At 43.8% G+C, this 115,343-nt stretch carries 107 protein-coding genes, 1 pseudogene and 2 riboswitches (2 of these 110 cut by a window edge); of the genes and pseudogenes, 87 read left to right on the forward strand and 21 right to left on the reverse strand.

The window, feature by feature from the left end; genetic code table 11:
- From ARA78_RS00265 to ARA78_RS00425, 33 genes are all read left to right on the forward strand, one after another.
- Window positions 1–148: the final stretch of a TrmH family RNA methyltransferase gene (locus tag ARA78_RS00265; protein ID WP_055279812.1), read on the forward strand. The gene continues 659 nt to the left of window position 1, outside the view; the window shows 148 of its 807 coding nt (coding positions 660–807); its start codon lies off the left edge, out of view; the stop codon is at window positions 146–148.
- 82 nt (window positions 149–230) lie between these two features.
- A complete protein-coding gene (locus tag ARA78_RS00270; RefSeq protein ID WP_015533280.1) occupies window positions 231–863 on the forward strand; it encodes a single-stranded DNA-binding protein in 633 nt (210 codons plus the stop codon).
- A 301-nt stretch (window positions 864–1,164) separates the two neighbouring features.
- Window positions 1,165–1,337: riboswitch (Lysine riboswitch) on the forward strand.
- Window positions 1,338–1,424: 87 nt separating this feature from the next.
- Entirely contained in the window at window positions 1,425–2,309 is an 885-nt protein-coding gene (dapA, locus tag ARA78_RS00275) for a 4-hydroxy-tetrahydrodipicolinate synthase (RefSeq protein ID WP_022216598.1), read from the forward strand.
- A 212-nt stretch (window positions 2,310–2,521) separates the two neighbouring features.
- Window positions 2,522–3,277, forward strand: coding sequence for a 4-hydroxy-tetrahydrodipicolinate reductase (gene dapB / locus ARA78_RS00280; RefSeq protein ID WP_022216597.1), 756 nt, complete (start codon window positions 2,522–2,524; stop codon window positions 3,275–3,277).
- Window positions 3,278–3,285: 8 nt separating this feature from the next.
- The gene (locus ARA78_RS00285) at window positions 3,286–3,651 is read left to right on the forward strand and encodes a DUF6145 family protein (protein WP_015533275.1); all 366 of its coding nucleotides are present in this window, start codon (window positions 3,286–3,288) and stop codon (window positions 3,649–3,651) included.
- Window positions 3,652–3,688: 37 nt separating this feature from the next.
- Window positions 3,689–4,456, forward strand: a complete 768-nt coding sequence (locus ARA78_RS00290) for a type III pantothenate kinase (RefSeq protein WP_015533274.1) — start codon at window positions 3,689–3,691, stop codon at window positions 4,454–4,456.
- A 48-nt stretch (window positions 4,457–4,504) separates the two neighbouring features.
- The gene (gene dusB, locus ARA78_RS00295) at window positions 4,505–5,473 is read left to right on the forward strand and encodes a tRNA dihydrouridine synthase DusB (RefSeq protein WP_022216595.1); all 969 of its coding nucleotides are present in this window, start codon (window positions 4,505–4,507) and stop codon (window positions 5,471–5,473) included.
- Window positions 5,474–5,783: 310 nt separating this feature from the next.
- The gene (locus ARA78_RS00300) at window positions 5,784–6,641 is read left to right on the forward strand and encodes a 3D domain-containing protein (RefSeq protein WP_055273648.1); all 858 of its coding nucleotides are present in this window, start codon (window positions 5,784–5,786) and stop codon (window positions 6,639–6,641) included.
- Between the two features lie 236 nt (window positions 6,642–6,877).
- Window positions 6,878–8,365, forward strand: coding sequence for a threonine synthase (gene thrC, locus ARA78_RS00305; RefSeq protein WP_022216593.1), 1,488 nt, complete (start codon window positions 6,878–6,880; stop codon window positions 8,363–8,365).
- Between the two features lie 201 nt (window positions 8,366–8,566).
- The gene (queD, locus tag ARA78_RS00310; RefSeq protein ID WP_055279813.1) at window positions 8,567–8,986 is read left to right on the forward strand and encodes a 6-carboxytetrahydropterin synthase QueD; all 420 of its coding nucleotides are present in this window, start codon (window positions 8,567–8,569) and stop codon (window positions 8,984–8,986) included.
- 62 nt (window positions 8,987–9,048) lie between these two features.
- Window positions 9,049–9,753 (forward strand): putative 7-carboxy-7-deazaguanine synthase QueE, encoded by a 705-nt coding sequence (gene queE / locus ARA78_RS00315; RefSeq protein ID WP_022216591.1) that lies wholly within the window; start codon window positions 9,049–9,051, stop codon window positions 9,751–9,753.
- Between the two features lies 1 nt (window position 9,754).
- Window positions 9,755–10,348 carry a GTP cyclohydrolase I FolE gene (gene folE / locus ARA78_RS00320; protein WP_022216590.1) on the forward strand — a complete coding sequence of 198 codons (594 nt, stop codon included), beginning with the start codon at window positions 9,755–9,757 and terminating at the stop codon, window positions 10,346–10,348.
- A 99-nt stretch (window positions 10,349–10,447) separates the two neighbouring features.
- On the forward strand, window positions 10,448–11,125 hold the full coding sequence (queC, locus tag ARA78_RS00325; RefSeq protein ID WP_055143853.1) for a 7-cyano-7-deazaguanine synthase QueC: 678 nt from the start codon (window positions 10,448–10,450) through the stop codon (window positions 11,123–11,125).
- A gap of 39 nt (window positions 11,126–11,164) precedes the next feature.
- Window positions 11,165–12,079 (forward strand): diacylglycerol/lipid kinase family protein, encoded by a 915-nt coding sequence (locus ARA78_RS00330; RefSeq protein WP_022216588.1) that lies wholly within the window; start codon window positions 11,165–11,167, stop codon window positions 12,077–12,079.
- 19 nt (window positions 12,080–12,098) lie between these two features.
- On the forward strand, window positions 12,099–13,454 hold the full coding sequence (gene glmM, locus ARA78_RS00335) for a phosphoglucosamine mutase (RefSeq protein ID WP_055223692.1): 1,356 nt from the start codon (window positions 12,099–12,101) through the stop codon (window positions 13,452–13,454).
- A gap of 389 nt (window positions 13,455–13,843) precedes the next feature.
- A complete protein-coding gene (gene purF, locus ARA78_RS00340) occupies window positions 13,844–15,319 on the forward strand; it encodes an amidophosphoribosyltransferase (protein ID WP_015533265.1) in 1,476 nt (491 codons plus the stop codon).
- 324 nt (window positions 15,320–15,643) lie between these two features.
- Complete coding sequence (gene purB / locus ARA78_RS00345) at window positions 15,644–17,098, forward strand: adenylosuccinate lyase (RefSeq protein ID WP_055279814.1); 1,455 nt, start codon at window positions 15,644–15,646, stop codon at window positions 17,096–17,098.
- A gap of 270 nt (window positions 17,099–17,368) precedes the next feature.
- Complete coding sequence (locus ARA78_RS00350) at window positions 17,369–17,629, forward strand: DUF4160 domain-containing protein (protein ID WP_015533263.1); 261 nt, start codon at window positions 17,369–17,371, stop codon at window positions 17,627–17,629.
- 33 nt (window positions 17,630–17,662) lie between these two features.
- Window positions 17,663–17,938: a DUF2442 domain-containing protein gene (locus ARA78_RS00355; RefSeq protein WP_022059619.1), complete on the forward strand. Its 276-nt coding sequence runs from the start codon at window positions 17,663–17,665 to the stop codon at window positions 17,936–17,938.
- A gap of 202 nt (window positions 17,939–18,140) precedes the next feature.
- Entirely contained in the window at window positions 18,141–18,416 is a 276-nt protein-coding gene (locus tag ARA78_RS00360; protein ID WP_055279815.1) for a YhdT family protein, read from the forward strand.
- A complete protein-coding gene (gene panF, locus ARA78_RS00365; RefSeq protein WP_055279816.1) occupies window positions 18,406–19,893 on the forward strand; it encodes a sodium/pantothenate symporter in 1,488 nt (495 codons plus the stop codon). Before ARA78_RS00360 ends, panF begins: the two co-directional genes overlap by 11 nt.
- A 53-nt stretch (window positions 19,894–19,946) precedes the next feature.
- Complete coding sequence (locus ARA78_RS00370) at window positions 19,947–20,393, forward strand: PaaI family thioesterase (RefSeq protein ID WP_055273642.1); 447 nt, start codon at window positions 19,947–19,949, stop codon at window positions 20,391–20,393.
- A gap of 19 nt (window positions 20,394–20,412) precedes the next feature.
- Complete coding sequence (gene sfsA, locus ARA78_RS00375) at window positions 20,413–21,093, forward strand: DNA/RNA nuclease SfsA (RefSeq protein ID WP_055273639.1); 681 nt, start codon at window positions 20,413–20,415, stop codon at window positions 21,091–21,093.
- A 205-nt stretch (window positions 21,094–21,298) separates the two neighbouring features.
- Window positions 21,299–21,904 carry a helix-turn-helix domain-containing protein gene (locus ARA78_RS00380; RefSeq protein ID WP_055143865.1) on the forward strand — a complete coding sequence of 202 codons (606 nt, stop codon included), beginning with the start codon at window positions 21,299–21,301 and terminating at the stop codon, window positions 21,902–21,904.
- Window positions 21,905–21,919: 15 nt separating this feature from the next.
- Window positions 21,920–22,288: an ACT domain-containing protein gene (locus tag ARA78_RS00385; protein WP_015533253.1), complete on the forward strand. Its 369-nt coding sequence runs from the start codon at window positions 21,920–21,922 to the stop codon at window positions 22,286–22,288.
- A 52-nt stretch (window positions 22,289–22,340) separates the two neighbouring features.
- Window positions 22,341–23,009, forward strand: a complete 669-nt coding sequence (locus ARA78_RS00390) for a hypothetical protein (RefSeq protein WP_055273638.1) — start codon at window positions 22,341–22,343, stop codon at window positions 23,007–23,009.
- Window positions 23,010–23,044: 35 nt separating this feature from the next.
- A complete protein-coding gene (locus tag ARA78_RS00395) occupies window positions 23,045–23,980 on the forward strand; it encodes a DUF4268 domain-containing protein (RefSeq protein WP_055279817.1) in 936 nt (311 codons plus the stop codon).
- A 25-nt stretch (window positions 23,981–24,005) separates the two neighbouring features.
- Entirely contained in the window at window positions 24,006–25,085 is a 1,080-nt protein-coding gene (locus tag ARA78_RS00400) for a PDDEXK nuclease domain-containing protein (protein ID WP_055143871.1), read from the forward strand.
- Between the two features lie 25 nt (window positions 25,086–25,110).
- Window positions 25,111–25,947, forward strand: a complete 837-nt coding sequence (locus ARA78_RS00405) for a DUF3658 domain-containing protein (protein WP_070097440.1) — start codon at window positions 25,111–25,113, stop codon at window positions 25,945–25,947.
- Between the two features lie 104 nt (window positions 25,948–26,051).
- The gene (locus ARA78_RS00410) at window positions 26,052–26,324 is read left to right on the forward strand and encodes a hypothetical protein (protein ID WP_117875528.1); all 273 of its coding nucleotides are present in this window, start codon (window positions 26,052–26,054) and stop codon (window positions 26,322–26,324) included.
- A gap of 184 nt (window positions 26,325–26,508) precedes the next feature.
- The gene (locus tag ARA78_RS00415; protein ID WP_055273631.1) at window positions 26,509–27,885 is read left to right on the forward strand and encodes a sodium-dependent transporter; all 1,377 of its coding nucleotides are present in this window, start codon (window positions 26,509–26,511) and stop codon (window positions 27,883–27,885) included.
- 4 nt (window positions 27,886–27,889) lie between these two features.
- Window positions 27,890–27,974, forward strand: a riboswitch (Fluoride riboswitch).
- An 86-nt stretch (window positions 27,975–28,060) separates the two neighbouring features.
- Window positions 28,061–29,260 (forward strand): cation:proton antiporter, encoded by a 1,200-nt coding sequence (locus tag ARA78_RS00420; RefSeq protein WP_055273629.1) that lies wholly within the window; start codon window positions 28,061–28,063, stop codon window positions 29,258–29,260.
- Window positions 29,261–29,292: 32 nt separating this feature from the next.
- Window positions 29,293–29,967 (forward strand): HAD family hydrolase, encoded by a 675-nt coding sequence (locus ARA78_RS00425; protein ID WP_015533245.1) that lies wholly within the window; start codon window positions 29,293–29,295, stop codon window positions 29,965–29,967.
- 71 nt (window positions 29,968–30,038) lie between these two features.
- Here ARA78_RS00425 and ARA78_RS00430 read toward each other — a convergent pair whose 3' ends face one another.
- The gene (locus ARA78_RS00430; RefSeq protein ID WP_015533244.1) at window positions 30,039–30,917 is read right to left on the reverse strand and encodes a LysR family transcriptional regulator; all 879 of its coding nucleotides are present in this window, start codon (window positions 30,915–30,917) and stop codon (window positions 30,039–30,041) included.
- Window positions 30,918–31,325: 408 nt separating this feature from the next.
- Between ARA78_RS00430 and ARA78_RS00435 the strand changes: the two genes are divergently transcribed.
- The 3 genes from ARA78_RS00435 (at window position 31,326) to ARA78_RS00450 (ending at window position 36,575) form a co-directional block, all read left to right on the forward strand.
- Window positions 31,326–32,609, forward strand: a complete 1,284-nt coding sequence (locus ARA78_RS00435; RefSeq protein WP_004849677.1) for an adenylosuccinate synthase — start codon at window positions 31,326–31,328, stop codon at window positions 32,607–32,609.
- Window positions 32,610–32,849: 240 nt separating this feature from the next.
- Window positions 32,850–35,057, forward strand: coding sequence for a glycoside hydrolase family 36 protein (locus tag ARA78_RS00445; RefSeq protein ID WP_055143885.1), 2,208 nt, complete (start codon window positions 32,850–32,852; stop codon window positions 35,055–35,057).
- Between the two features lie 180 nt (window positions 35,058–35,237).
- Window positions 35,238–36,575: an MATE family efflux transporter gene (locus tag ARA78_RS00450; protein WP_055279819.1), complete on the forward strand. Its 1,338-nt coding sequence runs from the start codon at window positions 35,238–35,240 to the stop codon at window positions 36,573–36,575.
- Window positions 36,576–36,636: 61 nt separating this feature from the next.
- Here ARA78_RS00450 and ARA78_RS00455 read toward each other — a convergent pair whose 3' ends face one another.
- The 3 genes from ARA78_RS00455 to ARA78_RS00465 are packed head-to-tail and all read right to left on the reverse strand — an operon-like array spanning window position 36,637 to window position 38,639.
- Window positions 36,637–37,545, reverse strand: a complete 909-nt coding sequence (locus tag ARA78_RS00455) for a redoxin domain-containing protein (RefSeq protein ID WP_055273621.1) — start codon at window positions 37,543–37,545, stop codon at window positions 36,637–36,639.
- A gap of 52 nt (window positions 37,546–37,597) precedes the next feature.
- A complete protein-coding gene (locus ARA78_RS00460) occupies window positions 37,598–38,503 on the reverse strand; it encodes a 4Fe-4S binding protein (RefSeq protein ID WP_055273619.1) in 906 nt (301 codons plus the stop codon).
- Complete coding sequence (locus ARA78_RS00465) at window positions 38,496–38,639, reverse strand: CD1871A family CXXC motif-containing protein (RefSeq protein ID WP_055223724.1); 144 nt, start codon at window positions 38,637–38,639, stop codon at window positions 38,496–38,498. Before ARA78_RS00465 ends, ARA78_RS00460 begins: the two co-directional genes overlap by 8 nt.
- Before the next feature lie 154 nt (window positions 38,640–38,793).
- Here ARA78_RS00465 and ARA78_RS00470 point away from each other — a divergent pair, with 154 nt between their 5' ends.
- Together ARA78_RS00470 and ARA78_RS00475 are read left to right on the forward strand one after the other, a co-directional pair.
- Complete coding sequence (locus ARA78_RS00470) at window positions 38,794–39,432, forward strand: response regulator transcription factor (protein WP_238045940.1); 639 nt, start codon at window positions 38,794–38,796, stop codon at window positions 39,430–39,432.
- On the forward strand, window positions 39,429–40,571 hold the full coding sequence (locus ARA78_RS00475) for a HAMP domain-containing sensor histidine kinase (protein WP_055273617.1): 1,143 nt from the start codon (window positions 39,429–39,431) through the stop codon (window positions 40,569–40,571). The genes ARA78_RS00470 and ARA78_RS00475 overlap by 4 nt, the downstream gene beginning before the upstream one ends.
- A gap of 40 nt (window positions 40,572–40,611) precedes the next feature.
- On the opposite strand, the gene ARA78_RS00480 is transcribed toward ARA78_RS00475, so the two are convergent.
- On the reverse strand, window positions 40,612–41,553 hold the full coding sequence (locus tag ARA78_RS00480) for a glycosyl hydrolase (protein WP_015533237.1): 942 nt from the start codon (window positions 41,551–41,553) through the stop codon (window positions 40,612–40,614).
- 136 nt (window positions 41,554–41,689) lie between these two features.
- Between ARA78_RS00480 and ARA78_RS00485 the strand changes: the two genes are divergently transcribed.
- Window positions 41,690–42,541 carry an AraC family transcriptional regulator gene (locus tag ARA78_RS00485; RefSeq protein ID WP_022217166.1) on the forward strand — a complete coding sequence of 284 codons (852 nt, stop codon included), beginning with the start codon at window positions 41,690–41,692 and terminating at the stop codon, window positions 42,539–42,541.
- A gap of 71 nt (window positions 42,542–42,612) precedes the next feature.
- On the opposite strand, the gene ARA78_RS00490 is transcribed toward ARA78_RS00485, so the two are convergent.
- Window positions 42,613–44,013, reverse strand: coding sequence for an MATE family efflux transporter (locus tag ARA78_RS00490; RefSeq protein ID WP_055273615.1), 1,401 nt, complete (start codon window positions 44,011–44,013; stop codon window positions 42,613–42,615).
- Window positions 44,014–44,306: 293 nt separating this feature from the next.
- Between ARA78_RS00490 and ARA78_RS00495 the strand changes: the two genes are divergently transcribed.
- From ARA78_RS00495 to ARA78_RS00560, 14 genes are all read left to right on the forward strand, one after another.
- Window positions 44,307–44,978, forward strand: a complete 672-nt coding sequence (locus tag ARA78_RS00495) for a hypothetical protein (RefSeq protein ID WP_242849630.1) — start codon at window positions 44,307–44,309, stop codon at window positions 44,976–44,978.
- A complete protein-coding gene (locus tag ARA78_RS00500) occupies window positions 44,959–45,939 on the forward strand; it encodes a biotin--[acetyl-CoA-carboxylase] ligase (protein WP_055273613.1) in 981 nt (326 codons plus the stop codon). Before ARA78_RS00495 ends, ARA78_RS00500 begins: the two co-directional genes overlap by 20 nt.
- 218 nt (window positions 45,940–46,157) lie before the next feature.
- Window positions 46,158–47,366 (forward strand): NADP-dependent isocitrate dehydrogenase, encoded by a 1,209-nt coding sequence (locus tag ARA78_RS00505; RefSeq protein WP_015533231.1) that lies wholly within the window; start codon window positions 46,158–46,160, stop codon window positions 47,364–47,366.
- A gap of 210 nt (window positions 47,367–47,576) precedes the next feature.
- Window positions 47,577–47,960 (forward strand): VOC family protein, encoded by a 384-nt coding sequence (locus tag ARA78_RS00510; protein WP_055273611.1) that lies wholly within the window; start codon window positions 47,577–47,579, stop codon window positions 47,958–47,960.
- A 41-nt stretch (window positions 47,961–48,001) separates the two neighbouring features.
- Window positions 48,002–48,535 (forward strand): nitroreductase family protein, encoded by a 534-nt coding sequence (locus ARA78_RS00515; protein WP_055273609.1) that lies wholly within the window; start codon window positions 48,002–48,004, stop codon window positions 48,533–48,535.
- 23 nt (window positions 48,536–48,558) lie between these two features.
- Window positions 48,559–49,620: a zinc finger Ran-binding domain-containing protein gene (locus ARA78_RS00520; protein ID WP_055273607.1), complete on the forward strand. Its 1,062-nt coding sequence runs from the start codon at window positions 48,559–48,561 to the stop codon at window positions 49,618–49,620.
- Window positions 49,621–49,648: 28 nt separating this feature from the next.
- Window positions 49,649–49,855, forward strand: coding sequence for a GNAT family N-acetyltransferase (locus ARA78_RS00525; RefSeq protein WP_055273605.1), 207 nt, complete (start codon window positions 49,649–49,651; stop codon window positions 49,853–49,855).
- Between the two features lie 141 nt (window positions 49,856–49,996).
- Complete coding sequence (locus ARA78_RS00530; RefSeq protein ID WP_055273603.1) at window positions 49,997–51,511, forward strand: hypothetical protein; 1,515 nt, start codon at window positions 49,997–49,999, stop codon at window positions 51,509–51,511.
- A gap of 339 nt (window positions 51,512–51,850) precedes the next feature.
- Complete coding sequence (gatC, locus tag ARA78_RS00535; RefSeq protein WP_015533226.1) at window positions 51,851–52,138, forward strand: Asp-tRNA(Asn)/Glu-tRNA(Gln) amidotransferase subunit GatC; 288 nt, start codon at window positions 51,851–51,853, stop codon at window positions 52,136–52,138.
- A gap of 22 nt (window positions 52,139–52,160) precedes the next feature.
- Window positions 52,161–53,624, forward strand: coding sequence for an Asp-tRNA(Asn)/Glu-tRNA(Gln) amidotransferase subunit GatA (gene gatA / locus ARA78_RS00540; RefSeq protein WP_172674883.1), 1,464 nt, complete (start codon window positions 52,161–52,163; stop codon window positions 53,622–53,624).
- Between the two features lie 3 nt (window positions 53,625–53,627).
- On the forward strand, window positions 53,628–55,058 hold the full coding sequence (gene gatB / locus ARA78_RS00545) for an Asp-tRNA(Asn)/Glu-tRNA(Gln) amidotransferase subunit GatB (protein WP_022217158.1): 1,431 nt from the start codon (window positions 53,628–53,630) through the stop codon (window positions 55,056–55,058).
- 2 nt (window positions 55,059–55,060) lie between these two features.
- Window positions 55,061–56,542, forward strand: coding sequence for a sugar transferase (locus ARA78_RS00550; protein WP_055223734.1), 1,482 nt, complete (start codon window positions 55,061–55,063; stop codon window positions 56,540–56,542).
- A gap of 28 nt (window positions 56,543–56,570) precedes the next feature.
- Complete coding sequence (locus ARA78_RS00555) at window positions 56,571–57,320, forward strand: glycosyltransferase family 2 protein (RefSeq protein ID WP_330375963.1); 750 nt, start codon at window positions 56,571–56,573, stop codon at window positions 57,318–57,320.
- Between the two features lie 30 nt (window positions 57,321–57,350).
- Entirely contained in the window at window positions 57,351–57,563 is a 213-nt protein-coding gene (locus tag ARA78_RS00560; RefSeq protein ID WP_055273599.1) for a toxin-antitoxin system HicB family antitoxin, read from the forward strand.
- A gap of 57 nt (window positions 57,564–57,620) precedes the next feature.
- Here the strand turns inward: ARA78_RS00560 and ARA78_RS00565 are convergent, their stop codons facing one another.
- Both ARA78_RS00565 and ARA78_RS00570 read right to left on the reverse strand, forming a co-directional pair.
- The gene (locus ARA78_RS00565; protein WP_015533225.1) at window positions 57,621–58,844 is read right to left on the reverse strand and encodes a UDPGP type 1 family protein; all 1,224 of its coding nucleotides are present in this window, start codon (window positions 58,842–58,844) and stop codon (window positions 57,621–57,623) included.
- 63 nt (window positions 58,845–58,907) lie between these two features.
- Window positions 58,908–59,636 (reverse strand): glycosyltransferase, encoded by a 729-nt coding sequence (locus ARA78_RS00570; protein WP_055273597.1) that lies wholly within the window; start codon window positions 59,634–59,636, stop codon window positions 58,908–58,910.
- 204 nt (window positions 59,637–59,840) lie between these two features.
- Here ARA78_RS00570 and ARA78_RS00575 point away from each other — a divergent pair, with 204 nt between their 5' ends.
- From ARA78_RS00575 to ARA78_RS00585, 3 genes are all read left to right on the forward strand, one after another.
- Window positions 59,841–62,171: an LCP family protein gene (locus ARA78_RS00575; RefSeq protein ID WP_022217152.1), complete on the forward strand. Its 2,331-nt coding sequence runs from the start codon at window positions 59,841–59,843 to the stop codon at window positions 62,169–62,171.
- A gap of 334 nt (window positions 62,172–62,505) precedes the next feature.
- Window positions 62,506–67,053, forward strand: coding sequence for a glutamate synthase large subunit (gene gltB / locus ARA78_RS00580; RefSeq protein ID WP_055273595.1), 4,548 nt, complete (start codon window positions 62,506–62,508; stop codon window positions 67,051–67,053).
- Window positions 67,054–67,055: 2 nt separating this feature from the next.
- The gene (locus ARA78_RS00585; protein WP_015533221.1) at window positions 67,056–68,621 is read left to right on the forward strand and encodes a glutamate synthase subunit beta; all 1,566 of its coding nucleotides are present in this window, start codon (window positions 67,056–67,058) and stop codon (window positions 68,619–68,621) included.
- Window positions 68,622–68,711: 90 nt separating this feature from the next.
- On the opposite strand, the gene ARA78_RS00590 is transcribed toward ARA78_RS00585, so the two are convergent.
- Together ARA78_RS00590 and ARA78_RS00595 are read right to left on the reverse strand one after the other, a co-directional pair.
- Entirely contained in the window at window positions 68,712–69,941 is a 1,230-nt protein-coding gene (locus ARA78_RS00590; protein WP_055143915.1) for a 6-phosphofructokinase, read from the reverse strand.
- A gap of 29 nt (window positions 69,942–69,970) precedes the next feature.
- On the reverse strand, window positions 69,971–70,570 hold the full coding sequence (locus tag ARA78_RS00595) for a hypothetical protein (RefSeq protein WP_133300860.1): 600 nt from the start codon (window positions 70,568–70,570) through the stop codon (window positions 69,971–69,973).
- A gap of 398 nt (window positions 70,571–70,968) precedes the next feature.
- On the opposite strand from ARA78_RS00595, the gene ARA78_RS00600 reads away from it, so the two are divergent.
- From ARA78_RS00600 to ARA78_RS00625, 7 genes are all read left to right on the forward strand, one after another.
- A complete protein-coding gene (locus ARA78_RS00600; RefSeq protein WP_242849631.1) occupies window positions 70,969–72,618 on the forward strand; it encodes a SpoIID/LytB domain-containing protein in 1,650 nt (549 codons plus the stop codon).
- Window positions 72,619–72,636: 18 nt separating this feature from the next.
- Complete coding sequence (locus ARA78_RS00605) at window positions 72,637–73,629, forward strand: YihY/virulence factor BrkB family protein (protein ID WP_055143919.1); 993 nt, start codon at window positions 72,637–72,639, stop codon at window positions 73,627–73,629.
- Window positions 73,630–73,787: 158 nt separating this feature from the next.
- The gene (locus tag ARA78_RS13795) at window positions 73,788–74,060 is read left to right on the forward strand and encodes a hypothetical protein (RefSeq protein WP_055273587.1); all 273 of its coding nucleotides are present in this window, start codon (window positions 73,788–73,790) and stop codon (window positions 74,058–74,060) included.
- Window positions 74,061–74,074: 14 nt separating this feature from the next.
- A complete protein-coding gene (locus ARA78_RS00610; protein ID WP_055279820.1) occupies window positions 74,075–74,254 on the forward strand; it encodes a hypothetical protein in 180 nt (59 codons plus the stop codon).
- A 754-nt stretch (window positions 74,255–75,008) separates the two neighbouring features.
- Window positions 75,009–76,028 (forward strand): phenylalanine--tRNA ligase subunit alpha, encoded by a 1,020-nt coding sequence (gene pheS / locus ARA78_RS00615; protein WP_055279821.1) that lies wholly within the window; start codon window positions 75,009–75,011, stop codon window positions 76,026–76,028.
- 104 nt (window positions 76,029–76,132) lie between these two features.
- Window positions 76,133–78,562: a phenylalanine--tRNA ligase subunit beta gene (pheT, locus tag ARA78_RS00620; protein WP_055279822.1), complete on the forward strand. Its 2,430-nt coding sequence runs from the start codon at window positions 76,133–76,135 to the stop codon at window positions 78,560–78,562.
- 307 nt (window positions 78,563–78,869) lie between these two features.
- Window positions 78,870–78,998 (forward strand): helix-turn-helix transcriptional regulator, encoded by a 129-nt coding sequence (locus ARA78_RS00625; protein WP_004849786.1) that lies wholly within the window; start codon window positions 78,870–78,872, stop codon window positions 78,996–78,998.
- 134 nt (window positions 78,999–79,132) lie between these two features.
- On the opposite strand, the gene ARA78_RS00630 is transcribed toward ARA78_RS00625, so the two are convergent.
- From ARA78_RS00630 to ARA78_RS00650, 5 genes are all read right to left on the reverse strand, one after another.
- Window positions 79,133–81,766 carry an ABC transporter permease gene (locus tag ARA78_RS00630; RefSeq protein WP_055279823.1) on the reverse strand — a complete coding sequence of 878 codons (2,634 nt, stop codon included), beginning with the start codon at window positions 81,764–81,766 and terminating at the stop codon, window positions 79,133–79,135.
- Window positions 81,767–81,779: 13 nt separating this feature from the next.
- On the reverse strand, window positions 81,780–82,445 hold the full coding sequence (locus ARA78_RS00635) for an ABC transporter ATP-binding protein (RefSeq protein WP_028088038.1): 666 nt from the start codon (window positions 82,443–82,445) through the stop codon (window positions 81,780–81,782).
- 122 nt (window positions 82,446–82,567) lie between these two features.
- Entirely contained in the window at window positions 82,568–83,599 is a 1,032-nt protein-coding gene (locus ARA78_RS00640; protein WP_055279824.1) for a sensor histidine kinase, read from the reverse strand.
- Window positions 83,596–84,279, reverse strand: a complete 684-nt coding sequence (locus tag ARA78_RS00645; protein WP_055279825.1) for a response regulator transcription factor — start codon at window positions 84,277–84,279, stop codon at window positions 83,596–83,598. Before ARA78_RS00645 ends, ARA78_RS00640 begins: the two co-directional genes overlap by 4 nt.
- 68 nt (window positions 84,280–84,347) lie before the next feature.
- Entirely contained in the window at window positions 84,348–85,388 is a 1,041-nt protein-coding gene (locus ARA78_RS00650; RefSeq protein ID WP_055279826.1) for a DUF6076 domain-containing protein, read from the reverse strand.
- A 303-nt stretch (window positions 85,389–85,691) separates the two neighbouring features.
- Between ARA78_RS00650 and ARA78_RS00655 the strand changes: the two genes are divergently transcribed.
- The 13 genes and pseudogenes from ARA78_RS00655 (at window position 85,692) to ARA78_RS00710 (ending at window position 95,589) form a co-directional block, all read left to right on the forward strand.
- Window positions 85,692–85,916 (forward strand): helix-turn-helix domain-containing protein, encoded by a 225-nt coding sequence (locus ARA78_RS00655; protein ID WP_055273674.1) that lies wholly within the window; start codon window positions 85,692–85,694, stop codon window positions 85,914–85,916.
- A gap of 157 nt (window positions 85,917–86,073) precedes the next feature.
- A complete protein-coding gene (locus ARA78_RS13555) occupies window positions 86,074–86,277 on the forward strand; it encodes a hypothetical protein (RefSeq protein WP_082419760.1) in 204 nt (67 codons plus the stop codon).
- A 242-nt stretch (window positions 86,278–86,519) separates the two neighbouring features.
- Window positions 86,520–87,149 (forward strand): annotated as a pseudogene (locus ARA78_RS00660) (DUF4368 domain-containing protein); the annotation flags it as partial.
- Window positions 87,150–87,281: 132 nt separating this feature from the next.
- The gene (locus ARA78_RS00665) at window positions 87,282–87,674 is read left to right on the forward strand and encodes a hypothetical protein (RefSeq protein WP_022215821.1); all 393 of its coding nucleotides are present in this window, start codon (window positions 87,282–87,284) and stop codon (window positions 87,672–87,674) included.
- A 226-nt stretch (window positions 87,675–87,900) separates the two neighbouring features.
- Window positions 87,901–88,965: a tRNA preQ1(34) S-adenosylmethionine ribosyltransferase-isomerase QueA gene (gene queA, locus ARA78_RS00670; protein ID WP_055273038.1), complete on the forward strand. Its 1,065-nt coding sequence runs from the start codon at window positions 87,901–87,903 to the stop codon at window positions 88,963–88,965.
- Window positions 88,966–89,065: 100 nt separating this feature from the next.
- Entirely contained in the window at window positions 89,066–89,611 is a 546-nt protein-coding gene (locus ARA78_RS00675) for an alpha/beta hydrolase (RefSeq protein ID WP_055279827.1), read from the forward strand.
- On the forward strand, window positions 89,551–90,015 hold the full coding sequence (locus ARA78_RS00680; protein ID WP_022215824.1) for a DUF2752 domain-containing protein: 465 nt from the start codon (window positions 89,551–89,553) through the stop codon (window positions 90,013–90,015). The genes ARA78_RS00675 and ARA78_RS00680 overlap by 61 nt, the downstream gene beginning before the upstream one ends.
- Window positions 90,016–90,074: 59 nt before the next feature.
- Window positions 90,075–90,566, forward strand: coding sequence for an LURP-one-related/scramblase family protein (locus tag ARA78_RS00685; protein ID WP_278319452.1), 492 nt, complete (start codon window positions 90,075–90,077; stop codon window positions 90,564–90,566).
- A gap of 68 nt (window positions 90,567–90,634) precedes the next feature.
- A complete protein-coding gene (locus ARA78_RS00690; RefSeq protein ID WP_055279830.1) occupies window positions 90,635–90,832 on the forward strand; it encodes a hypothetical protein in 198 nt (65 codons plus the stop codon).
- Between the two features lie 375 nt (window positions 90,833–91,207).
- Window positions 91,208–91,933 carry a LytR/AlgR family response regulator transcription factor gene (locus ARA78_RS00695; protein ID WP_055279831.1) on the forward strand — a complete coding sequence of 242 codons (726 nt, stop codon included), beginning with the start codon at window positions 91,208–91,210 and terminating at the stop codon, window positions 91,931–91,933.
- Window positions 91,934–92,358: 425 nt separating this feature from the next.
- Entirely contained in the window at window positions 92,359–93,228 is an 870-nt protein-coding gene (locus tag ARA78_RS00700; protein ID WP_158564575.1) for a GHKL domain-containing protein, read from the forward strand.
- Between the two features lie 40 nt (window positions 93,229–93,268).
- Window positions 93,269–94,690, forward strand: coding sequence for a hypothetical protein (locus tag ARA78_RS00705; protein WP_055279833.1), 1,422 nt, complete (start codon window positions 93,269–93,271; stop codon window positions 94,688–94,690).
- A 2-nt stretch (window positions 94,691–94,692) separates the two neighbouring features.
- Window positions 94,693–95,589, forward strand: a complete 897-nt coding sequence (locus ARA78_RS00710) for a hypothetical protein (RefSeq protein WP_055279834.1) — start codon at window positions 94,693–94,695, stop codon at window positions 95,587–95,589.
- Between the two features lie 176 nt (window positions 95,590–95,765).
- Here the strand turns inward: ARA78_RS00710 and aroA are convergent, their stop codons facing one another.
- Complete coding sequence (aroA, locus tag ARA78_RS00715; RefSeq protein WP_055279835.1) at window positions 95,766–97,043, reverse strand: 3-phosphoshikimate 1-carboxyvinyltransferase; 1,278 nt, start codon at window positions 97,041–97,043, stop codon at window positions 95,766–95,768.
- Between the two features lie 64 nt (window positions 97,044–97,107).
- Window positions 97,108–98,202: a prephenate dehydrogenase gene (locus ARA78_RS00720; RefSeq protein WP_055279836.1), complete on the reverse strand. Its 1,095-nt coding sequence runs from the start codon at window positions 98,200–98,202 to the stop codon at window positions 97,108–97,110.
- Window positions 98,203–98,476: 274 nt separating this feature from the next.
- Here ARA78_RS00720 and ARA78_RS00725 point away from each other — a divergent pair, with 274 nt between their 5' ends.
- Both ARA78_RS00725 and ARA78_RS00730 read left to right on the forward strand, forming a co-directional pair.
- Window positions 98,477–99,748, forward strand: coding sequence for a M18 family aminopeptidase (locus tag ARA78_RS00725; RefSeq protein ID WP_055279837.1), 1,272 nt, complete (start codon window positions 98,477–98,479; stop codon window positions 99,746–99,748).
- Between the two features lie 106 nt (window positions 99,749–99,854).
- Window positions 99,855–100,967, forward strand: coding sequence for an N-acetylmuramoyl-L-alanine amidase family protein (locus ARA78_RS00730; protein WP_015533208.1), 1,113 nt, complete (start codon window positions 99,855–99,857; stop codon window positions 100,965–100,967).
- Between the two features lie 51 nt (window positions 100,968–101,018).
- Here ARA78_RS00730 and ARA78_RS00735 read toward each other — a convergent pair whose 3' ends face one another.
- Entirely contained in the window at window positions 101,019–101,744 is a 726-nt protein-coding gene (locus ARA78_RS00735) for a pseudouridine synthase (protein WP_055279838.1), read from the reverse strand.
- Window positions 101,745–102,024: 280 nt separating this feature from the next.
- On the opposite strand from ARA78_RS00735, the gene ARA78_RS00740 reads away from it, so the two are divergent.
- On the forward strand, window positions 102,025–102,639 hold the full coding sequence (locus tag ARA78_RS00740) for an SH3 domain-containing protein (RefSeq protein WP_015533206.1): 615 nt from the start codon (window positions 102,025–102,027) through the stop codon (window positions 102,637–102,639).
- A gap of 115 nt (window positions 102,640–102,754) precedes the next feature.
- Here the strand turns inward: ARA78_RS00740 and ARA78_RS00745 are convergent, their stop codons facing one another.
- A complete protein-coding gene (locus ARA78_RS00745) occupies window positions 102,755–103,408 on the reverse strand; it encodes a response regulator transcription factor (RefSeq protein ID WP_015533205.1) in 654 nt (217 codons plus the stop codon).
- Between the two features lie 53 nt (window positions 103,409–103,461).
- Window positions 103,462–104,619, reverse strand: a complete 1,158-nt coding sequence (locus tag ARA78_RS00750; RefSeq protein ID WP_055279839.1) for a sensor histidine kinase — start codon at window positions 104,617–104,619, stop codon at window positions 103,462–103,464.
- A gap of 302 nt (window positions 104,620–104,921) precedes the next feature.
- On the opposite strand from ARA78_RS00750, the gene ARA78_RS00755 reads away from it, so the two are divergent.
- The 6 genes from ARA78_RS00755 to ARA78_RS00780 all read left to right on the forward strand — a co-directional run bounded on the left by ARA78_RS00755 (window position 104,922) and on the right by ARA78_RS00780 (window position 111,964).
- Window positions 104,922–105,869 carry an ABC transporter ATP-binding protein gene (locus tag ARA78_RS00755; protein WP_015533202.1) on the forward strand — a complete coding sequence of 316 codons (948 nt, stop codon included), beginning with the start codon at window positions 104,922–104,924 and terminating at the stop codon, window positions 105,867–105,869.
- An 85-nt stretch (window positions 105,870–105,954) separates the two neighbouring features.
- Entirely contained in the window at window positions 105,955–107,118 is a 1,164-nt protein-coding gene (locus ARA78_RS00760; protein WP_055279840.1) for an ABC transporter permease, read from the forward strand.
- A complete protein-coding gene (locus ARA78_RS00765; RefSeq protein ID WP_055272561.1) occupies window positions 107,105–108,265 on the forward strand; it encodes an ABC transporter permease in 1,161 nt (386 codons plus the stop codon). Before ARA78_RS00760 ends, ARA78_RS00765 begins: the two co-directional genes overlap by 14 nt.
- A 72-nt stretch (window positions 108,266–108,337) precedes the next feature.
- On the forward strand, window positions 108,338–110,152 hold the full coding sequence (locus ARA78_RS00770; RefSeq protein ID WP_055279841.1) for an alpha-amylase family glycosyl hydrolase: 1,815 nt from the start codon (window positions 108,338–108,340) through the stop codon (window positions 110,150–110,152).
- Window positions 110,153–110,183: 31 nt separating this feature from the next.
- Entirely contained in the window at window positions 110,184–111,086 is a 903-nt protein-coding gene (locus tag ARA78_RS00775; protein ID WP_055279842.1) for an NAD-dependent epimerase/dehydratase family protein, read from the forward strand.
- A 344-nt stretch (window positions 111,087–111,430) separates the two neighbouring features.
- The gene (locus ARA78_RS00780; protein WP_004848629.1) at window positions 111,431–111,964 is read left to right on the forward strand and encodes a hypothetical protein; all 534 of its coding nucleotides are present in this window, start codon (window positions 111,431–111,433) and stop codon (window positions 111,962–111,964) included.
- Between the two features lie 132 nt (window positions 111,965–112,096).
- On the opposite strand, the gene ARA78_RS00785 is transcribed toward ARA78_RS00780, so the two are convergent.
- Window positions 112,097–113,335: an argininosuccinate synthase gene (locus ARA78_RS00785; protein ID WP_004848633.1), complete on the reverse strand. Its 1,239-nt coding sequence runs from the start codon at window positions 113,333–113,335 to the stop codon at window positions 112,097–112,099.
- A gap of 419 nt (window positions 113,336–113,754) precedes the next feature.
- Here ARA78_RS00785 and argC point away from each other — a divergent pair, with 419 nt between their 5' ends.
- Window positions 113,755–114,795 (forward strand): N-acetyl-gamma-glutamyl-phosphate reductase, encoded by a 1,041-nt coding sequence (argC, locus tag ARA78_RS00790; protein ID WP_022217176.1) that lies wholly within the window; start codon window positions 113,755–113,757, stop codon window positions 114,793–114,795.
- 21 nt (window positions 114,796–114,816) lie between these two features.
- Window positions 114,817–115,343, forward strand: partial view of a bifunctional ornithine acetyltransferase/N-acetylglutamate synthase gene (gene argJ / locus ARA78_RS00795; RefSeq protein ID WP_055279843.1) — the start only. 700 nt of this gene lie beyond the right edge of the window; the window shows 527 of its 1,227 coding nt (coding positions 1–527); it begins with the start codon at window positions 114,817–114,819; its stop codon lies beyond the right edge, outside the window.

Raw genomic sequence — 115,343 nt, forward strand, 5'->3', positions numbered from 1 at the left:
TGGCCTGACGGATGAGGTGGCGTGCAGAGCCGACAGACTTCTCAGGATTCCGATGGAGGGCAAAGTCGAATCGCTGAACGCTGCAATATCGGCGACTCTTTTGTCGTATGAGGTAATGAGACAGCGAAAGAGAGACCGACAAAACTAGATTAAACAAGACAGCATATTTTTGTACTGCGTGGCATAACTTTTAAAGTATGCAAAAGTTTGTTATAACGGAGGGAGAAAATATGACTGAAAAAACATTAAACAACAATCAGGTAGTGGTGGCAGGAGAGATAGCATCAGAGTTCGTGTTCAGCCACGAGATATTTGGCGAGGGCTTCTATATGGTGGATCTCATCGTCAGCAGACTCAGCGATGCTTACGATACTATTCCGCTCATGGTGTCTGACAGACTGTTCGATGTGAACGAATCCCACATAGGGGAGCGCATCATGGCAAAGGGACAGTTCAGGTCATACAACAAGCATGAGGAGACCAGAAACCGCCTTATACTGTCTGTGTTTGTGAGAGAGATCGAGACCATCGACGAGGATGATGCTGAGGAGGAGAACAGACCAAATCAGATCTATCTTGACGGTTACATATGTAAGGCACCTGTGTACAGGATGACGCCCCTTGGAAGGGAGATCGCGGATGTGCTGCTGGCGGTCAACAGAGCATACGGCAAGAGCGATTACATACCATGTATCTGCTGGGGCAGAAATGCGAGATTTGCCGGAAAACTCCAGGTAGGAGAGCATGTGGCCATCTGGGGAAGGATCCAGAGCAGGGAGTATCAGAAGCGTATCGACAATGACCAGGTGATCAGCAAGGTGGCATACGAGGTGTCTGTGAGCAAGATGGAATGTCTTGAATGATATTTCATAAGGAGGGGCCCACGTCAGTGGGAGGAACCCTTGTGAAGCACGCAGGCGCCGCGCAAAGCGCATAGGAATGCGCCTGCACAACATTTCATAAGGAGGGACCCACGTTAGTGGGAGAAATCCTCGTGAAGCATGCAGGCGCCGCGCAAAGCGCATAGGAATGCGCCTGCACAACATTTCATAAGGAGGGACCCACGTTAGTGGGAGAAATCCTCGTGAAGCATGCAGTAAAATATATGGTTGACATGGCCTGGATGCGGTGATATAGTAGCACTATCTAAGATTAAACTGAATACAATATAGTAGAGGCGCGGGATTAATGATTAAGCAGGCTGATGCATGTGGATGCAGAAGATGCCTGACGAAAGGGAAGACCGCCGAAGTGATGGATATTCCACAGGATCTGTTGCTGGTTGTGCAGTTAAGAACTGTATGACTGTCATCTGAGGATGGAGAGCTACTTGTAAGAATGAGATGTTTTTATGGGTTGGCTTTTTGCCAGCCCATTTTTATGCTATATTGTATCGACTATTTATTTTTAAGGAGGACGACAATATGTCAATTTTTACCGGTTCAGCAGTTGCACTTGTAACACCATTTCTTGAAAATGGAGATGTGGATTATGATAAGCTCAAGGAGCTCGTGGAGTTTCATATAGCACATAAGACGGATGCCATAGTTATCTGCGGAACAACAGGCGAGGCTTCAACACTGTCACACGAGGAGCATCTTGAGTGCGTGAAGAAGTGTGTAGAGTTCGCTGATCACAGAATAAAGGTAATAGCAGGAACAGGTTCAAACTGTACTGCAACAGCAATATATCTCTCAACAGAGGCAGAGAGCTACGGAGTGGACGGTCTGCTCGTGGTTACACCATACTACAACAAGGCTACACAGAAGGGCCTCATCGCACACTTCACAGCCGTTGCAAATTCAGTAAATGTGCCTATAATCCTTTACAATGTGCCATCACGTACAGGCTGCAATATCCAGCCGGAGACAGCAGTATATCTTGCACAGAACGTTGAGAACATTGTCGGTATCAAGGAAGCTTCAGGCAATATAAGCCAGGTCGTAAAGCTTGCAAGTCTTTCAAAGGGATGCATAGATATCTACTCAGGAAATGACGATCAGGTTGTACCTCTTCTCTCACTTGGCGGAAAGGGAGTTATCTCAGTAACAGCCAATATAATCCCTGAGGACGTACACGATATGGTTCAGAAATATCTTGACGGAGATGTTCAGGGAAGCCTTGATCTTCAGCTTAAGGCCATCGACCTCTGCAACGCACTGTTCTGCGAGGTCAATCCAATACCTGTCAAGAAGGCTGTAGAGCTTCTTGGTATGTGTGATGGAACAATGAGAATGCCGCTCACTGAGATGGAGCCACAGAACGTGGAGAAGCTCAAGAAGGCAATGGAAGAGTACGGAGTTCTCTAGGACTGTAATTATCATAGAAACAATACAGATGTCTGCGGTCTCAACTGGCTGCAGACATTTTTATTTGTCGAGGTGGATATAAACGTTGCACAATGGACAGCAAATGTGTAAAATGGAGTACATGTTGAAATATATGCGCATGTCAGCGTGCATAGACCACACAAAAGACGACAACAAATGACAAAGCTTATATATATGGAGGATAGACAGACATGGTAAAGATCATAATGCATGGTTGCAATGGAAAGATGGGACAGGTAATAACAGGTATCGTTGCAGGCGATCCTGATGCCGAGATCGTAGCGGGAATAGATGTTGTGGACAACAGGGATAACGGATATCCGGTATTTACAGATATAGATGCCTGCGATGTCGAGGCTGATGTCATCATAGATTTTGCAGCGGCTGTAGCTGTTGACAAGCTCCTCGATTACGGTGTGAGGACACAGACTCCTATAGTTCTCTGCACAACAGGTCTCTCAGATGAGCAGCTTGCAAAGGTAAAGGAGTGCAGTGCAAAGGTTGCCATACTCAAGTCAGCGAACATGTCACTGGGAATCAATACACTCATGAAGCTTCTGAAGGATGCTGCGAAGGTATTCTCACCAGCCGGATATGATATAGAGATAGTTGAGAAGCATCACAACCAGAAGGTGGATGCTCCATCCGGAACAGCTCTTGCTCTTGCTGATTCAATCAATGAGGCATGCAATGAGCAGTATGAGTATGTGTACGACAGAAGCCAGGTGAGAAAGAAGAGAGATAAGAAGGAGCTCGGAATCTCTGCTGTCAGAGGCGGCACTATAGTTGGAGAGCATGAGGTGATATTTGCAGGTATTGATGAGGTTATAGAGTTCAAGCACACTGCATATTCCAAGTCAGTATTTGCAAAGGGTGCTGTTGAGGCAGGAAAGTTCCTCAAGGGCAAGCCTGCAGGAATGTACGATATGGCGGACGTTATAGGATAGGAGCGGTTATGGAGATTTCAACCAGGACAGAGGATGGCGAGCTTGTTCTGTGCGCCAGCTCGATATATAATCAGAAGTTTTATCTGAACAAGGAATTTTCAAAGCTTCCTGATGAGATAAAGGACGAGCTTCACGCCATGTGTGGAGCGTTTACACAGGAGGTCGGAGGAATATTTATGTTGGTGTTTGACGACGCCGGCAATCTGAAGATACAGACGAGGGCACTTGAGGATGACCTGTTATTTGACGACATAGGATGCGGACTCAAGGTCAAGAAGCTGCAGAATGAAAAGAAGGAGCTGTTCCAGAGTCTGGAGCTGTTCTATAAGATATTTATACAGGGTGTTGACATTAACAGTCTTGTAAATGAATGATATAAAATAATTGGAAGATCAGGAAGGAAAAAAGGGCATGTTATTTGCTATTGATGCTGGAAATACAAATATTACGATAGGACTGTTTGACGGAGAACGCCTGGAGAAGACCTTCAGGATGACCACCGGGATATCGAGAACATCGGATGAGTACGGAGTATTTCTGTGCGACTGGCTCAGAATGAGACAGTTGTCAACTGATGTTATAGATGAAGTTATAATCGCTTCGGTTGTTCCGAAAATCATGCATTCCCTGGTGAATGGCATAAAGAAATATTTTGGAATAACACCACTCATAGTTGAGCCGGGAATAAAGACGGGGATCAATATAGCGCTGCCAAACCCGAAGCAGCTTGGAGCTGACAGAATAGTTGACGCAGTTGCGGCTTATCACATGTATGGCGGACCGGTTCTCACGGTGGACTTTGGAACTGCCACAACGTACGACCTCATCAATGCCGATGGCGTGTTTGAGGCTGAGGTCACATCGCCGGGTATAAGGCTTATTGCAAATGCTCTGTGGACGGGAACAGCCAAGCTTCCTGAGATAGAGATAAAGGTGCCTGAGACGATACTGTGCAAGGACACGATATCCAGTATGCAGGCCGGTGTGTGCATGGGCTATATTGGCCAGACAGAGTATATAGTGAAGAGAATGCGCAAGGAGTCAGGATACGACAACATGAAGGTCGTGGCTACCGGCGGACTTGGAAAGATGATATATGAGAACACGGACTGCATAGATGTGTATGATCCGGATCTCACACTTCACGGACTCAGACTTATCATGGACAAGCAGAAATAAGTCGAATTTTGCAAATTATATATTATTATAGAAGCAATGGAGAAATTTATGGATTTCAGAGATAAATTGATCCTGGCGCCGATGGCTGGTGTATGTGACCAGCCATTTCGTCTTTTATGCAAGGAACAGGGCTGTGATATCCTGTACAGCGAGATGGTGAGCGCCAAGGCAATATATTATAAAAATAAGAACACGAAGCCGCTTCTGGCTATGGATGAGCGGGAGAAGCCATTTGGGCTGCAGCTCTTTGGCTCTGATCCTGAGATCATGGCGGAGATGGCAAAGAGGATAGAGAGCAACGGTTATTCATTCATAGATGTAAATATGGGCTGCCCTGTGCCGAAGGTGGTCAACAATGGAGAGGGATCTGCGCTGATGAAGGATCCGGTTCTTGTTGGAAGGATAGTCGAGGCCATGGCAAAAGCTATAAGTATACCGCTGACCATCAAGATAAGAAGCGGATTTGATTCAGAGCATATAAATGCGCCTGAGATAGCACATATAGCCCAGGAGAGCGGGGCTGCCGCTGTGGCGGTGCACGGAAGGACAAGGCAGCAGTATTATCAGGGACATGCGGACTGGAGCGTCATAGCCAGGGTGAAGGAGGCGTGCATCATCCCGATCATTGGCAATGGCGATATAAACACTCCTCAGGACATCATAGACATGAGGGCGCAGACGAACTGTGACGGCTTTATGATAGGAAGAGGTGCGAGGGGCAACCCGTGGATATTCCGCGATATGAAATACTACTACGAGCATGGCGAGCTGCCGGACAAGCCTGACATATATGAAGTGAAGGATATGATGCTGAGACATGCGAGACTCATGGTTGAGTTCAAGGGTGAGTACACAGGTATCCATGAGATGAGAAAGCACGTGGCATGGTACTCAGTCGGAATGTATGATTCGGCAAAGCTCAGGAGCAATGTGAACCAGGTTGAGACTTACGAGGAGCTTGAGGAACTGCTCTGTAGATGGGCTGACAGCGCACCTGAAAAAGTCATTGTGAGTTAACATAAAAACAAAAAAATGTAACAGAAAACAAAGATTTTATTAAAAACTCTAAAGTAAAAATATACAAGATGCTGATTTGTTTCAAAAATGTTACGGTACTAAAATGTAAAATATGCACAAAAATGGCATTTTAAAATGTTGCATGTTTACATTAACGGAATTAAAGATTTTATGCGAGTTGTGCATGATTTACAAAAATATCCACTTTGCTTGACCTTTCTTTTGACAGAGATTATAATAGCGTCATGAGTTAAATTTTAACGGTTTTGTAACAATTCTGAAACCGTAAAGAAATTAAGGAGAAAAGGTTATGCAAAAGTTTTCAGATTCATCACGTATGAAATCACAGAAACTAATGAAGACATCACTGAAAAGGAACGTAAAGAAGATTAGCATAGGAGCAGTACTCCTGGCAGTTGGATTTTCATCATACGCAGTTATCGCATCAGATGACAGCATGGTTTCATCCAAGGGCAAGGGAGTGTCGATCGCAGCAGCAGGTAATACATTATACGCAGACAACACAGCAGACTATGGAGAGGCAACATCATCAGTTGCACTGGCAGATGGTACTCTGTCAGATGTCAACAAGACTGGTTCAGTAGCCCTCTCAAGCAAGAAGACAGTTAAGAAGACTTCAGCCATAAGCGGTGGAGTTCAGGAGAGCACAACAGAGGCTCGTGCAACAGAGGCTGCACAGCAGGCAGCAGATACAACAAAGTCAGAGCCTACCACACAGATGAAGGTTAAGGATAAGGATAAGTCAGCAGCAGGACTTCCTGACGATCAGATATCAGTTGATCCATCAACAGAGAAGTCAACAGATGGACTTCCTGATGATAAGGTTATCTATGTGAATGGTGAGACATCAGGTACATATCTCGGAACATTCTGGATTACGGCATATTGTCCATGTCCAATCTGCTGCGGTGAGTACAGCAACATGGATAACCCGACAACAGCTTCAGGCGCACCTGCAGTCGAGGGTGTGACATGTGCAGCGCCAAGTAACTTTGCATTTGGTACAGAGCTTATAGTTGATGGTCATACATACACAGTTCAGGACAGAGGTGGAGCTATCAATGGCAATCATCTTGATATCTACTTCTCAAACCATCAGGCAGCTCTTAACTTCGCAACAGGCTACTATGATGTATATGTAAAGTAATAAAAAGCAGAAATTGTATACAGATATATTAAAGACCCGCCGTAAGGCGGGTTTTTAAATGCAGTGAGATAAGTGTTGGGAAAGTGTTGGAAAAGTCGCAGGAATGAGGCGGGCTATAGCTTGTTTTTTATAAAATGCTGTGTTATAATGCACACGATTATTTGTAAGAATACAGGTGATTCTTGAGTTTAGTACATAACGAAATGTTTAAATATATTTATTAAGGAGATTGGCAAATGGAACTTATCTACAGAAGCACAAGAAATGCAAATGAGACAGCAACAGCATCACAGGCTATACTTAAGGGACTTGCTAATGAGGGGGGACTCTTTGTACCAGATTCTATACCAGCACTTGATGTGTCTCTGGAAGATCTTGCAAAGATGAACTATCAGCAGGTTGCATACGAGGTTATGAAGCTTATGTTCACAGACTTCACAGAGGCTGAGCTTAAGCATTGTATAGATTCAGCATATGATTCAAAGTTTGATACACCGGTTATAGCACCACTTGTGAATAAGGCAGGAGCATATTATCTTGAGCTTTTCCATGGATCAACAATAGCATTCAAGGATATGGCACTTTCAATCCTTCCATATCTTCTCACAACATCAGCAAAGAAGAATGGCGTAAAGAATGAGATCGTCATCCTCACAGCAACATCAGGTGATACAGGTAAGGCTGCCCTTGCAGGATTTGCAGATGTTCCTGGAACAAAGATCATCGTGTTCTATCCAAAGCACGGTGTAAGCCCAATCCAGGAGAAGCAGATGGTTACACAGAAGGGTGACAATACATTTGTTGTTGGTATCACAGGTAACTTTGATGATGCCCAGACAGGTGTGAAGAAGATGTTCTCAGATGCTGAGCTTGCAAAGTACATGGATGAGAAGGGCTATCAGTTCTCATCAGCAAACTCCATCAACATCGGACGTCTTGTTCCTCAGATGGTATACTATGTATACGCTTACACAAGACTTGTTGCAGACGGAACCATCAAGGCTGGCGACAAGATCAACGTGGATGTTCCAACAGGTAACTTTGGTAATATCCTTGCTGCATACTACGCAAAGGAGATGGGACTTCCAATCGCAAAGTTCATCTGTGCATCAAATGACAACAAGGTTCTGTTTGATTTCTTCCAGACAGGAACATACGATAGAAACAGAGAGTTCATACTCACAACATCACCATCGATGGATATCCTCATTTCAAGCAACCTTGAGAGATTGATATACAAGATTGCTGGAAATGATGCTGAGAAGAACTCAGAGCTTATGAAAGAACTCACAACAGATGGAGTGTACACCATCACAGACGATATGAAGGCAAAGCTTGCTGAGTTCTATGGTGGATATGCAACAGAGGCAGAGACAGCAGCTACCATCAAAAAGGTATATGAGTCAGATGATTATATCATCGATACACATACAGCAGTTGCGGCTACAGTATATGAAAAGTATGTGGCAGAGACAGGAGATAAGACACCTACAGTCATCGCGTCAACAGCAAGCCCATACAAGTTCACAAGAAGCGTTATGAACGCTATAGACGCTGAGTATGATTCCAAGACAGACTTTGAGCTTGTCGACGAGCTTGAGAAGCTCTCAGGCGTAAAGGTACCTCAGGCTATAGAGGATATCAGATCAGCAAAGGTTCTCCACGACACAGTATGTGACAAGGAGGATATGCTTGCAGAGGTTAAGGGATTCCTTAATATCTAAAGCATAGTAAGAGACATACGCTGGTATATCTGATAGGAAATAGGCAGATATAATATACGAATAAAGCATAAATACAATATTATAGATTGACAGTTCATTAGTACCATCCTGTCACTAAACAAAACTAGGACATAAGAAGATCAGAATGTCCTATTCTGGTCTTTTTTTGTGGTGAACAGTTGGATGCTTATAGGAGGAGTTATGTATAAGTTAAAGACAAAGGCAAGTTTTGACAGCGCCCATTTTTTGAAAGATTATGACGGCAAATGCAGCAATATCCACGGACACAGATGGACGGTGGAGATCAAGGTCGGTGCGGAGACTCTTGAGAGCGATACACAGAACAGAGGAATGGTGGTTGATTTCTCCAATCTGAAGAAGGATCTGAAGGAGATTGCGGATCACTTTGACCACAGCCTTATCATGGAAACGGGAAGCCTGCAGCAGGCGACGGAGGATGCGCTGCTGGCGGAAAATCTGAGAATCGTGAAGGTTGATTTCAGACCTACTGCTGAGAACTTCGCAAAGTATATATACGATGAGATGGCAGGCCGGGGCTACAAGGTCATAGAGGCAAGTGTGTATGAGACACCGAACAACGTGGCTTCTTATTGTGAGTAAATATATATGATAGGATTCCGGTGAGAAGCTGGCAGGTCTAAAAATCTGGAAGATGTGAGAGAATGGAGAATATACACCGGAAGAAAGGAAATACAGTCGTGAGCACATACAGAGTAGTAGAGAGATTTATAAGTATCAACGGTGAGGCTGCAAGAGCCGGAGAACTTGCCGTGTTCATAAGATTTGCGGGATGCAATCTTGATTGCGGTTACTGCGATACCAAGTGGGCAAATGAGGCAGGTGTTCCTTATGAGGAACTCACCGAGGATGAGATCATCGATTATGTCAGAAGAACAAAGGTGAAGAATGTAACCCTGACAGGTGGGGAACCGCTGATACAGAAGGACATAGATAAGTTGCTCCTTGCATTTGAGCTGGAGGATGATGTAAGGGTCGAGATCGAGACAAATGGAAGTGTGGATATCGCAGAGTTCAAGGCTCTTGGGGGAAATGTATCGTACACGCTGGATTACAAATGTCCATCCAGCGGCATGGAGAATGACATGTGCCTTGCAAATTATAACTATATAGACAAGAATGATTCGGTGAAATTTGTGGTCGGTTCACAGGAGGATCTGGAAAAATGTTTTGAGATAGTTAGGGAGTATGCGCTGGATGAGAAGACGAGAGTATTCATCAGTCCTGTGTATGGCAGCATAGATCCTGCGGATATAGTGGATTTTATGATCGAGAACGATATGAATGATGTGAAGCTTCAGTTACAGCTTCACAAGTTCATTTGGGATCCGGAAGAAAGAGGTGTATAAGATGGCGATAGATAAAGAGGCTATAAAGGAACACGTAAGAGGAATATTGATTGCCCTTGGAGATGATCCTGACAGGGAGGGACTTGTAGAGACTCCTGACAGGGTTGCGCGTATGTACGAGGAAGTATTTGAGGGAATGAACTACACCAATGACGAGCTGGCCGAGATGTTCGGCAAGACATTTGCTGAGGACGGAGTGGCAAGGCAGGCCGGTGACATGGTGTTTGTCAAGGATATAGAGGTGTTCAGCTACTGTGAGCATCACATGGCGCTTATGTACGACATGAAGGTGTCAGTCGCATACATTCCAAATGGAAGAGTGCTCGGACTTTCTAAGATAGCGAGGATTGCGGATATGGTGGCGAAGAGACTTCAGCTCCAGGAGAGGATAGGCTCGGACATAGCCTACGTCATATCCAAGGCTGCTGGAACTGAGGACGTGGCGGTCATGATAGAGGCACATCACAGCTGCATGACGGCAAGGGGCATCAAGAAACCGGGAAGCAAGACCATGACGACCACTCTCAGGGGAAGATTTGAGAGCGACACAGCTCTGCAGAACAAGTTGCTGATGATGTACAATGCGGGAAGATAGTCATCGATACACTGAATTGATAATGGTGAATTGGTTTATACGGGACTGTTATAATGCGGCCTGGAATATCATATTTGATTATATATGGAGGATGAGATTATGCAGAATTTGAAGAATAAGGATGAGGCAGTTGTAGTATTCAGTGGAGGACAGGACAGCACAACGTGTCTGTTGTGGGCACTCAAGAAGTATAAGAAAGTGTACGCCGTATCATTTGACTATGGACAGAGACATGCGTTAGAGCTTGAGTGTGCTAAGGAGATCGCGGACAAATTCGGAGTGGAGCATCACATACTCGACATGAGCCTGTTGAACCAGCTTGCGCCAAATTCACTGACAAGAACAGATATGAAGGTTGACGAAAATGCACCTGAGGAGGGTACGCCGAATTCATTTGTCGATGGAAGAAATATGGTATTTCTTACATTTGTAGCAATATTTGCCAAACAGAGGGGAATATCTGATATAATAACAGGAGTGTCCCAGAGCGACTTCTCAGGATACCCGGACTGCAGGGATATATTTATCAAATCGTTAAATACAACACTTAACCTTGCAATGGACTACGAGTTTGATATAATAACACCATTGATGTGGATCGATAAGATGGAGACATGGAAGATGGCTGATGAGCTGGGCGGACTGGATGTTATCAGAGATATGACACTCACATGTTACAATGGCATCAAGGGCGAGGGCTGCGGACATTGTCCGTCATGCAAGCTCCGCAAGAAGGGGTATGATCTGTACATGAAGTACAAGGAGGATCACAAGTAAATAAGCAGTATCAAAGGGAAAGGTTGTGTTATTGAAAGTATGAAGAATATGCTGTTCATCATGAATCCCAAAGCGGGTAGGACTACTCTGAAGAATTCTTTGGTGGATGTGCTGGAAGTGTTCTGCAACAACGATTATGCGGTCAGGACATATCTTACGAAATCGGCAGATGATGCAGAGAGAATTGTTCAGGAGGAAGGCGCAAACTACGATGTGATCGTATGTGCGGGGGGCGATGGAACCCTGGGCAACACAGTTACAGGATATATGAAGAGCGGGATAAGGGTTCCACTTGGATATATTCCGTGTGGCTCCACCAATGACTTTGCAAGGAGCATGGACATACCGAGAGAGACGGTTGAGGCGGCTGAGATGATAGTGAAGGCAGAGCCGTTCTCCATAGATATAGGAAGTCTGAACGACAAGAACTTTGTTTATGTCGCAGCTTTTGGAATGTTCTCAGATACATCATATGCAACGCCGCAGAATATGAAGAATATATTTGGACATGCGGCATATGTATTGCAGGGGATAAAAAGCCTGGCAAATGTACCATCTTACAAGATGAAGGTTACAATAGACGGGGACGAGCAGGAAGGCGAGTTTATATTCGGTATGGTGTCCAACTCGGTATCCGTTGGAGGGTTTAAGAGTATAACCCGAAAAGGAGTTGAGTTCGATGACGGACTTTTTGAGGGAGTACTGATAAGGACAATGAAGACACCGGCTGATCTGGAGAGAGTGGTCAGGGCACTCCTTACAGGTGATGTGAATGAGAGGAGCATGGTTTCATTCAGGGCTCACAGGGTTAAGTTTGATGCAGAGGATCCGGTTGCATGGACATGTGATGGTGAGTTCGGCGGAGAATATAAGGAGACCAAGATACACATCCACAGGAGAGCGATAGATCTTCTGGTCGTTCAGGAAAGCGAGCAGGATGAGGTTATAGAATAATAGAATCGAGGATTTTACAATGGGTAAATATTTTGGAACAGATGGATTCAGAGGCGAGGCAAATGTAGACCTTACAGTGGAGCATGCCTATAAGGTTGGAAGATACCTTGGCTACTACTATGGCAAGCAGCATGAGGATGGAAAGGCTCATGTCGTCATCGGAAAGGATACGAGACTTTCAAGCTACATGTTCGAGTATTCCCTGGTTGCGGGACTTACAGCCAGCGGAGCTGATGTATACCTGATGCATGTAACGCCTACACCTAGTGTGTCTTATATAGTCCGCACAGGTGATTTTGACTGCGGTATCATGATCTCAGCCAGCCATAACCCATACTATGACAATGGAATCAAAGTAATCAATGGTCAGGGCTACAAGCTTGAGGCTGCCATCGAGAATGAGATCGAGCAGTATATAGACGGAGAACTCGGCGAGATACCATTTGCAAAGAAGGACAGCATCGGTAAGACCACCGACTACACAATGGGAAGAAACAGATATATAGGTTATCTGCTCACGATCCCTACCAGACCTTTCAAGGGAATGAGAATTGGTCTTGACTGTGCAAATGGTGCGTCATATCTGGTTGCAAAGTCGGTGTATGACGCTCTCGGAGCAAAGACATATGTCATCAACAATGAGCCAAATGGAACAAACATCAACACAGACTGTGGTTCAACACACATTGAAAAGCTTCAGGCATTTGTCAAGGAGAAGGGACTTGATGTGGGATTTGCATTTGACGGTGATGCGGACAGGTGTCTTGCAGTGGACGACAAGGGCGAGATCGTGGATGGAGACAAGATACTCTATGTCTGCGGTCGTTATCTGAAGGATAAGGGCGAGCTGAACAACAATACCATCGTCACAACTATCATGTCCAACCTTGGACTTTACAAAGCACTTGACAAGAAGGGCATCAACTATGAGAAGACGGCAGTCGGTGACAAGTACGTGTTCGAAAATATGATGGAGCACGGACATTCCATCGGCGGCGAGCAGTCAGGACATATCATCTTCTCCAAGTATGCAACAACCGGTGACGGTGTCCTCACCTCACTGATGATCATGGAGACTATACTTGGACGTAAGGTCAAGCTCTCAGAGCTGTTCCACAGCCTGACGATATATCCACAGCTCCTTGTGAATGTCAAAGTTTCAAGCAAGGATGCAGTCATGAACGATGCTGATGTGCTGAAATTGAACGATGAGATAGCAGCAGAGCTTGGAGACGACGGAAGACTTCTTCTCAGACAGAGCGGTACAGAGCCTGTCATCAGAGTTATGGTCGAGGCAGCCACAGATGAGCTGTGTGAGAAGTATGTATACAAGATGGTGGATCTCATAAAGGCAAAGGGATACGCAGTGGAGTAGAGAGTGGTATAAAAGCTCAAAAGATACAAAGTACGTAAAATTTGTATCTTTTGGGCTTTTTTCAATTCCAGGTGGAAGCCGGAAGGACTATGTGGTAACCTGCCGCGTCAGGAGAGAAGCCCAGCGCGACCGGTGAGGCGAGGTTGTGACAGAGAGATGTGGATTTTCTCAAGTTTAAATAGATAAATACTTGCGAAATATACTGCTGTTGGTGAAAATGCATGAAAAAAGTGGGGTATAATCCTAAAAATGATAGAATTTATCTGTTGACATGTTGTGGTAAAACAGATAAAGTTTTATGTGGTGAAAGATATGACTGTTACCAGACATACGATGAGAATTATGTGGCCGTGACAGTTACAATAATATAACATGAGAGGCATATATTTATGAACGAATGTTTAAGATCCCATTATTATGACGAGGACGAGATGCACGAGGAGTGCGGAGTCTTCGGTATCTATGATTTCGATGGAAATGATGTGGCGAACACGATCTATTATGGTCTGTTTGCATTGCAGCACCGTGGACAGGAGAGCTGTGGTATAGCGGTGTCAGACACTGCTGGTCCTAAGGGCAAGGTCAGCTCCTTAAAGGGCATGGGTCTTGTGAATGAGGTGTACACACCTGATTCACTGAGCAAGCTAAAGGGAAATATCGGTGTGGGTCATGTGAGATATTCAACAGCCGGTGCCAGCACTATAGAGAATGCACAGCCACTGGTTCTCAATTATGTAAAGGGAACTCTGGGACTTGCACACAACGGCAATCTGGTAAATGCTCCTGAGCTTAGACGTGAGCTGGAACTCACAGGCGCTATATTCCAGACTACAATTGATTCTGAGGTAATAGCTTACCATATAGCCAGGGAGAGAGTTAAGTGCGGTTCCGTTGAGGAGGCTGTCACTAGAGCTCTCAAGAAAGTAAGGGGATCATATTCACTTGTCATCATGAGTCCTAGAAAGCTTATTGGAGCCAGAGATCCATTTGGTTTCAGACCGCTTTGTATAGGAAAGCGTGATAACGCATACATACTGGCATCTGAGAGCTGTGCGCTCGATACAATAGGTGCCGAATTTGTCAGGGATGTGGAGCCTGGAGAGGTTGTAACCATATCACCTGAGTATGGAATCCAGTCGTACAAGAACATGTGCCAGGAGCAGCATGCAAGATGTATATTTGAGTATATATACTTTGCGAGACTTGATTCAGTCATAGATGGAATGTCTGTGTACGATTCGCGTATCACAGCCGGAAGATGCCTTGCAAAGGACAGCCCGGTTGACGCTGATGTGGTAGTTGGAGTTCCTGAATCGGGAAATGCAGCGGCCATGGGCTATTCACTTGAATCGGGTATTCCATATGGAACGGCATTTGTCAAGAATGGATACGTGGGAAGAACATTCATAAAGCCACAGCAGAGCCAGAGAGAGTCCAGCGTGCGTGTTAAGCTGAACGTCCTTAAGGAGGCTGTAAATGGCAAGCGTGTCATAATGATAGATGACTCTATAGTTCGTGGAACTACGAGTGACAGAATAGTTGGCATGCTCAGGGAGGCAGGAGCGACTGAGGTCCATGTAAGGATCAGTTCACCTCCATTCCTGTATCCATGCTACTTTGGAACTGACATTCCGGACAGAGAGCAGCTCATAGCATACAACAGGTCTGTAGATGATATATGCAAGATCATAGGTGCCGACTCTCTGGCGTACCTGAAGATGGAGAGGCTTCCTGAGCTCTCAGGCGGAAGACAGTACTGCCATGGATGTTTCAGCGGCCAATATCCGATGAAACCGCCTACAGAGGACATCAGAGGCGACCACGAGGATTTCAAGAGAGGATCGGAGTCTCATATTATATCATGAGGAGGGGCCCGCATAAGCGGGAGGAGTCCTGGTGATAGCGCACGAAAGTGCGCACTTGTCGGAAGATAAGACATGAGGAGGGGCCCGCATAAGCGGGAGGAGTCCTGGTGATAGCGCACGAAAGTGCGCACTTGTCGCAAGACAAAAATTGTAAAAATTCGGAATCATATCAGCGGAAAAGCAGATATTGATTCCGAATTTCTGGTTTATGCAAAAAAAGCATGGAAATAATCTGAAACCCATGTATAATAGTTGTGTGATAAGATATAAAAGCATTTGTCAGCTGGCAGATGCGGGAGACTACAGGAAGAAAGAGGTAAAGACATGAGTAAGGACAAGTACGAAAGCCCACTGTGTGAAAGATACGCTAGTAAGGAAATGCAGTATATTTTCTCACCTGATATGAAGTTTAAGACATGGAGAAAGCTGTGGATAGCTCTTGCTGAGACAGAGAAGGAGCTTGGTCTCAAGGACGAGAACGGCAATCCAAGAATCACAGATGAGCAGATCGAGGAGCTCAAGGCTCACGCTGATGACATCAACTATGATGTTGCCAGAGAGAGAGAAAAGCTGGTTCGTCACGACGTAATGAGCCACGTATATGCATACGGTGTTCAGTGCCCTAAGGCAGCAGGAATAATCCACCTTGGAGCAACAAGCTGCTATGTAGGCGATAACACAGATGTTATCGTTATGACAGAGGCATTAAAGCTTGTCAGAAAGAAACTCATCAATGTTATAAATGAGCTGGCAAAGTTCGCAGATCAGTACAAGGATCTTCCAACTCTTGCATTTACACATTTCCAGCCTGCACAGCCAACGACAGTCGGCAAGCGTGCAACACTCTGGATGCAGGAGCTGCTCCTTGACCTCTCTGATATAGAGTACATGATCAGCCAGCAGAAGCTTCTCGGATCAAAGGGAACAACTGGAACACAGGCAAGTTTCCTTGAGCTCTTCGGAGGAGATCACGAGACAGTGAGAAAGATAGATGGAAAGATCGCTGAGAAGATGGGATTTGCTGAGTGCTATCCTGTATCAGGCCAGACATATTCAAGAAAGGTCGACTCAAGAGTTCTTAATGTGCTCTCAGGCATCGCACAGAGTGCACACAAGTTCTCAAATGATATCAGACTTCTCCAGCACTTAAAGCAGATAGAGGAGCCATTTGAGAAGAACCAGATCGGTTCATCAGCTATGGCATACAAGAGAAATCCAATGAGAAGTGAGAGAATCGCATCACTTGCCAATTATGTAATGTGCGACGCGCTCAATCCTGCTATCACAGCCGCAACACAGTGGTTTGAGAGAACACTGGATGACTCAGCAAATAAGCGTATCTCAGTTCCAGAGGCATTCCTCGCAGTTGATGGAATCCTTGATCTGTACCTGAACGTTGTTGATGGTCTTGTGGTATATGACAAGGTTATCTATCAGTGCTTCATGAAGGAGATTCCATTCATGGCAACAGAGAATATCATGATGGATGCTGTTAAGCGTGGCGGCAACCGTCAGGAGCTTCATGAGAAAATCAGAGAGTACTCAATGCTTGCTGGTGAGCAGGTCAAGAAGTACGGAAGAGAGAATGATCTCGTTGACCGTATCGCAGCAGACCCTGATTTTGGTATGACAAAGGAGGAGATCGTATCTATCCTTGAGCCAAAGAACTTCGTAGGTCGTGCTCCTGAGCAGACAAGAGAGTTCCTTTCAGAGGTCATTCAGCCTATCCTCGATGAGAACAAGGATATCCTCGGTGTTACTGCGGAGATCAATGTATAAAGATCTGAATTAAAATGTATATAGATTAAATAAGACGCTGGCGCATTTGCGATGGTGGTATGTTCGTTTAATATTGGATATATCCCAAGGTTTATGCGCTGGCGCTTTTTGTATTCAAATTTATAAGTGATTGTGCCAATATGGTTAGAAAAAAATAACTAGAGAAGACTAAATTTACTTAAGTTATCTTTTGATATAGTAATGATAGTTATTGAATAGCCTTGGAATGATATAGTATAATATTATAAATAATAATTGGAGGTTGATAGTATGCCAGAAATATCACTGTTTTATGGAATCAGAATAACTATGTATTATGATGATCATAATCCACCACATTTTCATGCAGAATATAACGGAAATAAAGCTATAATAGATATAAATGAAGCACGGGTTATAAAGGGTGCATTGCCTTCAAGGCAGTTAAAGCTCATACTTGCATGGTGCGTAATTCATCAAGATGAGTTAATGCAGAATTGGGAATTATCGAAGGATGGTTTGCCATTAAACAGAATAAATCCATTGATTTAAAAGTTATGTATTATACAGAGAGGGGGAATTGGCATGATATATGATATAGTACAGGTAGTTCCATTTGAAGATTATACAGTATATGTGTATTTTGAGGATGGCAAAATTGTATGTTATGATGCAAAACCACTACTGGATAAGAAAGTGTTTGAACCGCTTAGAGACAAAGATTTCTTTTTGAATTCATGTACAATTTTGAATGGAACTTTGGCATGGGATGTGACAGGAACGAGGGATACATCAAAATGTCTGGATATTGATCCGGATACGTTATATGAATTGGAAAATGTTAAAGAGAAAATAGCGTAACATAAATCGGTATACAGTAAACTATAAATAGCTGGTGTATGGACGAAACGTCTGTGCGCCAGTTTTTTTGTGCAGACAACAATACAGAGTTTGTATATGCACAGGATTTGGGTAGCTGTCGGGGCAACTATGAAAAAACTGATCAGCGTGATATAATGAGCATTGTTCGATGTATTTATGAAATATAAGGGGATATATTATTATGACGAAACTGACAAAGGAAGAACAGCACAGGCAGTGCATAAAAGAGATCAAAGCGACGCTGCTTGTGGTATTTATATGTTTTTTATGGCATGTGCTAACCGCGTTCCTGCTAAATGGCACCGGGTGGACGGTATTCCATATGCCGGCGTGGTTTGTGGTCTCGGTGCTTGGAACAGTGGTGCTTGCGGTAATCGGGGTATTCTGGCTGCTTAAGTTTGTGTTCGTAGATTTCCAATATGAAGAGGATGAGAGTGAGGGTGAAAATGAACAGTAATCAGATATTGATCTTATCGGTTTTTCTCGGATATCTGTTATTCAATATTGTGGTGAGCTTTGTCTATAGCAGAAGGGCGGAGAAAAGTCTGCACACAACGTCCGAGAAGAAGTATTTCATAGGCGGAAGAAATATGAACGGAATCGTCCTAGCTATGACGATCATGGCGACATACACTTCCGCAAGTTCATTTATATCAGGGCCGGGTGCAGCAGGTCTTACATATGGATATGCACAGGCGTGGATAGCTGCTATCCAGGTCCCGGTCACATTTCTGGTACTAGGTGTACTTGGAAATAAGCTTGCGATAGTGTCCAGACGAACGGGCGCTGTGACAGTGGTGGGCTACTTCAAGGCGAGATACAAGAGCGATGCGCTGGTGGTCATCACGAGCCTTGGACTTATAGTTTTCTTCATAGCACAGATGATAAGTCAGTTTACGGGAGGGGCCACACTTATAGCATCCATAACGGGAATGGATCATGTGACTTCACTTTTGATATTTGGCACAGTCGTGATATTGTACACAGCCATCGGCGGATTCAGTGCGGTTGTCATAACTGACACGATTCAGGGAATAGTAATGTGTATCGGAACATTCCTGTTTATATTCTTTGTCTTAAGGAGCGGGGGCGGTCTTGCAGCGATAGATGCCGGTCTTCAGACAAATCTGCCGGAGGTGTACGATGATATTTTCTCGAAATACACGCCAGGAGGACTGCTCAGCTATTGGGTGCTTGTGGGATTTGGAACGTTGGGACTTCCCCAGACTGCTGTGCGCGCCATGGGATTTAAGGATACGAAGAGCATGCACAGAGCGATGTGGATCGGAGTTCTCACATGCAGCTTTGTGATCGTGGGAATGCATCTTGCAGGAACATGGGCTGGCGCACTTGTCGATACGGACAATCTTCCAACTTCGGATTATTTTATACCATATATAGTACAGAAGATCATGCCGCCTGGAATAGCAGCGATATTCCTCGCAGCGCCGATGGCAGCAGTCATGTCGACAGCGGATTCGCTCCTCATACTTGCCACAGCAGCTATAGTGAAAGATCTGTGGAAGAATTACGTGGTGGGTGATGATCCGGTGAAAAATGAGAAATACGACAAGAATGTCAAGCTGGTGAGCACGATACTTACGATGTTGCTCGGCGTGGTGGTGATGGTTCTCACGATCAATCCGCCGGATATAATTTTCATGCTCAACATGTTTGCATTTGGCGGACTTGAATGCACATTCTTCTGGCCCCTTGTGGGAGGCCTGTTCTGGAAGAAGGGAACTAAGCAGGCGGCGGTGTGCAGCAGCGTAGGCGCGATCGCGACATATATATTTGCAACGTATTTTATCAAGATCGCCGGGATAAATGCGGTCGTGTGGGGACTGATGGTAGGTGCGGTGCTGTACTTTGGAATTGGATTTGTAACGGGAAAAAAAGGACTTGATCCGGATATTCTGGACAAGTGCTTTTGATATGTGCGCAGGATGTATGAACTTGAAAATAGAGTTGAAAGGTAAAACTAAGCATGAATGAGATAAACGACAACAAAAAAGCTATGTCCGAGGATGTGAAACAGGCGCTGATAAGGTTTAACAAGGACAACATCTATGTCCAGAACCTGAAGATAGAGTTGGTCGATATGAGCCTTGGATATGTGAAGGGCAAGATGATGGTCACAGAGGATGTCCTGAATCCATATGGTTCCGTGCATGGTGGATGCCTGTACTCACTTGCGGATATAGTGAGCGGGATCGCAGCATGTACCTACGGAAAGTTTTCTTCAACTATAGATGGAACCATGACATATATAGCTCCGGCTATGAACACGGAGTATCTCATATGCGAGGGAATGGAGATCCGCCAGGGCAAGAAGGTGTCACTGTACGAGGCAAATATTTACGATGACAAGGGACAGCTTGTAGACAAGGCAAGGTTCTCATTCTACATGATGAACCGTTCTGTTGTGGAATAGATGGGAGATGTAAGGCAAGGTGAAATATACAAATGTTATCTCAGGCAAGTTCGTAGAAAGGCCAAACAGGTTCACAGCCCATGTGGAGATAGACGGAGTTACAGAGACCGTGCACGTAAAGAACACAGGGAGGCTTAGCTGTCTGCTGATACCGGGGAACACGGTCAGCCTTGAGAAGTCTGCAAATCCAAACCGCAAGACGAAATACGATCTCATAGCGGTGGAGGATCCAAAGCTTGGCTGGGTAAACGTGGACAGTCAGGTGCCGAATAAGGTGGTTTTGGAATGGCTTAAAACTAAGGATTATGACTTTATAAAGCCGGAGTATGTATACGGGGATTCCAGGATTGATTTCTATATGGAAAAGGATGGCACGAAGTATCTCATGGAGGTCAAGGGCTGCACTCAGGAGATTGATGGGATAGGATATTTCCCGGATGCACCCACCGACAGGGGAGTCAGGCATTTGCGGGAGCTGATGAAGGCGGTCTCCGAGGGATATAAATGCTATGTTGCATTTGTCATTCCGATGACAGGGATAACTGAGGTCAGGCCAAATGCGGAAATACACATGGAGTTCGCGGAGACTTTCTATGAGGCGAAGGCTGCCGGTGTGGAGGTGTTAAATCTCACATGCCGGGTTACACGGGATGAGCTGGAGATAGTGGAGCGTTGGATTCCAGATCGTGGACGAGAATGATGAGGAATATATAATGATTTGCAGGCTGTCGTAGATGGTAAGTGATTTAGAAGATATAAGTAGCTTTGGTAAGAAATAGGTGATAACAGATAAATAGATTAGTCTACGAAGCGTAGAACCCGCATAGATTCACCATATTCTACGCCTCGTGGGTGTGATTGGCAATAAAATGGGGAGATAATTGAGCCAGAAAGGAGGAAAACATATGGACCAGATTAAAATTGGACGATTTATCGCTGATGAGAGAAAGAGAAAGGGATATACTCAAAAACAGCTTTCTGAAAAACTTGGAATCAGCGATAAAACAATTTCAAAATGGGAACGAGGAAATGGTTTTCCGGAAGTTTCATTACTGTTGCCGTTATGTGATGAATTAGAGATAACAGTGAATGAATTACTATCTGGCGAAAGAGTATCTGAAGAGGATTATCGAAAGAAAGCGGAGGTTAATATGGTGAATTTAGTTAGAGAGGCACAGGAAAGCAAAAAGAAAATTATTTTGTCTGCAATGGTCGCGACACTTACGATAGTTGCGGCATTTCCATTGTTTTTATTGTCAGGAATTCTGGAGATGGAGAATTGGCTGAGGGTTCTGCTTATCGCAATAGGGTTAGTAGTGGTATGTGGCGGAATAGTGATTGCGTGTATTCTTGATAGAGAGGCAGGAGCATTTGAATGCCCTGATTGCAACACAAGGTTTGTTCCGGATATGAAGTCATATGTAATGGGAGCACATACATTAACAAAGCGTAAATTAGTTTGTCCTCATTGTGGTGCACATAGATATTGCAAAAAGGTGCTTACAAAATAGATTTAAGGAGAGGTCATGGAGATAAAAAAGATTGATGAAGAATTTTCATTGTGTCAGGTGGAAGATTACACATATGCGAATCTCGATTCTGATTATTGTTTTCTAGGAAAAACTGATGAGGAAAAGTCTCTTGTATGCCCGGTGAGTGAAGTGCCGGCAAATGTTATAAAGCGTGATGACGGCTGGATGGCCTTCCGCATTCAGGGCGTATTGGACTTTTCTTTGATCGGGATTCTGGCAAAAATCGCATCTGTTCTGGCGGATAACGGAATTTCGATATTTGCAGTATCCACATACAATACGGATTATGTTATGGTGAAGAAGGAGAATTTTCAAAAAGCACTGGAAGTTCTGGCGGCAGCAGGGTATGACATCGTGGATTGAGAGTTGATAAACCGAAACTTAAAACCGGGATGAGAATTATGGAGAAATGTAAATGGATTATGCCTTATTACAAAAAATATACAATATCAAGTCATTTGTAGGATATACAGATGAGGAGATAAAAGGGCTGAGAGCGGGATTTGAGAGCATCCCACATACGCTATATGAGATATGGAAGAAATGTGGTAAAACAAGCGAGCTGTTTGATCATAGCAATGATCCCTGGATTACTCTTGATTTTCAGCGCAGGTATAAATGGACAAGGAAGGTAAAAGGATATTTTTATATCTTGAATGAGAACCAGGGAGTATATCAGGTCGCTATCAGAAGGGCTGATATGGCTGAGGATGATCCACCTGTGTATGTTGTGGAAACTGATGAGGATGGCACTGTAAATGAGATCGGCCAGGCAGAAAGTAGTTTGTCTGCATTTATGATGGGAATGTTGATATATGAGGCGGCAATATCCTGTTTTGAGTTTTGCGCAGAGGATATTATCTGGTATGATGATGGTGACATTGAAAAGATAGATGGCATATTAAATAAATATCCGTATCATGTTTATAACTGGTATTCTGACAGAATTGATCTATACACGAAAACTGATGAAGAGATCTTGTTTGTTATGCAGGGAGATTCTCCGAATGGTACATATTCAGCACGGACAGAAACGGCATATAAGGAGATTGACAGACTGATAGGTGGTATTGGGGAAAGATAAAGTAATTATACTGATGTGAAGGATGGGATAAAGAAATGGCAACTATAAAAATGGGAAAATTGGTCGAGGTTGATATCAGAAAGTTATGGGGACATGAACAGTATGATTTTTCAAATTGGCTTGCGGATAAAGAGAACCTTGAATTACTAAACGAGACAATAGGATTAACGCTAAGTGAAGTTGAAAAAGAAGTTTATGTAGGTGCATATAGATGTGACTTGGTAGGGAAAGATGAGGTTACAGGAGAAAAAGTAATCATTGAAAATCAGCTTGAAGCATCAAATCACGATCATCTTGGCAAAATTATTACATATGCTTCCGGGTTGGATGCAAATGTTATTGTATGGATTGTTAAGGAGGCTCGTGAGGAGCATAGAAGTGCTATAGAGTGGCTTGATAATAATACTGCCACGAATATCAATTTTTTCCTGATTGAGGTGCATGCATATCAAATTGGAGATTCACTTTATGCACCAAAGTTTGAAGTGGTTGAAAAACCAAATGGATTTATAAAGAATGCCAAAACTCAATCTGGATCAGGTGAATATAATAGATCACAATCAGAAAGGCTGGAATTCTGGAATAGATTTAACGAAATAGTTGCGGAAAGAGGAAAGCCATTCAATGTCAGAAAAGCATCCACGGATCATTGGTATGATATAGCTATAGGGGTAAGTGGGTGTCATGTTGCATTAAATCTTGTAAATAAGGACAGTTGTGTTGTGATTGAGTTGTATATAAATGATGATAAAGAATTGTTCGATCATTTAGAATTGTCGAGAACAGAGATAGAGTCTAAGTTAGGATTAAAGTTAGATTGGCAAAGACTGGATGATAAAAAAGCCTCACGTATCATGTACAGGTTACCTGGATTAAATTTCGACGACCATTCAAATTATGATTATTTAATGAATGAAATGATAGACAAAGCAGTGTTGTTTGTTAAGGTATTCAAGAGATACATAAAATAAGCACAAAGATTAAGGAGCGTGGATTATGAGTAAGAATGAAATTGCTACCATAGATCATGTATTCCTGGAAAGCGTTTCTGATGTATTGTTACAAGCAAGGAAGAATGCTAAAACGGCAGTTAATCTCACTATGGTATATGCCTATTATGAAATTGGCAGAATAATCGTAGAGGAAGAACAGCGCGGAGAACGGAGAGCAGCATATGGACAGCAACTCTTGAAGGGATTATCTGATTATTTAACACAGAATTTTGGAAAAGGATTTTCTGTTGGAAATTTAAAAAATATTCGTCAATTTTATAAGGTTTATTCTGCGGATCAAATTGGCGAAACAGTGTTTAGCCAATTCAAGGATCTTCCATCGATTAACACGGGAAGAAAATTTTATCTTAGTTGGTCACATTACTTGAAATTGATGCGAATAGAAGATGTTGATGAGAGGCATTTTTATGAAATTGAAGCTGTAAAGAATGACTGGAGCTTGCGTGAATTAGAGAGACAGTTCGATAGTGCTCTGTATCACAGAATTTTACTTAGTACTGATAAAGATAAGATTCAGAGACTATCTGTGGAGGGACAGATAATAGAGAAATCTTCTGATTTGGTTAAAGATCCTTATGTTTTAGAATTTTTGGGGCTGGAGGATAAAAGTGAGTATTCAGAGAATGAACTGGAAACGAGGTTGATCAATAATCTGCAGTCATTTCTTCTAGAGTTGGGCACCGGATATACTTTTGTAGCCAGACAGAAAAGATTTACTTTTAATGAAGAACATTTCAGGGTAGATTTAGTGTTTTATAATAGAATGTTACGATGCTTTGTTCTTTTTGATTTAAAGATAGGTTCGCTGAAACACCAAGATTTAGGACAGATGCAGATGTATGTGAATTACTATGATCGTTATGAAAAGCAGGAGGATGAAAATCCTACTATAGGAGTTCTACTTTGCCAAGACAAGGACGATTCTATGGTGGAATTGACTCTTCCAAAGGATTCAAATATATTTGCGTCGAAGTATCAGCTTTATTTACCAGATAAAAAGCTACTACAGGATAAACTGGGCGAATGGGTAAAAGAATGTGATGCAGATAAATGCACAAAATAGAAACGAGGTTCAAAAGGAGCAGATTATGGTAGAGATACTATTTGGAGAAAGTTCGGCAGGCTCCATGAAAGCGGCAAAATGCGAGAATGTGGAATATAAGAATAGTCAGCCACTGTGGATACAGGGTTCTTCTGACGAGGTGATCTGCCTTGGTTTCATGCTGGACATGGGCTACATCGGCGAGGTAGTTGACAGTCAGTACCGCAAGGATTTTATCTACTCAATGTATGCTCAGAACCAGTGGGAGCAGGACGAGGAATATGAAAATGAACTTAAGAAACTTGGCAATGTGTACGCCGGTGAACTTGCAAGGCTTATAAGATTTCTTGAGGGTGGTGAGCCGGTAAGAATATGGTACAGTGACGCTCCATATTCAAGGTGTGGATTTTATCATGTATGCAGCATCCTGAAGAACTATCCAAATGAAGTGTCAGTTGTCACGCAGCCAGAACATGTTGTAAAGAAAAACGTAATAGTGTCGTATCATAGCTGGAGCGAGGTGGCGGCGGAGGAATTTGCTGGGCTCCTCGGAAATGAGAGGAAACTCACATCAGATGAGATAAGAATGTATGCGGAGATGTGGGGTGAGCTTGTCCTTGAAAATGCACCGCTCAGGGCTGTGGTAAATGGAACAGTGCTCAGTGTGTCAGATGATTTCTATGATTTTATCATTTGGAACAAGCTGACGGACAAGCCGGTTAAGGAGTGCCGGCTGATCGGTGACATTCTGGGACAGGTTACGATCGGAGTCGGTGACTGGTGGTATGCGGCGAGGATAGAACATTTCATAAGGCAGGGCAAGATAAAGGTTGTGGAGGATTCGGAGAATAAGTATGCACGTTTGATAAAAGGGTATTTGTAGAATGGAGACTGAGAATAGCGTGGATAAAGAAAAATCCAATAAAAATGTATCCGTTTGCTCTGTGCAAAAAAGCAGAAAAGCATCCCGGAAAACAAGGACAATTTATGATCGGGGTAAAGAAGGTTGCTGAATCAGAAGTAGCTGTGCTGATGGATATGCTGGGGGATCTCCCTATGACACATATTTTTCAGGAAGATGGTTTATATCTTGATGGAGTAGTACAGGGGATAAGGGCCTTTGGAGATAACCCCAAGGCGGTCTCAAAGGAAGTATTTTATCGCGATGCGGCAAAAATAAATGGTTTGTCAACCAAACAAAGAGAGTTCTTTGAGAATTTCTATCTTAAAATAGAAGAAATTATAGAGGGTAGGGAATAAAAGATATTACGTGTTGGACATTATAACAAATGGAGTGTTGAGGGCGAGATGTCAGCAGTTTGGATGATGTTCAAATATATAGTGGCTTTTCCTCTCGGGGCATGTTAGAATCACATGTATATGCAAATAAATGTGGAAGGAAAGATTACGGGGATTAGTTCCAGGTAAACTATGGTGAAGGTATATGGAAGATATGAAGAATGGTAAGCGAAGTTCATTTTCGGGCAAGCTGGGGTACGTGCTGGCGGCGGCAGGTGCATCGGTGGGCCTTGGAAATATATGGAGATTCCCTTATCTTGCGGCAAAGTACGGAGGGGGAATTTTCCTCATAATATACATCGTGCTTGCACTTACATTTGGCTATACTATGATAGTTGCGGAGACGGCGATCGGACGAATGACGAGAAAGAGTCCGGTTGGAGCATTCAAATCATTTGGAAAGAAGAAATGGCTGTCGTTTGGCGGCTGGATAAATGCCGTTATACCTGTGCTTATAGTGCCGTACTATTCGGTTATCGGCGGCTGGGTCATCAAATATCTGGTGGAGTATTTCAGAGGAAATGCAAAGCTGCTGGCTGAGGATGGATATTTCACCGATTTCATATCGAATGGTGTGTCAACGGAGCTGTGTTTCGTGGCGTTCTGCGCATTTACACTTATCATTATATTTGCCGGTGTGCAGAATGGAATAGAGAGGGTATCCAAGATCATGATGCCTATACTGATCGTTTTGTCTGTCATAATTGCGGTATATTCCGTGACAAGACCAGGCGCACTTGCGGGAGTAAAATACTTCCTTGTGCCAAATGTGAAGAACTTCTCGTGGATGACAGTGGTTTCTGCCATGGGGCAGATGTTCTACTCGCTTTCCATTGCCATGGGAATACTCATAACATTTGGCTCTTACATGAAGAAAGATACTGCGATAGAGGATTCGACCAGAAATGTAGAGATATTCGACACTGGTATAGCGATCATGGCGGGACTTATGATAATCCCGGCGGTATTTGCATTCTCTGGGGGAGATCCGGATACCCTTCAGGCCGGACCATCACTGATGTTTATTACTATTCCAAAAGTATTCCAGAACATGGGATTTGGAACTGTCATAGGAATTGTGTTCTTCCTGCTCGTACTATTTGCTGCTGTCACAAGCTCCATAGCACTTACTGAGAGTGCAGTGTCAACATTTGAGGATGAGCTTGGATGGGGAAGAAAGAAGGCAACGGTGCTTGTGGGAGTTATCATGCTTGCGCTTGGAAGTCTGTCATCCCTGGGATATGGCCCGCTGGCAGGAATCAAGATCATAGGTATGCAGTTCCTTGACCTGTTCGACTTCCTCACCAATTCGGTGATGATGCCTATAGCGGCACTCCTCACAAGCCTGTTTGTGTCAAGGGTAGTTGGAATAGATAAGATAGAGGCGGAGATAATTCACGGCGAGAGTGCCTTCAGGAGAAAGAAGGTATTTGTAGTCATGATCAAATATCTCTGCCCTGTATTTGCCATCATTATCCTGCTCAGCTCTGTTGCAAATGCACTTGGCTGGATAAAGATGTAGAATTATTATAAAAGGGAATGAGGTTCTCCCCTGGAAAACCTGAATGGGCAACCTAAACTGCTAATATAGCTGATGACTTCTACGATTATTTTTGTCGCAGAAGTGTCAGCTTTTTTGTTTCCATAAGAAGAAAATGCTTTGATACATCTGCTAAATTAAGGAGGTATTGTCTATCATGTTGACATCACTTGCACTCATTTTCATAGTCGGACTGGCGATGGGCGCCATCTGTCAGAGGCTTAAGCTGCCGCGCATCATAGGAATGCTGGCGACGGGAATCGTTCTTGGCCCGTATGTGCTGGATTTACTTGATCCGTCCATATTGTCCATATCTGCGGATCTCAGAAAGATAGCGCTTATCATCATACTTATCAAGGCAGGACTGTCCCTTGACCTTAAGGATCTGAAGAAGTCGGGACGCTCGGCGGTGCTGCTCTCATTTGTCCCGGCGTCATTCGAGATCATCGGATACATACTGTGCGCACCTGTTATACTTGGAATAAACCGCACAGAGGCAGCTGTCATGGGCGCGGTGCTAGGCGCGGTATCACCGGCGGTCGTTGTTCCGAGAATGGTGAATCTCATAGAGAAAAAGTACGGAACTGACAAGGCGATTCCGCAGATGATACTTGCGGGGGCGTCCTGCGACGATATATTTGTCATAGTGCTTTTTACCACATTTCTCAGCATGGCGCAGGGCGGAAGTGCTCATGTCATGGATTTCGTGAATATCCCAATATCCATCGTGCTTGGAGTACTGCTTGGCGTGGACGTTGGATATGGACTTTATCTGTTCTTTGAGACTTCCTATGCAAGGAAACACTGCGTGAGAAACAGCATGAAGGTCATCATTGTGCTGGGATTTTCGTTCCTGCTTATAGCGATAGAGGGATGGCTTGAGGGAAAGGTGTCGGTGTCGGGACTCCTTGCGGTGGTGGCTATGGCATGTGTCCTGAAACTCAAATGTCCAGAGTCGGTGTCGGGAAGACTCTCACAGAAATTTGGAAAGCTGTGGCTTGCGGCGGAGGTCATATTGTTCGTGCTTGTGGGTGCGGCTGTGGATATCAGATACACCCTTACAGCAGGACTTCCGGCACTACTTATGATATTTGTCGCACTGGCATTTAGAACGGTTGGTGTTCTGATCTGCGTGGCACATACATCACTCACATGGAAGGAAAGGCTGTTCTGTGTCATCGCGTATCTTCCGAAGGCTACAGTTCAGGCAGCCATCGGATCAGTTCCGCTTGCGGCAGGGCTGGCATGTGGTAATATAGTATTGTCGGTTGCCGTGCTGGCGATCGTGGTGACTGCGCCACTTGGAGCGATAGGAATAGACGGAACGTACAAGCATTTGCTTAGTGAGGATAAGTGATGTTTTGCGTTCGGTAGATATAGGAGACAAGTATGAATAGATTGAACAGTAAGATAAAGAACATTATATTTGACATGAACGGCACAATGATATTTGACGGAAAGTATCATGAGATAGCCTGGAAGGATTATGCGGAGAAGCTTGCTGGCAGACAGATGAGCACGGAGGAGTTTCAGCATCATGTGCTGGGGCACACGAACAAGGATATTCTGGAATACCTCATGGGAAAGGGTACGCTCACCGAGGAGAGGATACTTGAACTTACCGAGGAGAAAGAGGCTATGTACAGAGAGATGTACATGGAAGATACTGCAAACTTCAAGCTGGTGGACGGCCTGGTGGCATACCTTGATAAACTTAAGGAACAGGGGATAAATATGAACATAGCCACAGGGTCAAATATGACAAATCTCGCATTCTATTTTAAAGAGTTTGATCTCGGAAGATGGTTTGACATAACGCTGTGCGCATACGACGATGGAACCATGAATGCTAAGCCGGCTCCTGATATGTACATCCGGGCCATGGAGCGCATCGGAGCAGTGCCGGAAGAAACCATGGTCATAGAAGATGGACCGTCGGGAATCCGGGCAGCGGCGGCAGCCGGAGCCGGATATATAGTTGGAATTTACGGCGACTCATCGAGAGAACTGCTTGAAGAGACAGGGCTGTGCGATGAACTGATTCCAGATTATAGAAATATGTGATAAGAATAGGGCGTGTTCAAATGGACGAACATGCTCTATTTTACTATGGTATATGGGTGTGGGGATGATTCTTACAACAACTCCATAAGTTTATTTGCAGCAACGCTCATACCACGGCGCCTGTCACTGATGATACACATGTGACGCTTTGGTATGGGCTTTTTAAATTGCAGGCGGAACAGGTCGCCGCGGTCTATATAGCTCTGGGCGAAGTCTGCCATGATGGAGCCGATGCCGAGATTTCTCATGACGAACTGGGCAATCATATCGCTGGTAGAAAGCTCGAATTCGGGCTGCAGAGTCACGCCCTCATGGCTCAGAAATGTGTCGACATATGCGCGTGTGCTTGTGTCATGCTCCAGACAAATGATCGGAAGCTCGTCAAGCTCGTGGTAATCCAGAGTTTTGCCCTGAAGATATGAAAACCTTGGTCCGGCGATGAAGATGTCCTCAATCTCCCTTGCCTGCTTGATCTCCATGTGAGGATCGGCGGGAAGAGGACTGGTGACGATACCGAAGTCTATGTTGCCTGATAGCAGATGATTTATCGTGCTGGGAGTCGGAGCATTTGTGACATGAACCTTGATCCCCGGATATAGCTGGTGGAAATGCTCCAGATATGGCAGGAGATAGAACTGTAGTGTCATATCGCTTGCGCCTATCCTTATCTCGCCGGTCTCCATGTGGAGAAGCTGTGAGAGCTGCTGTTCACCCAGGGAGATGGATTCGTATCCCGCTGCAACGTGGGAGTAAAGGATCTCTCCGGCATTTGTCAGTGAGACGCCCTTCTTGGTTCGGATGAACAGTTCTATGCCGATCGCCTGCTCCAGAGCTTTGACTGCCTGACTTACGGCTGGCTGGGATATACACAGCTCCCTGGCAGCAGCGGATATGCTGGATGCTTTGGCGACATGGTAGAAGATCTTGTAATATTCGAAATTTATGTTCATTTATAATTTCCTCCAGATTCAATAGAGATCATTTAATATGTGTGTGTCAACAATATGTTTTATTGCAAAATAATTCAGAACTTTTTACCGTTCTATAATGGTACGATTGAAATAATTTTGCTTAAAAAATTATGCATATATAATATAAGTAAAATGGTGTTTGAGGTGGACAAAATCCATTATATTTACAGTTTATGTTGGTTTCTACAAAATGTAAAGATAAATATAAGATACACTTATAATAAATATAAATAATATTGATTTTACTTATGACATTATAGTGTTATAATGAAAAGGTATTGTGAGTGATCTGCTTATAAATATTATGTATAGGCAGAAACATTTGAACAGCCACAATACGGATATCAGAAAATATTTCAAAATGCTGCGAAAGCGAGGAAAAGTATTATGGTAAGAGCGGTTGTAGGAGCCAATTGGGGCGATGAAGGAAAAGGTAAGATCACAGACATGTTAGGCCAGGAGTCAGACATAATCGTAAGATTCCAGGGTGGTGCCAACGCAGGTCACACAATTGTCAATGACTATGGTAAATTTGCTTTACATACACTTCCATCAGGAGTGTTCTACAGTCACACAACAAGTATCATTGGAAATGGTGTTGCACTTAACATCCCTCTTCTTTTCAAGGAGATAAAGTCCATCACAGACAGAAATGTACCAATGCCTAAGATCCTTGTATCTGACAGAGCACAGATGGTTATGCCATACCACATTCTCTTCGACGAATACGAGGAGGAGAGACTTGCAGGTAAGTCATTCGGATCAACAAAGTCAGGAATCGCTCCATTCTATTCAGATAAATATGCAAAGATCGGTTTCCAGGTAAGCGAGCTCTTTGATGAGGAAGCACTGAAGGAGAAGATCGAGAGAGTTATAGTACAGAAGAACGTTCTTCTTGAGAACCTGTATCACAAGCCACTCTTAAAGGTTGACGATATATTCAACACACTCATGGAGTACAAGGAGATGGTTGCTCCTTATGTATGTGACGTATCAGCATACCTCTATGAGGCGATCAAGGAGGGCAAGAACATCCTTCTTGAGGGGCAGCTTGGTTCACTGAAGGATCCGGATCACGGAATCTACCCTATGGTTACATCATCTTCAACTCTGGCAGCTTACGGTGCCATCGGTGCAGGTATACCTCCATACGAGATCAAGCAGATCATCACTGTATGTAAGGCATACTCAAGCGCAGTAGGAGCAGGCGAGTTTGTAAGTGAGATATTTGGCGACGAGGCAGATGAGCTCAGACGCCGCGGCGGTGATGGCGGTGAGTTTGGTGCAACAACAGGAAGACCTAGAAGAATGGGTTGGTTCGACTGTGTGGCATCAAAGTATGGCTGCCGTATCCAGGGAACAACAGACGTTGCATTTACAGTACTTGATGTACTTGGATATCTCGATGAGATCCCGGTATGTGTAGGCTACGATATCGATGGTGAGGTTACAACAGACTTCCCAACAACATCAAAGCTCAAGAAAGCAAAGCCTGTATATGAGACACTTCCAGGCTGGAAGACAGATATCAGAGGAATCAAGAAGTACGAGGATCTTCCAGAGAACTGCAGAAAGTACATTGAGTTCGTTGAAGAGCATATCGGATTCCCAATCACCATGATCTCAAACGGTCCGGGAAGAAACGATATCATCTACAGAAACGCAAAGTAATTTGACCTGATTCACAGGGAAATCAAATAACAGAAAAATAACAGGGACACTTTCCAGTAGGAGATTATTAGGGAGTGTCCCTTTTGTTGTTGGAAATGGATTTCTATTTGTGGTGTGAGGAGATTGTGGAATATTATTATATTTGTTATGATTATTTTATCGGCTTTCCGATAAAAGTTCTAGTGGATAGGGCGATGTGCAAAAAAAGCATATTGCAAATTTATTGCATGGAGGAGAAAAATGAAATACATCAAAATCAATGAAAACGGAATTCATATTGTATTTGGAATTACAGATAAAAATCAGATCAAATTGCTGCATTTTTCAAAAGCAGAATTTGATGAAAATGATATTTGCAAATTTGGAAAGGAATGTAAGGCAGAAGATCTGGTAAGAAAAGAGCAATTTATCGATGAGGCTTTTCAACTTGTACAGGTAAACCTTGCCGGATATAATCGCCCATATGAAAAGCATGGAAATAAACATATTTGTACAGCACCGGGATATTTATTGACCTATGCGGGGATGGAAGACAGTTGGAATGAGATTGGACGTAAGATAACCATTTATCAGGAAGATAAGGAAGAGACACATGTCCGCGTAGAAACAAGAATGCAGTTTTATAAGGGCACTTCTATCGTTCGTATGGTCAATAAAGTAATCAATGAAGGCGATAGTACACAGTGTCTGGAATATCTATCTTCATTTTGCTATACAGGAATTGAAAAAGAGGGAAAAAGCAATTCCGATGCGAAAATGAGAGTGCGCATTCCTTATAATGGATGGCAGAAAGAGATGAGTATCAAAGAATATAAGTTCGGAGATGTAGGACTGGCGCAAACACAACCCGGGGTATACCAGCGTACTTCACAGGTGCTTGAAGTATCGAATACCGGAAACTGGTCTACGAAGAAGTATTTACCATTAGGGTATGTAGAAAATACAGAGGCACATACAAGCTTATTCTGGCAGATTGAACATAACGGTTCCTGGCATTATGAGATCAGTGATCAGAATACGCATTTTTATGTCTGTGTCAGCGGACCGACCGAAGTACAGTCTCACTGGTTCAAAAATCTCGCGCCGGGCGAATCATTTGAATCGGTACCGGTTGCTGTGGGTGTGGCAGATGACAGCTTTGAAAAAGCAATGGGTGAGCTGACAAAATATCGCCGTATGATTCGAAGACCAAATAAAGATGATGAGAATTTACCGGTTATTTTCAACGATTATATGAATTGCCTGTTTGGTGATCCGACAACGGAGAAAGAACTTCCGCTGATTGATGCGGCTGCGGAATGCGGTTGTGAATACTATGTGATAGATGCCGGTTGGTATGCTCCCGGAGAATGGTGGGACAGTGTCGGCGAATGGCAGGAAAGCAGGGAGCGTTTTCCGAATGGAATTAAAGAAGTAACAGATTACATTCGTCAAAAGGGAATGATACCGGGCGTCTGGCTGGAACTTGAAGTGATGGGAATCAATTGTGAGAAAGCAAAGAATGCTCCGGATGACTGGTTCTTTATCCGTCATGGAAAGCGTGTATATGACCGTAGCAGATATCAGCTCGATTTTAGAAATCCGGAAGTCATCGAACATGTCAATGAAGTGATCGATCGGGTAGTCAAAGATTACGGAGTGGGATATATCAAGATGGATTATAACATTGAACCGGGCATAGGTACTGAACTTGGCGCGGAAAGTGTGGGGCAGGGACTGCTTGAACATGAAAAAGCATATCTAAACTGGCTTGATGATGTATTTGCACGTTATCCGGATCTGGTAATTGAAAACTGTTCCAGCGGAGGCCTTCGCATTGATTATGCGTTGCTCTCCAGATATAGTATTCAGTCTACATCGGATCAGGAAGATTACCGGAATTATGCGACGATAGCAGCAAATGCTGTGGCAGGAGTTACTCCGGAACAGGCGGCAGTCTGGTCGTATCCGATGCGCCAGGGAGACAAGGAAGAAGTAATTTATAATATGATAAATGCCATGCTGCTTCGTATTCATCAGAGTGGTCATTTGGCACAACTTCCGCCGGAACGTCTTGCATTAGTGAAAGAGGGAATTGCCTGTTATAAGACGATTCGTCAGGATATCAAATATGCGATACCTTATTGGCCGATTGATATTGCTGACAATGAGGATATGTGGGTATGCGGAGGCCTTCAGCTTGAAAACAAAGCATATCTTGCAGTATGGAAGCGGCAAATGGAAGGAAAAAATAATGACAGGTACATGAAAGCCGGCATAAACTGCACAGATGATAGTTTGTCCATACCATTGGACAGTATTCCTTTTATCAGAGACGATATGCAGGTATCCTGCATTTATCCTAAGAAGGAACCGGTTGATTTTGAATTCAAAGGAAATGTATTAACGGTGCATTTTAAAAAGCCTGTTATGGCAAGACTTTTTGAATTAAGAAAGGGTATTGTTTAATAAGGCGGAATCTGATTCATCGTTTTGAATTTTATAGATTCCACTTGTAGATGTTTGAAAATGTGATACTGGAAAATGAAACAATAGAGGACGCAGAATTTGTTGGCTGTGAATTTAAAAAATGGTATTTGTTGTAAATAAGGACAAGTGGATTAATATTCAATTTGGAGGAATAACATAATGTCAAAAGATGAGTATTTGATCACAGATGCACCGCTTAAAGCGCTGACAGTCTTTGCAATGCCTATGATCTTGGGCAGCTTTTTTCAACAAGTGTATAATATGGCTGATTCAATAATAGTTGGCCAGTATGTCGGATCATCTGCACTTGCGGCTGTTGGCGCATGTGCCGCTCTTACAAATGTATTCATTTGTGTGGCACTCGGTGCCGGCATAGGTGCGGGCGTGCTTGTGAGCCGCTATTTTGGAGCCAGGGATTATAGTAAAATGAAAACAATAGTATCAACATCGCTGATAAGTTTTATGGTTTTGAGTATACTTTTGGGTGTATGTGGTCTTATCTTTTCACGTTCGATGATGACGCTGCTTCAGACACCTGCTGACATACTGGATGAAGCGGTGCTGTATCTTCGTGTTTATTTTGCCGGATTTCCATTTTTGTTTATGTATAATATTCTTTCAACAATGTTCAATTCAATCGGTGAATCAAAGATACCGTTGGGCCTTTTGATATTTTCTTCTGTCTTGAATATTGTTATGGATCTTTGGATGGTGGCAGGCCTCGGCCTTGGCGTTTTCGGTGCAGCTCTTGCAACTCTCATTGCTCAGGGAATATCCGCAGTGTTTTCACTGCTGATTTTTCTTTGGCGTATGCGCCAATATAAAGGCCGTTTTGATTGGTTTGACAGGCACGAGTTACATTTCATGCTTAGAATTGCCGTACCATCGGTTCTTCAGCAGTCCACAGTGTCGATTGGTATGATGATCGTTCAGGCAGTTGTAAATCCATTCGGTACACAGGCACTTGCAGGTTACTCAGCAACGATGAGGGTAGAGAATGTTTTTTCACTGATATTTGTATCCATTGGAAATGCAGTTTCACCGTATGTTTCTCAGAATCTTGGCGCAAAGAAAATCAAACGTATCAAAAAAGGATATCGGGCTGCGTTGGTGTTGGATGTGTGCTTTGCGATCATCGCATTTATAGTCATTGAAACACTGCATACTCAGATTTCATCTTTATTCCTTGGCAAAGATGGAACCGCTTTGGCATATCAGGTGTCTGGGGGTTATATGAGATGGCTTGGCTACTTTTTCATTTTCATGGGAATCAAGATGGCAACCGATGGGGTTCTTCGAGGACTTGGGATCATGCGCCCATTTCTCATTGCAAATATGGTCAACTTAGCGATCCGTCTGTCAGTTGCCCTGATTTGTGCGCCCCGTTTTGGTATCGAATTTGTCTGGCTTGCGGTGCCGGCGGGATGGCTTGCAAACTTTCTGATCTCTTATATGGCTCTCAGAAAGTCGTGGCCGATTGATTGTAAAGAAGTATGAGTAAGACTGACATTATCAGGGACAGGATGAGACGTTTGCTTTATCCTGTCCCTGAATTTAGTTATTTATCCTTGCTATCAGCATCAATCACTGATTGGATCTGTTTCATGAGAGAGTCGTAGTTAGCCTGATCGTCGATCCCTCCAAGCATAGGCTCTCCGACAATATTACCATTTCTATCGACTAGTATGGTTGTAGGAAATGCCATGATGTCGGAGGCATATTTGCCTATGCTAGAATCAGAGTCAACGGAGATATTGCGGTATTTTGCACCCTGACTGTCAAGAACGGCTGCGGCTTCCTTGATAGCATCTTCGTTTCCGTCAAATGTCTCTGTGTTGATACCTATTACCTCGCCGCCCATCGATTTGATGGCATCATTTAATTCATTAAGCTTGGACAATTCTGCGACACAAGGCTTGCAGCCGGTAAACCAGAAATTAACGACAGTTACTGCATTATTGGAAAACAGGCTTTCGTCAACAGAATTACCGTCAAAATTCTTGCCGGAGAAACTCTTGAAAGGCGTGATTTCTTCGGAACTGTCGTTCTGGTCGGTGCTATCTGATCCTGTATTATTATTTTCGATTTCGGATATCTGCTTTTCAATCTGTCTGATGGTTTCAATATCATCGTTAAGTGTTTTAAGTTCATCATCTGTAAAGGATTCCTTGTTTGATTCAACGGCGCTGGCCAGATAATCGGCATAATCTCCGCTTGGATCAGCGCTGCTTTTATTCATCATGCCAAATACCTTGTTCCATACATCCTGGTGATCTGCAAAGATCTGGTTCTCCTGTTGATATAAATCATCCAGCTTCGTGTTTGAATCGTCCGCAGCTTCAGTGGTGACTTCTGCCTGGGTTTTTGGTGAACTCTCAGTTGTGGCAGATCCTGATCCGTTACATGCCGTGAGAGATAATGCTGCACAGAGAGTGATAATAGATATTAATGTTTTTTTTGTCTTCATAAATAATTGCTCCTTTAAATAATAATTTAGATAATATTAGTGTGGCTGATTGTTACACGTTGGTTTTGGAAGATTGTTCATGTCCCTTTTGGGAACATGGCTTTCCCATAAACTGATAGTGAATCGCATCTTTTGGACATGCCTTCATACATGCTCCGCATCGTATGCATTCCGGATGATTTGGTGTTTTGCATACATCTACATCCATTTTGCATGCCTTTGAACACTTACCGCATCCGACACATTTGCTGCTTTCAACCTTGATACTCATAAGGCTGACCTTGTTGAATAATGAGTAGATTGCGCCGAGAGGACAAATCCATTTACAGAAAGGTCTGTAGAACAGAATACTCAGAACGACAACTGTAATTAAAATAAGGCATTTAAAAGAAAACAGCTTTCCAAGTGCAGAGCGTATAGCTGCATTTCCAAGTGAAAGTGGTATAGCTCCCTCCAGAACACCTTGTGGACAAATATACTTACAGAAGAACGGGTCTCCCATTCCTATGGAGTTCGTTACAAGCATCGGCAGGAGTATAACGAAAACAATAAGGATTATATATTTCAGGTATCTTAGTGGTTTCAGCCTGGCTGTGGAAAACTTTTTTCCGGGAATTTTGTGAAGCAGATCCTGAAACCATCCAAATGGACACAAAAATCCACATATAAATCTTCCGAGGATCACACCGATTAAAATGAAAAAACCGGTTATGTAGTAAGAAAATTTAAATTTGGACGATCCGACGACCGCCTGAAATGCACCTATGGGACACGCTCCTGTTGCAGCAGGACAGGAATAACAGTTTAGTCCCGGTACGCATACTGTTTTTGCTTTGCCCTGATAGATCTTGCCTTTAAATAAATTGGGGATGTGAATATTGGTAAGCAGCGTGGCTGCTGCCTGTATCCATCCGCGTATTCTGGCTGTTTTTTTTGACAGTGATTTATTCTTATCCAATTCCTACACACTCCAGACATAATTTTATTGCTTTGCTGAGCACGGCAGCCGCTTCACCTCTGACTGCACCATAGCTGATCATTGCTATACCCGTGATGAGTAAAATGATCTGAGATATTTTCCCGTACTTCAAGATATTGTAGCTCCTTTCATGATTGTGTTTGTTGACCAGCTGACTTTGGTATTATACAATAGCTGTTGTAAAATTTTTGTTAAGAAGGATTTTTGTTAAGAAACAGGTGACAGTTTTGAGATTATTGATAGTTGAAGATGAGAAACAGATATGTGATATGATTGCGAAAAGTCTGTATGATGTCGGGTATGAGGTGGATACCTGTTATGACGGAGAAGAGGCTCTTGAATGCATTCTGTCAGAGGAATATGATCTGATCGTTCTGGATCTGAATCTGCCAGGTGTGGATGGAATGGAGATTTTAAAGGAACTCAGACAGAAAAATGAGGAGACAAAGGTTATCATATTATCTGCAAGGGGACAGATCGCGGATAAGGTTGAAGGGCTGGATGCGGGTGCAAATGATTATATGGAAAAGCCATTTCATTTGCAGGAGCTTGAGGCACGTATCAGAAGCCTTACAAGAAGAAAATTTGTACAGAAGGATGTATGTCTGGAAAGCGGCGGGATAAAGTTTGATACGATAAAACGTGAGGCATACGCAAAAGGAGAGAAGGTTCCCCTTACAAGAAAAGAAAATGGAATCCTGGAATATCTGCTTCTTAATCTGGGCAGACCGGTAAGCCAGGAGGAATTGATGGAGCATGTCTGGGATGCTTCGGTTGACAGCTTCAGTGGAGCGATCAGAGTACATATGTCTTCGCTGAGAAGAAAGCTTAAGGCAGTGCTTGGATATGATCCGATTTTGAACAAGGTGGGAGAAGGCTATAAAATACGAGAGGAGTCCGACAGATGAAAAGAATGTCGCTGCAGTGGAGGCTTACCTGTATAATCACATTATATATTGCGCTTATATGTGGATGCCTTACTTTACTTGTCTATAAAAATGGCGTGTATTATATTGATTCTCTGCAAGAAACCGTTGATGCCCAGGGAGATGATAATGGGAGTGGTACTGATGAAATATATATCAGTATTCCGGAGGATAAGTGGGATGAATTTGCAAATGATTTTTCTGTTAAGGTGTACAATAATAAGGCAGATTACAAGAAAAACAGCCTGATAATTTCTGCCTTGCTGGCCCTGCTTGGCGGAGTAGCTACATATTTTATAAGTGGGCATGCACTAAAGCCGATCAGTGAGTTTTCTGATAAAATTGAAGAGGTACAGGCACAGAATCTGGCGGATTCACGAATAGAAGAAAACAATGTTAAAGAACTGAACCAGCTCAGCGTTTCATATAACAAGATGCTTGAACGCCTCTCGGATGCATTTGAGATACAGAGACAGTTTACTGCAAATGCAGCACATGAGCTCAGAACTCCACTGTCTTTAATGCAGATACAGCTTGATTCATATAATTCTTCCCGGCATCCGGGAGATGATGAAGTCACTCTGCAGACGATAAAGATGGTAACTGAACAGAATGATAGACTCAGCAAAATGGTAAAGACACTTCTTGATATGAGTGAGCTTCAAACTGTGAGCCGGGATGATAAAATAATGGTCGACGCGCTTGTTGATGAGGTATTGGCGGATCTGGAACCTCTTGCACAGGAAAAGGATATAGAACTTATTGGAGAATGTACGGATGTAACGATGATAGGAAGTGACATCCTTATTTACAGGATGTTATACAATCTTGTTGAGAATGCTATAAAATATAACCGCACAGGAGGACGGGTTACAGTGACAGCGCGTCAGAAGGAAAAACACGTTTACCTGTCAGTAGAGGATACCGGAAATGGTATCCCGGAAGAACTGAAGGATCGCGTGTTTGAACCTTTCTTTCGCGTGGATAAATCCAGAAGCCGTGAGCTTGGTGGCGTAGGACTGGGACTTGCTCTTGTCCGCGAGATCGTGATAGTGCATGATGGCAATATTGCAGTTAAGTCTAATCCGTCTGGAGGAACGATTTTTGAAGTCGTTTTATAAAGTGAGCATTACAGCCGTTACATATAACAGACTTACCCACTTACTTTCCGGTAACAGCATATTGGCTGTCATACATAGCCTTAAGATTTTCGTTGGAATTGAATTTTTCTCCTATGCAGAATTCTTCAGACCATGTCATGTAGTATGCCCATGGAGTGTGTGACTTCTCCAGAAGATGTATATCCGGTATATATCCAACTTCGGTAAGGGCGGCAACCTTGTTCGGAGAGGTAGCTTCTACAAGCTTTGTGTATTCTTCACTGTAATCGGTTGCTGTGTATTCCGGCAGATATATGTCCATGGAGACAATATCAACGAAGTCATCTCCAGGGTATACGCCTTTTGTAGGACAGTTCCATACCCATATAAGGTTGTTGATGTTCAGTACATTTGTATAGTAGTCGAACATGAGTCTGTAGAGCTTTGCCGCAACAGCAGGACCTTTGGCACCCCACCAGAACCAGGTGCCCTCGGACTCGTGGAAAGGTCTCCACAGAACCGGGATATCTTCAAGCTGGAATCTTCGGAGTTCCTTTGCGATGATGTCCATATCGTGGTAGAAAGCATCACGTTCTCTTGTTCCTGGAATGAGCACCTTTTCAGCGTCGAAGTCAGTGTGCTCTGTGTAGAAACTCTTGTCACGACCTCCAATCGGAGAGAACCAGTGAAATGTGAAAGTGACAATGCCATTTGTTTTCTTTGCCCATTCGAGAGCGGTGTCAAGGGTATCCTGATTTTCATATACCTCTGTGAGACATTCTGCGGATGCATCATTATAGTTTATGTTTGGCGAGTATCCAAGCAGCTCGAAACCTCTGAGTGCCGGACATTTGCCTGTCTGTTCGTATATATAGTCAATCTCCTCCATAGAATTGGTCTGTGTGTGCTGACCTGTTATTATCTTTTTACCAGAAATCTCCGATAAATAATCCAGCAGATTCTGTGCTGAATGCGATATGTGCTTGTTTGCTGCTTTCTGCATCTTATTTTCTCCTTCATTAGTATGTGTTTGATATGCTTTTATCATATACAAATAAATGTAATAATTGTATTATATAAAGAGCAAAAAATAGTATAAACCTATCATGATACAACTTGGATCGTAGGGGGAGACTGCTATGGAAATATTTGAGTACATTGATGAGATGAAACAGCCATATGATATATTTTACACAGATTGTGTGCATTCTGAATTGCACTGGCACTATTACAGTGAGATGCTTTATATAGTCAGCGGATCTATCCGGGTGATCTGCAATGATGGAGAGACGGTTCTCAGAAAAGGGGATATGTGCTACCTATATCCGCTGCAGCTTCACAGTATAAAGGCGGATAAGACCTGTACGGAATCGGTGAAGTATGCGGTCATAAAGTTTAATATGTATACACTGGGCATTCCCCAGACTTATATAAGGAAAATGTATGATTGCTTTGTATACAGGACGGAGACTACAGATTTCTGTATGGTTATAAGGTCTGAAAAACTAAAAGAAAGTATGGCAGATATTGTTCAGGATATATTTGAGGAGTATACGGAAAAACGGGAGATGTACATGCTTGCGGTTCAGTCTGGGATATATAAGCTGCTCATCATCATGGCAAGACAAATGAAAACAAATGGAGATTTTAAGTATAAGAGGTCGGATGGTGATGTGTATTTCAATCACATACTGGAATATATAGATGCGCATTCGTCAGAACAGATTGAGGTTAAAGATCTGGCAGAAATGTGCAGTATGAGTTATTCACACTTTGCCAGATCATTTAAGGCTCGTTATGGAAGATCGTGTAAGGAATACATATTGTATATAAGGCTCAATAAGGCGCAGAACATGCTGCTGTATTCGGATTATTCCATGGAATATATTGCGCAGGAAAATGGCTTTTCGGACAGCAGTTATTTTATCCGGGTGTATAAAAAATGGAGGGGGATCACTCCGAAACAGGAAAGGATGCAGAACAGACTTTAGTATCCCAATAGGGTGCAAATGAAACAGACTCACATGTGATCGAGACACAAGTGAGTCTGTTCATAAACCGATTATATTGTTGCCGTTGCGGACTTTGCACGGCTGATTTTATTTCCCCCGAATTTTCGTCTCAGCTGTTTCATAACCCACAGGTACGCAGGTATCAGGAAGAGATCAGCACATACCCATGCAAGCGGACTTCCTAGTGATACGCAGATGAAACCGAAATGAGGCACCAGCACGAAACCGGCAACAGAACGGGCAATCATCTCACATATGCCTGCAAGTATGGCGAAAGTCGAGTATCCAAGCCCCTGTATCATGAATCTTACGATATTCACAAGAGCCAGGAATATGTAGAATGCGGCGTTGATAACTACGAATTCATATATGTAGCCGATAAGCTCAATCTGTTCCTTCTTTACAAAGAGAAGTGCAAGCTGCTTTCCGAATACGATGGAGAAAGCCAGAGCCACGAGGGCATATATGATTCCCATCTTGATACAGGCTTTAAGTCCCTGATCAACACGGTCAAGACGTCTGGCACCAACATTCTGACCTCCGTATGTTGCCATGGTGGAGCCCATTGCATCGAAAGGACAGCACATGAACATGGAAATCTTGCTTCCTGCTGATACGGCTGCAACATATGTTGAACCCATATCATTGACTGCGGTCTGAAGAATGACACTGCCTATGGCGGTTATGCTGTACTGCAGTCCCATAGGCAGACCCATACCGCAGAGCTTAAGGCAGTGACGCATGCTGAATGTCCAATCCTCTTTACTGAATTCAAGATACTTCAGTTTCTTTGTCATGTATATCGTACATATGATTCCTGACACTGCCTGTGAAGCTACTGTGGCAACTGCAGCTCCGGCGACGCCCATAGGAACAACAAGTATAAGATCAAGTATTATGTTGACAATTGATGAACCCACAAGGAATATGACAGGTGTGATACTGTCTCCGAGTGATCTCAGTATTCCGGCAGTCAGGTTGTAGAGAAATGTTGCCGGTATTCCGAGAAATATTATAAATATGTATATGTATGCGTCATCGATGATATTTGAAGGGGTTCTGAGAGCCTTGAGTATCTGCATTGTGAATATACTTACAGCCACAGTTATAACAGCAGCCAGTGCAACGGATGACCATATACTGTTGATTATATAAGCCTTAAGAGCCTTGAAATCCTTCGCACCGTAAGCCTGTGCAACAGGGATTGCAAATCCGTTGCAGATTCCTATACAGAAACCGAGTATCATGAAGTTGATGCTTCCGGTGGAACCTACCGCCGCCAGCGCGTCAGTCCCAAGCTTCTGCCCGACTATGACAGAATCTACCATATTATAAAACTGCTGAAATATCAGACCAAAGAGAAGGGGCAGACCAAAGTTCAATATAAGCTTTGAAGGCTTTCCTTCAGTGAGGTCTTTTGTGCCACTGATGCGCGCGATAAAATTCTTCATGTGATTCACCTCTCAAAAATCTAGTTGTTTGTTTATAAATTGCTTGTTTTCACGATATCGTGTGTTTGCTAGTTAATCACCTTTTAATGATTTTATATATGGAAAAAAGGTGATTAAACGTGGTAAAATGTAAACACTTTTGTAATGCTGGAAACTTGATATATATTAGTCTCTGAACTAATATAAGTATAGTCGTAAAAGTGATGAAAAAAGAGAAAATAATTGTGCATAAAGCGCATGGATACGAACCAGGGTAATGTCGATAACGATAATGACCTGGCGGGGGATATGGAATGAGCAGAGATAGCGATAAAAAAAATAATAAAAAAAAGAACGATAAAAAGATTGGCAAGAATAATAAAACGGGCAGAGAAGAAATCAGAAATATAAATAGTATGAACGGTGGCACAGCAAAATCTTACAGGCAGAAAGTTCTTGTGAATCAGGCAGGAAAGCTAGTGGATGAGCTTGAGCGGGCGAGACGAGAGGAGCAGGAGTCCCAGATTGATGGAATAATCAGACAGAAGGTTATCAAGAGAAAGAATACCAGGGCTGCCTATCGTATTGTGGGAATAGTATTTATACTGATTGGAATCGCGTGTATGTGGTGGGCCATGGGAGGTCACTACAGGTTTTTGAAGGCGGCGGTTTCTATAGCAGCCATGGCATATGGGTTTTATATTGTAAGGGCGTCATTCAGGAGTGCAGCATATGATGCTACATATTTGTTTGGACAGGACAGGATAACGATACTTCAAAAGGGTGGAAGTAAGATCATACCATACGAAGCAGTGACGGGTTATACAATGATAGAACCAGATCCTGAGATGAAGTATTATATTTTAAAGTTCGACAGGGGGAAGGAGAGTTATGTAGTGCCGTTTGCCGGGGCGAAGGCAAAATGTGAATCAGTGTACAATATTTTCAGAGAGAAGGTAAGAACAGATGAAAAAGAAAATTCTTGAAAAACTCCAGAGTACGGATGGTTTTGTATCAGGACAGGAATTATGTGAGCTGCTGGGTGTGTCAAGAACCGCAGTGTGGAAAAATATACAGGCTCTGAAAAATGATGGATATGTCATAGAAGGAGTTAATAATAAAGGCTATAGGTTGGTTAGCGTTCCTGATGTCATGTCTGAGGAAAATATATCGAGGCACCTCAACACGAAGACATTTGCAAGAAAACTCTACTACTATGATGAAACTGATTCAACAAACACCCGCGCTAAGATTGTTGGTGAGACGGATCCTGTACACGGCGCATTGTTTGTTGCAAATGAGCAGACGGCAGGGAAAGGCCGGAGGGGACATAGCTGGAATTCAGATAAGGGAACAACGATATCCATGTCGTATCTGCTAAAACCGGATATAGATATCTCGTGCGTATCCAGGATAACTCTGGTGTCGGCGGTTGCACTTGCAAGAGCATTCGGCAAAGTGGAAGGTGTCAAGCCTCAGATAAAGTGGCCCAACGACGTACTTTCAGATGGAAAGAAGCTTGTCGGAATACTTACAGAGATGAGTTCAGAGGGAACTGATATTAGTTATGTTGTCGTGGGAATTGGTATAAATGTATATAACCAGAGTTTCCCGGAGGACATTGCGGACAAGGCGACATCAATTCTTCTGGAGAACGGCAGGGGATGTGACAGGTCATGGTTCATAGCGCAGGTGTCAAATGAGTTTGAAAAACTATATGATGAGTTTGTAAAAAATAAAGATCTGGGATTTCTTGTTGATGAGTACAACAGTTATCTTGTGAACAAGGATAAGCAGGTATATGTCATAGAGGGAGATCAGAAAACTGAGTATACAGCCTTGGGACTTTCCCCGGATGGCGGACTCCTTGTCAGGGATGCTGATGGAGCTGTGCGCGATATAATATCAGGTGAAGTGTCCGTCAGAGGCATATATGGATATGTATGATATATGATAAACATTCATTTGCATGTCAGCATATGGGGCTTAATAATATTAATAAATGGCAGGCATGATTCAAAAAAACTAGAAATATAGCCCTTTATGGTTTATAATCGGCAGTGGGTATAATATAACTTAGAAAATTCAAAGAATTATAAAAACATTCAAAAATAAAATTCAAAAAAGAAATTCAAAAAAGAAATATAAAAATGGAGGACATAAACATGGAAAAGATTCAGATGACCACACCACTTGTAGAGATGGATGGAGATGAGATGACCAGAATTCTCTGGCAGTATATCAAGGATGAGCTTATCTATCCATTTATCGATCTCAAGTCGGAGTACTATGACCTTGGACTTGTACATAGAAATGAGACAGATGACAAGGTAACATTTGACTCAGCATATGCAACACAGAAGTATGGTGTAGCTGTAAAGTGTGCAACCATCACACCTAATGCAGCAAGAGTTAAGGAGTACAATCTCAAGGAGATGTGGAAGAGCCCTAACGGAACCATCAGAGCGATCCTTGATGGTACAGTGTTCAGAGCGCCTATAGTTGTAAAGGGAATCGAGCCATGTGTTAAGAACTGGAAGAAGCCTATCACCATCGCAAGACATGCATATGGTGACGTGTACAAGAGTGTAGAGATCGATGTTCCAGGTCCTGGAACTGCAGAGCTTGTATTCACAGGCGATGACGGACAGGTTATAAAGGAGACTATCCATAAGTTTGATGGCCCTGGTGTTCTTCAGGGACAGCACAACGTGGACAAGTCTATTGAGAGCTTTGCAAGAAGCTGTTTCAAGTATGCGCTTGATACCAAGCAGACATTGTGGTTTGCCACAAAGGATACCATATCAAAGAAGTATGACCATACATTCAAGGATATCTTCCAGGAGATATTCGATGCAGAGTATAAGGAGCAGTTCGATGCAGCAGGTATTGAGTACTTCTACACACTTATAGATGATGCGGTTGCCCGTGTTATGAAGAGTGAAGGCGGTTACATCTGGGCATGTAAGAATTATGATGGAGATGTAATGAGTGACATGATCTCATCAGCATTTGGTTCACTTGCCATGATGACATCAGTTCTCGTATCCCCTGATGGAAAGTATGAGTACGAGGCTGCCCATGGAACAGTTATGAGACATTACTACAAGCACCTTGCAGGCGAGGAGACATCTACAAACTCAGTTGCAACTATCTTCGCATGGTCAGGAGCACTCAGAAAGCGTGGAGAGCTTGACGGAATCCAGGCACTTCAGGATTTCGCTGATAAGCTTGAGGCGGCAACCATCAAGACTATCGAGGATGGCAAGATGACAAAGGATCTGGCTCTTATAACAACACTTGAGAATCCAACAGTCCTCAACAGTGAGAACTTTATCAAGGCTATCAGAGAGACACTTGAGGGTATGCTCTAAGAATGAAAATGTGTAACGAGCTGATTACAGGCGTTGCTTTTAACAGGATATCACCTTTATTCATACAAATGGATAAAGGTGATATTTTTTATGTCATTGTGTAAAATGAGGCATTGGGTTAAAATAGCTTATATAGTATGCTTAAAGCAGTATGTCTATAGTAGTTGGGCTATCGGAGTTCAGCGTATAAGATAATGAGGAGTTGTATTTATGAGAATTGAGCATGTTGCCATGTATGTGAATGACCTTGAAGGGGCGAAGAGTTTTTTTGAGAGATATCTGGGGGCAGCAGCAAACGATGGATATCACAATGTGAAGACGGACTTCCGCTCATACTTTCTCACATTTGATGATGGTGCAAGACTTGAGATAATGAACAGACCTGAAATGGATGATCCTGAAAAAACGATTAACAGAACAGGATTGATACATATAGCGTTCAGCGTGGGCAGCAAAGAAAAGGTGGATGAACTTACCAGGCTGCTCGAGTCTGATGGCTACGAGGTGATAAGCGGACCAAGGACGACAGGTGATGGCTATTACGAGAGCTGTGTGGTCTGCATAGAGGATAATCAGATAGAGATAACGGTATAGGAATGACAGAATAGGAATGACAGAATAGGAGGTAAAAGACAATGGATAATCAGGTATTAGAGGTAATAAAAAAGAGAAGCTCAGCGAGAGCATACAGTGATGAAGAGGTTACGAAGGAGCAGCTTGAGAAGGTCATCGAAGCTGGGCTTCAGGGACCTACAGGTATGAATAAGAAAGAGATACATTTTACAGTTGTTAAGGGTGATGCTCCAATTCTGGAAGAGCTTGATGCAGAGAAGCGTGCACTTCGCGGACAGGATAAGCAGCCTCACAATTTCTATTATGAGGCTCCGGTGCTCATATTCTTAAGCGCTGAGGATGACTTCAAGTGGAGCAAGGTGGATTCAGGAATTGCAGTTCAGAATATGGCTATAGCGGCAGAGAGCATGGGGCTCGGAAATCTGATAATCGGCTGCGTGTATGATGCACTTCACGGGGAGAAGAAAGCATATTTTGACAAGGCACTTGCAATACCGGAGGGATATTCATTCCAGATAGCTCTTGCCGTTGGACACAAGACTGACAACAAGACACCACATGATTACGATGCTTCTGTGCAGGTAAGTTATCTGTAGTATATACGGGGAGGATATTGTATATGGGAAAACTTGTGATGGGGTATTGGGACTGCCCTTATTGTAGTACGAAACATATAGAGGGAACGAGGCGCGAGTGCCCTTCCTGCGGAAAGCCGAGAGGACAGGAAGTTAAGTTCTATATGGATGGAGTGAGGTATCTGTCTGAGGAGGAGAGCCAGACAAAGGGAAAAGGTGCAGATTGGTTATGTGATCACTGTGGAAACTATAATTCTGCTCTCAATACACGGTGCAGCAGCTGCGGTGCTGAACGAGGTGCGAAGGATAAGGGGTATTTTGACGTCAGGAAAGAGCAGGACGCAAGGAATGCCAGGAATGCATCAGGTACAGGAACGGTTGCTGGCGGACAAAACAGCGGGCAGGGCAATCGGAAAAGAGGACATTCATTTGGTGCTCTGAAGATAGTACTGATCGGCATGCTTGTGATAGCGGCGATAATCGGACTTACAGCGATCATAACCATGCCAAAGAAGAGAACAGTCACAGTCAAGGATATGACATGGAAGACCAGTGTTGATGTGGAGAAATATCTTCTGTGTGATGAAGACGACTGGGAACTCCCCGAGGGTGCCACGCTAAAGACCACGAAACAAGAGGTGCACCATACTGAACAGGAATATGTTGGTGAGCGTGAGGAGACCTATGATTCATATGAGGTGATAGGTTCCCATGTGGAGTACAGCTATGAGGACAATGGAGATGGAACCTTCTCTGAAGTTGCAAATGATGTGGACGATTATGGATATGTGACGAGAACGAGGTCTGTTCCGGTGTATAGAGATAAGCCTATATACAGGACGAAGTATTATTATACAATATGGCGGTGGAAGTACGACAGGACGGAGACCGCCGAGGGCGGTGGAAAGACACCGGAATACCCAGATCCCCAGCTCACAGACAAGGAGAGGCTAGGGAAAAAATCAGTTGAATATGAAGTCACATGTGAAGTGAAGGATAAGGAAAAGACATATAAAGTTGAAAAGTCTATATATGACAAACTTGACATAGGTGAGACATATAAAGTCAAGGCTGACTCTGAGGAGATAGTGAGTATCATAGAGTAAATACTTAAGAACATGGAGGCGGGCAAAAGTGACAAAGCAGTCAAAGCCTGGTAAGGATAAAAATTCAGATATTGAGAGATATCCGTATCTGGTGGCTGAGCTGCCAGGACAGATTGCGGGATATGCTTATGTGGGACCATTTCATGACAGACCGGCGTATGACTGGTTCGTGGAGACATCGATATATGTGGATAGGAATATAAGGCATATTGTTGATCCTGAGAGACCATTCTGACCTGCCTGGCTCATCCCCGGATGGATAAGACATAGTGAAAATTATGTCGAATCTGTTCGGGGATTTTTTTATTATAACGAATATGCGGGAAGTCTGTTGAATACTATGTATTTGAGACGAAATAGTTAAGGCGGACATTGAATGAGAGGTAACCATGATAATGGGATGTGCTTTCAGACTATGCAGCTCATAGCAGTTGCAGTGGCGATGGTTTTTGTGCTTTGCGTGACGGCGGGGACTATAGGAGCACTTGCAAAGGCAGACGATGGCAGTTATATGCTGCAAAGCAGCTCTGCAACGGAGCTAATGGGGGACTTTGGTGTGATATGTTTTGACACACTGTGTGCACAGACACATCTTCACAGTAACTTTATCACAAAGACACTCAGTGCAAATTCCAACTCGGGACTCAGAAATTCGTATGGAGTATATGAGGAATTCTACTTTGAAAATGCTGAACGGATGTGTGGCTGTGTGTCGGATGCAGGAACTGATATGCTTTATACAGGATCGGAAGTCAGGAGAGCAGATGGCGGTGAAATATATATCCGTATGAATGATGGCTCCGAGACAAAGCTTGACAGTCCGGCAAATGTCAGAACCGATGCGGAGATTGCAGAGGATGGTGAATATTCTAAATATGCAGATATGGCTGATATACAGAGAAAGTTTATTGACTATAGTCAGAAACTTAGGACTTATGCAGACACAGAGGGTACTGTGGATGTTGATATAACAGGTGATATGAACGATAGAAGTGTGTCAGTAAATGGTAGCGGACTGCATGTGGTATCCATGGATTACAGTCAGCTCGCCGCGGGCACAAATCCGATATATTTTGAGTTCCCGGATTATGGTGATGATACGGTGCTGCTCATGAATATTGATCTGGCAGGTATCCAGGATGCTGTTCTGGGCGATCTGATACTTGGAAGCAAGAGCGATGCAAAGGCAAACGATAATGGTAATTTTTATAATGCCTACAACAGAATGTATTTTAACTTCTATGACAGCTCGGCAGCAGATGGACAATTCGGCGGAAGCATAACATTTGCGGGCAGGGGATTTGGAACAGTGATAGCTCCAGAGGCAGCGGTAAATCTCGGACACAACTGGGATGGTTGTGTGGTGAGTGAAGTATTCTCAAACGGAGGAGAGTTTCACAGAGTACCGGGAAATGATTTCCTGGATGAAGAGCCAACGACAGAGGGTACGACGACCGAAGATACGACAACCGAAGATACGACAACGGAGGACACGACAACCGAAGACACAACCACGGAAGACACAACGACAAAGGATACGACAACGGAAGATACCACAACAGAAGACACGACGACAGAGGACACGACAACAGAAGATACCACAACAGAAGATACCACAACGGAAGACACGACAACAGAATCAACAACAGGAACAACAACAGAGGATACCTCAACAGAAACTACGACGGGTACAACTACAGAGTCGACCACGGAACGTACTACATGGAGTACAACAGGAACAACAAACACCATGACAACAACACGTAACACGCCTCCGAGCAGACATCCAGATACAGGTGATCGGCTGCCTGTAAAAGAAACGGCAGTTGTGGTTATTCTGGCTCTTATGGGAAGTGCAGGGATATTAATATATAAAAAAATAAGAAAGTAGACATATTCTATTGAAATAGGACATAGAGCTGGGCTACAGCTTGGTCGTGTTCAGGAGATAGTCAGGCCAGGGAGACATTAGTAAAATACAGTTAGTACTGTATATAATTTAAATAGAGTTACAGCACCGCCATGTATGCAGCGTTTTACATGACGGTGTTTTGCGTAATACAGGTAAAAATGCCCATAGTCTTGCATAATATCCCAGGATGTGATATATTTTAGAGGAATTTTGTGGTACAAAATACCATGGCGGGAGAATGTGTTTACATTATTTGACACAGAATAATAAGAAGGCACATTCTTTATTTTTGCTCATTAAAGATAGGAGAACAAGAACATGACGATAACTGATGAAACAATTGATTATGTTGGAATCCTTGCAAAGCTTGAGCTCTCCCCGGAGGAGAAGGAGCAGGCAAAGAAGGATATGTCAGACATGCTTGATTATGTCAGCAAACTGAATGAACTTAATACAGACGGTGTGGAGGCTATGAGCCATACATTCCCATACAACAATGTGTTCCGTGAGGACGTTGTTGTAAATGGAGACGACAGAGAGAACATGCTGAAGAATGCGCCAGAGCAGAAGGATGGCTGCTACAAGGTGCCAAAGACATTTGACTAGGAGGTAGGCTGAAGTGAATTTAATGGGTATGACGGCTGTAGAGCTGGGAAAAGCTATTAAAGATGGACAGGTGAGCGTAGTTGAAGCGACACAGGCCTGTCTTGACAGCATCGAGGCGTGCGAGAAAGATTATAATAGTTTTGTTACGGTTGATCGTGAAGGAGCACTTGCCCAGGCGGAGAAAGTGCAGAAGAAGATAGATGCGGGAGAGCTCAATGGTCCTCTTGCAGGAGTGCCGATAGCAATAAAGGACAATATGTGCCAGGAGGGTGTGCAGACAAGCTGTTCATCCAAGATTCTGTCAAATTTTGTTCCGACATATACTGCTGAGGCCGTTGTGAAGCTCAAGGAAGCAGGAGCGGTTATAGTAGGACATACCAACATGGATGAGTTTGCCATGGGAAGTACAACCGAGACATCATATTTTGGTGAGACAAGAAATCCATGGGATACAAATAGAGTTCCAGGTGGTTCATCAGGTGGATCAGCGGCAGCAGTTGCCGGTGAGGAGGTGCCATGTGCCCTCGGTTCAGATACCGGTGGATCCATCAGACAGCCGGCTTCATTCTGCGGTGTTACCGGAATCAAGCCAACCTATGGAAGAGTGTCAAGATACGGACTTATAGCATACGGTTCATCACTTGACCAGATCGGACCACTTGCGAAGAATGTAGAGGACTGTGCGACGATCCTTGAGATCATATCACAGTATGACAAGAAGGATTCAACATCAGTTAACAGAGATGACAATGATTTTACAAGAGCACTTGTGGATGATGTGAAAGGCCTTAAGATCGGTCTTCCAAGAGACTATTTCACAGAGGGACTTGAGCCTGAGATAAAGGAAGCCGTGTATGGAGTAGCTGAGGCTTTGAAGGCAAAGGGAGCTATTGTTGAGGAGTTTGATCTTGGAATGGTTGAGTATGCTATTCCTGCTTACTATATCATTGCATCGGCGGAGGCAAGTTCTAACCTTGAGAGATTCGACGGTGTAAAATATGGTTACAGAACACCAGAGTACACAGATCTTCACAACATGTACAAGAAGAGCCGTTCAGAAGGATTTGGCCCTGAGGTCAAGAGAAGAATCATGCTCGGTTCATTTGTGCTGAGTTCAGGCTATTACGATGCATATTATGTAAAGGCCCTCAAGGCAAAGGCTCTCATCAAACAGGCGTATGACAAGGCGTTTGAGAAGTATGATATCATTCTCGGACCTGTTGCACCTACAACAGCACTGAAGATGGGAGAGTCACTCTCAGATCCTATCAAGATGTATCTGGGAGATGTGTACACAGTCCCTGTAAATCTTGCAGGACTTCCGGGAATATCACTTCCATGTGGAACTGATAAGGATGGAATGCCTATAGGTGTGCAGATGGTTGGAGATGCATTTAACGAGAAGACCATTATCAGAGCTGCATATGCATTTGAGCAGACTAGAGAGTACAAGAGACCTGCACAGGTTTCAGAAAGGGGGCTGTAAGAGATGGCAAAGACATATGAGACAGTCATCGGACTTGAGGTCCATGTAGAGCTTGCGACCAAGACAAAGATATTCTGCGGCTGCAGCACAGCATTTGGAGGAGCTCCTAATACACATACATGTCCTGTATGTACAGGAATGCCGGGCTCACTTCCGGTACTTAACAAAGAGGTTGTAAATAAAGCGATTGCGGTCGGTCTTGCAACAAACTGTACGATCACACAGAACTGTAAGTTTGACAGAAAGAACTATTTCTATCCTGACAACCCACAGAACTACCAGATATCACAGCTCTACTATCCAATATGCAGGGACGGTAAGGTTGAGATAGAGGTTGACGGAGTTAAGAAATATGTGAGGATCCATGAGATACATATGGAGGAGGATGCAGGTAAGCTTGTCCATGATCCATATACAGACAGCTCACTTGTGGATTTCAACCGTTCAGGTGTGCCTCTTATAGAGATAGTATCTGAGCCTGACATGAGATCTGCGGAGGATGTAATAGCATATCTTGAAAAGCTCAGGGAGACGATACAGTATCTCGGAGCTTCAGACTGTAAGCTGAATGAGGGATCCATGCGTGCTGATGTCAATCTTTCGATCAGAGAGGTTGGCTCAGAGGAGTTTGGCACACGTACAGAGACCAAGAACCTGAACTCATTCAAGGCCATTGCCAGAGCCATAGAGAATGAGAGAGAGAGACAGATCGATCTCATCGAGTCTGGTGAAAATGTTGTCCAGGAGACAAGAAGATGGGATGATACTAAGGAGTATTCATATCCTATGAGATCCAAGGAGGATGCACAGGATTACAGATATTTCCCTGATCCTGACCTTGTACCTATCCACATCAGCGATGAGTGGCTCCAGCAGGTAAGGGATGCACAGCCTGAGTTCAGAGACGAGAAGAAGATAAGATACAAAGAGGAATATGCGATTCCTGACTATGATATAGACATCATCACGGCCTCCAAGAAGCTGGCAGATCTGTTTGAGGACGCGATTGCACTGGGAGCACCTGCAAAGAAGGTTTCCAACTGGATCATGGGAGAGACCATGAGACTGATGAAGGAGAACAGTGTTGATGCGGAAGACCTGAAGTTTTCAGCGGAGAATCTTGCGAAGCTCATCAAGCTTGTTGATGACAGGGTTATCAATGGCGGTGTTGCAAAGGAAGTGTTCGAAAAGATATTTGCAGATAATATAGATCCTGAGAAGTATGTCAAGGATAACGGACTTGCAACTGTTCAGGATGACAATGCACTTAAGGAGGCATGTCAGGTAGCCATAGATAACAATCCAAAGGCTGTTGATGATTACAGAGGAGGCAAGGAGAAGGCTCTCGGAGCACTTGTCGGACAGGTTATGAAAGCTATGAAGGGTAAAGCAGATCCTGGATCTGTCAACAAGATGCTTAGGGAGATGCTATAAATATGGAAGAAAACAGAAGAGTTAGAAAGAGGGACAGATACAAACGTCTCATAACAGTGGGTGAGGCCTGTGTACTCATCGCTGTGGAGCTGGTGCTGTTTGGACTCATGTGGTACCGGGACTATGAGGTAACGCTTACGCTTCCGTTCTGGAGAAGAGGAAACTGGGCAGTTATCGGAATGTATGGAATAATCATCATACTTTTCACCAAGCTTTATGGTGGTTACAGAGTCGGATTCTTCAGACTGCTTGATATAGTTTACTCACAGCTGCTGGCTCTCGTGTGTGCCAATGTAGTTGGTTACCTGCAGCTCTGTATAATATGTCGTGACTATGTAAATCCGGTACCATTGTTAAAGGTAACCGGGCTTGAAACGATAGTGATATTGATTTGGATATTTGCGTGTAGATTTTTGTATGCGAAGATGTATCCGCCAAGGCATCTGCTGCTGGTATATGGATATAAGACTCCGATAGAGTTCATAGACAAGATCAATGCCCGTAAGGACAAGTATGTAATAGAAGACAGAATACATGTCAGCGAGGGCGAGCAGGCGATCAAGGAGAAGATACTCCAGTACGATGGAGTAATCATTTGCGAGACAAAGGCTTATATAAGAAATGAGCTTGTGAAGTATTGTTTTGAACACTCCATCAGATCGTATGTTGTGCCAAAGCTTTCCGACATAATCATATTAGGAGCTGAGCCTATTCATTTGTTCGATACGCCTATCCTCTTATCACGAAATCAGGGACTTACCGGTGACGATATGATCATTAAGAGGATCATGGATGTTATATGTGGATTTATACTGCTTGTCATAGCTTCACCATTTATGCTCATATCAGCACTTGCGATATGGCTGTATGACAGAGGACCTGTATTCTACAAGCAGGACAGACTGACACTGAATGGCAAGGTGTTCAAGATCATCAAGTTCAGAAGTATGAAGATGGACTCCGAGGCAGGTGGAGCACAGCTTGCAAAGAAGGATGATGACAGAATAACCCCTGTGGGAAAATGGCTCAGAAAGCTGCATCTTGATGAACTGCCACAGCTTTTCAACGTACTCAAGGGTGATATGTCACTTGTCGGACCGAGACCTGAGAGACCGGAGATCGCCGAGCTTTATAAAAAGACATTCCCTGAGTTTGACTACAGACTCAAGATGAAGGCCGGACTTACGGGATATGCACAGGTTTACGGCAAATACAACACAACCCCTAGAGATAAGGTTAAGCTGGATCTTACCTATTATGAGCAGTATTCAATATGGCTTGATCTCAAGCTGATGCTCCTGACGGTAAAGATCATGTTCCAGAAGGAGACATCAGAGGGAATCGCATCAAATATGACCACGGCACTCAGGGATGGCGAGAAGGTACAGATACCTTCACCTGTAAATGTGAAGCCGGAAGGGCTTGATGAGTCTGAGGATGCATTCTATGACCTCGGAAAGACTGTGCAGAAAACAGATAAATAATAAGCGATATATATCGATGTAGGTGTGTATGATGACTGGAGAAAAAGTATCGGTGATAATTCCGGCGTATAACAGCAGCAGAACCATTTATTCTGCGGTGGATTCAGTTATGAAGCAGGGGATTCCTGTGGAGGTCATAATAGTTGATGACTGTTCGACGGATGATCTGACAGGAGCACTTGATGGATACGCGGAAGATGACCGTGTGAATATCATCAGAAATGAAAAAAATATGGGAGTTGCAGTTTCGCGTAACCGCGGGGTTGCGGCTGCAACTTGCAGATACGTTGCATTTATAGATTCGGATGATCAGTGGCAGCCTGATAAACTGGCTAAACAGTTGAAGCTTATGGAGCAGACAGGTGCGGTTCTGTGTTCTACGGCCAGGGAGCTTGTGAACGAAGACGGATCCAGAACGGGAAAAGTGATCGGAGTTCCTGAAAAGGTCACCTATAAGATGCTGCTCAGAGGAAATGTGATCAATTGTTCATCGGTTGTGATGGACAGACAGGTTGCACTCAGATATCCGATGGGCAACGACGATATCCATGAGGATTATATTTGCTGGTTGCAGATACTGAAGGAATACGGAAGCTCGGTTGCGATAAATGAGCCGTTGCTATTATACAGGCAGATGAGAAACAGTAAGTCTGGTTCAAAACTGTCGTCTGCAAAAAAGACATTTGCCGTATACAGAAAAGTTGGATATGGAGTTATAAGAAGCTGCTTTTACTTCATGTGTTATGCGGTAAATGGTGTTGTAAAATATCTGTTCTGATAGGAATAAATTATATGGCGGAGAAAAGAAATGACGGATGACAATAAGAAGAGAGGCCCGGGAAGGCCGACGGAAAAGAGAAAAGATACGATCCTGAGACTTAGGATAGATACAGATACTCATCGGAAGCTCAGTGAATGTGCGGCGGTGCGACAGGTATCTATGTCAGAGCTTGTCAGGGAAGCGATAGATGAGATATTCCGAAGAGAAAAAGAAAAACAGCAGAAGAATGAGGCAGAATAAAAATAACAGGTCGATGGCATATACCATCGACCTGTTATTTTGTTATATATTCATGGATTAAAGTGTGTAGCCGTTCTTTTTGAGGAGCTCTCTGGCTGAGTCTATAGAATCATTTCCTGTAGCATTCTTTATAGGAGCAAATTCCTTCTCTCTGTCGACCTCAAATGGAAGACATGTTCCCATATAAGCGATCATATCGAGAGCCAGTGTCTCAAATTTGTAGCCGTTTGGCTCTGATGGCTTGACGATCTCTCCATCCTCACCGACATAAGGGATAGCCTTCTTGACGATGTGGAGAGGCATACTTTCATTCATGATCTTCATCAGTCTGTCAACCGGGAAGATATAGTTTAATGTAACTCCATAGTTGTAAGCGTAATCGCCGTTGGCATCGCGCTCATCACGCATGGCATCTGTGAGTTCATAATACTCGACGATATATGGCTTTCCGTGGTTAGTACACAGGACGCCAACCTTCTCGTCAGGGTATGCTTTTTTGACAACCTTTCCGCCGGAGAGGAAGCCCTCTGTGAGAACTGCTCCGAGGAATACTGGGTCTGCAATTCTCTGAAGTACATTGTCAACTGAGAATACATTTATATACTTGATTCCGTATTTCGTGAGCTTGTCGAGGTGGCCGGCCTTGCAGAGGGATGAGAACCATCCACCGTTGCCGTTAGGAGACATGGCAACCTTTCCCTTCTCCTCGAGATATATCTTGCCGTTGAAGTCCACTGAAGGAACCATTTCCTGTTTAAAGAAATGAACATATTCAGGATTGTAACCGAAGTAGTCATGCTCTTTGAAGAATGATGTTGTGTCATCGTGGTTCTTCTCATTGGTCATGATGAAGAAATGGATCCAGGTATCTGCCATCTTCACAATATCGAGGGTGTGCTCGATGAGAAGCTGGAATATAAACATATCCTTGGTGACACCGACGTTGAAGGTTCCCTTAGGACCGGAGAATCCAAGACGGGTGCCCTGACCACCTGCCAGGAGGACCAGTGCCAGATCGCCAGCTTTGATGGCTTCAAGGCCTGCGTTCTTGTATATATCATATTTTTCTGCAATGCTGTCCATCTGGAGAGCTGCAACGGGAGCGATATCAGAATCACTTCCTGATGAATTGTGTCCGATCATATCGATAAGTGAGAAATCAATTTCACTGATCTGGTTCAGGAGTGCTGCCTGTTCAGCCTCGCTGAGAGTATCATAATACTTTAATAAGTGTAGCTGTCCTTTTTCTTCGAGAAGCTTGTAAGCGTTTTCGTAATTCATAAAAATCTCCTTAATAAATGTGTAGTTTGTATTTATTTTCTCTATCCGTGTATAATCCCTAAATTAATGATATTTCTTCTTGATCTCAATAGTGTCTGTGAATACCTTCCAAATGTCCTTGATCTTGATCCTTCTTCCATCTGCTGCATCGTCCCTGCTGTAATTCAGGACGATAGGAGCTTCGGATATCGAATATCCCTGTCTGTGTGCAGCCACAAGGATTTCAATATCAAAAGCATAGCCCGATATGGAAAGGTTCTCGGCAATCGGCTTTATGACTTCTGCTTTAAAAAGCTTTATACCGGTCTGGGTGTCATGGATACCAAGATGAAACAGCATTTTGAGCATAATATAATAGCTGTAGCTCATGACTCTTCTAATAGGAGGATAATCAAGCTTGGATTCAGGGTGAAGCTTTGATCCTATGACTATGTCAGAACCGGTGTCCCTCATCTGCTTCATAAATGGCTTGAGAAGAGATGGACTCAGTTCAAGGTCTGAATCAAGGAATGCTATATATTTGCCGGAAGCTTTGGCAATTCCGGTTGTGATAGCATGTCCCTTTCCCTGATTGACATCATATCCTGTATCTACAATATGAGAATCCATTTCGGCTGCCTCGGCAATAAGTTTGCCTGTGGAGTCCTTGCTGCCGTCATTCACAGCGATTATCTCATAACGATGAAGAAAACGGCTGAGTATTCGGCTAGTCTCAAGAAGATTATCTTTGATGTGCTGTTCTTCATTGTAGGCGGGCATAACCACCGACAAAGTAATATTGTTATTATCCATTTCCTGCTCCTTAAAAAATAAGCATTGATATTTAGACATTATTAATACGAGTATACTTTTTTATACATCATGTGTCAAATAAAATAGTGTTAATATGAAGGTGTTTATACTAATTAAGATATAATACATGTTGTAAAAGGAAAAAATATAATGTATTATAGAGCGAGGTAACGACATTTTTAGATATTTGAAAAAGGAGTTCCAATGGATAATAAGAAGAAAAATGGAATGAGATCCAGGTACGATGAGGACATGGATTGGCTGGATGACGATGATGATTATCTTGATGATGGTGGATTGATAGGATCATTGTTGTTCGGGGATAAAAAGAAGAAAGAAAAAAGGCGTGATCCTGAGCCGGAGAGAAAGGCTGATAAGAGACCGGAAAAGAAGCCGGAGAAGAAGACTCAGAAGAATATTTCCAGACCTGTGAAGCCGGAAGAGAATTATGACGAGTATTATCACGAGGACAGCAGGGCAAGAAGAGTGAAGAGTGAGGCCCGGGCAAAGCAGAGACAGACCGGACAGCCTGTAGCAGACAGAGCTGTGGACAGAGGTCCGGTGAAGAGGACACAGGGCACTGTACCGAGGACACAGAGCAATCAGAGTACCGTGCAGAGACCTTCAAAAGCTGCCCAGAGACCACGCAGGAGTATACAGAGCACAGGAAGCTCATCTGTGGACAATCTGCTCAGAGAAGTTGACAATATTGAGACAGATGTGCAGACAAGACATGAGGAGCTTAGACGTGAGGCGTGGGAACGCACCCAGAGAAATGTTGCAAAGGCAAAGGCTGAGGTTGAGAGGCTGGAGCTCGAGAGAGAGCAGAATGCCCGCGAAGAGGCAAGAAAGCTTAAGGTTCAGCAGGAGCTTGAGCGCCGCCAGCAGATGAAAGAAGCTGAGAAAAAGGAAGAGCCTGTTGAGGAAGATAACAAGATCACTGAGCCGCAGGAGAGTGATGCGGAAGTTGTAGAAACTGCCACACAGCCAGTAGAAGAGCATGAACAGAAGACTGAGCCGGCAGATATTCTGGAGAAGAATACGGAGCCTGTCCTTGACGATGAGGTCGAGGAAGCTGCAGAGGCAGAGCCTGTGGAAGAGGCTTCGACAGTATCATCCCGAAGAACAGATGACATGCTGGACATGGATGAGCTTGAGCGTATGGAGAAGGATATTGATGAGGATAAGCTCAGTTATTCGGAATCAGATACGGCTGATCTGGGACTTGGAGACATAGGCAAAGCATTGGGCTTCGATGAAGTGGAGCTTGAGGATGATGAGGAAGAGCCTGAGGAGGACGAGGAGTCAGACAGCGAAAAGTTCTTCAGGGCGAACCTTCTCGATGAGGCTGATCCAAAGGTTGTCAATCCGGAGAGAAAGAAGCTTAACATCAGTACAAGAGTGTGGGCGATAGCGTTCTTTGTCCTGCTTGCACTGTTTATACTCATATGTATAATATATGTCAAGAATTATGCCAGAATGAAGTACAATGAGATGGATATCAATGAGATAAGTGCAGATCAGATACTTGTCAATGACGGTGTCAAGGATGCGACCAAGGGATATCGTGCCATTGCACTCTACGGAGTGGATTCCAGAGATTCGAATATGAATTCAGGAACTAACAGTGACAGTATAATGATAGTGAGCATCAATGAGAGCACCAAGGAGATCAAGCTTGTATCTGTATACAGAGATACTCTGATGGAGATAGCAAGCGGTTCCATGGATACCACACAGAAGGTGAATTACGCATACCAGCTCGGCGGTGCGGTTACAGCTATCAACACACTGAATACCAATCTCGACCTGAATATCACAGATTATGTGGCAGTTGATTTCAGTGCAATGGCAAGTATAATCGATGCTGTTGGAGGCGTTGATGTCAAGGTCATTGATGAAGAGGTGAACAACTTCAATAAGAACCTTGCAGAGCAGATAAGCCTGTCAGGCAAATATTCATCAGGAATAACTGAGGCAGGAGAGTATACTCTTGATGGACAGCAGGCAGTTGCATATTCAAGAATACGATCCACTGGCCAGGGAGATATAACAAGAACCGAGAGACAGAGAATAGTCCTCATGAAGGTTATAGACAAGCTGCTTAGCGCAGACACAGGTTCACTTGATTCATTTGTTGATGTTTCATTTAAATGTATATCAACAAGTCTTAACAAGGACGATATACATGCTCTTGTCAAGAGTGTGGCTGGATATAAGGTTGTAGATACCGCAGGATTCCCATTTGCATATGAGGCAAAGGAACTCTCGGACAAGGGTAACTGCCTTGTGGCTGCTGATATGGCATCCAATGTGGAGGCATTACATGAATATCTGTATGGTGCTGACAAATACGTCATATCAGGCACAGTAAAGCAGATAAGCAGCAATATAGAGAGCATATCAGGTGTTAAGTCACAGAAGGTCAAGGTGACGACGGAGGCTCCGGGTGATGGAATATCAGATGGAAGCGACGAGGATGGAGATCTTAGGACGATAACAACTCCTCCAAAGGGAATGATCGTCGAGGAATAAAAAACTAAACATAATAATTAAGCAAGGAAGCTTCAGATATGGGGCTTCCTTTTTTTATGCATCGGAGACATTGGGATATGAGACATCCGATGCTTAAAGAAAGGCTACAACATAAAGAATTGTATATACATTACAGATCATTGTTTTTTAATCGAAAACTGTCAGATAATTTATTAAAAAAAGTTGTTTACAAACAGTGTAAATGGTAGTAATATATCAAAAACGATAAACGACTTGAGAAAAACACAAAAATAACAATATTTGCTTGAGAAACAAAAGCTAAAAGCAAAATATCGTTGTGAATGACAAAAACATGGAAAGGACGGAACAGGACATGATTGAGAATAAGAGAGCGGAGAATACCGGATTATACGACCCAAGCTTTGAGCACGATAACTGTGGTATCGGTGCCGTTGTCAATATCAAGGGTATAAAGACACATGACACAGTGAACAATGCACTCAAGATTGTTGAGAATCTTGAGCACAGAGCAGGAAAGGACGCAGAGGGCAAGACCGGAGACGGTGTAGGTATACTCCTTCAGATATCACATAAGTTCTTCACCAAGGCTTTAGCAGAGCTTGGATATGACCTTGGAAAGGAAGGCGATTATGGAATAGGAATGTTCTTCTTTCCACAGAAGGAGCTGGCGCGCAAGCAGGCTATGAAAATGTTTGAGGTCATAGTGGAGAAGGAAGGACTGGAGTTCATTTGCTGGAGAGAGGTTCCGACAACACCCGGAATCCTTGGCAAGAAGGCAATAGATGTCATGCCATGCATCATGCAGGCATTCATCAGAAGACCTGAGACAGTGAAGGCCGGTATGGACTTCGACAGAAAGCTCTACTTCGTCAGACGAATATTTGAGGAGAGCAATGATGACACGTATGTTCCATCACTTTCCAGCAAGACTATAGTATATAAAGGAATGTTCCTTGTCGGTGAACTCAGAAAGTTCTACAACGACCTTCAGGATCCAGACTATGAGTCAGCTATAGGACTTGTTCATTCAAGATTTTCAACGAATACAACACCATCATGGCTCAGAGCTCATCCATACAGATATCTGTGCCACAATGGTGAGATCAATACAATAAGAGGAAATGAGGACAAGATGATCGCCCGTGAGGAGACTATGGAGTCGACCATCATGCAGGATGAGATGTACAAGGTTATGCCTGTTCTTGATCCGGATGGATCGGATTCAGCAAGACTTGACAACTGTCTTGAGTTCCTTGTACTGAATGGAATACCACTTCCTATGGCAGTCATGATCACGATCCCTGAGCCATGGGAGAACGACAGAGCCATGAGTCAGGAGAAGAAGGATTTCTACCAGTATTACGCAACCATGATGGAGCCTTGGGATGGCCCTGCTTCTATATTATTCACAGACGGTGAGCTCATGGGAGCAGTTCTTGATAGAAACGGACTGAGACCATCGAGATACTATATCACAGATGATGATTACCTTGTGCTTTCATCAGAGGTCGGAGTTCTGGACGTAGATCCATCCAAGATCGTAAAGAAAGACCGACTCAGACCTGGCAAGATGCTTCTTGTCGACACGGTGAATGGACGTCTTATATCTGATGAGGAGATCAAGGAGAAATACGCGCTGGCAAAGCCTTACGGAGAGTGGGTAGACAGCAATCTTGTACATCTCGCTGATCTGAAGATTCCAAATATCAGAGTTCAGGAGTATACAGACGAGGAGAGAGCAAGACTTCAGAAGGCATTTGGATATACCTACGAGGATTTCAAGAATACCATATATCCTATGGCAGAGAAAGGTGCAGAGGCAATCAGTGCCATGGGTACTGATACACCACTTGCAGTTCTCTCGAACAGCCACAAGCCACTGTTCAACTTCTTCAAGCAGTTATTTGCACAGGTTACAAACCCACCTATCGATGCGATCAGAGAGGAAGTTGTCACATCCACATCGGTATATCTCGGAAAGGACGGTAACATCCTCGAGGAGAAGCCGGAGAACTGTCATGTGCTGAAGATCAACCATCCAATACTGACAAATACGGATCTTTTGAAGATCAAGAATATGAATGTTCCTGGCCTTAAGGTTGCGACACTTCCTATTCTTTATTATAAGAACACATCCATGGAGAAGGCTCTCGACAGACTGTTTATCGAGGCCGACAAGCTCTACAGGGACGGTGTAAATATCCTCATCCTCTCAGACAGAGGTGTGGATGAGAACCATGTTGCAATACCATCACTCCTTGCAGTATCAGCTATGCAGAAGCACCTGGTAAGAACCAAGAAGAGAACAGCGGTTGCGATCATCCTTGAGAGTGCTGATCCAAGAAATGTTCACCACTTTGCAACACTTCTCGGATATGGTGCATGTGCAGTCAATCCATATCTGGCAATAGAGACGATCAAGCAGATGGTAGATTCGCATCTGCTGAACAAGGATTTCAATGCGGCTGTCGATGATTATAACAGTGCAATATGCCACGGAATAGTAAAGATCGCATCCAAGATGGGTGTATCAACGATCCAGTCATACATGGGATCACAGATATTTGAGTGTATCGGTCTTTCAAAGGACGTTGTGGACAGATACTTTACAAATACAGTAAGCCGTGTTGGCGGTTCTGGTATAAAGGAGCTTGAGAAGACAGTTGATGATCTTCACTCATCAGCATTTGATCCGCTTGGACTTAACACAAACCTTGCCCTTACAAGCATCGGTGCACACAAGTTCAGAAGCGGCAAGGAGGAGCACCTGTACAATCCTGTCACGATACATCTTCTTCAAGAGGCAACAAGGCGCGGCGATTACAAGCTGTTCAAGCAGTACACAGCAGCGCTCCATGATGAGCAGAAGCCATTCCACCTTAGAGGTCTTATGGACTTCAAGTTTGCTGATAAGCCGGTTCCACTCGATGAGGTTGAACCAGCAAGAGAGATAGTCAAGAGATTCAAGACAGGTGCCATGAGCTACGGAAGTATATCACAGGAGGCACATGAGTGTATGGCCATCGCCATGAACGAGCTGGGCGGTAAGTCCAATTCAGGAGAGGGCGGTGAGTCGATAGAGAGACTTACGATCGGCAAGGATGGCAAGAATAGATGCTCAGCCATCAAGCAGGTAGCATCAGGAAGATTTGGCGTTACATCGAGATACCTTGTGAGTGCCAAGGAGATACAGATCAAGATGGCACAGGGAGCAAAGCCTGGAGAGGGCGGACATCTCCCTGGCGGAAAGGTATATCCATGGATCGCAAAGACAAGACTTTCGACACCGGGAGTAAGCCTTATCTCTCCACCACCACATCACGATATATATTCGATAGAGGATCTTGCACAGCTCATCTACGACTGCAAGAATGCAAACCGTGATGCGAGAATATCAGTAAAGCTTGTGTCTGAGGCTGGTGTAGGTACAGTAGCGGCCGGTGTTGCAAAGGCCGGAGCACAGGTCATCCTGATCTCAGGTTATGACGGAGGAACAGGAGCAGCACCTAACAACTCCATCCATTACGCAGGACTCCCTTGGGAGCTTGGACTTGCAGAGACACATCAGACACTTATCATGAATGATCTCAGAAATAAGGTCATCCTTGAGGCAGACGGCAAGCTGATGACAGGCCGTGACGTTGCGATAGCTGCAATGCTCGGAGCTGAGGAATTTGGATTTGCAACAGCACCGCTTGTAACAATGGGTTGTGTCATGATGAGGGTATGTAACCTTGACACATGTCCTGTCGGAATAGCAACTCAGAACCCAGAACTCAGAAAGAGATTCAGAGGTAAGCCTGAGTACGTGAAGAACTTCATGCTGTTCATAGCAGAGGAGCTTCGAGAGTACATGAGCAAGCTCGGCGTCAGAACAGTCGATGAGCTGGTTGGACGTTCAGATCTCCTCATGAGCAGCGACAGAGCAGATGAGAGAAATGTCATCCTTGATAAGATAATTAACAATCCTTATATAGATATGCCACAGAACAAGGTAAAGTATCACGAGAAGAATGTCTATGACTTCCAGCTTGAGAAGACAGTAGATATGAGAATTCTCATGAAGAAGCTTGGACCTGCACTTGAGAAGGGACAGAAGAAGAGCGTTGAGCTTGATGTGGTCAACACAGACAGATCTGTTGGAACGATATTCGGTTCAGAGATCACAAAGAAGTACGGCGAGTCACTTGATGAGGACACATACATCGTCAAATGCAACGGCGCCGGCGGACAGAGCTTTGGAGCATTTATTCCAAAGGGACTTACACTTGAGCTGGTGGGCGACAGCAACGATTACTTCGGCAAGGGTCTGTCAGGTGGTAAGCTGATAGTTTATCCGCCTCGTTCAGTTAAGTACAAGCATGAGGATAACATCATCATAGGAAACGTTGCACTGTACGGTGCCACAAGTGGTAAGGCATTCATCAACGGTGTTGCCGGCGAGAGATTTGCAGTTCGTAACTCTGGTGCCACGGCGGTCGTTGAGGGTGTTGGCGATCACGGATGTGAGTACATGACAGGTGGTAAAGTAGTAGTTCTTGGAACAACAGGCAAGAACTTTGCAGCCGGAATGAGCGGTGGTATCGCATATGTACTTGATATGGGCAACGATCTGTACAAGAGACTTAACAAAGAGATGATATCCATAGAGGCTGTGACAGACAAGTACGAGGTGAGCGAGCTGAAGCATCTCATCATGGATCATGTAAATTATACAAATTCAGAGATAGGCAAGAGGATTCTTGAGAACTTTGAGGGATATCTTCCAAAGTTCAAGAAGATCATACCAAAGGATTACAAGAAGATGATGAATATGATAGTTGCATTTGAGGAGAAGGGCCTGAGCCGCGAGAAGGCAGCTATCGAAGCATTCTACAAGGTTAAGAACGGAGGTAAGTAGGAATGGGAAAACCAACTGGATTTTTAGAATATGAGAGAAAGACAAGCGCAGAGCTTGCTCCTAAGGACAGAATCAAGAATTTCAATGAATTCCACACTCCGCTTAGCCGTGATGAGCAGAGAAAGCAGGCTGCAAGATGTATGGACTGTGGCGTTCCATTCTGCCAGGCAGGTATGAACATATGCGGAATGACATCGGGCTGTCCGCTGAACAACCTGATCCCAGAGTGGAATGATATGCTCTATAACGACAATCTTGAGCAGGCATTTGCAAGACTCAGCAAGACCAACTGTTTCCCTGAGTTTACAAGCCGTGTGTGCCCGGCTCTCTGTGAGAAGGCATGTACCTGTAACTTAAACGGTGATCCAGTGTCGGTCCGTGAGAACGAGAGAGCCATCATAGAGTATGCATTTGCAAATGACCTTGTAAATGATAAACAGCCAAAGGTTCACTCAGGCAAGAAGGTGGCAGTCATAGGTTCAGGTCCTTCGGGACTGGCCGTGGCAGACCAGCTGATCGGCAGAGGCCACGACGTGACTGTGTATGAGAGAAGTGACAGACCGGGCGGACTTCTCATGTATGGTATCCCAAACATGAAGCTTGAGAAGCAGATCATAGACAGAAGAATAGATGTCATGAAGAAGAGAGGAATAAAGTTCGTACTGAACACAGAGGTTGCAACCGGAAAGGCATCTGCGAAGGCTGTGTGTCCGAAGGATGATCAGATGACAGGTTATCTTAAGAACAAGAACCTCAAGTATGTGAAGGCTGAGGATCTGCTCAAGGAATACGACGCAGTTGTGCTTGCCTGTGGTGCAGCCAATCCAAGAGATATAAAAGCACCTGGAAGGGATGCAAAGGGAATCTACTTCGCTGTTGATTTCCTCAAGACTACGACAATGAGCCTTGTAAATTCGGGCTTTGCTGACAAGCAGTTCGTGAACTGTAAAGGCAAGAATGTTCTCGTCATCGGTGGTGGTGATACAGGAAATGACTGTGTGGGAACAGCAGTCCGTGAGGGCGCTGTCAGCGTTACACAGCTTGAGATGATGCCAAAGGCACCTGATACAAGAACACCAGACAATCCATGGCCAGAATGGCCGAAGATCTGCAAGACAGACTACGGTCAGCAGGAGGCAATAGCAGTATACGGACATGATCCTAGAATATATGAGACTACAGTCAAGGAATTCATCAAGGACAAGGACGGAAATGTCAAGGCAGCCAAGTGTGTGAAGCTCGATTGGAAGAAGAATCCTGAGACAGGAAGAATGACTATGACAGAGATAGAGGGAAGCGAGTATATCGTTGACTGTGATGTGGTACTCATCGCAGCCGGATTCCTCGGATGTCAGACATATGTGGCAGAGAGCTTTGGCGTGGAACTCAACGAGAGAACAAATGTCAAGACTCCATGTCCAAACTCATATACAACAAATGTTCCAAAGGTATTCGTAGCCGGAGACATGCACAGAGGCCAGTCACTGGTCGTATGGGCCATCCGCGAAGGCCGCGAGGCCGCCATGGCAGTAGAAGAGCTGCTGCTCGGATACACGAATCTACAGTAAAGGATAGACGTATTTGGTTCGTTCCCTGAGTGAATTATAAAAAATATCCCTAATACCACAGATATTGAGGTGTTAGGGATATTTTATTCTTTAAAGCAGGTGGTTTACCGGCAGGTACATAGGAAGTCCATCCTTGTACTGAAGGGAAACCTCGCCGATTATAAGAGGTCTGAGATATGCTTCCATCTCAGGTGTGACGTCATTCTTCTCAGGTGTGATCCACTCAAGCGGAATTGTCTTAGCCTGGTTGGCGATGAGAGATACATTCTCAGGTTCAATGATCCACTGGTATGGATCGTTAGAAACTCGCTTGATCGTGGACATAACAGCAGTCATTCCCTCGGCGGCGTATTTTACAGCAGCCTGGCCAAGTGCAAATGACTCGTTGATATCTGTCCTTGAGGAAATATGCGCTGCACATCTCTGGAGGACATTGAGCTCGATGGAACGAACCTTTATATCCATTCTGTCCTTAACAAGACTCTCGAGAGCCTTGCCGGTTCCGCTGAGCTGGGCATGTCCGAACTTGTCTGCCACAGCAGAAGTTGCGCTGATGTAGTTGCCATCCTTATCATGTATACCCTCAGATACGGCCACGATGACACATCTTGAAGTCTTTAATACATTTTTGATGTCCTCTATAAACTGATCCTCATCGAAGTCTACCTCAGGAAGATATATGAGATGAGGAGCAGGACTGTAGTCATTTCTTGCCAGACAGGATGCAGCGGTGAGCCAGCCTGCATCACGGCCCATGATCTCCACGATGACAACACTTGGTATCTGGTAGATGTAAGTGTCGTGGGCAATCTCCAGCATGGTGGATGCAACATACTTGGCTGCAGAGCCAAATCCCGGAGTGTGGTCGGTATGGCACAGGTCATTGTCAATGGTCTTAGGGATGCCGACGATCTTCACATCCGATCCGATCTTATTTGCATATTTGCTGAGTTTATCCACTGTATCCATAGAGTCGTTGCCGCCGATATAGAAGAATGCGGCAACCTGATATTCCTCAAATCTGTCAAATATTATCTCATAAGGTTTTGAGTCAACCTCAAAATCAGGAAGCTTGTATCTGCATGAGCCAAGGTACATTGCAGGGGAGAGCTCCAGAGTATTTACCAGAGGAAATTTTGAGAGGGCCATGAGGGACAGATCTATGAAATTATTGTCCAGCACTCCCTGGATCCCGTGAATTGCACCGTAAACTCTGGTGAATTTGTTGCTTTTCTTAACTCCGTCTATGACACCTGCCAGCGAAGCATTTATCGCTACGGTAGGACCTCCTGACTGAGCTACTATACAGTTATCTTTCATTTTGTAAATCTCCTTTGAAAGGTTTTCTTTTATTCTGGACTGCGCAGGAGTATGGTTATCTTTTTGCGGCCATAAACCATAAGTGCGTCCTTGATTATATCTTTGTTGGCATCGGTTGTGTGTATCTCAACAGTGTCCAGAAGCTTTTCGACATATGAGCACCAGAGGTCATAGATGATCTTCTGGTTCTTCTCACTGACAGGCGGAAGTGCAGCCTTTGCTTTTTCCAGATCGCAGTCAGCATCTGTCATGTAAATGAATGAATCAGGTGTGAGTGCTTCCTCACCGTATGCTGCGACAAATATCTCTTCTGTCCTGACAAATCCACAGTCATACATCTCAACTATGAGATCGTGGATACATTCATCGATATTATCGAAATAGTGGTAGTAACGGAGCAGATGAGCCTGATTCTCGTCCTCGATGTCATCACGGTTTATCCAGTACCCCTTGCTCTGGCTCTGTTCCTCCCTGATAGCCTCTTCCTGCATGAGATCGAGATCTCTCAGTGCCTCCTCGCGCTTATCGGCAAGCTTTCTTCTGACATACACCACAGTCATGACTATGAGTGCAAGCAGAAATACTCCGAGCAATACGCCGAATAACATTTGTAAGCTGGTTTTATCCATTTGGTGAACACCTGCCTTTCATGTTTGGAAATAATTATAAATTCCCATAAGTATCTATATTCTAACACAGGTAAGATTGGTATTTCAAGAAGGCATATAATGTCAATTATAGTGGTTAAAGTTCACGTGAAAAATTCTTGCAAGAGATGTAAAGGTAAGGTATAATGTGCTCATAGCTGAGATGTATTAAGTCTCTTGTGATTTTGAACCTACATTTGAATAAACGGGATTCCTATATCATTGTTATTGAAGTCAAGCCTCGTTATATAAGTTCTAGTGGAAGGCAGATATACAATTGCGGTTGCCCACCTAGCGCTGCTAGGACTCAAAAGCAAGGGCGCATTTCAGTTTATTACACAAGATGAAGAAGCAGCATGTATATGCTGCTTTTTCTCTGTATGTGGATATATTTGCGGAGAAATGGAGACAGGGGAATGCGAATAGATCAGAGGAAGAAATGGTATCAGAAGATCAAATACAATAAGAATTTTAAGATAGTGAGTTTCATAACTATAATTCTGGTATGTGTTGTCGGATATATGATGATAACAGGTAAAAACAGAGTAGGCGAAGAGACTGATGATAACAACGATGGTAATTCAGTGGAGACCATAGTTATAGAAGCTCCGGATGATCCGCTGGGAGATCTGAAGCAATATGTTGAAGCCGACACGGACAGTACAGAGATCGCGGAGTATGACTACACAATTCAGGGAGCAGGAACTGTGGCTTCAAAGAAGAAAGAGGATAAAGGCAGCAGCTCGTCAGGCACCGACAGAACCAGCGGGGGCAGCGGCTATGGCGGATCGTCAGTAGTTATATCCGGTATGGAGAACAGTGTCAGAGTCATCCTGACAAATGGCGGAGATTATTATCAGAGCTATGTGGAATTTACCTGCAGTACAGGATTTAACGTGACGAGCGATGGCAAGAAGAAAACCTACAAGGCGGATGAATTTGTATCACTTGGCAGCGACAACAAGGCCTCATCCATCATAGTTGAGCCTGAGAGTTCGGATGGAATGATAACAGTATCGAGTCTCAGCAAATCAAGCGGCACCCCGAGGTATCACGGAGCCCTTGAGATAACAAAGGATTCGTCGGGATACATGATCATCAATCAGGTAGATATAGAACAGTATCTGTATGGGGTAGTGTCAAGTGAGGTTTCATCGAGCTACAGCCCGGAGGCGCTCAAGGCTATGGCAATCTGCGCCAGAGGATTTACATATAGAAAGCTTGGAAGTAACTACAGGGGATACAATGCAGACCTTGATGACACAACATCGTGCCAGGTCTACAATAACTTCCCTGAGACGGGAAATTCCATAGATGCAGTCCAGTCCACATCCGGAATTGTACCTACATATAACGGAGAGATCATAAATGCTGTATATTTCTCAACATCGTGCGGAACGACTACCACGAGTGACCAGGTGTGGGGCGGAAGCATGCCATATACCTGTACACGTATTCAGAATACGGCGCTGGACATCCCATATTTCAGCGATGAAGCGGCATTCAGGGATTTCATGGATGGCAAGACGGACACAGATGTGGTTGAGAGAAATCTTCCTATGTACAGGTGGACGGTTACATACACAGAAGATGAGATGAGAAATGCGGTTGAGACCGGCCTTTCAAGATGCTCGGATGTGTCTGCGACATCGGTTGGCAAGATCAAGTCAATAATGGTGACGGGAAGAGATGACAGTGGACTTGTGAAGGAAGTTACGATAACAGGCGACAAGGGAAGCGTGGTAGTCAGCGGCCAGAGCAATATCCGAGTTCTGTTCGCCACGGATGGCAAGGCTATAACAGAGCAGGATGGATCAGAGCTCACGGGCTGGACAGGCGTTCCAAGTAATTTCTACTATGTAAAGAAGGATAATGACACAGGACTCTACACACTTAAGGGCGGCGGATACGGACATGGAGTCGGAATGAGTCAGAATGGTGCAAATGAACTGGCAAAGCTGGGATATACTGCAGCGCAGATAATAAGCCATTATTACAACGGAGCAGTTCTCAGTTCGGTTGAAAAGTAACGGAGAGAATCACTAATTATGAAGTTAAAGAAGCGCATAGTGCTCATATACCATAAAGTCAGATTGTTTATGGCAGAGATGAATAAGGATCAGGTGGCGGCATTTGCGGCACAGTCTGCTTTTTTCCTGCTGCTGTCACTGTTTCCACTGGCGATGACGTTGCTTACATTTGTCAAATATCTGCCATTCACAGAGACCCAGGTGTTGGAGATAATAAAGGAACTGTTCCCGGAGGAGATCAATTCCAATTTTGAATTCATGTTTGCAGAGATTTTCGACAGCAAGAGCTCACTGCTTGCCACCACAGCAACCATATTGCTCACAGTGTGGTCGGCGTCAAAGGGAACAATGGCTATAGGCCGCGGACTCACTTTCATGGCAGGCAAGGAGGACAGCGTCAATTATTTCCTCAGAAGAGCGATACACACTCTGTATACATTGATATTCTGTGTGATGCTGGTGGCGGTTATGGTCATATATATCCTCGGCGATGTAGTTGTGTCAAAAATGCTGGTGCGGCTGGATTCGGTGGAGAGATTCCAACTGGTGGATACCGTTGCGAATATCTTGTCGATCGTCAAGATAGCATTTGCCCCTACGGTTTTGTTTGGGGTTATGATCGTGGCATACTGGGCATTGCCGGTTGAGCGGGTGAGGATCAAGACCGCTGTGCCGGGAGCTGCATTTACGACCATACTCTGGATGCTTTTGTCATTTGGCGTATCGAGCTATATCAATATAGTGGGAATCAACACATATATGTATGGAAGCCTTGCAAGTGTGATATTGCTTGCACTGTGGCTTTACATGTGTATGTACGTCATGCTGATAGGCGCGGAGATCAACAAATTCATGGATAATGGAATCCGGGGAATAAGAAGGCGTGCGCACAAGGCCGGGCGTAAGAAGAGACGACTTGAGAGGAAGAAAAAGCGTGCGGAGAAGAGGCGGATGCGAAAAAATCGACATTTAAAGATGGACGAAGAAGTTGATGTAGAAGTAGATAAATGAAATAAAAGTAGAGTGTATTCAAGTTAAAGAATACTGCGATTGAGACGCATAGTGGCTCATATAAAAATACAAGTAGTAAGCGGGTAAAGAAAACAATTTCTATAAATGTAAGATATTACAGTGCATATTATAAAATAAAAGCCTCCTATTCTGGTGGAGTGGCAATTGATATTTTGGTAACTAAGGGGGCAGTCACAGCAAGTCTAGCAACAGGGTATACATTGTCTAAGCTTCTTTCAGATATAATAAGTAACTATGGAAGTACTGATATTAGGTCTCCTGGTATTGAAAACTGGGGGTATAGATTTAAATATGTAACAAATAGCAGTAAAGATGGATTTGATATTTATTTACTTACGTATAATAGTAAAGGAAGACTTGCAGATACAAAGAAAATAAAGAGTGAAAGATATAAAGCGATTTTGATATAAAAAGGAGAAAATATATGAGAGAAAAAAAAGCTATACTTCTGTTAGTACTTAGTGCATGTTTGTTTGCAATCGATTTTATCTTAAAAGGAGATTTGGGTAAGGTGATGTTTTATATAATCTTATTGATAGGCTGGATATTACTTTTGGCATCAATTGCTTTACAAATAAAGAAAAAGAAACGGGAAGATGATTAAATAGGAGTATGGTACTCGTAAGGTTTATTTTCACAATCAAGTTATATAATATTTCTGAAAATTGAATTGTTGTTGATCATGACAGTATGACAAAAAAGATGTTGACTAACACCCACATGTAGGTATATTATCTCTACAGGCAGTGACGATGCAAAAGATACGTATGTCGCCATCAGAGAGACTAGGTCAGCGGCTGAAAGCCCGGTCAGGTAAGAGTGCGTATTTAATTTCACATCAGAGCCACCACGGCTGAAGGATTGAAGATATCTGTTTTATCAGATGACAGATGTTGGTCTGTGTAGGGTGTGGCGTGTGACGTGCGACAAACGTCTAATGAGAGTCAGACATGGACAAGATACATAGAGTGTCTGGAATCAGGGTGGTAACGCGGATATAATTCGTCCCTAGTATGTATAACATGCTAGGGACTTTTGCGTTTACAGGGTGACAAGCGGCTGCGATGCGCGAGCTTGCTCGCATGCATCAGCAGACATTTGTCACCCGCGCGCGACATGAAACACGGAGCCCGGGAGGGCGGAGTGTGAATGCCGTGTAGGGATTGAGAGAGTGCGCAGCGCGGAGCAATCCCGGTAAACGCCCAAAAGAGGAATGAGCGCATAGCCCGATAGGGCGGAGCGCGAATTACTGTAGGAATTGCGGAAGCCGTAGGCGAGCAATTCCGTGACTTATATATGGAAGTAATTAATATAGGATCCACATTGAAATCCCTATAAATAGAAAAAGGAGAAACACGATGAGAGACAAGTTGGAAGCCATCAAGGCAGAGGCTCTTGCCAAGATCGAGAGCGCAGAGGTTGTATCGACACTTAACGATGTGAAGGTGGCGATACTCGGTAAGAAGGGAGAACTCACACAGGTTCTCAAAAGCATGAAGGATGTAGCACCGGAGGACAGACCAAAGGTAGGTCAGATGGTAAATGAGGCACGTCAGGCCATCGAGACAGCCCTTGACGAGAAGACAAAGGCCATCAACAGAGCACTCCGTGCAGAGAAGATGAAGAGAGAGACCATAGATGTAACTCTTCCAGGAGTGAAGAAGCTTACAGGACACAGACATCCAAACCAGATAGCACTTGAAGATCTGGAGAGAGTATTCATCGGTATGGGTTACGAGATAGTTGAGGGACCAGAGGTAGAGTACGACAAGTACAACTTCGAGCTGCTGAACATCCCTGCAAATCACCCTGCAAAGGATGAGCAGGATACATTCTATGTTACAAAGGATATCCTCCTTCGTACACAGACATCACCTGTTCAGGCAAGAATCATGGAGAAGGGCAATCTTCCTATAAGAATCCTCTCACCTGGACGAGTATTCAGAGCTGATGAGGTAGATGCAACACATTCACCATCATTCCATCAGGTAGAGGGACTTGTGATAGACAAGGGAATCACCATGGCAGACCTCAAGGGAACACTGGCGCAGTGGGCAAAGGAGTTCTTCGGTGAGAACACAAAGGTCAAGTTCAGACCTCACCACTTCCCATTCACAGAGCCTTCAGCAGAGTGTGATATCACATGCTTCAAGTGCGGCGGCAAGGGATGCCGAGTATGTAAGGGCAGCGGCTGGATAGAGATCCTTGGCTGTGGTATGGTTCATCCAAAGGTTCTCCGCGACTGTGGAATAGATCCTGAGGTATATTCAGGATTTGCATTTGGAATCGGACTTGAGAGAGTAACACTTCTCAAGTATGAGATAGATGACATGAGACTTCTCTACGAGAACGACATGAGATTCTTAGACCAGTTTTAAGTATGTGTCAAGTTTTCTGTGAAAACTTGACATGCAGCTCCAGCCATTTGCCGAAGGCAAATTTTGCATGGCTGGAGTTCAATGATAAATAGGAGGACAAATAGATGAATACACCAATTTCATGGATAAAGGCATATGTTCCTGATCTGGACGTGACAGCTCAGGAGTTTGTAGACGCCATGACTCTCTCAGGATCACATGTAGAGGGTTACGAACAGAAGGATAAGAATCTTGACAAGATTGTTGTCGGCAAGATTCTCACTATGGAGAAGCATCCGGATGCGGACAAGCTTGTAGTATGTCAGGTAGATGTTGGACAGGCGGAGCCTCTTCAGATCGTGACCGGAGCAAAGAATGTAAAGGTCAATGATCTCATCCCACTTGTACTTGACGGTGGTAAGGTTGCGGCAGCACACGGCGACAACAATGAGTACCCTGACGGAATCAAGATCAAGAAGGGCAAGCTCAGAGGCGTTGAGTCAAATGGTATGATGTGCGGTATAGAGGAGCTTGGTTCATCAAGAGACTTCTATCCGGAAGCACCGGAGGATGGCGTGTATGTATTCCCGGTGGAGTCAGGTGTGAAGCCGGGCGATGACGCTGTGAAGGCACTTGGACTTGACGATGTTGTTGTCGAATACGAGATCACATCCAACAGAGTTGATTGTTTCTCAATGATCGGTATGGCAAGAGAGGCAGCAGCTACATTTGACAAGTCATTTTACCCACCAGTGGTAACAAAGACAGGAAATGACGAGGACGTCAATGACTATATATCAGTAGAGGTAAAGGATCCTGACCTCTGCCCTAGATACACAGCAAGGGTTGTCAAGAACCTGAAGATCGGACCTTCACCAAAGTGGATGCAGCAGAGACTTGCTTCACAGGGAATCCGTTCGATTAACAACCTTGTCGATATAACAAACTACGTTATGGAAGAGTACGGACAGCCAATGCACGCATATGATCTCAGCACCATAGCTGGCAACAAGATCGTTGTCCGCCGTGCAAATGACGGAGATACATTTGTAACACTTGATGGACAGGAGAGAAAGCTCGACCATGACGTTCTGATGATCTGTGACGGTGAGAAGGAGATCGGTATCGCCGGAATCATGGGCGGCGAGAATTCCATGGTAACAGACAGTATCGATACACTGCTCTTTGAGGCAGCTTGCTTTGATGGAACAAATATCAGACTTTCATCCAGAAGGATCGGTCTTGCAACTGATGCGGCAGCCAAGTTCACAAAGGGACTTGATCCAAATCTTGCTATGGAGGCAATAGACAGAGCGTGTCAGCTCATTGAGGAGATGGGCGCAGGTGAGGTAGTCGGCGGAGCTGTCGATGTATATCCAAATCCTGTACAGGACAAGAAGCTCCCATTTGAGCCAGACAAGATGAATGCGCTTCTCGGAACAGATGTTGAGCCTGAGAAGATGCTGTACTACTTCGGCAGACTTGGACTCACATATGATGCAGAGACAAACACACTGGATGTGCCAAGCTTCAGACAGGATCTGAACTGCATGGCAGATCTGGCAGAGGAGGTTGCAAGATTCTACGGATACGACAACATTCCTGTATCACTTCCAAGAGGTGAGGCTACAGTTGGTAAGCTCCCATACGACCAGATGATCAATGCCATCGCAAGGGATGTCCTTGAGGCAAATGGTTTCTCTGGCGGTATGTGCTACTCATTCGAGAGCCCTAAGGTATTTGACAAGCTGCTTCTGCCTGCTGACAGCGAGTTTAGAAAGACCGTTACAATAGCAAATCCTCTCGGTGAGGACTTCAGTATCATGAGAACTGTATCACTGAACGGTGTTCTCACATCACTGGCAACCAATTATAATAGAAAGAACAAGATCGCAAGACTTTATGAGTTCGGAAATGTATACCTTCCAAAGTCACTTCCACTCACAGAGCTTCCAGAGGAGAGAATGAAGCTGACTATCGGTATGTATGGTCAGGGAGATTTCTTTGATCTCAAGGGAGTTCTCGAGGAGCTTACAGACAAGGTTGGTCTCAAGGGACAGGTGACATACGAGCCTGAGGCAGAGTACACATTCCTTCATCCGGGCCGTCAGGCAAAGCTCAAGAAGGGCAACCTGACAATTGGATTTATCGGACAGGTACATCCTGAGGTATGTGACAACTACAACCTTAAGGGTGAGGTATATGTGGCAGTCATCGATATGCCTACACTGGTTATGCTTTCAAACTTCGATACCAAGTACGAGGGAATCGCAAAGTTCCCTGGAAGTACAAGAGATCTGAGTCTTGTTGTGGACAAGGAAATATTTGTCGGACAGATAGAGGAAGTCATAAAGAAATGTGGCGGCAAGCTGCTTGAGAGCTACAAACTTTTCGATGTATACGAGGGTGAGCAGATCGCAAAGGGCAAGAAGTCGGTGGCTTACACCATGACATTCCGTGCTAAGGATAGAACACTTGAGACGTCAGAGGTCGATGGAATCATTGCCAAGATTCTCAAGGAGCTTGGAAAGCTTGGAATAGAGATCAGAGCGTAATATCTGGGCTGCACTGCATGGAAGCCAGGCATGCGGTGTAGATTCTGCTTAAGATGATCAATACTATATATTTTAAATACCACCCGGTAACAGATCGCAAATGAGGTGTACCTCAGAAGGTCTGTTACCGGGTGGCATTTTTATGTTGAATGCTGAGAGACGGGATGGTAAGGTATGTAAAAGGATTTTTACACTGTATCCGGGGCAAGGACAAAGCCTTTTGATGGAAAAGATGTGATATGGGTGTTAGCATTTGATCAGATAGAGAACTCAGAGTGATTGATAAAGGAGGTAAAAGAGGAAGAATATGGAGATTGGTAATAAGATAAAGGAAGCGAGAAACGGAGCCGGGTTAACCCAGGATCAGGCTGCTGAGAAGATTATGGTTTCGAGGCAGACGATATCCAACTGGGAAACTGGAGTTTCCCATAGTTAAAGATACCACACCAAAGATAACGAATCCACGCTTATATGATACTGCATGAAAAAAGGTACTTGATAAAAGCAATGAAGCGCAATATCAAGTACCTTTTTGATTTGTTTTTTACATGGTTATTAAGAAAATTACTCTTATTCCGAGGTCCTCAATCGTTCCACCACAGTTCCCTTGTTAAAGAAGCGGAGAACGATCAGCGGAATAACCGCAGCCAGCAGCAGATAAAGCACACCAATGACCAGAACAGGAACCAATGTGATATTCATAGTGAAGAACCACATAGATGGCGAGTTCAAGACATTTTCCAGCACCGTCACAGCAAGCAGCAGCGCAACCACTCCACCAATGATGTCTGCACCAGCGGCATAGTAGACGCCTTCATAAACCATCAGCCTTTGAAGCTGGCGATTTGTCATACCGATACTCTGCATAGTCGCAAACTCATGGCGGCGGGTGATAATATTGGTGATAATCATATTTGTAAAGTTAATCAGTCCTACTAAAGCCATGATACAGCCAATCAGACTGCCTACAACCAGAACCATACTTGCAACAGAATTTAATTGTTCTTTCAGTAATTTTGTTGAGGTATAGGTAACAGAGGGGTTCTTTTCAACATAACTGCTCAAAAATTCCTCCATTTGCGGCTGTAAGGAATCATCCATATTAAATCCATAACTCAGCAGAGTTGGAGTCGTGTAAATCTGTTTGAACAGAGTGTCCGGCAAATACACAAAGGGCGCATCGCCACCAATATTCCTCATAGCCGTAGTTGTTGACGGCGTTTCGTCCTCAGTTCCAACGGTACAGGCTTTTGCAAGAATTCTGCAGGTTTTGACTAACTCGCCATCCCTGTAAAAAGAAATACTGTCGCCAATCTGTAACTGTTCTGTTAGGGGCGTACTTTTCGGACCACCACTCAGTCGGTCTAACCCTTCTCCAATAATGACATATTCTCCAGTTAGCATTTTTGGTTTCAGTACATTAGGATCTGTTTCTCCAGCATAAATCATCATATCCGCCCAAAAATGTTCGGAAGCGCCAAAAACATTTCCAAAGAAAAGATTTTCTGCATCCGGGGCAGTCTTCATATTATAATTTCCAAAGGCTTTGCGGAGGCTACCGTCCTGATCTTCATAGGTTGAGGTACACTCCAGTCCCTCAAAACCATAATCAACCAGCACGTTACTGTCATCTGCGGTATTGCGATAAAGATACCGTTCTTCTTCCAGACCGTCCTGCTCACGGATCATATCTACCACTTGCTGTGGAAGTGCATCTTCGTGATGTCTAAAGCCTTCCAAAGCATTGGCTGCAATCGAATTATAGACGGTAAAATCTGTTTTCGTTGTGCGGGTAATCCACTTTTCTTCATCAATGCTCTGTGTCACAATAATCATAGTGTTGAACAGAACGATACACAAAAGCATAGAAACAACGATGAATACACAGCGGCGTCTATTGCGTCCCAAGTTGGAAAATGCCATATGGGAGAGTTTTGCACCTCTGGTTCGTGTAACGGTTTTCTTTTTATAATCATCCTGCTCCGTATAGCGGATCGCCTCCATGGGAGATACTTTTGCGGCCTTTTTGGCTGGTTTGCGGGTACTGATAAATACCGTCAGAATCGTAAACAAGGCAGCTATAATAAATAACACGGGGGAGGTCGATGTCTGCAAACTTGTCGCAGAATACTCATAGCTAAAAAGTTCCATTACTACCGGAAGCAACGCCCGGCCTGCAAAGAACCCGGCAATTAAACCAATAGGCAGCCCAATCAGGGTCAGCCATACCGCCTGCCGATTGACGATGTTTTTAATTTGCCGCGTAGAAGCACCAATCATCCGCAGTAAGCCATATTGCCGAACATCCTGCATAACGGAAATATCAAAAATATTATAAATCAGCAAATAGCCGCACAATACAAACATCAGCACAAATACTACGGCAAATAAGATGGACTCCGGAGAAATCATGGCTTTCCCCATCTGGTTTTCAACAGAGAGGATAAAGTTATCAGCAGACATATCCTTTGGATTGCCGCCAATAGAGTAGACAAAGTTATCCATCTGCTCCTGAATGTTCGTCTTGTCTTTCAGCACAACGTCAGAAAAAGTAACCCCTGAGATTTCTCCATCCACTGCGCGGGTATTTTTCACTACATCTGGATTATCTTTTACAAACTGCTCTGAGAGAACCGCCACGCTGACCATATCGTTGCTTGCTTCCCACCAACCGGAAAGCACCATATCATAATGGTAGGTTTTTCCACGAATTTCAAATTCCAGAGGAACTTCTGCTCCAATCTCCGGTTCCACACCAAGGGCTTTCAAAGCCAGTTCGGTAGTAGCAATTTCATTTGCCTTTTCCGGTGCTGAACCATGCGTTGGCACACAGAATGTAAGTTCCTGCTGTATGCTATCAGCATAGTTTAATTCAACAGAATGACCCAGGGCATTGCTTGCATATCCAATCATCCGCCGATGACCTGCCTGCTCCACAAAATCACTGTTTTTCAGTTGCTCAAACTGTTCCTCGGTCATGTACCCAAAGGTTCCATCTGCCTTACTGCCTTTCTGCATCTGCATAGAGAGCTGCATGGAGGATACCATGTTAAATACCAGTGAAGTGATGGATGTAAACAAAAATGCTGTCAGAACGATCGCAAGAATCGCCGCCAGATTACGAACCTTATTTTTTTTGAAATATTGTTTAGACAGCCGCTTGATGGTTTTTGTGTTATTATTGCCAAATAGAATGTCATTCATAGTCCCGCCCCCTTTACTGCACGATCTTGCCATCCTCAATCCGAATGATACGGTCGGCAAGCTGGGCAATCTCATTATTATGAGTAATCATCACGATGGTTTGGTGGAATTTCTGACTTGTGGTTTTCAAAAGCCCCAGCACATCGGCGCTGGTCTTGCTGTCCAGGTTGCCGGTGGGTTCATCAGCCAAAACAATAGAGGGCTTTGACACCAAGGCGCGGGCAATGGCTACGCGCTGCTGCTGACCGCCGGAGAGGTTATTGGGCATATTGTTCAGCTTATCCTCCAGCCCCAGCATCTGAACAACTTCGTTCATAAACGTCTTGTCCACCTTGTTTCCGTCCAGCTCCACAGGCAGCACGATATTTTCATAGACATTCAGCACCGGAACCAGATTGTAGTTCTGGAAGATGAAGCCAATCTTTCTCCTACGGAAGATGGTAAGCTGCTCATCTTTCAATGTTGAGAGTTCACGTCCATCCACAATAACCTTGCCAGAGGTCGGCACATCCAATCCACCAATCATATTCAGCAGTGTAGATTTACCGCTGCCGGAGGTTCCTACGATGGCAACAAATTCGCCCTTTTCAATGGAGAGGGTCACACCATCCAAGGCTCTGGTAATGTTCGGTTTTGCGCCATAATATTTTTTTAGTTCAGTCGTTTGCAAAATGCTCATAAAGAACACCATCCTTTCTTTTTGATAAATCCATTATAACGACCAAACCTCACAGAAATGTCACAGCCGACATAATAAATCGCCCTGAAATGTCACAATCCTGTGATATTTCAAAAAACAGGTTATTCATGTGGAAGAAAAACGGAGAATGTTGAGCCTGTTCCTACTTGGGAAGTGACTTGTATATAACCGTTCTGCAAGCTAATAATTTCCCTTGCGAGATACAGCCCAATGCCGATTCCCTCTATATCGTGGACATCTTCTTCCCGATAAAAGCGCCTAAAAATTGCTCCCTGCTGGTTTTCGGGAATACCTTTGCCGGTATCGGTAATGCTGACTTTCAGGTGCATTTCCCAGCTTTCAACGCAAACACGGATAGAACCGTACTCCGGCGTGTACTTAACTGCATTATCCAATATGTTAAATAAGGCTTCTGCTGTCCATTTGCGGTCATGGGAAACAACCAATGTTTCCGGGCAGTTTACTTCAACTTGTATGTGCTTTCTTTCAGCGTTCATAAAAATACTGCCCAGCGCCATAGCAAGAGTATCATAGATGGGCTGCTGTTTCTTTTCAAGTGAGATAACGCCAGTTTCAAGTCGGGAAGTTTTTATCATAGCCTGCATTAAGAAATCCAGTTTATCAAGCTGTGTGCCACTGGCAAGTAGAAATTCCCGCTGTTTATCCTGTGGCACTTCTTGTTCTAATAAGGTGGCATTTATCATTTTTAAGTTTGATATTGGTGTCTTTACCTGATGAGAAATATCGGAAATCAATTCCTGTAAGTCAGCTCGTTCACTGGCAACGCTGTTTTTGCTTTCCTGCATAACCTCATAAAGGCGCACCAGCCGATGATTGATTTTATAAAATAGGTTTTCTTCTTCGGCAACCTGTGATATATCTATTTTTCCATTCATCATTTCGTCTAAGGTGCAGCAAAGTATTTCAGAAAACAAAGTCAGCTTTCGCCGTATCAGTATCACAAAAGCAGTAACACAAAGTAGAAAAAGCAGACAAAACGCCATGCTGCAAAATACCACAGACATTTCTTTTGTCAGGATATATAGAACTGAAAACATGACCACGGATAAAAGTAAAATGGTAGTTGCCAGTATTATGCAGACTTTATTTAAGGAGAGTTTTTTGGAAATCATTTTTGCGCTCCTCCAATCCACATATAGCCCATACCATAAACGGTTTTGATGTAGGAATGCTGGTTCGTTTCAATTTTACTGCGGATGCGGCTGATCGTTGTGGTAAGTGCGTGTTCATCCACATAATTTTCATCTACATCCCACAGCTTTTCAAGCAATACCTGACGTGTTAGGACAGTTTGTGAGTTTCTTGTTAGCACTTTTAATAAACGATATTCCAACGATGTAAGGGTAATCGGCTGTCCTGCGAGACACGCTGATAATTCGGAAAAATGGATATACAAATTCCCGTCATCGTAGAAATCGCCGCCGGATTGTACTGAAATGCGGTTCAGTAAAGCAGATACTTTCTTTTGGAACACGCTGATAGGAAAGGGCTTTGTTACATAATCATCTGCACCCAATTCAAATCCTTTCAGCATATCGCTTTCCATATCATTTGCGGTTAGAAAAATCACGGCGATATCGGGACGGCGTTCTTTTACCTCGCGGCATATATCAAATCCGTTCCCATCCGGCAGATTGACATCCAAAACGATTAAATCATAATCCTGTTTTTCAAGAAATCTTATGGCAACAGCCTTTGACATAGCCCCATCCACGGAATATCCGACAGCCGACAGATTATAGCTTAATGTCTTATTCAAAAGCTGGTCATCTTCAACAACCAGTATTCGCATAGTATCACATCCTTTTTCTTTTTATAGTATCAGCAAAATGTCACAGAAACCTCACAACGAGAAAAAATTTAGTATTCAGTCAGCTTCACAATTACATTACTCTGCTGATACAGCCAGTCCGTAAATTCTTTCGGGCTGGCTGTTCCTGTTTTTACAGCCTTTTTTCTCTGTAAGGCTTCTTTCTTAAAGTCAGAAAAGGCAGCCTGTATTTTTTCCAGACGGTCAGCCGGAAAGCCTGCGGTATTTTTTACCCGGTTTATTTTGTTGCGCCAGTTTTGGCATTCATTTTTATAAAGCAGGTCATAGGCATTTTCTCTTGCCCTCTCGTCAAATTCCCGCTTGTTTTGAAGCGCCTGTGCTTTTCGGCACTTATCGCTGCACAGCTCATACCGCTGGCTCTTTGCCAGAAAATATTTTCCACAGACCTTGCACCGCCGGAAGCAAAGCCCCCAGTCATTCAGCCTGTTCAGATAATAGGTAATCAACGGGTAGAGGGACGCATAGGCAGACACACATTCTTCTGTGCGCCGGTTGTCCGGGAACCAGAGGTCAAGCCGGGTATCTTCTGACGGTGCGCCTTTGAAATAAAGGCTGCCAGCTTGAAAATGTTTCGGTTTTCCTGTCTCCCTGTCAAAGCTCATGGCTTCGTTATGGAATACCCCGGTCAGGCTGCTCATTTTATCCATGAAGCGGTCACAGGCAGCGTTACGGTCACGGGGTTCTCTGGCAAGCAGATAGCTGTTCCAGATACGGAACGCCACATACATTTCCAGAGGGTCATTGCTAAGATATTTTCCCCAGAGAAATTCGCTTGCCGCCTGCTCCAGCTCCGGCTGTTTCCATCGGTTGGAGTGGAGGGCTTGCCGCAACGGAGAAAGCCCGCATAAGTTCCAGTCTCTGTCCGTGTCACGCTCAAAGTTTATCAAAAAAGTTCCCAGCGGGCGTGTCATATCACAAAGCACCTCTGCGTTTTGGCTCCCGTTCAGCCGGAAGCGGATCTGCTGTTCTTCCCCAATCAAAATCCGTTCTTTCATTTTCTTCCTGTCCAGCGTCAGGACAAACAAAATTCTCTCAAAACATGGCTCATGCCGTATAAACTGATTCTCCATCCCTATCCCCTGCCTTTGTTTATGGTAATTATATAATTTAGTTATATTAATTACACTCATGGTATCGCAGAAGCATTGTTTTGTCAAGAATAGTCCGCTATGATGATTACAGTTGGTAATTTCGTACCACACAGTACCTTGACAAGTGAATGACCGTCCAAAAGGGATATGACCGGCAGGAGAAGTGACGCATCCAGCGCACTAATGCAGGGAAACACCGCAGGAATGGGGCAGGAAAACGGCTTTGGGGGGAGAACGGCAACAGGAAGCATTTTAACCTATTTGATTTATGGGAGGAACAGAATGAACGATAAAAAGAGATTGAACAGCTACGAGGATTTACCGCTGGTTCTGGATGTGGCGGACATTCAGCGGATTATGGGAATTTCAAGAGCGAGCGCCTATGAGCTGGTACACACACCCAGCTTTCCGGCGTTCCGCAGGGGCAGGCTTATCAAGGTCAGCAAAATTGCTTTCTTTGAATGGATGGCAAAAGGCTCCGAAACCGTACTGAGAAGCGACAAATAAGCGACAAATAAGCGTGAGGTATTATCCCCTGACTGCAATACTGCCGCACTTTCCAAAGGGGCATACAGAGGGAAAAAACCTTAAAAATGATACCGAAACGCTACACCAAAACAGCCTATCTGCGTACATCAGATAGAAACGGAGAAAGGAGCCGGTTATGGCAAGAATGAGCAACAAGCGGCGGTTGGAATGGTCTTTCTTCTTAAATGACCGCAGCCGTATCACTTACAACGAACTGTGCCGGAAATGCCAGCACGAATGTAAACAGAGCTTCCGGGCGGTTGTGGTTGACTGCCTGAAGTATCTTTCCAAGCGTTCCAAGAAAAAGGACAAGACTGCCGGAAACGGCAAAATCCCTTAGGAACTAAGGGCGCACTTCTATACATAGTCTAAAGACCATGTATCGTGCGTCCTGCGGAGCTTACCTCTGCCGCTGATAAAATCAGCAGTCCGAGGTCTGCGTTCGCTTCGCTCCGACAAGGTGGCTACACCCCCTTGCGCCGCTAAAGCGGCTATCCCCTGTGTACCCGCCGCAAAGAGAAATCCGCTCTGCGGTTTTCCCTTTTCATCGGGTTTTATAGAAGCACTGACACACAGACTGTCTGCGGATGGTCTTTAGCCTATGGGGAAAACAAGCAGAATAAGAACCCATACGGGTACTACCATTGCAGCAAGAACGGACAGGGATTACGCCAGTGTTCCATGCACTATATCCGCTATGATGTACTGTATGCCTATGTGCTTGCAAGACTGCAATACTGGTCTATGCTGGCACAGAAAGACGAGGACAAGCTGCTGAAACGCCTGCTCAATGCCAGCGACAGGGAAAGAAACTCTGCGAAGAAAAAGCAGGCTGCGGAGCTGAAAAAGGCAGAGAAGCGTAAAGCCGAGGTTGACGGGCTGTTTGCTAAAATGTATGAGGACTGGTCTGCCGGACGCATAACCGAGTATAACTTCAATATGCTGTCCGAGAAGTACCAGAACGAGCAAAAGGAGCTTGAAACAAAAATAAGACAGCTTCACGAAACGATGGAAGCCGCCGTACAGACCGCAGCGGATGCTGAAAAGTGGATTGCCCTAATGAAACAGTATGTCAACCCTGTGGAGCTGACCGCAGAACTTCTGAACACTCTAATTGAAAAAATAACCGTCCACGAAGCTGTCAAGGGCGAGGACGGAAACCGTGAGCAGGAAGTAGAAATCTACTACCGCTTCATCGGCAAAATTGACTGACCTTTCTTTTTTACCCAATAATATCTTTAATTAAGGGAAACGGGAAAGACCATACCAGATATTGCCAGCGTGATCAAAATGAGTGATCTCTATCATATCAGTCTGGATGAACTGTTGAAAGGAGATCAGGATATGATGAAAAAGATAGAGAAGGACACAAATATCGTAAGGTCCAACAGCAGGCTTATCGCTGTGGGCATAGTGGCTATCATAGTGGCTGTCGTTGTCACATTTGCAAGTATCATGACGGGAAATGCGGTGTTGGATTTTCTTGCGGCGGCGCTTCCGTGGGTATTCATGGGGATTGCCCTTGCGTGTTTTCTTGCAACGAGAAAGACTGATGAGAACACGCCGAAGCTCAGGGTGGCAGGATTTATACCTATCATGATAGGCGTGATGTTTATGATAGGTGGAATATATCTGATGAACGCATGTATGTGGAGAGGGATTGGAATTGGAGCGCTGGTTGTAGGCATTGTATTGAATGGAGTGGGGCTGGTAATTTTATTTTACAGAAAAAAATAGAGATGGAAAGCGTTGTTTGCTGTCCTTGAAATATTTGTGATAGTAGTATAATATGTAACTGTTTGGCAACGGATATATTGTATCTGATGCCAGACAGTTATTTTTGTGCGGACAAGGTATCAGAGAATATGATCACACAAGAAGCAAAGCGGCTGTATAAATTTGAAAACACGTTTTGTGTTTCTCAGAACATGATAGATTAGAAGATGCGAGGAATTACGATATGATGAAATTAACAGATTTTTACTATGATCTGCCACAGGAGCTTATAGCGCAGGATCCACTTCTTAAGAGAAGTGAGTCCCGTCTCATGGTTCTGGACAGGAAGGACAATACGATAGAGCACAAGCACTTTTATGATGTGATAGACTACCTGAATCCGGGAGACTGTCTGGTCATCAACGATACAAGGGTTCTTCCGGCGAGACTTATGGGCGTCAAGGAGGATACGGGAGCATCCATAGAGGTTCTCCTTCTGAAGAGAAAGGACGACTGTACATGGGAGACTCTGGTAAAACCGGGCAAAAAGTGCAAGGTAGGTGCTCGTATAGTATTTGGCTCGGAGTCAAATGAACCTGACCCTGAGACAGGACTTATAAAGGGCAAACTTGTGGGTGAGGTCGTCGATATAGTTGAGGAGGGCAACAGACTCATCAGATTTGAGTTCGACGGAATATTCGAGGAGATCCTTGACGAGCTGGGACAGATGCCGCTCCCTCCATATATCACACATAAGCTTGAGGACAAGAACAGATATCAGACAGTTTATGCAGAGCATGACGGATCAGCAGCAGCGCCGACAGCAGGACTTCACTTTACAACAGAGCTTCTTGAGCAGATCAAGGCAAAGGGAATAAAGATCGCACATGTAACACTTCACGTCGGACTTGGAACGTTCAGACCAGTGAAGGAAGAGAACATACTAGATCACCACATGCATTCTGAGTTCTGTATCATAGAGCAGGATGCTGCTGATATGATCAACGAGACAAAGGCTGCAGGCGGAAGAGTTGTGTCCGTAGGAACGACAAGTACCAGAACTCTTGAGTCCATGTCGGACGACGATGGAACAGTTCATGCAGGCAGCAAATGGACGGATATTTTCATTTATCCGGGATACAAGTTCAAGGTTATTGACGCGCTCATCACGAATTTCCATCTGCCAGAGTCAACACTTCTTATGCTTGTTTCTGCGCTGTACGACAGAGAGCATATACTTGAGGCGTACAAGGTGGCGGTTGAGGAGAAGTACAGATTCTTCTCATTTGGCGATGCTATGCTGATAAAATAGCAGAAGAATCAGGACGATTAGAATAAAGGCATGATGTAATAGGGGTGCTGATAATTTATGTACTCTGGATGGGACTTATATCCGGAGAGGAGACAGATATATGGGAAAGAAGATATGCGTGGTATTCCCGGGAATCGGATATCACACTGATAAACCGTTACTTTACTACAGTAAAAAATATATGATAGCACATGGATATGATATTGTTGATGTGACATACGGCAAGCTTTCGGGACATCTCCCGGAGGAGATACAGAAGGTATTTGATGATGGCTGGAATAAAGCGGTAGATTGTCTGAAGAATGTGGATTTCTCGGATGCTGAGGATATAGTATTTCTATCAAAGAGTATAGGTACGGCTATATCTGCAAGATATGTGGCGGAGAAAGGACTTAAAGTAAGAAATATATATTTCACACCACTTGAGATTACCATGCAATATGCCAATTCAAATGGCATAGCTTTTCACGGAACGGCGGATCCACTAGTGAATACGGGTGAGCTGACAAGACTTTGTGAGGCTAAGAACATCCCTCTGTATAAATACGAGGGCGGAAATCATTCAATAGAGACAAAGGATATTCTATGGAACATAAGAACGCAGGAAGACATAGCGGAAAAATATATAGATTATTTGAACTTCTAGGACATACAGAGGGGCAGTTATATATTGCGGAGATAGCAGTGCTCATAACACTGCTTATTGGCACGGCGGTATATATACTGCTCCTTCGTGTCCTGCCGGATACCTCATGGCTTGAGGGGTGCCAGATACGCCGGTTTACAGGAGTGATATGTCCTGCATGCGGTACGACAAGGGCTGTACTCGCCATGCTCCACGGACATCTGCTGACGGCTTTGTATTACCATGTGGCGACTGTGTATCTGGCGTGCATCTGTATCATTTATCTGGTAGGCAATACGATCAGGCTTGCCACGAATGGCAGGGCACCGCTTGTGAGATTCCGGCTGTGGTATGTGTATGTGTGGCTTGGGATATTTGTGGTGTCTTACGTGGTGAAGCTGGTGGTGCCGGGGTATGTCATATAATGAGCGCAAGTTGAGTAGGCGTGCGCATGTCATAGCGCTTATGCACGTCGACATATGATATAAGGAGTGGTTTCATGAGACTTATGATAAAACAACGGGTATTTGCCTGGACAGATACCTACGATATATATGATGAATGGGGAAACAAAAAATATTTTGTGAAGTCGGAGGCGTTCCGGCTGACGCATCAGGTTCACGTATATGACATTGCGGGAAATGAGATAGGTCTTATCAGTCAGAGATTATTCACATTCCTGCCTACATTTGACATCAGTGTGGGTGGCAGACCGTGTGGAAGTATCAGGAAGGAATTTACATTCTTCAAGCCATCGTACAGTATTGAGTATGGTGGATGGCAGTGTGATGGAGATTTCCTTTCGTGGAATTATAGTGTCACAGCTGGAAGCAGGCTGGTGGCAAATATAGCAAAGCAGTTTCTCTCATGGGGAGATACATACACACTTGATATCTCAGATCCGGGTGATGAGATCATGGCACTTATGCTGGTGATAGCTATTGATGCGGTCAATTGTTCGCAGAATATTAATTAATTTTTTTAGAATTCTATATAAATTTGCTGACTATACTATCTATGAAAATACATCACGGGCGGGATAATATGCATAGAGGTAACATTATTAAAAAAGAAAAGGATGATGATATGAGCGATTATGTTAAGTCTATTCAGACAACACCTACTCTTTCTGGTAAGGATGCATTAGATATTGTTAAACAGGTATTAAGAACTCCTTCACCAGAATCTATTGATAAGAAGAAAAAGATGCTTGAGGCAAGAAAGCGGATTGAAAATAAATGAGTTATTTGACAACAGAAGAATTTGAATGTATTTTGGATACTGTGACGATATTTCCAGTTACCTCAGTAGAATTAGGAGATATTTCACAGTATTCTTTTGATTGTGGAGATGCAGAAGAGTATGTCACATTTTGATTAATAATATTGTTTAGAAAGCGTTTAGAAAGTATCCTCTTGATGTTTAGTCGGATGTATGATAGCAGTGCTCTGGATCATCCTTGGAATCTGTAATTGAATATGTTTGCAAAAAGGCTTTTCGGTTTATTCGTAACCGGAAAGCCTTTTTTTGTCCAAAATCGGCACTATAATGTCGTTTCGTGCATTCAGCATTGAAGAGGTAATATAACAAAGTGTATAATAATAATGGGGTGAGCATATGGACCAAAGAAGTAAGCTTAATATAGCGGTATGCGATGATGATATATTTGTAACTGAACAGCTGAGTGAATGGATAAAGGAATATTTTGTTTCCAATCATTTGGAAGAACCTAATATATATGAGTTTGACAATGGCGAGAATCTGATAAAAAGCGAAGTGAAATATGATTTTGTATTCTTGGATATAGTAATTCCGGGAATGAATGGGATAAATATAGGCAGACGGCTATTGGCGCAGAATGAGGAGTGTCTGATATATATAATAACGGCATACGACAGCTATCTTGATGCTGCTATGAGCTTGAGGGTGTTCAGGTATATTTCAAAGCCGCTTGACAAATCTCGTATATACCGAAATATACAGGATGGACTTAAGATATACACAACATCAAATACTAAGATATTGATTGAGACAAAGAATGAAAATATAATCCTCAGAGCTCCGGAGATTATTTACCTGGAGGCACAGGGACATACGCTATTTGTGAACACCAGTGAGGGAAAATACATCTCTGTGAGAAAGATGGATTACTGGGAGAAGACATTGAATACAAGGGGGTTTTTTAGAACACACAGAAGTTTTATTGTGAATATGGAACATGTAGTAAGGTTTGATCATTCATTGGTGTATCTGGATACTGGGGTAACAGCCTATATAACGAAACGCAATTATCAAAATTTTAAGCATGCATTTATGATGTATTTGGAGGGGGCAAGGACATGACAATGGCTATGATTTATGGAATCGTTTTTCTGATAGAAGCGTTGATAGCATTTCAATACTTCGAGTGGATGTTTGTAAAACCAAGATATACGGTGATAAAGAGATTTGTTTTGGTGTTGGCGTGTTATGTTGTTTTATTTGGTTTGTTTGAACTAAATATATTGATATTTAATTTTATTTCATTTCCAGTATTCAACTGGATAATAATAAAATTCGTATATGGACAAAAAACTTTAAGCTCAGTTTTTCACAGTGTGGCAATGTCAGTAATTATGACATTGTCAGAGATGGTGGTTGTGGCGGTATTTTCTGGAATTAGTCAAAAATCCTGGGATCCATCTGGTGGTGTTTTGACTGTATTATTTCTAGCAATATTAAGCAAGTTTGTGTATTTCCTTGTGATGTTTGCAATCAGCCGATACGGGATGAGACACAGGGTTGATGTACATATGGGAGCACAGGGCTGGGTAATTCTTGTCATACCAGTGTGTGTGATAGTTGTTGTGTGTCTGCTCAATTACATGTGTTACTTTTCTGACATCAGCAAAATGCAGGAATCCATAATGTTGTATTGTTCAATAATCTGTCTGGTGATAATTATTATTTCATTTGTGATCTACGGATATTTGCAGAGAGTCTACAAGGAGAATCTGGATAAAACATTGCAGATCCAGAGAGAAAAATATGACATTGAGTATTATAAAAAAATTATCAGTCAGGACGAAGAGCAGAAAATAATGATACATGACATAAAAAAGCATATCAGCGGGATACATGATCTGCTCGAACATCATGATTACGATAAGGCAGTCGAATATATTGAAAGGATATATGAATCCAACGAGTTGAAAGAGACTATAAGGTTTTCGGATGATCATATGGTAAATGTTATTCTTAATAGATATGCCAGCAGGTTCATTGATGCGGGGATTCATTATGATTTTGATGTGAGAAGGGCACGTATGGATTACATGCAGGTAGATGACTTAACTGTCCTTCTGTGTAATATGCTGGACAATGCCAGTGAGGCAATGAGTGAAATAGGCAGTGCCAGTGTGGAACTTAGAATGAATTCACAGGGGAACGATGGTGGAACGATCATAGCAATGACAAATGATTGTACGCACAGATATGATTCACGAAAGTCCGGTAAGCCGGATCAAAAATTCCATGGATTTGGAATAAAGAGTATGAAAAGGGTAGCGGAAAAGTATGGTGGAAGTGTTGATACATATTATTCAGAGGATGATCAAAGATTCCATACGGTCATATATCTGTCAAATGTTACCCGGTAAAGATGTTAGGTATTTCTGTAAAATAAAACGGAGGTGTACGATGGACAAGAAAAAAATAATATGTGCAGCACTTATTTCTGTTATGGCATTAAGTCTTGCTGCGTGTGGAAATAAAAAAGTTGATTATGGAATGAATGGGGGAAGTGATGATACAGGTAATGCAGGAGGTCTTGAGGGACAGCTGGATATACCCGATAACTGCGATGTTACTTTTGACATAGGAGAATCAAAACTCTCATCGATAACATTGAAGGATGATGATATAGAGGTTCCAGATGCTGATAGAGTATATAAAGTCGGGTTTGACATGGTAAATGCACCATGTTCAGATGATGAACTTAAAACTATAATATCCAGACTTTTTGACGAGACATCAGAAATAAGGTGGCAGGATGGCGACGCTGCTGATTCAAAGGAGATACTGGACAACGCGATAGCAATGTATAAGTCAGAAATAGAGAAAGCCTTGGCGAATGGTGATCCTGGTTATGCCGAACTTTTGGAGGTGGAACTGGTAAAATACGAAGAAGAAAGGAAGAATATGTCTGACGAGCTGCCATTAGCTACAGAATATAAGCTTAACGAGCATTATGTTGCGGAAAAAGATGGGATACAGAGAATATTTATGGCTGCGTCGGATGCTGAAGATGGAGATGGATACAACAACAGCTATTTTACGTATGGTATGACACCTGAGGGTGAGGATAAGGCTCTTGTATCAGAGGTTCCAGGAACTGAAAGTACGTATGAGATTAATGTTGTCGGTGAAGACACATATGATGGGGACGAGAAGAATCCGATCACAGAAGATGAGGGACTCAGTTCTGCAATGAAGTTACTAGACAATCTGGGGATAAGCGGTTTTGCATGTACAGAGACAGAGGAAGCGGTAAGAGCCTGGACTGGAGGTTCATATGGTGAAGATATCTGTAAAAAGCCGGATGGATACAGATTTCAGTTTGGACGGAAGATAGATGGCATAGACGTGGTATACTCAACAGATATCGACACCGTGGATAGTATTGATACCGATAACCTTACCTATAAAGGTGGAGTTGACAAGGCGGTAATAAGTGTTGATAAGTTTGGGGTTGTCTCATCGACGGTGTATGTATATGCCGACGATGAGACGTTTGATAAAGAGGAGGTCAAGCTTTTAAGCTGGGATGAGATGATTAAAGCTGCGGGCGAGAGTATAGCCAAATATTATAAGGATCACCCGACAAATTATGGAACGGTGGAATTTAATGATGTGGAACTTGCCTATGTACCATGTGCTGATGAGTCGGGAAATAAGTATTTTGTTCCGACATGGATATTTTCTCAGAATGAATATAATGAGGATTACCGATGTGACATGCCGATACAGAGGGTATATATAAATGCGATAGATGGAAACTACATAGATATAGTGGATAACATGAAGAAGATAGGAATGTATGAGGAGACAGGCAGGAAATAGTCATGAATAAGATACCAAAGTATGTTGTTATCATAGCCTGCATATTGGCAATGGTGGTGTTGCTACCATTAGGTTATGTTAGATATAAGACGCGTTACGAAGCTGAGCAGATAAGTGTGTCAACGTCTCCAGATGGTGATTATGAGCTTGTGATCTATTCTGTTGGCGACCCGGATTTTCCATTTGGAGCTGCCCATGGAAGACTGGTTCTGAAGGGCAAAGAGAAGACGGTTGCATATAGGTCATTTGAAGTGGCAAATGACGGTGCAAGGTTTTACGACGGCGATCTCGAGACGACATGGTATATTGATCGTGTGGAGGTGGTAGTGTCCGGCTCTGAACAGCGAGACGAGCTTGTGACCATGCGTTTTAATGGGCAGACCAGCAGTAGACGTCTCACGACCAGATATAGAAGAGAAGATACGGATATAGAAAAAGACAGCGAACAAGACTCTGCGATAACGGAAAAAGCTTCGGGTGACAGCAGGGAGAATGCAGAGAGCTCCACTGATTCCTCTGTTGATCCTGATGTAAATGATCAGCCAGAAAATAAGGAAATTACAGTCGGGTATCAGGCGATCTTTGAGAAATATTCAGATGCCACAGCTGGAAAATTCGAAGTATATTACGGCGCCTCGGAGTCATCATCAAGATGTATATTGTCTGAAAGTGACACTACAGTGGAATACATTGTATATGATGGCAAGTCAGAAAATGAGAAGTGCGGTCTGTATGTAAGGTATCGTACTGAAAAAGGCGGTGATGGAACATATGATTATGGCAGCGCCGAAATAGAAGATATCTATGCATATGTATTTTCCAGTGGAGAAGTGATAAGTAGTGGAAAGACAAACTGGGAAGATACTGGAACGGATGAGTTTGAGAGGGCAACGGAGTAAGCTGTTGTGAATAGTCCATGAACTGTGGTAAAATAAATATTGGACAGAGCAGGATATCATTAAATTATTAGGATAAAAAGTAACACAAATAAAGGCGACACAGCTGTCTGGTAGGATGCAAAGCATCACAGACTGTAGTGTCGCCTTTATTTGTGCTAAAAATAATCTATATATCTTTAACGTTCCAGCCCACCCAGATCATCATAGAATCCCGGATATGAGATGTTCACGCACTCGGCTCCGGTGATCTCTGTATCGCCATCAGCGTTAAGTCCTGCGATGGCAAAGCTCATGGCGATTCTGTGGTCCAAGTGACTGTCGATCACTGCACCGTGAAGAGGCTTTCCGCCGCGTATGATCATTCCGTCATCGGTTGCAGTTATGTCTGCACCCATGGATGAGAGGGCGTTTACCATGACATCAATTCTGTTGGATTCCTTGACCTTGAGCTCCTGGGCATCCCTGATGATGGTCTCACCGTCTGCAAAGCATGCGAGAACTGCTATGGCAGGGATCTCATCTATGAGCTTTGGTATGATGGAACCCTCAATGACACAGCCCTTGAGACTTGATGTCCTGACTGTTATGTCAGCGGTTGGCTCACCGCATCCGCTCACTACATTGGAGTATTCCATATCGCCGCCCATTGCCTTGATTACTTCAAGTATTCCGTCTCTGGTCGGGTTGATTCCAACATTCTTGATGGTGATGCATGAGTTCGGAGTGATAAGTCCTGCAACAAGGAAGTAAGCAGCTGATGATATATCTCCAGGTACAAGTATCTTCTGTCCAACAAGCTTATCCACAGGCTTTACGGTAGCCGTAGTTCCCTCTGCTTTTATATTGCCGCCAAATGACCCAAGCATGAGTTCAGTGTGGTTTCTTGACACATATGGCTCGGTGACGCTTGTCTCGCCGTCTGCATAGAGTCCGGCAAGGAGTACACATGACTTTACCTGTGCTGACGCGACAGGTGAGTTGTAGTGTATTCCATGGAGTTCCTTTCCGTTTATAAGGAGCGGTGCACAGTCATTTCCGAGTTCGGATGTGATGTCGGCACCCATCATGGAGAGAGGCGTCATGATTCTCTTCATAGGGCGCTTACATATAGAAGCATCACCTATAAGCCTGCTTGCAAATGGCTGAGCGGCAAGTATACCTGATATAAGTCTGGTGGTTGTTCCGCTGTTGCCGACATCGAGTGTGCCTTCAGGCTTTGACAGTCCATGCAGTCCTTTGCCGTGTACAGTAACGACACTGCCGTCGTAATCAATATCTATACCCATCTGCCTGAAACAGTTCATGGATGATATACAGTCTGCTCCATTTAAAAATCCGTGTACCTCGGTTATTCCATCTGCGATTGAGCCGAACATGATGGAGCGGTGGGAGATGGATTTGTCCCCCGGTATTGTTATCTCTCCGTTAAGTGATTTTACTCTGTTGATCTTCATAAATTCTCAGTATTCCTTTAATCTAGTGTAATATGTCTGGTTAAAATATTTTATTCTCCGGCTCTTAACGGTTATAAATTCTATAGCCTGCGGCCTTCAGCACATCCTGCGCATTCCGTCTTGCATCAGCATCGTAGAATGAGAGTCTGAGAACCCCTTCCTCATCCTCCCGGTTGTGGGAGACTCCGATGTTCTTGAGGCTTATCTTTGCCTCTGCGATAAAAGCTGTCACCTTTGCCAGCGCACCAGCCTCGTCAGGGATATCTACAAACAGTTCATGGTGCATTCTTATGACACCGCTGCTGTTGTTAGGAATGGAATCCCTGTAATCTCTGGCGGATGCAAAAAAAGCATTTATCCCAGCCGCATCGCGCTGTTTAATATGATAAATCATTTTGTCTATAAGCTCAACATATTCCTGAAGCCCGTGTACGATATTGTCAGGATTTGCCAGAAGAATGTGCTCCCATACCACTGGATTGGAGGATGCGATTCTGGTTATATCTTTGAAGCCTCCGGCTGCCAGTGATTTGAAAATATTGTCCGGGCTGTCTGCCGCTGCGACAAGGTTGACCAGTGAGGCGGCTATGACGTGGGGCACATGACTTATGTAAGAGGTTATACGGTCGTGCTCAACAGGTGAGTATGTGATCGGTATCGCTCCAAGATCTCCGATAAATGTGGAGAACTCCTCAGTCTTGCCCGGCAGAACTCCGTCTGCAGGTGTGATGAAGTAATAGGCATTCTTTATGAGCCTGTCGGTGGCCGCCTCGTAGCCAGATCTCTCAGAGCCGACCATAGGGTGTCCGCCGACAAAATACCTGGCAAGCCCAAGCTCCTGGACTGCTTCGTATATGTCGAGCTTTACGCTTCCGACATCAGTCAGTATGGTGCTGTCTGTAAGAAATGGCTTGAGCTGGCGCAGGTATTCTATATTATAGTGGACCGGTGCGCACAGAAAGATATAGTTGCATTCTGCTATGGTATGGATATCATCTGTATATTCAGTCAGTGTCCCATCGGAGACAGCTTCCTTGAGTGTAGATAGATTATTGTCAAAGCCGACTATTCTGTAATCAGGGAAAATGCGGTGGATGGATTTGGCAATAGATCCTCCGATAAGTCCCAGACCGATAAATCCTATTGAAAAATCATTCATTTTACGTTCTCCTTTAACAGTTTGACGCATAAAAGCGTTAAAGTATCTATTGGCGATTATACAGCCTTTTGAATGACAGGGCAAGAGAAGATTCACATTGCGATAAAAAAACTTGAATATCAGATGTGGATATTAAGCTAAAATAAGAAGTAAGGGAATTGTATAAGCTGAAGATTTGTACTAAAATCTTTGTGGAGAACGCAGACGATGCACATAAGAAAGTATACTGATGTGTGCGTTTGTCGACCGACCATTATAAGGAGGATAATTTATTATGATAGATACACTTTGCAGACTACTTGACGCCGGTGTCACACAGTTTCATGTAGTGAAGGAATGTGAAGCCATGCTGCAGGATCACAGTTACATGGAGCTTGATATGGGAGAACGCTGGGAGCTCACGGCCGGAGGAAGATATTATGTGAAGCCATACGCATCTATGATGGTGGCGTTTGCCGCAGGGGAGATGCCTGAGTATGGCAGGCTGAATATCGGCCTTGCACATACAGATTTTCCTATGCTCAAGATCAAGACTCAGCCGGATATGAACAGAAGCGGCTACCAGACACTGAATGTAGAGCCGTACGGCGGACTTATCAAGGAGACATGGTTTGACAGACCGCTTGGAATCGCGGGCAAGGTCATGGCGCAGACCACGGATCCGTTCAGGCCGAAGACGTATCTGTATGATTCAGAGCGTGCCATGTGCATAGTGCCAAGCCTTGCACCGCATCTGAGAAAGGATGCACCCGGGGAGAAAATGAATGTGCAGAAGGAGCTCATACCTGTATATGGTCTGGATGGTCAGAAGGTGAAGGACAAAGATATATTACAGTATGTGGCAGATGACCTTGGGCTTTTGAAGAACGATATTCTTGATTATGATCTATACCTGTATAACATGGATGGAATGGAGATAGTTGGGGCAGATAAGGATATGATAGCTTCTCCGAGACTTGACAATGTAACTTCCGTGTCAGCGCTTGTTGACACCATGTGCAGAGAGACAAATGGCAATAATACAAATGTTATAGCCTTGTTTGACAATGAGGAGATAGGCAGCAGATCAAAGCAGGGAGCAGATTCGGTGCTTCTGTCGGAGATAATAAAGCGTATCATGGCTGGATTGGACATTGAGGCTGGAGCAGGAAGACGCCTTATGAGAGATGCATTCATGCTGTCACTTGATGTGGCGCACGCAACCCATCCGAATTATTCAGAGAAGAGTGATCCGACAAATCAGATTGTCATGGGGCGCGGAGTGGCACTCAAATCAAGTGCAAGTCAGAGATACGTGTCAGACAGTGAGGCATCTGCGGTCATCATGGCTCTTTCAAGAAATCAGGATATAAAGATACAGCGTCAGGTGAACAGGTCGGGTATGGCAGGAGGACAGACTTTAGGTCCTATAGCTTCATCTTATCTGCCAGTCAGAGCTGTAGACATGGGAATACCGATACTGGCTATGCATTCAGCGGTGGAGCTTGGAAGTGCGGAGGATTATGCACAACTTGAGAAGATTTGCGGTGCAGTATTTGAAATGTAGTATGGTGAAATCAGGTATTTGAGCAATTTACTTGTGCAGTTATTACGATTGTGTTACAATAAGATGATGTATTTTTAACTTCAATAATCACTTACGGAGGATACTCATGAAGAAGAAACATTTAAAATATGCAGTGCTCTGCTTTGGACTTGCTTCCATGCTGGCATTTGCCGGATGCGGAAGCAAAGGTGACGATGCTACCACAGCCAATCCGACGGAGACAGAGGCGACCACAGAGGCAGTGACGGTGGCGACTACGGAAGCAACCACTGAGGCACAGCCGGAGAAGGACAAGGATGGCTTTACAATATGTAATGACAAAGTAAAGACTCTTGACTATGTGAATGTCAGAACGAGCCCATCAACTGATGGAGAGATATATCAGGAAGTTGCAAATGATGTTGAGCTGGACAGAATCGGTTATAACGATGAGTGGAGCAAGGTATCTATAGATGGTGGGGAATACTATATATTCTCGGAGCTCCTTGAGGTCGTAGGCGGAGGAGATAAGTCTGATGCATCGACTGAGGCGACAACAGAGAATTCATCGGATGCATCCACAGAACAGGGAACTACATCCAATGTTGGTGAGGGCAAGATGATAGTTATAGATGCCGGACATCAGCAGAATGCAAATGAAGAGACCGAGCCGATAGGCCCTGCTGCTACAGAGACAAAAGTAAAGGCAACCGTTGGCAACACAGGTGTATCAACAGGAATAAAGGAATATGAGCTGAATCTTCAGATCGCACAGAAGCTTGAGGCAGAGCTCACATCCAGAGGCTATACAGTTAAGATGATCAGAACATCGAATGATGTTGATATAAGTAATGCGACGAGAGCAGAATATGCGAACAACCTTAAGGCAGATGCAGTTATAAAGATCCATACAAATGGATCGACAGACGGTAATGCGACAGGTGTGATGACAGTATGTCAGACATCATCTAATCCATATAATTCAGCTATCTATGATCAGTGCAAGAGTCTTGCCACGGATGTTTTATCAGGACTTCTGGCTTCCACAGGAGCTAAGAGCGATGGAATATGGGAGACGGATACCATGAGCGGAATAAACTGGAGTACAGTTCCGGTAACCATAGTGGAAGTTGGCTATATGACTACAGCATCTGAGGAGGCACTTCTTGTAACAGACGATTATCAGAACAAGATCGCCAAGGGAATAGCAGATGGCCTTGATAAATATATTACAGAATAGAAGTCAGTAACATAAATAAAAATAGAGAACAGGATTACCTGTTCTCTATTTTTATTGTGGCATATCGAACCGGAGAAGACTGACCTCTTCTTCCGAGAGACTTCTGTAGGCACCTGTTGGAAGCGATTCGTCTATCTTCAGCTCACCCATTGCAATTCTTCGCAGAAAAGTAACTTTCATGCCAACGGCCTCAAACATTCGCTTGACCTGGTGAAAACGTCCCTCTGTTATTATGAGTTCGATCTCCGATCTGGCAGCGGTGCTGTCGGAAGATAATATGCGCAGATCTGCGGGCAGTGTAGGTTTTTCATCTCCGATATCCACACCTGTGGCGAAAAGGTTTATGGTATCATCTGTTACATATCCGTCAATCTCTGCGTAATATGTCTTGGGAATGTGGTGTGCAGGAGACAGAAGGTGGTGGGTCAGTGCTCCGTCATTTGTCAGAAGTAGAAGTCCTTCTGTGTCTATATCCAGCCGTCCCACGGGTGACAGGTCTTTTGTATTTTCTCCTTTTAGCAGATCGATAACGGTCTGATGCACGTTATCTTTGGTGGCGCTTACACACCCCGCAGGTTTGTTCAGGAGGAAATATCTGTATCTAGAATAATTCAGAATCCTGCCATTATATTTTATAGTATCGTTGTTCTCATCTATCTTTATATCTGAGGATTTAACCGGGGCACCATTGACGGTGACAGTGCCTTTTTTCACATACTGCTTTACCTGACTGCGGCTGCCGATCCCCATTTCAACTAGAAATTTATCAAGTCTCATAATGTACTCCTTTAGTTGACTGTATGATGTCATATGATACCACGAAAATGCGCTTTTTTCAGCAGAAAAGTTAAATGTTACAAAACACAACATGTCGTTACAAACAGTTGTGTAAAACCACTAGAAATTGGTATTTTTTTGTCAGAATCAGTTGACACATGCACATGTGTAGTGTATTATATTTAACAGAAATGTAACAAATGCGGTAACTTTGTAAAATTTAGATTACGAAATACTACATAGAAAATAGCTTGGATTAAGGGTAAAAGAGGAAAAATTAATGACTAGATCACGCAGTAAGTTTGGAAGATTTGTAGATCACATGAGAAGGAATGTTCTCAGTTATAAATATTTAAGACATAACATTTTGATGACAGCACTTGTGGTTGTAATGGCTCTTTGTGTATTTGCTGTCATAAGTTTTGGAGAGAAGGCTGACCCGCTTGCGGATGAATTATATGCGAATGATAGTGTGACTATCAACAAGAGTCAGGCAGTGATGATGGCAGACAGCAGTGTGCAGCTTGCCATCGACGCAGTGGTGCCTGCAGGAAGTTCAGTATCGGCCAACGATACGGCCAGAGTTGCCAGCAATGCATCAGGTAGTATACAGTCTGTGACTTCAGCGTCTACCGAGGCAGTGACAACAGAGGAAGCGACAACAGAAGAGACCCCTTCAGAGGTGCTTCCGGGCGTAACAGCATCAGTGATATATGATGGTGTGTATGTCCATACAGAGCAGTCATCAGAATCAGATATCATAGCTACAGTGAACAGTGGAGAGATGTTCGACGTTGTATCACAGGATGAGAGCTGGATAGGAGTTCAGTTATACGATGGCTCGATCGGATATATTTCAACAGAATATGTAAGTGTGGATGCCTCACTTCAGTAGTAGTGTATATGAGTACCCCTCACCCAGGTACGACCCAGTAAGACAGAAAAAGCAAGCCGCATGTCATTCAAGGATGGCGTGCGGCTTGCTTTTTTAGTGTTGTATTGACTGTTGCTCAATTGGTTAGCTTTTTGTAGTAGAAGCACGCCAGCTGTGTGCGGTCTCTCAGCTGCAGCTTGTCAAGGATGGAACTGATATAGTTTCTCACTGTACCCTCGCTCAGATACAGGCTTGATGCGATTTCTTTGTTATTCAGACCATCTGCAACAAGTCTGATAATATTCATTTCCTTGGAACTGAGTTCGTATTCCATTCCGGCAAATGGCGATGGCTGGACATCTGATGAGGTAGTGTCCATATGTCCAATAAGATCAGGGAGTTTTCCAACTATCTCATCCCCGAATACAGTCTGTCCATTGTATACTGCTTTTACTGCCGGTGCGATGCTCTCAAAATTCTGCTTCAGTATATATCCCTTTGCCCCGATACTCAGTGCTTTGATTATATATTCGTCATCTGAAAATGTTGTCAGGAGAAGAATGCGGGCATCCGGGTGAGAGGCCATGATAGTCTCAGAAGCCTCAAGGCCATTTATGTTCTCCATGCGGATGTCCATGAGTAGAACATCCGGTTGATATTCTTCGTACAGTCTGATCGCATCAGCTCCACTGCCTCCTGTGGCGGATACCTGTATGTCGTCGCAGGCTTCGAGTATGGTCTGAAGTGACAGTGCCACCAGTTGGTCGTCATCTATTATAACTACATTCATTTGTCGGTTTCCTCCTATTTATAATCAGGATATTTTGCATATCTGTTTGGAATTCAGTCTGTAAAATCTCTTTTCATGATATTGATCAATATGGAAAATCCGTCGTCGGTTGATATCTTCATTGTGCCTCCAAGTTTGTTTACTCTTTCCTGGATACCATTTAAGCCCATCCCGCCAGAAGCGCTTCCTTGTGCCGGGGATGGACCGGAGCGGATGTTCTGTCCATTGTCTGTTATATACAGTTGATAAAATGCCGGGTGTTCCCGCACGCGGATATCCATATGGTCGCCGTTGCTGTGCTTCAGCGTATTGTTAATGGCTTCCTTTACTATGTTGATGAATGAGTATTTGATCTCTCTTGGAAGCTTATCTGACATGTCGTAATCCATGTAGATGTCCATGTCGCTGACGTTGTTGATCACATCATCTAGGGCAGTGCGCAGGTCTATGGATTCATCGTGTAGATCGTGGACACTTTTTCTCATGCTGTCCATTGCGGTATCCAGCGTAGATTGCAGCTGTGCCAGGGGCTTCTCAAGACGCTCGTCTTTGTTGATAACTTTGATGGCACCGGTCTGAAGTATGGATCTGGTGAGCATATGACCGACATTGTCATGAATCTCCCGGGCAATCCTGTTTCGCTCTGACAGGGTGGCGGTGAGCACCATGTTGTCCTGATTTTCCAGCAACTGGCGTGTGTTCTGTGCAACCAGCATGTCATGTTCTGCAGTATTGTCCCTCATGGCAAGAAGCTCTGCCCTCAGCAGATTTATCCGGCAGCAGTACACGCTCATAGCAAATGAGAATGCGATGAGGCATATCTGCGGGAGAATTGACATCAGAGGATAGTTGACGCACATGTATATGGATAACAGGACAAGTATGACTGGTGACAGCCGTTGTCTGTATCTGTACATGTCGTAGCTGACTATGGACACGAACATATAGACTGGGTGCAGCCAGAATGCGGATACAAGATACGCGCATAGCAGTGCCTCGCATATGTATGGATATATTCTGCTGTGGTTCTCGGCGCCCTTCGTGGTGGCTCTGTTCACTGCGGAGATCCCGGCAAGTGCCGGATAGACCGCACCGGCAATGAGCGACAGGAGCAGTGCGATGATGATCCGGGTGTCCGTGGCAGTATTATGCGCATATATCATGACAAATGCTGAGACCAGCAGGAGCCCTTTGTTGATGAGATGTTTCATAATTATTCTCCATAATGTAGAAAATGCTGTAGTATATATCGTGCTGTCTGAATAGCCGTGCCAGGCAGTGTGTGCAGCCTAGTGTAATAATTATTATAAATAAATATGAGGGAAAAAGGAATATGACAAATGTCACATTGTGAAGATGACGTTGTTCACTGTGAAAACAGATCAAGGGTGTATATAATGAGAGCATGTAATAAAGAATGTAGCATGCTGATGCGTGCAGATTATCATGTTATGAACGACACTCATAAGGTAATGAGGGTCAAAAAACAGGATATCAAAACAGGAGGATATATATGAGTAATTCAGAAAATGCAATAGAGGTTACCAATCTGGTAAAGCGATATAAAGATCTACTGGCGCTGGATCATTTCAGTTTGACGGTGAAGGCGGGGGAGATACTTGGACTCCTTGGACCAAACGGCTCCGGCAAAACGACAACTATAAATTGTATACTGTCCCTGCTCACATTTGACAAGGGCGATATAAAGGTATTTGGCAAAGAGATGAAGCCCGACAGCTATGATATCAAGAGAGAGATAGGAGTTGTAATGCAGGATGTGGCGGTGTTCGATGAACTGACTGTATATGAGAATATTGATTACTTCTGCGGCCTTTATATAAAGGACAAAGAGAAGAGACGCAAATGTGTTGAGGAGACAATGGATTTCGTGGATATTGCGGATTACAGGAAATTCCTTCCAAAGAAGCTCTCGGGTGGACTGCTGCGAAGACTGAATATTGCCTGCGGAATAGCGCATAAGCCAAAACTTATATTCTTCGATGAACCGACAGTGGCGGTCGATCCGCAGAGCCGTAACAGAATACTTGAGGGGATCAAGCGTCTGAATGAGGAAGGTGCCACCATCGTATACACATCCCATTATATGGAGGAGGTCGAGCAGCTCTGTGACAGGATAGTCATCATGGACAAAGGAAAGTCTGTAGCTGTAGGAACAAAGGAAGAACTTAAGAAGATGATCAAGAACACTGAGACCATCAAGGTTGAGGTGCTTGGACTTACAGGCAAACAGATATCGGAGCTTCGCAGACAGCCGCATATGTATGAGGAGGAATATAGCGATGGTATGTTGACGCTGAGATATTCTGGTGGAAGACACAATCTGGTGAGACTCATGGAATTCTTCAAGGAGCACGATATATCATTTGGCAGGGTTGTTACGGAACTCCCGACGCTCAACGATGTATTTCTGGAGATCACAGGCAAGGAGCTCAGAGACTAAACGAAATTCAGGGCAGAGATATGAGATCGTTGAAATCGTATTGTATATGGAAAATTGAGATGAATCAGGATTAAAGGAGAGAATTATGTTTATACGGGACTTTTTATACACCATAAAGATCATGGTCCGAGGCAGGGTGTCGATCTTCTGGACACTGGTATTCCCGCTGCTTCTTGCAACATTCATGTACATGGCATTTGGCAACATATATGAACAGGATGAGATGTTCAGGAATATCAAGGTGGCAGTGGTCACTGAAGATGAATCGATAAATGGACTTAACTATGTGCTGGATGCGTTGTCGGATGGCGATGATGCCCTTCTGTCGGTTACGAGGATGAGCGAAAGCGATGCGGAGATGTCACTGGCTGATGAAGAGGTTGAGGGCATCATATATACAGATGATGTGAGACTTACAGTTGCAGAGAGCTCTGTCAATGCGAGCATACTTGAGACAGTGCTTTCTGAGTACAAGCAGTACGAGCATGCACTTAAGGATATATATAAGGATGGCATCGGACTCCAACAGTATATGTCTGGGACTTCCGGCGTGGATGATATGTCGGACCTTGTGGAAAAACTCTCAGAACAGAGATCATATTATACAGAGAAGGCCAGCACTGAGGGCAGCCAGAATGTGTATAACAATTATTTCTATGCCATATTTGCCATGAGCTGTCTGTTTGCATCACTTTCATCTATAGAGATGATGAGCAATCTTCAGGCAAATGTGAGCGCTACGGGAAAGAGAAAAAATGTGTCCCCACAGAGAAAAATGACATTTGTTTTGGCAGAGTTTGCTGCACTGCTGATTATACATTTTGTGGTCGAGGTCATAAGCTTTATATACATGTCCTGCATAGGAGTGGATTTTGGCGACAGAGTATGGGAGATCCTGCTTACTCTGTTTGTGGGCTGCTTTATCGGTCTGGCAATAGGAGTCATAGTTGGGGCTATATCAAAGCTTGCTGAGGGGACCAAGATAGGTATTGTGATCGGAATATCCATGGTGATGTCCATCCTTTCTGATCTGTGTATAAACGGAGTAAAGTATGAGATACAGCAGCACGTGCCGATTATAAATAAACTCAATCCCGCGGCTCTGATATCGGATTCATTCTATGCGCTGAATGTTTACAGTGACCACCAGGTTTTCACTGAGAATATCGTCATAATGACTATTGAGGCTGTGGTGCTCATAGCAGTTGGGATTCTCATGGTAAGGAGGAACAGATATGCAAGTGTTTAAATCTTTTTTCAAGGTTTTGAGAAAATATATTGGGCAGATGATCATGTATGTGGGAATCCTGTGTGGAGTCATGGTTGTGTTCATCAATGTGGGAAACACAGATCCACAGAACTATTATAAGGATAAAACGATCAAATATGCGGTGAGCGATGAGGATGGCAGTGAGATGAGCAGAAAATTGATGGCTTACCTGAATGATACGCAGCAGCTTGTATATGGCGTTGATATGGACGAACGAGGTATTCAGGATGCTCTCTACAACAGGGCGGTGGATTGTGTGATCAGGATACCAGATGGCTTTGGCGATGCATGGGCAAATGATACTGCGGATGGTCTGCTTGAGATAACGACTATCCCCGGAAGTCAGGCGTCCATGCTGTTTGAGACAAGGCTTGACAGCTACATGAATATGGTGTCTCTGTACAAGAGGGCCGGAGATGATGTGAACGATGCCGATAAGAGAGCGAGGACGGCACTTGAGCAGAAGGCTGAAGTCGATATGGCCGAAGGAAAGACCTCAGGACATTCCATGTTATATAATTTTTACAACTATCTGGGGTGGGTCATGATCTGCGTTATGATAATTGGGGTAGCGCCTGTTTTGCAGGTATATAACAGGAAAAAGCTTAGAGCGAGAATAGAGTGCTCATCATACAAATTTTTCAGGCTGAACAGGGAACTTGTCCTGGGGATGATGTTTACTGGATGCGTATTGTCTGTAGTATTTATAGCACTTTCCAGAATACTTATAAAATATGATATAGTCTCAGCAAGGGGCGGAATGTTCATACTCAATATGCTGGTGTATGCCTGTGTAGCACTCTCGCTGGCATTTCTGGTTAGCAAGCTTACCCAGAATGAACAGATTCTTTCCATGTGTGCAAATGTCATATCACTTGGAATGGCATTCCTCTGCGGGATATTTGTGCCGAGAGAGTTCTTAAGTGACACTGTGATGGCGATAGCACATTTCCTTCCAGCATATTGGTACGCAAATGCAACGGATGCCATCGACAATTTCGCATCCGGCAGTTCTGTGTCAGGCATATTTGTAAGCATGGGGGTGCAGATGCTATTCGCCGTACTGTTCATACTTGTTGGAGTGATCGTTGACAGGTACAAGACCGCCGGCAGGGCTATGGCTTAGAAAATACACTGGAAGTTATGAGGCATGGTCTGTTATAATGTTCTTTGGAGGGAGTATAGGAGGAACGAGAAAGTGCTTAAAAAGAAAGTGCTGAAACAGAACAACTTACTCAGACTGCAGAAGAGACTTGCAGTGGTTATGCTGGCCCTTACACTTGGACTCGGTACAGGGTGCGGCAAAACAGATGACGGAGCGGACGGTGCTGCGTCGTCAGAAGCAGAGACTTTGGCGGATGGTCAGACAAACGATCAGACAGATGTCGGAGCCGAAGAAGAAAATGGACAGGAGTCAAAAAAAGCTACGGAAGACAAGGATGAGCCTTATGTAGAGGGAACATATTCCAGTGATGCATACGATGTGGCAGAATTTACGGCAGAGCCTCGTAAGAAGACCGACGAAGAGGGTAATCGCGGTGTGTATTACGAGATATTTGTCAGATCATTTGCCGATTCAGACGGTGATGGTATAGGCGATCTGAATGGCGTCACGGAGAAACTTGACTATCTGAAGGAGCTCGGGATCGATGGGATATGGCTCATGCCGATCACTGCATCCGATACCTACCACGGATATTCCGTGACGGATTACATGGCGGTGAATCCCGATTACGGAACAGAGGATGATCTTAAGAGATTGCTTGACGAAGCACACAGCAGAGACATGAAAGTCATCATGGATTTGGTCATCAATCACACCAGTATCAATCATCCGTGGTTTCAGGCGGCAAAGTCCGATGAGAACAGCGAGTACAGAGATTATTACAGGTGGGTGTACAAGACCGATAAGAAAGACTGCAATCATCTTCTCGACAAATCAAGCTGGGGAGATATGGTGTGGCACCAGGAAGGAGACTTCTATTATTATGGTGTGTTCGGCGCGGATATGCCGGATCTGAACTATAACAATCCGGATGTTAGACAGGCTGCGAAGGATGCCGCCGGTCATTGGCTGGAGCTTGGTCTTGACGGTTTCCGTATGGACGCCGCAGTTCATATCTATGGGGCGCATGAGTTCAAGCAGCAGGAAGATTCTGAAGCGGCAAACATCAACTGGTGGAACGAATTTGCCGGTTACTGCGAGAGCATAAATCCTGATGTATACCTGGTGGGTGAGGTATGGCAGGATGACAAGGTGCTGGAAAATTATGTCCAGCCATTTGACACGAAGTTTGATTTCGCAATTCAGCAGAAGATACTGAACTGCGTACAGAAAGGCATGGCGGTGCCAGGCTTTGGTGATTCTCTTTCCGTGGCGATAGAGAATATACAGAATAAATATGACGGCGTGGATGTCAACTATCTGAATGGAGTATTTGGAGCAAATCACGATCAGGACAGGATAGCATCGTCGGTGAACAGCCTGGATAAGGCGAGACAGATAGCAGCGGTATATATGACACTTCCAGGCAATCCATATATTTACTATGGCGAGGAACTCGGAATGTACGGCAGCAAGCCGGATGAGATGATAAGGACACCATTCCTGTGGGGAGATGACAGTACATACAACACGTCATGGGAAAAGGACGATCAGAATGCAGAGACAAAGGGACTTGACCAACAGATGAAAGATCCGGATTCAATGTATTCATATTACAAGACACTGATAGCGCTTAGAAAAGACAATCCTGCCCTTATGAAAGGAAACTATAGAGCGGCAGCGCTCACAGGTGACAGTGTGACAGCATACTTCCGTGAGACAGATGGACAGAAACTGCTGGTGGTGCACAATTTTGCAGAGGGCGATCAGACGGTATCACTTGCTGAGTGCGGAGACATAACAGTTACAAATGTACTTTATTCAAGTTCTGGTGAGACAGGTGTGTCAGACCTTAGTTCAGTGAAATTAGCTGGAAATGAGAGTGTGGTACTGGAACTTGGTGAGTAGATAAAAAATCCCAATTTAAAGGAGGCTCTCCATGAAGAAAATACTAATAACGGGTGGTACAGTATTTGTAAGCCGGTATGCGGCGCAGTATTTTGTGGACAAAGGCTATGAGGTGTATGTGGTGAACAGAAATTCAAGACCGCAGGTTCCAGGTGTGAAACTTATAGAAACGGACAGGCATGACCTGGGAGACAAACTCAAAGACATCTATTTTGATGTTGTGGCGGACATAACCGCATATAATGCGGAAGATATCACAGACTTATGTGACAGCCTTGGTTCATTTGGTCAGTATATCATGATCAGCTCAAGTGCAGTGTATCCAGAGTATGGAGATCAGCCATTCCGTGAAGATTCAGAACGGGCACTCAACAGATACTGGGGGTCATATGGTACGGATAAGATTGCTGCGGAGGATGCATTACTTGACAGAGTGAGTGATGCTTACATACTCAGACCACCATATATTTATGGACCTATGAACAATGTATACAGGGAGGCTTTTGTATTTGACTGCGCCAGGGCGGACAGGCCATTTTATCTGCCCGGAGATGGTGGAATGAAGCTGCAGTTCTTCCATGTGAAGGATCTCTGTATCCTGATGGAGAGAGTAATAGAGGAAAAGCCGGAGACTCATATCATGAATGTGGGAAATGTGGAGCCGGTCACTATAAAAGACTGGGTGACGATGTGTTACGCCTGCTTTGATAAGATCCCTGCGTTTGTAAATGTCAGTGAGGATATAGAACAGAGAAATTATTTCAGTTTTTATAACTATGAATATTATCTCGATGTGCAGCAGCAGAACAAAATATACTCGGAAACAATATCATTGGAAGATGGATTGAAAGAATGCGCAGAGTGGTATGTGGAAAATGAATCAGAAGTTGGAAAAAAGTCATATATGGAATATATAGACTGTAATTTAAAATAATGTACGTTGGTGCAGCGATATTGTAAATGATATGTATTTAGGGAGATCTGGAGCTTCGGCTCCGGATCTTTTTTTATAGATATACATTCAAATATCGTCGAGATATACGATGTGTATAAATTCATTAAGAAAGTGTAAATTCGTTATAAGTGGGTTTACATCTTCGCTAGCATTGATATAATGCAGATACATAGTGAGAGAGTTCTTGACAATGATGGAGTTTTACTCATTGTTCTCAAATAAGATTTTAGTTCTTTTTTAGTAGAAATAAGTGATCTGAAATTTCTATAGTTTAATTTCCATAATGATTTTTGGCAAATATAAAATAATAAAGGAGTTACTGAATGATAAAAAACAGGAATGTTAGTATAATAACGGACGAAAATAATAATCAAATAGTAATTATTAATGACAAAAAATTTAAAGGCTTATCAAAAGATGATTGGCAGCAGATAGAAAAATACTTAAAAGGCTATATATCGGATTGTTATGAAATTACAGAAACAAATGATGTTGTTTATATTGGAAAAGAATTTCCGTCTGAATATGCAGGTTCGAAAAGCAGAATTGCATTAAAAGGTGCAAGAAAAAAGGCAAAGGCATCAGCATCACAGGGAATTCCAGAGCTAATAAAAATAGCCAAAAATCCACGTTGGGAAGAGAATAAAGAGCAAAAGCATAATAAAGATGCTAAATATGGTTGGTATAGATATGATATAAGGTTTGGACTGCCTGTGTATGATGATAAAACGGGCAATTTAGATAGATATAATATATTCACAGCTATTCTTCTTATAAAACATTCAGAGGATGGTAATAAGTACCTGCATGATATTACCACAATAAAAAAAGAAACGAGCAGCCCGCTTGAGTCGTAAAACTGTACGGTGAAAACCCATTTCTTTTGATATATTCTATTTCAGTCTTTTTGTTTTGTCAAGAAAAAAACATCCTCCATCATATTCATAACGAGTATGATGGGGGATGTTTCATGTCTACACTATAATAAATTACTTATTGTTAGCGTTGTCCTTCTCCTCACGCTTCTGATCCATCATAGCACGAACCTTCATTGAAAGACCGAACAGGTTGATGAAACCTGAAGCATCCTTGTGATCGTAGAGGTCGCCAGTTGTGAATGAAGCAAGGCTCTCTGAGTACAGAGTATAATCTGATGTAGTACCAGCCTTGATGATGTTACCCTTGTAGAGCTTCATCTTTACATGACCAGTTACACGCTCCTCAGTCTTGGCAACAAATGCTGAAAGGCTCTCGCGGAGAGTGCAGAACCACTTTCCTTCATATACAAGTGCTGCGAACTTTGTTCCAACAAGCTTCTTGTACTCCATAGTATCACGGTCAAGTGTGAGCTCCTCAAGCTGCTTATGAGCCTCTGTGAGGATAGTTCCACCAGGTGTCTCGTATACACCACGTGACTTCATGCCGACAACACGGTTCTCAACGATATCGATGATACCGATACCGTGCTTTCCGCCGAGCTTGTTCAGCTCACGGATGATATCAGAAGTCTTCATCTTCTTGCCGTTGAGTGCTACAGGGTAGCCCTTCTCGAAGTCAAGGTCAATGTACTCAGGCTCATCAGGTGCCTTCTCAGGTGTAACTGAGAGAACCAGAAGGTCATCGTAGTTTGGCTCATTTGCAGGATTCTCAAGCTCAAGGCCCTCATGGCTGATGTGCCAGATGTTACGGTCACGGCTGTAAGAATGCTTTGCATCAAATGGAAGATCGATGCCGTGTGCCTTACAGAAAGCGATCTCATCCTCACGTGACTGCATTGTCCACTCAGGCTGTCTCCATGTAGCGATAACCTTGATGTCCGGTGCAAGAGCCTTGATAGAAAGTTCAAAACGAAGCTGGTCGTTACCCTTACCTGTAGCTCCGTGGCAGATGGCAACAGCGCCTTCCTTACGTGCAACCTCAACGAGCTTCTTGGCAATGATAGGTCTTGCAAATGAAGTACCGAGAAGGTACTTGTTCTCATATACAGCGTCAGCCTGAACTGTTGGCATGATGTACTCATCGCAGAGCTCATCTACAACATCGATGATGTAAAGCTTCTCAGCTCCTGAATACTTTGCTCTCTCGTCAAGTCCCTCAAGCTCGCTCTCCTGACCTACATCTATACATGCACAGATAACATCGTATCCGTATGTCTCCTTTAACCATGGGATGATGGCAGTGGTATCAAGACCGCCTGAATAAGCCAGTACAACTTTTTCTTTAGCCATTTTAATAAATCCTCCTATAAATATAGTGTTTTGAAAAATTACTTTATAATATATTCCATTTTTCGCCTACATGAACTATACAACGCAAATGTATATTATGCAAGCAATTTTTCAAAATATCCATTTAATCAGCGTATAATATGCATGTGATTTATACATGGATACATAGCTAAATGGCGGCAAAAACGTTGATGAACCGTATATTTTTAACGATTATGCAAATATTCAAAAAAACCATTGCATAATATGCAATCAAAATGTATAATTATAAAAAGTTTTTTGTAGGAGGGATAACATATCGTCTGATTAGATGAATGTTGACTAGGCTGACTAAGTGGGTATACAATCAAACAGGATATGCCTTAAGACAAATCCGTGGGAATGGAAATATAAATTTTTACATATATATGGAGGCAGTTATGATTAAGGTAGGAATTATCGGATCGACAGGATACGCAGGACAGGAGATAGTAAGAATCCTTCTTGGACATAAGGAAGCGGAGATCGTATGGTACGGTTCAAGAAGCTTTATCGATCAGAAATATTATCAGGTATACGGCAATATGTTCCAGATCGTGGACGCAAAGTGTATGGACGACAACATGGAGGAGCTTGCATCAAAAGTAGACGTCATATTTACAGCTACACCACAGGGACTGTGCGGATCACTGGTGAATGAGGAGATTCTGTCAAAGGTGAAGATCATAGATCTCAGTGCAGATTTCAGAATAAAGGATGTTGCTACTTATGAGAAGTGGTACAAGATAGAGCATAAGAGCCCACAGTTTATTGACGAGGCTGTGTATGGTCTTTGTGAGATCAACAGGGAGGATATAAAGAAGTGCAGACTTCTTGCAAACCCTGGATGCTACACAACATGTTCCATCCTTTCACTCTACCCACTGGTTAAGGAAGGTCTGGTTGATGCCAACTCCATCATCGTTGACGCCAAGTCCGGAACATCAGGTGCAGGAAGAGGCGCGAAGATCGCAAATCTTTACTGTGAGGTCAATGAGAGCATAAAGGCTTATGGAGTTACGACACACAGACATACCCCTGAGATAGAGGAGCAGCTTGGATATGCGAATGGCAGTCCGATAGTTATCAACTTCACTCCACACCTTGTTCCTATGAACAGAGGAATACTTGTGACAGCATATGCCAACCTCAAGGAGAAGGTCGATTACGATACAGTGAGAACCGCATACGATAAGTACTATGCAAATGAGAGATTTATCAGAGTCCTCGACAAGGATGTATGTCCTGAGACAAGATGGGTTGAGGGCAGCAACTATGTGGATGTCAACTTTAAGATAGATGAGAGAACAAACAGAGTCATCGCCATGGGCGCACTTGACAATCTTGTAAAGGGTGCTGCAGGTCAGGCGGTTCAGAACATGAACATCATGTTTGGATTTGACGAGGCAGAGGGTCTCCGCATGGCTCCTGTTTTCCCATAAATTTGGAAATAAGGTGGTAGGATGAAGATAATTCCGGGAGGCGTGACAGCTCCTGCTGGATTTCGTGCAGCGGGACTACATGTTGGAATAAGAAGAAATAAACTGAAAAAAGACATGGCACTTCTGGTGAGTGATGTTCCTGCACATGTAGCGGGAGCATTTACACAGAACATGGTTCAGGCAGCACCGGTCATATACGACAGGCGGCTTTGCCAGAATGTGGGAATGTGTCAGGCACTGGTTGTAAACAGCGGTGTGGCAAATACCTGTACTGGCGAACAGGGAATCCACGATGCTGAGGCCATGGCGGCCCATGTAGGTAAGAGCCTTGGCATAGATCCAAGTACGGTTGCGGTGGCTTCTACAGGAGTCATAGGAATGAGACTTCCGATGGATGTCATACAGAGCGGTATAGATATGCTGGTGCCGGAGCTTTCATATTCTATAGATGCCGGAGTGGATGCCGCGGAGGCGATCAAGACGACTGATATCTATAAGAAGGAGATAGCCGTAACTTTAGAGATCAAGGGGCAGCAGGTCACCATAGG

It is taken from the genome of Coprococcus eutactus, from assembly GCF_001404675.1.
GTDB classification, from domain to species: domain Bacteria; phylum Bacillota; class Clostridia; order Lachnospirales; family Lachnospiraceae; genus Coprococcus; species Coprococcus aceti.

Excerpts from the sequence above, each read along its gene's own strand:
- ARA78_RS00270 (WP_015533280.1), top strand. The coding sequence starts at position 231 with ATGACTGAAAAAACATTAAACAACAATCAGGTAGTGGTGGCAGGAGAG.
- dapA (WP_022216598.1), top strand. The coding sequence starts at position 1,425 with ATGTCAATTTTTACCGGTTCAGCAGTTGCACTTGTAACACCATTTCTT.
- dapB (WP_022216597.1), top strand. The coding sequence starts at position 2,522 with ATGGTAAAGATCATAATGCATGGTTGCAATGGAAAGATGGGACAGGTA.
- ARA78_RS00285 (WP_015533275.1), top strand. The coding sequence starts at position 3,286 with ATGGAGATTTCAACCAGGACAGAGGATGGCGAGCTTGTTCTGTGCGCC.
- ARA78_RS00290 (WP_015533274.1), top strand. The coding sequence starts at position 3,689 with ATGTTATTTGCTATTGATGCTGGAAATACAAATATTACGATAGGACTG.
- dusB (WP_022216595.1), top strand. The coding sequence starts at position 4,505 with ATGGATTTCAGAGATAAATTGATCCTGGCGCCGATGGCTGGTGTATGT.
- ARA78_RS00300 (WP_055273648.1), top strand. The coding sequence starts at position 5,784 with ATGCAAAAGTTTTCAGATTCATCACGTATGAAATCACAGAAACTAATG.
- thrC (WP_022216593.1), top strand. The coding sequence starts at position 6,878 with ATGGAACTTATCTACAGAAGCACAAGAAATGCAAATGAGACAGCAACA.
- queD (WP_055279813.1), top strand. The coding sequence starts at position 8,567 with ATGTATAAGTTAAAGACAAAGGCAAGTTTTGACAGCGCCCATTTTTTG.
- queE (WP_022216591.1), top strand. The coding sequence starts at position 9,049 with ATGGAGAATATACACCGGAAGAAAGGAAATACAGTCGTGAGCACATAC.
- folE (WP_022216590.1), top strand. The coding sequence starts at position 9,755 with ATGGCGATAGATAAAGAGGCTATAAAGGAACACGTAAGAGGAATATTG.
- queC (WP_055143853.1), top strand. The coding sequence starts at position 10,448 with ATGCAGAATTTGAAGAATAAGGATGAGGCAGTTGTAGTATTCAGTGGA.
- ARA78_RS00330 (WP_022216588.1), top strand. The coding sequence starts at position 11,165 with ATGAAGAATATGCTGTTCATCATGAATCCCAAAGCGGGTAGGACTACT.
- glmM (WP_055223692.1), top strand. The coding sequence starts at position 12,099 with ATGGGTAAATATTTTGGAACAGATGGATTCAGAGGCGAGGCAAATGTA.
- purF (WP_015533265.1), top strand. The coding sequence starts at position 13,844 with ATGAACGAATGTTTAAGATCCCATTATTATGACGAGGACGAGATGCAC.
- purB (WP_055279814.1), top strand. The coding sequence starts at position 15,644 with ATGAGTAAGGACAAGTACGAAAGCCCACTGTGTGAAAGATACGCTAGT.
- ARA78_RS00350 (WP_015533263.1), top strand. The coding sequence starts at position 17,369 with ATGCCAGAAATATCACTGTTTTATGGAATCAGAATAACTATGTATTAT.
- ARA78_RS00355 (WP_022059619.1), top strand. The coding sequence starts at position 17,663 with ATGATATATGATATAGTACAGGTAGTTCCATTTGAAGATTATACAGTA.
- ARA78_RS00360 (WP_055279815.1), top strand. The coding sequence starts at position 18,141 with ATGACGAAACTGACAAAGGAAGAACAGCACAGGCAGTGCATAAAAGAG.
- panF (WP_055279816.1), top strand. The coding sequence starts at position 18,406 with ATGAACAGTAATCAGATATTGATCTTATCGGTTTTTCTCGGATATCTG.
- ARA78_RS00370 (WP_055273642.1), top strand. The coding sequence starts at position 19,947 with ATGAATGAGATAAACGACAACAAAAAAGCTATGTCCGAGGATGTGAAA.
- ARA78_RS00380 (WP_055143865.1), top strand. The coding sequence starts at position 21,299 with ATGGACCAGATTAAAATTGGACGATTTATCGCTGATGAGAGAAAGAGA.
- ARA78_RS00385 (WP_015533253.1), top strand. The coding sequence starts at position 21,920 with ATGGAGATAAAAAAGATTGATGAAGAATTTTCATTGTGTCAGGTGGAA.
- ARA78_RS00390 (WP_055273638.1), top strand. The coding sequence starts at position 22,341 with ATGGATTATGCCTTATTACAAAAAATATACAATATCAAGTCATTTGTA.
- ARA78_RS00395 (WP_055279817.1), top strand. The coding sequence starts at position 23,045 with ATGGCAACTATAAAAATGGGAAAATTGGTCGAGGTTGATATCAGAAAG.
- ARA78_RS00400 (WP_055143871.1), top strand. The coding sequence starts at position 24,006 with ATGAGTAAGAATGAAATTGCTACCATAGATCATGTATTCCTGGAAAGC.
- ARA78_RS00405 (WP_070097440.1), top strand. The coding sequence starts at position 25,111 with ATGGTAGAGATACTATTTGGAGAAAGTTCGGCAGGCTCCATGAAAGCG.
- ARA78_RS00410 (WP_117875528.1), top strand. The coding sequence starts at position 26,052 with ATGATCGGGGTAAAGAAGGTTGCTGAATCAGAAGTAGCTGTGCTGATG.
- ARA78_RS00415 (WP_055273631.1), top strand. The coding sequence starts at position 26,509 with ATGGAAGATATGAAGAATGGTAAGCGAAGTTCATTTTCGGGCAAGCTG.
- ARA78_RS00420 (WP_055273629.1), top strand. The coding sequence starts at position 28,061 with ATGTTGACATCACTTGCACTCATTTTCATAGTCGGACTGGCGATGGGC.
- ARA78_RS00425 (WP_015533245.1), top strand. The coding sequence starts at position 29,293 with ATGAATAGATTGAACAGTAAGATAAAGAACATTATATTTGACATGAAC.
- ARA78_RS00430 (WP_015533244.1), bottom strand. The coding sequence starts at position 30,917 with ATGAACATAAATTTCGAATATTACAAGATCTTCTACCATGTCGCCAAA.
- ARA78_RS00435 (WP_004849677.1), top strand. The coding sequence starts at position 31,326 with ATGGTAAGAGCGGTTGTAGGAGCCAATTGGGGCGATGAAGGAAAAGGT.
- ARA78_RS00445 (WP_055143885.1), top strand. The coding sequence starts at position 32,850 with ATGAAATACATCAAAATCAATGAAAACGGAATTCATATTGTATTTGGA.
- ARA78_RS00450 (WP_055279819.1), top strand. The coding sequence starts at position 35,238 with ATGTCAAAAGATGAGTATTTGATCACAGATGCACCGCTTAAAGCGCTG.
- ARA78_RS00455 (WP_055273621.1), bottom strand. The coding sequence starts at position 37,545 with ATGAAGACAAAAAAAACATTAATATCTATTATCACTCTCTGTGCAGCA.
- ARA78_RS00470 (WP_238045940.1), top strand. The coding sequence starts at position 38,794 with ATGATTGCGAAAAGTCTGTATGATGTCGGGTATGAGGTGGATACCTGT.
- ARA78_RS00475 (WP_055273617.1), top strand. The coding sequence starts at position 39,429 with ATGAAAAGAATGTCGCTGCAGTGGAGGCTTACCTGTATAATCACATTA.
- ARA78_RS00480 (WP_015533237.1), bottom strand. The coding sequence starts at position 41,553 with ATGCAGAAAGCAGCAAACAAGCACATATCGCATTCAGCACAGAATCTG.
- ARA78_RS00485 (WP_022217166.1), top strand. The coding sequence starts at position 41,690 with ATGGAAATATTTGAGTACATTGATGAGATGAAACAGCCATATGATATA.
- ARA78_RS00490 (WP_055273615.1), bottom strand. The coding sequence starts at position 44,013 with ATGAAGAATTTTATCGCGCGCATCAGTGGCACAAAAGACCTCACTGAA.
- ARA78_RS00495 (WP_242849630.1), top strand. The coding sequence starts at position 44,307 with ATGAGCAGAGATAGCGATAAAAAAAATAATAAAAAAAAGAACGATAAA.
- ARA78_RS00500 (WP_055273613.1), top strand. The coding sequence starts at position 44,959 with ATGAAAAAGAAAATTCTTGAAAAACTCCAGAGTACGGATGGTTTTGTA.
- ARA78_RS00505 (WP_015533231.1), top strand. The coding sequence starts at position 46,158 with ATGGAAAAGATTCAGATGACCACACCACTTGTAGAGATGGATGGAGAT.
- ARA78_RS00510 (WP_055273611.1), top strand. The coding sequence starts at position 47,577 with ATGAGAATTGAGCATGTTGCCATGTATGTGAATGACCTTGAAGGGGCG.
- ARA78_RS00515 (WP_055273609.1), top strand. The coding sequence starts at position 48,002 with ATGGATAATCAGGTATTAGAGGTAATAAAAAAGAGAAGCTCAGCGAGA.
- ARA78_RS00520 (WP_055273607.1), top strand. The coding sequence starts at position 48,559 with ATGGGAAAACTTGTGATGGGGTATTGGGACTGCCCTTATTGTAGTACG.
- ARA78_RS00530 (WP_055273603.1), top strand. The coding sequence starts at position 49,997 with ATGAGAGGTAACCATGATAATGGGATGTGCTTTCAGACTATGCAGCTC.
- gatC (WP_015533226.1), top strand. The coding sequence starts at position 51,851 with ATGACGATAACTGATGAAACAATTGATTATGTTGGAATCCTTGCAAAG.
- gatA (WP_172674883.1), top strand. The coding sequence starts at position 52,161 with ATGGGTATGACGGCTGTAGAGCTGGGAAAAGCTATTAAAGATGGACAG.
- gatB (WP_022217158.1), top strand. The coding sequence starts at position 53,628 with ATGGCAAAGACATATGAGACAGTCATCGGACTTGAGGTCCATGTAGAG.
- ARA78_RS00550 (WP_055223734.1), top strand. The coding sequence starts at position 55,061 with ATGGAAGAAAACAGAAGAGTTAGAAAGAGGGACAGATACAAACGTCTC.
- ARA78_RS00555 (WP_330375963.1), top strand. The coding sequence starts at position 56,571 with ATGATGACTGGAGAAAAAGTATCGGTGATAATTCCGGCGTATAACAGC.
- ARA78_RS00560 (WP_055273599.1), top strand. The coding sequence starts at position 57,351 with ATGACGGATGACAATAAGAAGAGAGGCCCGGGAAGGCCGACGGAAAAG.
- ARA78_RS00565 (WP_015533225.1), bottom strand. The coding sequence starts at position 58,844 with ATGAATTACGAAAACGCTTACAAGCTTCTCGAAGAAAAAGGACAGCTA.
- ARA78_RS00570 (WP_055273597.1), bottom strand. The coding sequence starts at position 59,636 with ATGGATAATAACAATATTACTTTGTCGGTGGTTATGCCCGCCTACAAT.
- ARA78_RS00575 (WP_022217152.1), top strand. The coding sequence starts at position 59,841 with ATGGATAATAAGAAGAAAAATGGAATGAGATCCAGGTACGATGAGGAC.
- gltB (WP_055273595.1), top strand. The coding sequence starts at position 62,506 with ATGATTGAGAATAAGAGAGCGGAGAATACCGGATTATACGACCCAAGC.
- ARA78_RS00585 (WP_015533221.1), top strand. The coding sequence starts at position 67,056 with ATGGGAAAACCAACTGGATTTTTAGAATATGAGAGAAAGACAAGCGCA.
- ARA78_RS00590 (WP_055143915.1), bottom strand. The coding sequence starts at position 69,941 with ATGAAAGATAACTGTATAGTAGCTCAGTCAGGAGGTCCTACCGTAGCG.
- ARA78_RS00595 (WP_133300860.1), bottom strand. The coding sequence starts at position 70,570 with ATGGATAAAACCAGCTTACAAATGTTATTCGGCGTATTGCTCGGAGTA.
- ARA78_RS00600 (WP_242849631.1), top strand. The coding sequence starts at position 70,969 with ATGTGGATATATTTGCGGAGAAATGGAGACAGGGGAATGCGAATAGAT.
- ARA78_RS00605 (WP_055143919.1), top strand. The coding sequence starts at position 72,637 with ATGAAGTTAAAGAAGCGCATAGTGCTCATATACCATAAAGTCAGATTG.
- ARA78_RS00610 (WP_055279820.1), top strand. The coding sequence starts at position 74,075 with ATGAGAGAAAAAAAAGCTATACTTCTGTTAGTACTTAGTGCATGTTTG.
- pheS (WP_055279821.1), top strand. The coding sequence starts at position 75,009 with ATGAGAGACAAGTTGGAAGCCATCAAGGCAGAGGCTCTTGCCAAGATC.
- pheT (WP_055279822.1), top strand. The coding sequence starts at position 76,133 with ATGAATACACCAATTTCATGGATAAAGGCATATGTTCCTGATCTGGAC.
- ARA78_RS00625 (WP_004849786.1), top strand. The coding sequence starts at position 78,870 with ATGGAGATTGGTAATAAGATAAAGGAAGCGAGAAACGGAGCCGGGTTA.
- ARA78_RS00630 (WP_055279823.1), bottom strand. The coding sequence starts at position 81,766 with ATGAATGACATTCTATTTGGCAATAATAACACAAAAACCATCAAGCGG.
- ARA78_RS00635 (WP_028088038.1), bottom strand. The coding sequence starts at position 82,445 with ATGAGCATTTTGCAAACGACTGAACTAAAAAAATATTATGGCGCAAAA.
- ARA78_RS00640 (WP_055279824.1), bottom strand. The coding sequence starts at position 83,599 with ATGATTTCCAAAAAACTCTCCTTAAATAAAGTCTGCATAATACTGGCA.
- ARA78_RS00645 (WP_055279825.1), bottom strand. The coding sequence starts at position 84,279 with ATGCGAATACTGGTTGTTGAAGATGACCAGCTTTTGAATAAGACATTA.
- ARA78_RS00650 (WP_055279826.1), bottom strand. The coding sequence starts at position 85,388 with ATGGAGAATCAGTTTATACGGCATGAGCCATGTTTTGAGAGAATTTTG.
- ARA78_RS00655 (WP_055273674.1), top strand. The coding sequence starts at position 85,692 with ATGAACGATAAAAAGAGATTGAACAGCTACGAGGATTTACCGCTGGTT.
- ARA78_RS13555 (WP_082419760.1), top strand. The coding sequence starts at position 86,074 with ATGGCAAGAATGAGCAACAAGCGGCGGTTGGAATGGTCTTTCTTCTTA.
- ARA78_RS00665 (WP_022215821.1), top strand. The coding sequence starts at position 87,282 with ATGATGAAAAAGATAGAGAAGGACACAAATATCGTAAGGTCCAACAGC.
- queA (WP_055273038.1), top strand. The coding sequence starts at position 87,901 with ATGAAATTAACAGATTTTTACTATGATCTGCCACAGGAGCTTATAGCG.
- ARA78_RS00675 (WP_055279827.1), top strand. The coding sequence starts at position 89,066 with ATGGGAAAGAAGATATGCGTGGTATTCCCGGGAATCGGATATCACACT.
- ARA78_RS00680 (WP_022215824.1), top strand. The coding sequence starts at position 89,551 with ATGGAACATAAGAACGCAGGAAGACATAGCGGAAAAATATATAGATTA.
- ARA78_RS00690 (WP_055279830.1), top strand. The coding sequence starts at position 90,635 with ATGCATAGAGGTAACATTATTAAAAAAGAAAAGGATGATGATATGAGC.
- ARA78_RS00695 (WP_055279831.1), top strand. The coding sequence starts at position 91,208 with ATGGACCAAAGAAGTAAGCTTAATATAGCGGTATGCGATGATGATATA.
- ARA78_RS00700 (WP_158564575.1), top strand. The coding sequence starts at position 92,359 with ATGAGACACAGGGTTGATGTACATATGGGAGCACAGGGCTGGGTAATT.
- ARA78_RS00705 (WP_055279833.1), top strand. The coding sequence starts at position 93,269 with ATGGACAAGAAAAAAATAATATGTGCAGCACTTATTTCTGTTATGGCA.
- ARA78_RS00710 (WP_055279834.1), top strand. The coding sequence starts at position 94,693 with ATGAATAAGATACCAAAGTATGTTGTTATCATAGCCTGCATATTGGCA.
- aroA (WP_055279835.1), bottom strand. The coding sequence starts at position 97,043 with ATGAAGATCAACAGAGTAAAATCACTTAACGGAGAGATAACAATACCG.
- ARA78_RS00720 (WP_055279836.1), bottom strand. The coding sequence starts at position 98,202 with ATGAATGATTTTTCAATAGGATTTATCGGTCTGGGACTTATCGGAGGA.
- ARA78_RS00725 (WP_055279837.1), top strand. The coding sequence starts at position 98,477 with ATGATAGATACACTTTGCAGACTACTTGACGCCGGTGTCACACAGTTT.
- ARA78_RS00730 (WP_015533208.1), top strand. The coding sequence starts at position 99,855 with ATGAAGAAGAAACATTTAAAATATGCAGTGCTCTGCTTTGGACTTGCT.
- ARA78_RS00735 (WP_055279838.1), bottom strand. The coding sequence starts at position 101,744 with ATGAGACTTGATAAATTTCTAGTTGAAATGGGGATCGGCAGCCGCAGT.
- ARA78_RS00740 (WP_015533206.1), top strand. The coding sequence starts at position 102,025 with ATGACTAGATCACGCAGTAAGTTTGGAAGATTTGTAGATCACATGAGA.
- ARA78_RS00745 (WP_015533205.1), bottom strand. The coding sequence starts at position 103,408 with ATGAATGTAGTTATAATAGATGACGACCAACTGGTGGCACTGTCACTT.
- ARA78_RS00750 (WP_055279839.1), bottom strand. The coding sequence starts at position 104,619 with ATGAAACATCTCATCAACAAAGGGCTCCTGCTGGTCTCAGCATTTGTC.
- ARA78_RS00755 (WP_015533202.1), top strand. The coding sequence starts at position 104,922 with ATGAGTAATTCAGAAAATGCAATAGAGGTTACCAATCTGGTAAAGCGA.
- ARA78_RS00760 (WP_055279840.1), top strand. The coding sequence starts at position 105,955 with ATGTTTATACGGGACTTTTTATACACCATAAAGATCATGGTCCGAGGC.
- ARA78_RS00765 (WP_055272561.1), top strand. The coding sequence starts at position 107,105 with ATGCAAGTGTTTAAATCTTTTTTCAAGGTTTTGAGAAAATATATTGGG.
- ARA78_RS00775 (WP_055279842.1), top strand. The coding sequence starts at position 110,184 with ATGAAGAAAATACTAATAACGGGTGGTACAGTATTTGTAAGCCGGTAT.
- ARA78_RS00780 (WP_004848629.1), top strand. The coding sequence starts at position 111,431 with ATGATAAAAAACAGGAATGTTAGTATAATAACGGACGAAAATAATAAT.
- ARA78_RS00785 (WP_004848633.1), bottom strand. The coding sequence starts at position 113,335 with ATGGCTAAAGAAAAAGTTGTACTGGCTTATTCAGGCGGTCTTGATACC.
- argC (WP_022217176.1), top strand. The coding sequence starts at position 113,755 with ATGATTAAGGTAGGAATTATCGGATCGACAGGATACGCAGGACAGGAG.